The 86,700-nt window shown below is 49.6% G+C and carries 78 protein-coding genes; 49 read left to right on the top strand and 29 right to left on the bottom strand.

Features of this window, described 5'->3' with window-relative positions; translation table 11 throughout:
* Positions 1 to 55: 55 nt before the first annotated feature.
* A complete protein-coding gene (locus ACN4EG_RS03005) occupies positions 56 to 520 on the top strand; it encodes an SH3 domain-containing protein (RefSeq protein WP_431627680.1) in 465 nt (154 codons plus the stop codon).
* 82 nt (positions 521 to 602) lie between these two features.
* On the opposite strand, the gene ACN4EG_RS03010 is transcribed toward ACN4EG_RS03005, so the two are convergent.
* Positions 603 to 1,244, bottom strand: coding sequence for a diheme cytochrome C (locus tag ACN4EG_RS03010; protein WP_431627682.1), 642 nt, complete (start codon positions 1,242 to 1,244; stop codon positions 603 to 605).
* A 285-nt stretch (positions 1,245 to 1,529) separates the two neighbouring features.
* On the opposite strand from ACN4EG_RS03010, the gene ACN4EG_RS03015 reads away from it, so the two are divergent.
* On the top strand, positions 1,530 to 1,997 hold the full coding sequence (locus ACN4EG_RS03015; protein ID WP_431627683.1) for a GNAT family N-acetyltransferase: 468 nt from the start codon (positions 1,530 to 1,532) through the stop codon (positions 1,995 to 1,997).
* A 154-nt stretch (positions 1,998 to 2,151) separates the two neighbouring features.
* Positions 2,152 to 2,379 carry a hypothetical protein gene (locus ACN4EG_RS03020; RefSeq protein ID WP_431627684.1) on the top strand — a complete coding sequence of 76 codons (228 nt, stop codon included), beginning with the start codon at positions 2,152 to 2,154 and terminating at the stop codon, positions 2,377 to 2,379.
* 48 nt (positions 2,380 to 2,427) lie between these two features.
* Here ACN4EG_RS03020 and ACN4EG_RS03025 read toward each other — a convergent pair whose 3' ends face one another.
* Both ACN4EG_RS03025 and ACN4EG_RS03030 read right to left on the bottom strand, forming a co-directional pair.
* A complete protein-coding gene (locus ACN4EG_RS03025; RefSeq protein ID WP_431627685.1) occupies positions 2,428 to 2,652 on the bottom strand; it encodes a ferredoxin-thioredoxin reductase variable chain in 225 nt (74 codons plus the stop codon).
* Between the two features lie 172 nt (positions 2,653 to 2,824).
* Positions 2,825 to 4,738, bottom strand: a complete 1,914-nt coding sequence (locus ACN4EG_RS03030; protein WP_431627687.1) for a 4-Cys prefix domain-containing protein — start codon at positions 4,736 to 4,738, stop codon at positions 2,825 to 2,827.
* Between the two features lie 417 nt (positions 4,739 to 5,155).
* Between ACN4EG_RS03030 and ACN4EG_RS03035 the strand changes: the two genes are divergently transcribed.
* The gene (locus ACN4EG_RS03035) at positions 5,156 to 5,575 is read left to right on the top strand and encodes an NfeD family protein (protein WP_431627688.1); all 420 of its coding nucleotides are present in this window, start codon (positions 5,156 to 5,158) and stop codon (positions 5,573 to 5,575) included.
* Positions 5,576 to 5,691: 116 nt separating this feature from the next.
* Positions 5,692 to 6,639 (top strand): SPFH domain-containing protein, encoded by a 948-nt coding sequence (locus tag ACN4EG_RS03040; protein WP_431627689.1) that lies wholly within the window; start codon positions 5,692 to 5,694, stop codon positions 6,637 to 6,639.
* A gap of 40 nt (positions 6,640 to 6,679) precedes the next feature.
* Here ACN4EG_RS03040 and ACN4EG_RS03045 read toward each other — a convergent pair whose 3' ends face one another.
* Positions 6,680 to 7,075: a Fur family transcriptional regulator gene (locus ACN4EG_RS03045; RefSeq protein WP_431627691.1), complete on the bottom strand. Its 396-nt coding sequence runs from the start codon at positions 7,073 to 7,075 to the stop codon at positions 6,680 to 6,682.
* 191 nt (positions 7,076 to 7,266) lie between these two features.
* Between ACN4EG_RS03045 and purS the strand changes: the two genes are divergently transcribed.
* From purS to psbA, 3 genes are all read left to right on the top strand, one after another.
* Positions 7,267 to 7,533: a phosphoribosylformylglycinamidine synthase subunit PurS gene (gene purS / locus ACN4EG_RS03050; protein WP_431627692.1), complete on the top strand. Its 267-nt coding sequence runs from the start codon at positions 7,267 to 7,269 to the stop codon at positions 7,531 to 7,533.
* Positions 7,534 to 7,697: 164 nt separating this feature from the next.
* Positions 7,698 to 8,390, top strand: a complete 693-nt coding sequence (gene purQ / locus ACN4EG_RS03055; protein ID WP_431627693.1) for a phosphoribosylformylglycinamidine synthase subunit PurQ — start codon at positions 7,698 to 7,700, stop codon at positions 8,388 to 8,390.
* Between the two features lie 588 nt (positions 8,391 to 8,978).
* Positions 8,979 to 10,058 carry a photosystem II q(b) protein gene (gene psbA / locus ACN4EG_RS03060; protein WP_431627694.1) on the top strand — a complete coding sequence of 360 codons (1,080 nt, stop codon included), beginning with the start codon at positions 8,979 to 8,981 and terminating at the stop codon, positions 10,056 to 10,058.
* Between the two features lie 194 nt (positions 10,059 to 10,252).
* On the opposite strand, the gene ACN4EG_RS03065 is transcribed toward psbA, so the two are convergent.
* The gene (locus tag ACN4EG_RS03065; RefSeq protein ID WP_431627695.1) at positions 10,253 to 10,687 is read right to left on the bottom strand and encodes an MAPEG family protein; all 435 of its coding nucleotides are present in this window, start codon (positions 10,685 to 10,687) and stop codon (positions 10,253 to 10,255) included.
* Between the two features lie 123 nt (positions 10,688 to 10,810).
* On the opposite strand from ACN4EG_RS03065, the gene ACN4EG_RS03070 reads away from it, so the two are divergent.
* The gene (locus ACN4EG_RS03070; protein ID WP_431627697.1) at positions 10,811 to 11,587 is read left to right on the top strand and encodes a LuxR C-terminal-related transcriptional regulator; all 777 of its coding nucleotides are present in this window, start codon (positions 10,811 to 10,813) and stop codon (positions 11,585 to 11,587) included.
* 8 nt (positions 11,588 to 11,595) lie between these two features.
* On the opposite strand, the gene ACN4EG_RS03075 is transcribed toward ACN4EG_RS03070, so the two are convergent.
* From ACN4EG_RS03075 to ACN4EG_RS03085, 3 genes are all read right to left on the bottom strand, one after another.
* Positions 11,596 to 12,234, bottom strand: a complete 639-nt coding sequence (locus ACN4EG_RS03075; protein ID WP_431627698.1) for a LysE family translocator — start codon at positions 12,232 to 12,234, stop codon at positions 11,596 to 11,598.
* A 56-nt stretch (positions 12,235 to 12,290) separates the two neighbouring features.
* Positions 12,291 to 13,019, bottom strand: a complete 729-nt coding sequence (locus ACN4EG_RS03080) for a hypothetical protein (RefSeq protein ID WP_431627699.1) — start codon at positions 13,017 to 13,019, stop codon at positions 12,291 to 12,293.
* Between the two features lie 146 nt (positions 13,020 to 13,165).
* On the bottom strand, positions 13,166 to 15,232 hold the full coding sequence (locus tag ACN4EG_RS03085; RefSeq protein WP_431627700.1) for a cation:proton antiporter domain-containing protein: 2,067 nt from the start codon (positions 15,230 to 15,232) through the stop codon (positions 13,166 to 13,168).
* Positions 15,233 to 15,542: 310 nt separating this feature from the next.
* On the opposite strand from ACN4EG_RS03085, the gene ACN4EG_RS03090 reads away from it, so the two are divergent.
* On the top strand, positions 15,543 to 16,415 hold the full coding sequence (locus ACN4EG_RS03090; RefSeq protein WP_431627701.1) for a lipid kinase: 873 nt from the start codon (positions 15,543 to 15,545) through the stop codon (positions 16,413 to 16,415).
* A 65-nt stretch (positions 16,416 to 16,480) separates the two neighbouring features.
* Here the strand turns inward: ACN4EG_RS03090 and ACN4EG_RS03095 are convergent, their stop codons facing one another.
* The 3 genes from ACN4EG_RS03095 to tyrS are packed head-to-tail and all read right to left on the bottom strand — an operon-like array spanning position 16,481 to position 19,150.
* Positions 16,481 to 17,119, bottom strand: a complete 639-nt coding sequence (locus ACN4EG_RS03095; RefSeq protein ID WP_431627702.1) for a hypothetical protein — start codon at positions 17,117 to 17,119, stop codon at positions 16,481 to 16,483.
* Positions 17,120 to 17,139: 20 nt separating this feature from the next.
* On the bottom strand, positions 17,140 to 17,889 hold the full coding sequence (gene pyrF, locus ACN4EG_RS03100; RefSeq protein ID WP_431627703.1) for an orotidine-5'-phosphate decarboxylase: 750 nt from the start codon (positions 17,887 to 17,889) through the stop codon (positions 17,140 to 17,142).
* Between the two features lie 58 nt (positions 17,890 to 17,947).
* On the bottom strand, positions 17,948 to 19,150 hold the full coding sequence (gene tyrS / locus ACN4EG_RS03105; RefSeq protein ID WP_431627704.1) for a tyrosine--tRNA ligase: 1,203 nt from the start codon (positions 19,148 to 19,150) through the stop codon (positions 17,948 to 17,950).
* 421 nt (positions 19,151 to 19,571) lie between these two features.
* Between tyrS and ACN4EG_RS03110 the strand changes: the two genes are divergently transcribed.
* Positions 19,572 to 21,479, top strand: coding sequence for a transglycosylase domain-containing protein (locus tag ACN4EG_RS03110; RefSeq protein ID WP_431627706.1), 1,908 nt, complete (start codon positions 19,572 to 19,574; stop codon positions 21,477 to 21,479).
* Between the two features lie 164 nt (positions 21,480 to 21,643).
* Entirely contained in the window at positions 21,644 to 23,086 is a 1,443-nt protein-coding gene (locus ACN4EG_RS03115; RefSeq protein ID WP_431627707.1) for a DNA double-strand break repair nuclease NurA, read from the top strand.
* A gap of 200 nt (positions 23,087 to 23,286) precedes the next feature.
* Here ACN4EG_RS03115 and ACN4EG_RS03120 read toward each other — a convergent pair whose 3' ends face one another.
* A complete protein-coding gene (locus tag ACN4EG_RS03120; protein ID WP_431627708.1) occupies positions 23,287 to 23,439 on the bottom strand; it encodes a hypothetical protein in 153 nt (50 codons plus the stop codon).
* 681 nt (positions 23,440 to 24,120) lie between these two features.
* Here ACN4EG_RS03120 and ACN4EG_RS03125 point away from each other — a divergent pair.
* The 4 genes from ACN4EG_RS03125 to ACN4EG_RS03140 all read left to right on the top strand — a co-directional run bounded on the left by ACN4EG_RS03125 (position 24,121) and on the right by ACN4EG_RS03140 (position 28,817).
* Positions 24,121 to 25,488 carry a nicotinate phosphoribosyltransferase gene (locus tag ACN4EG_RS03125; protein WP_431627709.1) on the top strand — a complete coding sequence of 456 codons (1,368 nt, stop codon included), beginning with the start codon at positions 24,121 to 24,123 and terminating at the stop codon, positions 25,486 to 25,488.
* A gap of 3 nt (positions 25,489 to 25,491) precedes the next feature.
* Positions 25,492 to 26,103, top strand: a complete 612-nt coding sequence (locus ACN4EG_RS03130; RefSeq protein WP_431627710.1) for a nicotinate-nucleotide adenylyltransferase — start codon at positions 25,492 to 25,494, stop codon at positions 26,101 to 26,103.
* Positions 26,049 to 26,936, top strand: a complete 888-nt coding sequence (locus ACN4EG_RS03135; RefSeq protein WP_431627711.1) for an NUDIX hydrolase — start codon at positions 26,049 to 26,051, stop codon at positions 26,934 to 26,936. The genes ACN4EG_RS03130 and ACN4EG_RS03135 overlap by 55 nt, the downstream gene beginning before the upstream one ends.
* A gap of 123 nt (positions 26,937 to 27,059) precedes the next feature.
* Positions 27,060 to 28,817, top strand: coding sequence for an NAD+ synthase (locus ACN4EG_RS03140; RefSeq protein WP_431627712.1), 1,758 nt, complete (start codon positions 27,060 to 27,062; stop codon positions 28,815 to 28,817).
* Positions 28,818 to 28,875: 58 nt separating this feature from the next.
* Here ACN4EG_RS03140 and ACN4EG_RS03145 read toward each other — a convergent pair whose 3' ends face one another.
* Complete coding sequence (locus tag ACN4EG_RS03145) at positions 28,876 to 29,508, bottom strand: lysozyme inhibitor LprI family protein (RefSeq protein ID WP_431627713.1); 633 nt, start codon at positions 29,506 to 29,508, stop codon at positions 28,876 to 28,878.
* A gap of 113 nt (positions 29,509 to 29,621) precedes the next feature.
* Positions 29,622 to 32,420: a CHAT domain-containing protein gene (locus tag ACN4EG_RS03150; RefSeq protein WP_431627714.1), complete on the bottom strand. Its 2,799-nt coding sequence runs from the start codon at positions 32,418 to 32,420 to the stop codon at positions 29,622 to 29,624.
* A gap of 753 nt (positions 32,421 to 33,173) precedes the next feature.
* On the opposite strand from ACN4EG_RS03150, the gene ACN4EG_RS03155 reads away from it, so the two are divergent.
* From ACN4EG_RS03155 to ACN4EG_RS03175, 5 genes are all read left to right on the top strand, one after another.
* On the top strand, positions 33,174 to 34,454 hold the full coding sequence (locus tag ACN4EG_RS03155) for a sensor histidine kinase (protein WP_431627716.1): 1,281 nt from the start codon (positions 33,174 to 33,176) through the stop codon (positions 34,452 to 34,454).
* Between the two features lie 199 nt (positions 34,455 to 34,653).
* Positions 34,654 to 35,769: a hybrid sensor histidine kinase/response regulator gene (locus ACN4EG_RS03160; protein ID WP_431627717.1), complete on the top strand. Its 1,116-nt coding sequence runs from the start codon at positions 34,654 to 34,656 to the stop codon at positions 35,767 to 35,769.
* A gap of 240 nt (positions 35,770 to 36,009) precedes the next feature.
* Positions 36,010 to 39,921, top strand: a complete 3,912-nt coding sequence (locus ACN4EG_RS03165) for an ATP-binding protein (protein WP_431627718.1) — start codon at positions 36,010 to 36,012, stop codon at positions 39,919 to 39,921.
* 39 nt (positions 39,922 to 39,960) lie between these two features.
* Complete coding sequence (locus tag ACN4EG_RS03170; RefSeq protein WP_431627719.1) at positions 39,961 to 41,052, top strand: hybrid sensor histidine kinase/response regulator; 1,092 nt, start codon at positions 39,961 to 39,963, stop codon at positions 41,050 to 41,052.
* 416 nt (positions 41,053 to 41,468) lie between these two features.
* On the top strand, positions 41,469 to 42,575 hold the full coding sequence (locus ACN4EG_RS03175; protein ID WP_431627720.1) for a response regulator transcription factor: 1,107 nt from the start codon (positions 41,469 to 41,471) through the stop codon (positions 42,573 to 42,575).
* A gap of 210 nt (positions 42,576 to 42,785) precedes the next feature.
* On the opposite strand, the gene ACN4EG_RS03180 is transcribed toward ACN4EG_RS03175, so the two are convergent.
* Positions 42,786 to 43,079 carry a YkvA family protein gene (locus ACN4EG_RS03180; RefSeq protein WP_431627721.1) on the bottom strand — a complete coding sequence of 98 codons (294 nt, stop codon included), beginning with the start codon at positions 43,077 to 43,079 and terminating at the stop codon, positions 42,786 to 42,788.
* A 269-nt stretch (positions 43,080 to 43,348) separates the two neighbouring features.
* Here ACN4EG_RS03180 and ACN4EG_RS03185 point away from each other — a divergent pair, with 269 nt between their 5' ends.
* The 3 genes from ACN4EG_RS03185 (at position 43,349) to ACN4EG_RS03195 (ending at position 45,141) form a co-directional block, all read left to right on the top strand.
* On the top strand, positions 43,349 to 43,693 hold the full coding sequence (locus tag ACN4EG_RS03185; protein ID WP_431627723.1) for a hypothetical protein: 345 nt from the start codon (positions 43,349 to 43,351) through the stop codon (positions 43,691 to 43,693).
* 16 nt (positions 43,694 to 43,709) lie between these two features.
* On the top strand, positions 43,710 to 44,150 hold the full coding sequence (locus ACN4EG_RS03190; protein WP_431627725.1) for a cupin domain-containing protein: 441 nt from the start codon (positions 43,710 to 43,712) through the stop codon (positions 44,148 to 44,150).
* A 283-nt stretch (positions 44,151 to 44,433) separates the two neighbouring features.
* Positions 44,434 to 45,141, top strand: a complete 708-nt coding sequence (locus ACN4EG_RS03195; protein WP_431627726.1) for a response regulator transcription factor — start codon at positions 44,434 to 44,436, stop codon at positions 45,139 to 45,141.
* 93 nt (positions 45,142 to 45,234) lie between these two features.
* On the opposite strand, the gene ACN4EG_RS03200 is transcribed toward ACN4EG_RS03195, so the two are convergent.
* The 4 genes from ACN4EG_RS03200 to murC all read right to left on the bottom strand — a co-directional run bounded on the left by ACN4EG_RS03200 (position 45,235) and on the right by murC (position 49,222).
* Positions 45,235 to 45,732 (bottom strand): low molecular weight protein-tyrosine-phosphatase, encoded by a 498-nt coding sequence (locus ACN4EG_RS03200; protein WP_431627727.1) that lies wholly within the window; start codon positions 45,730 to 45,732, stop codon positions 45,235 to 45,237.
* A 282-nt stretch (positions 45,733 to 46,014) separates the two neighbouring features.
* On the bottom strand, positions 46,015 to 46,362 hold the full coding sequence (locus ACN4EG_RS03205; protein ID WP_431627728.1) for a YbaB/EbfC family nucleoid-associated protein: 348 nt from the start codon (positions 46,360 to 46,362) through the stop codon (positions 46,015 to 46,017).
* Between the two features lie 203 nt (positions 46,363 to 46,565).
* Positions 46,566 to 47,570: a UDP-N-acetylmuramate dehydrogenase gene (gene murB, locus ACN4EG_RS03210; RefSeq protein WP_431627730.1), complete on the bottom strand. Its 1,005-nt coding sequence runs from the start codon at positions 47,568 to 47,570 to the stop codon at positions 46,566 to 46,568.
* A gap of 161 nt (positions 47,571 to 47,731) precedes the next feature.
* Positions 47,732 to 49,222: a UDP-N-acetylmuramate--L-alanine ligase gene (gene murC / locus ACN4EG_RS03215; RefSeq protein WP_431627731.1), complete on the bottom strand. Its 1,491-nt coding sequence runs from the start codon at positions 49,220 to 49,222 to the stop codon at positions 47,732 to 47,734.
* A gap of 1,121 nt (positions 49,223 to 50,343) precedes the next feature.
* Between murC and ACN4EG_RS03220 the strand changes: the two genes are divergently transcribed.
* Complete coding sequence (locus ACN4EG_RS03220; protein ID WP_431627732.1) at positions 50,344 to 51,354, top strand: type I glyceraldehyde-3-phosphate dehydrogenase; 1,011 nt, start codon at positions 50,344 to 50,346, stop codon at positions 51,352 to 51,354.
* A 171-nt stretch (positions 51,355 to 51,525) separates the two neighbouring features.
* On the opposite strand, the gene thiL is transcribed toward ACN4EG_RS03220, so the two are convergent.
* A complete protein-coding gene (thiL, locus tag ACN4EG_RS03225) occupies positions 51,526 to 52,554 on the bottom strand; it encodes a thiamine-phosphate kinase (RefSeq protein WP_431627733.1) in 1,029 nt (342 codons plus the stop codon).
* A 203-nt stretch (positions 52,555 to 52,757) separates the two neighbouring features.
* Positions 52,758 to 53,846, bottom strand: coding sequence for a peptidylprolyl isomerase (locus tag ACN4EG_RS03230; protein WP_431627734.1), 1,089 nt, complete (start codon positions 53,844 to 53,846; stop codon positions 52,758 to 52,760).
* Between the two features lie 259 nt (positions 53,847 to 54,105).
* Here ACN4EG_RS03230 and efp point away from each other — a divergent pair, with 259 nt between their 5' ends.
* From efp to ACN4EG_RS03245, 3 genes are all read left to right on the top strand, one after another.
* Positions 54,106 to 54,666, top strand: a complete 561-nt coding sequence (gene efp / locus ACN4EG_RS03235; protein ID WP_190571491.1) for an elongation factor P — start codon at positions 54,106 to 54,108, stop codon at positions 54,664 to 54,666.
* Positions 54,667 to 54,759: 93 nt separating this feature from the next.
* Positions 54,760 to 55,251 (top strand): acetyl-CoA carboxylase biotin carboxyl carrier protein, encoded by a 492-nt coding sequence (accB, locus tag ACN4EG_RS03240; protein ID WP_431627735.1) that lies wholly within the window; start codon positions 54,760 to 54,762, stop codon positions 55,249 to 55,251.
* A 215-nt stretch (positions 55,252 to 55,466) separates the two neighbouring features.
* Entirely contained in the window at positions 55,467 to 55,829 is a 363-nt protein-coding gene (locus ACN4EG_RS03245) for an ArsR/SmtB family transcription factor (protein WP_431627736.1), read from the top strand.
* Between the two features lie 39 nt (positions 55,830 to 55,868).
* Here ACN4EG_RS03245 and ACN4EG_RS03250 read toward each other — a convergent pair whose 3' ends face one another.
* Both ACN4EG_RS03250 and ACN4EG_RS03255 read right to left on the bottom strand, forming a co-directional pair.
* Entirely contained in the window at positions 55,869 to 56,480 is a 612-nt protein-coding gene (locus ACN4EG_RS03250) for a YdcF family protein (protein ID WP_431627737.1), read from the bottom strand.
* A 78-nt stretch (positions 56,481 to 56,558) separates the two neighbouring features.
* On the bottom strand, positions 56,559 to 57,443 hold the full coding sequence (locus tag ACN4EG_RS03255; RefSeq protein WP_431627739.1) for a tetratricopeptide repeat protein: 885 nt from the start codon (positions 57,441 to 57,443) through the stop codon (positions 56,559 to 56,561).
* A gap of 237 nt (positions 57,444 to 57,680) precedes the next feature.
* On the opposite strand from ACN4EG_RS03255, the gene thyX reads away from it, so the two are divergent.
* The 6 genes from thyX to ACN4EG_RS03285 all read left to right on the top strand — a co-directional run bounded on the left by thyX (position 57,681) and on the right by ACN4EG_RS03285 (position 64,240).
* Entirely contained in the window at positions 57,681 to 58,409 is a 729-nt protein-coding gene (thyX, locus tag ACN4EG_RS03260) for an FAD-dependent thymidylate synthase (protein ID WP_431627740.1), read from the top strand.
* 161 nt (positions 58,410 to 58,570) lie between these two features.
* On the top strand, positions 58,571 to 59,302 hold the full coding sequence (locus tag ACN4EG_RS03265; protein WP_431627741.1) for a MotA/TolQ/ExbB proton channel family protein: 732 nt from the start codon (positions 58,571 to 58,573) through the stop codon (positions 59,300 to 59,302).
* 6 nt (positions 59,303 to 59,308) lie between these two features.
* Positions 59,309 to 60,055 (top strand): ExbD/TolR family protein, encoded by a 747-nt coding sequence (locus ACN4EG_RS03270; protein ID WP_431627742.1) that lies wholly within the window; start codon positions 59,309 to 59,311, stop codon positions 60,053 to 60,055.
* Between the two features lie 183 nt (positions 60,056 to 60,238).
* Positions 60,239 to 60,652 (top strand): phage holin family protein, encoded by a 414-nt coding sequence (locus ACN4EG_RS03275; protein ID WP_431627743.1) that lies wholly within the window; start codon positions 60,239 to 60,241, stop codon positions 60,650 to 60,652.
* Between the two features lie 224 nt (positions 60,653 to 60,876).
* Positions 60,877 to 63,141 (top strand): PBP1A family penicillin-binding protein, encoded by a 2,265-nt coding sequence (locus ACN4EG_RS03280; RefSeq protein ID WP_431627745.1) that lies wholly within the window; start codon positions 60,877 to 60,879, stop codon positions 63,139 to 63,141.
* Positions 63,142 to 63,829: 688 nt separating this feature from the next.
* Positions 63,830 to 64,240: a hypothetical protein gene (locus tag ACN4EG_RS03285; protein WP_431627746.1), complete on the top strand. Its 411-nt coding sequence runs from the start codon at positions 63,830 to 63,832 to the stop codon at positions 64,238 to 64,240.
* Between the two features lie 146 nt (positions 64,241 to 64,386).
* Here the strand turns inward: ACN4EG_RS03285 and tsaB are convergent, their stop codons facing one another.
* The 3 genes from tsaB to ACN4EG_RS03300 form a co-directional block, all read right to left on the bottom strand.
* Positions 64,387 to 65,088, bottom strand: a complete 702-nt coding sequence (gene tsaB / locus ACN4EG_RS03290; protein WP_431627747.1) for a tRNA (adenosine(37)-N6)-threonylcarbamoyltransferase complex dimerization subunit type 1 TsaB — start codon at positions 65,086 to 65,088, stop codon at positions 64,387 to 64,389.
* A gap of 107 nt (positions 65,089 to 65,195) precedes the next feature.
* Positions 65,196 to 65,501 (bottom strand): DUF3593 domain-containing protein, encoded by a 306-nt coding sequence (locus ACN4EG_RS03295; RefSeq protein WP_431627748.1) that lies wholly within the window; start codon positions 65,499 to 65,501, stop codon positions 65,196 to 65,198.
* Positions 65,502 to 65,654: 153 nt separating this feature from the next.
* Complete coding sequence (locus ACN4EG_RS03300; protein WP_431627749.1) at positions 65,655 to 65,957, bottom strand: DUF2499 domain-containing protein; 303 nt, start codon at positions 65,955 to 65,957, stop codon at positions 65,655 to 65,657.
* 83 nt (positions 65,958 to 66,040) lie between these two features.
* Here ACN4EG_RS03300 and csaB point away from each other — a divergent pair, with 83 nt between their 5' ends.
* Both csaB and ACN4EG_RS03310 read left to right on the top strand, forming a co-directional pair.
* On the top strand, positions 66,041 to 67,135 hold the full coding sequence (gene csaB, locus ACN4EG_RS03305; RefSeq protein ID WP_431627750.1) for a polysaccharide pyruvyl transferase CsaB: 1,095 nt from the start codon (positions 66,041 to 66,043) through the stop codon (positions 67,133 to 67,135).
* A 482-nt stretch (positions 67,136 to 67,617) separates the two neighbouring features.
* Positions 67,618 to 69,330 carry a hypothetical protein gene (locus tag ACN4EG_RS03310; RefSeq protein WP_431627751.1) on the top strand — a complete coding sequence of 571 codons (1,713 nt, stop codon included), beginning with the start codon at positions 67,618 to 67,620 and terminating at the stop codon, positions 69,328 to 69,330.
* A 39-nt stretch (positions 69,331 to 69,369) separates the two neighbouring features.
* Here the strand turns inward: ACN4EG_RS03310 and ACN4EG_RS03315 are convergent, their stop codons facing one another.
* The gene (locus ACN4EG_RS03315; RefSeq protein WP_431627752.1) at positions 69,370 to 71,130 is read right to left on the bottom strand and encodes a S8 family serine peptidase; all 1,761 of its coding nucleotides are present in this window, start codon (positions 71,128 to 71,130) and stop codon (positions 69,370 to 69,372) included.
* Between the two features lie 188 nt (positions 71,131 to 71,318).
* Between ACN4EG_RS03315 and rpe the strand changes: the two genes are divergently transcribed.
* The 11 genes from rpe (at position 71,319) to ACN4EG_RS03370 (ending at position 82,168) form a co-directional block, all read left to right on the top strand.
* The gene (gene rpe / locus ACN4EG_RS03320) at positions 71,319 to 72,017 is read left to right on the top strand and encodes a ribulose-phosphate 3-epimerase (protein WP_431627753.1); all 699 of its coding nucleotides are present in this window, start codon (positions 71,319 to 71,321) and stop codon (positions 72,015 to 72,017) included.
* A 1,046-nt stretch (positions 72,018 to 73,063) separates the two neighbouring features.
* A complete protein-coding gene (locus tag ACN4EG_RS03325) occupies positions 73,064 to 74,455 on the top strand; it encodes a LuxR C-terminal-related transcriptional regulator (protein ID WP_431627754.1) in 1,392 nt (463 codons plus the stop codon).
* 241 nt (positions 74,456 to 74,696) lie between these two features.
* The gene (locus ACN4EG_RS03330; protein WP_431627755.1) at positions 74,697 to 75,980 is read left to right on the top strand and encodes an MSMEG_0569 family flavin-dependent oxidoreductase; all 1,284 of its coding nucleotides are present in this window, start codon (positions 74,697 to 74,699) and stop codon (positions 75,978 to 75,980) included.
* 180 nt (positions 75,981 to 76,160) lie between these two features.
* Entirely contained in the window at positions 76,161 to 76,643 is a 483-nt protein-coding gene (locus tag ACN4EG_RS03335) for an MSMEG_0572/Sll0783 family nitrogen starvation response protein (RefSeq protein ID WP_431627756.1), read from the top strand.
* A 23-nt stretch (positions 76,644 to 76,666) separates the two neighbouring features.
* A complete protein-coding gene (locus tag ACN4EG_RS03340) occupies positions 76,667 to 77,683 on the top strand; it encodes a Nit6803 family nitrilase (RefSeq protein ID WP_431627757.1) in 1,017 nt (338 codons plus the stop codon).
* On the top strand, positions 77,680 to 78,105 hold the full coding sequence (locus ACN4EG_RS03345) for a nuclear transport factor 2 family protein (RefSeq protein WP_431627758.1): 426 nt from the start codon (positions 77,680 to 77,682) through the stop codon (positions 78,103 to 78,105). The genes ACN4EG_RS03340 and ACN4EG_RS03345 overlap by 4 nt, the downstream gene beginning before the upstream one ends.
* Positions 78,102 to 79,223 carry an MSMEG_0568 family radical SAM protein gene (locus ACN4EG_RS03350; protein WP_431627759.1) on the top strand — a complete coding sequence of 374 codons (1,122 nt, stop codon included), beginning with the start codon at positions 78,102 to 78,104 and terminating at the stop codon, positions 79,221 to 79,223. The genes ACN4EG_RS03345 and ACN4EG_RS03350 overlap by 4 nt, the downstream gene beginning before the upstream one ends.
* 14 nt (positions 79,224 to 79,237) lie before the next feature.
* Entirely contained in the window at positions 79,238 to 79,771 is a 534-nt protein-coding gene (locus ACN4EG_RS03355; RefSeq protein WP_431627760.1) for an MSMEG_0567/Sll0786 family nitrogen starvation N-acetyltransferase, read from the top strand.
* On the top strand, positions 79,771 to 80,742 hold the full coding sequence (locus ACN4EG_RS03360; RefSeq protein ID WP_431627761.1) for a sll0787 family AIR synthase-like protein: 972 nt from the start codon (positions 79,771 to 79,773) through the stop codon (positions 80,740 to 80,742). Before ACN4EG_RS03355 ends, ACN4EG_RS03360 begins: the two co-directional genes overlap by 1 nt.
* Before the next feature lie 6 nt (positions 80,743 to 80,748).
* Positions 80,749 to 81,909, top strand: a complete 1,161-nt coding sequence (locus tag ACN4EG_RS03365) for an MSMEG_0565 family glycosyltransferase (RefSeq protein ID WP_431627762.1) — start codon at positions 80,749 to 80,751, stop codon at positions 81,907 to 81,909.
* Positions 81,875 to 82,168 (top strand): MSMEG_0570 family nitrogen starvation response protein, encoded by a 294-nt coding sequence (locus ACN4EG_RS03370; RefSeq protein WP_431627763.1) that lies wholly within the window; start codon positions 81,875 to 81,877, stop codon positions 82,166 to 82,168. The genes ACN4EG_RS03365 and ACN4EG_RS03370 overlap by 35 nt, the downstream gene beginning before the upstream one ends.
* Before the next feature lie 257 nt (positions 82,169 to 82,425).
* Here the strand turns inward: ACN4EG_RS03370 and ACN4EG_RS03375 are convergent, their stop codons facing one another.
* Together ACN4EG_RS03375 and ACN4EG_RS03380 are read right to left on the bottom strand one after the other, a co-directional pair.
* Positions 82,426 to 83,115, bottom strand: a complete 690-nt coding sequence (locus tag ACN4EG_RS03375; protein WP_431627764.1) for a cadmium resistance transporter — start codon at positions 83,113 to 83,115, stop codon at positions 82,426 to 82,428.
* A gap of 2 nt (positions 83,116 to 83,117) precedes the next feature.
* Entirely contained in the window at positions 83,118 to 84,200 is a 1,083-nt protein-coding gene (locus tag ACN4EG_RS03380) for a hypothetical protein (RefSeq protein ID WP_431627765.1), read from the bottom strand.
* Between the two features lie 1,109 nt (positions 84,201 to 85,309).
* Here ACN4EG_RS03380 and ACN4EG_RS03385 point away from each other — a divergent pair.
* A complete protein-coding gene (locus ACN4EG_RS03385; RefSeq protein WP_431627766.1) occupies positions 85,310 to 86,029 on the top strand; it encodes a hypothetical protein in 720 nt (239 codons plus the stop codon).
* Positions 86,030 to 86,047: 18 nt separating this feature from the next.
* The gene (locus ACN4EG_RS03390; RefSeq protein ID WP_431627767.1) at positions 86,048 to 86,617 is read left to right on the top strand and encodes a hypothetical protein; all 570 of its coding nucleotides are present in this window, start codon (positions 86,048 to 86,050) and stop codon (positions 86,615 to 86,617) included.
* Positions 86,618 to 86,700 lie beyond the last annotated feature (83 nt).

Consider the following 86,700-nt stretch of genomic DNA (forward strand, 5'->3'; position numbering starts at 1 on the left):
CTATTGCTACCCAGCTATTGCTACCCAGCTATTGCTACATGAGGGGCATTACCGTATGGCACACCATCGTCTATTCCATCATCGATCGTCGGATTTTTTGATTCCTGCATTTCTCTTGGGCGTTCCCACTATTGTGCTCCTAGGATTGTTGTATAGCCAGAACATTGGACGCGGTGGGTCACTGTTTGAAATGATGAACCGTCCCAACCCATCCCAAGCTCCAACGCTGGTCAATCGTCCGACAGGTAGTAGTACGCAAACGGGGCTGACGACTCCAGCCGTTGCTCCAAAAACCGTAACGACTTCTCCGCTTACCCACCGCACCATCTGTCACGCCGGAGTGAATGGTCTGAATTTACGGCAAGCACCAGGATTTACAACGCCGATCGTTGTGATTCCCTGTGGTCAAGCAGTCAGTGTCACTGGAAATCCGGTGTGGAAGCAAAATGAACAGTGGTCGCCCGTAACCTATGGCACTCGCCAAGGTTGGTCAGCAACGCGGCTGTTACAAAAACTGTAATTGCCCGGAGACAAAGCGATCGGTCTAAAAGTAGGAAGCTGGATAAAAATAGGAAACTGGCAGGGCATCAGGCTAATGCTAGTTATCCAGCTTCTTTCTCTGCGGCTGGAGTGAGTTGCCGGAAGTTGAATTGATTGACGCCAGGATGGCAGGTGACGCAACTACTCAGGTTCACTTTTTTGGGGAGATTCACGCGGGGATGGAGCGCTTTGAAGTAGCGCGAATCTTGCAGTCGGTAGGGAGTTTGCTCGTCATCGGCTTTGGGTCGGGAATAGGCTTTTAGGTAATTCCAAAGAATGCGACGGTTGGGATCTCGGGGAGGCTCGATCGTCACACCATAGTGTTGCGGATCCTGAACCAGCACCTGCCAAGTTTGGGTCGGCATCACCGCTGGGGGCAGTGCAATATGACAACTGGCACAATTTTCTAGATAGAGTTCTTGACCCAGTTGCAAATTGGCGGGAACAGGATCGATCGTGCCAATTTCTGTGGTGCTAATTTCTGCGCTGCTAATGGTTGACCCCGTGGGCAGAACAACTTGAGAAGGCTGCACTGTTAACTTCTGCGGCTCAAAGGCTTGTGCCAAACCGATCCCCATCAAGATCGTAAACATCATAATCAGCAACATTAGCCCAATCACCGCAGATTTCCGGCGCGTATGGGGTCGAGTACGGCGCTGGGGAATGTCAGGAATCGATCGCTCAACGGGGAAAGATTTTCGCATAGGGTCTTCACAAATCAGAAATCTATCTAGACAATTGAGTCTAACTGCTTATGGTAAAGGTTCCCGTTACAATCAACGGGAGACACGGGGAAAAGGAGCACCGTCATCAAGGCGATCGGGTTCAGTCGAAGCCAGTCGTAGACAACCGCAGACCTAATCCAACGTCAGGAGCATAGCCAAAGCTGATTGCGGCGATCGCAAAGCTGGAAATATTTTTACCATTCCCTGACTTTAGCGAAAACCCGTACAACTTCTTCGCTTCTTTTGTTTCAGGAGAGGACTGGAATGGACTGTCGCAACGTGCAACTAAAGGTGGGTGCTGAGTTTGTTGACTTAGACAAACTGCAAGCGTTATTTAATTTGGCTGCATTTTGGGCACGCGATCGGCGGGCTGATGAGTTAGCGATTGCGTTGGAGAATAGTAAACCGATCGTGACCGCTTGGGATGGTGAGCAGCTGATGGGATTTGCCCGTGCTACCTCCGATGGGATCTATCGCGCCACAATTTGGGATGTGGTGGTGCATCCGGATTACCAAGGTGCCGGGATTGGCCGCAAGCTGGTGGAAACGATTTTGAGCCATCCCCAGGTCAACCCAGTGGAGCGGATTTACCTCATGACCACTAATCAGCAGCGGTTCTACGAGCGCATTGGCTTCGAGTCCAATGGAACCACAACAATGGTGCTGCATAATCAGCCCCTCAGCCTGCCCCAGGCGGCCATGGTGGAGATGGAATGTGACATTGGCCGTTAAACAGTTCGAGGTCAATTTTTTGATTACTTTGTCTAAGGCTTTTGTCTAGAGCTTCTGTTCAGGGTTTCTGTCTAGGGCTTCAGCTTCGCTAGGATAGAGGTTAGGAATTGTTTGTTGCAGCCTCGATCGTGTCTACGGTTTCTCAGGAGGAGCCATGTCATCTCAATTTCTGCGTTGGTTGAGCCAAGCTCCTCCGATCGAACCGGAAGTGTTTGAAGTCTACCGGGTCACACGGGCGTTCTATGCTGAAAGACACCATCGGGATGAGCTAGAAGCCTACTACGCCTGGTACCAAGAAACGGCAAAACGCCACCAGCAAGAACATCAGAAAATGCAAGGTGACGTTAATTTGTTTCGATTTTTCCGGCGCGATTGCTTGTAATTGACATTAAAACTAGCTTTCGAGCTAACCCAATGGCTGATCTACAACTTAATCGATCGCTTCGATTTCGTAGTCTGCTAGGTGGACTTTCAGTTTGGGGCCAAATTGCACTAAATAGGGAAAATTAGCACTGACTGGGCGACCGTGCCAACTGTTAACGATCGCAATCACTTCGCCCTCATGCCCACTTAAATCAAACCCCTGATTCCGATGCTCTGGGTGATGATAAATGACAACGGAGTTCTTCACTCGAATGCGCTTCCCAACTTCCATAGCCTTTGATGTGTTCCTCTCAGCAGTCGTTACCATAGACCAATTCACCTGACTGCACAATCGACAGCTTTACTATCTTTGCACAAGACGGCAACGGTTCTGATCTGGGAAAGGGCTCTTCTCCTCGATTGTTCCAATAGAAAAGCATCTAGCCCTTGCCCAATTGGAAGCTCTACTTCGGTAACCATTCCTGTCCTTTGGTTTGCACACGATCGCGCCAGGTATTAAAGCCGTTAGCATCCAGGATTGACCAGGCATAGAGTCCGCCCCCGGTTGCCAACAGGAGGAACAGCAGTATTCCCCAAATCCAGCGTCTGCGGCGAGGTGTGGGACGATCGCGAATTTCTGTCGAGGAGGCTGCATCTGTGTCGATCGTGGGTTCCGAAAGGGTTAGATCGGGAACAGGTGCATCGGTTATGGGTTCTTCCGTTCGATCGTCGATCGAATCGTCGATCGCGCCGCCGGGAGTCTTTAAAAAGGCGTTGGCCCCGGTGGAACCTACTTGGAAGCGGGTCAGCACGAGCGAAATATTATCGGAGCCGTTGCGCTCATTGGCTAATTGAATCCAAGCTTGAGCCGCAGCTTCTAAGGTAATGCGACCTCGAATCAGGGGATCGGCAAAGTTTTCCCAGGATTGCTCTAGAAGCGATCGATCGCTCAGTCCGTCGGAGCAGAGGAGCAACACCCCATCCTCTTCCACCACAAAGCGGCTAACCGTCGGCTTAAGAAATTCACTATCGCGTGTACCAAGGGCTTGGATTAAAGCCCCGGCATCGGGACGCTGGAGGGCATCCCGGTAGGTTGTGCGCCCTAGGCGGACTTCGCGTGCCGCGACATCGTCATCCACGGTCAGGCAATGCAAACCCCTCGGCGTTAGCCAGTAGGCGCGGCTGTCCCCCACATTGGTGATGTAAAGTTCGTGGCTGTTGCTGGCGATCGCGCCACTGGCTAATTTCACTCGCTGGGGTACTTGTAAGGCCATCACCAGGGTGGTGCCCATGCGGCGACGATCCTGACGTTCCTGGTTATCGTTTTGTGCGGAGATTAAATTATTCGCCACCCGCACGATCGCAGCCAATTGCTCACAAATGACCTCCGGTGGCACCAAATCCTGCTGTTCTGCAATTTCCGCCAACAGCGCCTTAATCTGCGGCTTGACCGACTGGACAGCCAGATGACTGGCGACTTCGCCCCCTTCATGGCCGCCGATGCCATCACACACGATCGACCAGCGGGGCAATAGCTCATCCTGGATCTGTGAACTTTCACCGAGGGGGTAGCAGGTATCTTCGTTGTGATCCCGTTCTTTGCCCACATCGGTTGTGCCGTACACCTGCAACCCTAGGGATAGGGGAGCCGCCTGTTGCAGGAGTAATTGATTCAGTTGGTGACGAATGGCATCTGGATCCACATCCTCGTCATGGAGTTGAACACAAATGTCTTGAACCACGGGCAAAATAGTAGGCCGACATTCCGGCAACAGCCCTGACCAGAACTCTGCTAACTGGCTCAAACTGGGTGGAGTGGCATCGATCGTTAATGCCCGCAACCGTAGCCGCCAGTCCTGCACCCGCAGGTTCTCTTCAACGAGCAAGCTACTGCCCACCTGCCAAACCAATAGCGGTTGCCACAGTTCCCACATCTGCCACAGCCAATAGACCTGCCGCACCGCGCTGGCTTGCCCGAAGGCTTGGACTAGCGTTAAGTAGGGGGTTCCCTCTGCATCGATCGGGCAGTTATCTAATAACAAAATTTCCTTACCCCCTTCCCGGCAGAACCCGTACGCATTGGGTACATGGAGCCGATAGGGGTAGAGATGCAGGTAGGGCAAAACCGTTTCTGGAAGCTCCTGGGGTAAGTAGGGCAACATCCCCGGTTGCAAATCTAGCCAAATTTGTGGAGCTACCACCTGATAGCGACCGTTGCCCACGATGCTGCCCACGGGTTTGCTGCCGCCATCCATCGCCCACAGCCGACGGTAGGTAATGGGCATACCGCAGTTAGCGCAAGCCTTGGCCCCGACGACATTATCTGGGCGATCGCAGTGGGGATTAGTACAGTAAATCTTCAGGTCAAAACGGCTCATAGGACTGGCAATCTTAAGCGCACGGGGCGGTCAATTTATTAACAGTTCAGTCAGCGTAACAGTTCACTAATCGTTTAGTAACGGTTTATGCCTGGAATCATCCGTTGGCGATGGAATAGCAAAGCCAGAAAGTTTGCCCTGCCGCTTCCCCGCAGAATTTTAACCCGCAGAATCCTAATCGTCAGAATCCTAAAAGTTTGTGTCTAGATTACGAAAGTTTGTGTCTAGATTACGAAATTTCCAGGGAACGCTGTGAATATGTCGATAGGCAAGGGACATAAAGATGGTTGAGAGCGTGACCCTCCACCGATTTCCCTAGGAACTTTAGTCGGTCACAGGCAGTCCTGTCCTGGATCAGCCCTACAAACTATACCAAACCCCTCTCAGTGCTCAAAAACTCCAACCCCTCTTGAAGCTATGGCATCTCAAACCTTTTGGCTGTTTTTAGGCATTGGCCTATGTGCAGTAGAAGCCGTCTTTCCCACCGCCTACATTGCCCTGGTAATGGGAATTAGTGCGTTACTCGTGGCAATCTTGGCGCAGTGGCTATCGCTCAATCTGGAAGTCTGGCTCTGGATTGGACTGTCCTTGCTGGGCATCTGGATTTCCCGCACCTTGGTTCCACCGAAAAAAATGGTGAAATGGGATGACAAGGTGGGCGAAACGTTAACGGAAATTCTACCGGGTAAGCTGGGACGGGTACTCTATGAGGGCAATTCCTGGGCAGCTCGGTGTGAAGATCCCGATGTGACCATTCCGGCTCAGCAATCTGTTTTGGTCGTCGGGCGGCAAGGCACAACCTTGTTAGTTTTGCCAGAAGGTGCGCTGCATGGCTAGTTGCTTTGTTATCTAGTCGCTTCGTTGGCGAGTGGCTCAGCGAATTGGCAACCGGTGAATTGATAACTGGTGAATTGACAGATTAGTTGACAAAAATTTTAGGAGTCCTTTTATTTATGTGGCAATTGATTCTTGCACTGCTGGTGGGTGGAGCCGCTGTTTCTAGCGTCAAAATTGTGGAGCAGGGAAATGAGGCTCTGATTGAGCGCTTAGGTCAATACGATCGCAAACTGGATCCCGGCTTAAATTTAGTCCTGCCCTTTATTGATCGCATCGCTTTCCAAGAAACCATTCGGGAAAAGGTGTTGGACATTCCGCCCCAGAATTGCATTACGCGGGACAACGTGGCGATCGCGGCGGATGCGGTGGTCTATTGGCGCATTGTCGATATGGAGAAAGCCTACTACAAAGTGCAGAATCTCCAGTCCGCTATGATCAATCTAGTGCTCACCCAAATTCGATCGGAGATGGGCAAACTGGAACTGGATGAAACCTTTACCGCTCGGGAACAAATCAACGAAACCTTGCTGCGGGACTTAGACATTGCCACCGATCCCTGGGGCGTTAAGGTGACGCGGGTTGAGCTGCGGGATATTGTGCCCGCCAAGGCTGTGCAGGAGTCGATGGAACTGCAAATGTCAGCGGAACGGAAAAAGCGGGCGGCGATTTTGACCTCGGAAGGGGAACGGGAATCGGCCATTAACAGCGCCCGAGGCAAAGCGGAGTCCCAAGTGCTGGACGCAGAAGCCCGCAAACGTGCCACGGTGATGGCGGCAGAGGCAGAACAGCAGCGGATTGTTCTAGAAGCCCAAGCCAACCGCCAGCAACAGGTTTTGAAAGCCCAGGCTACGGCGGAAGCATTAAACATTGTCACCCAAGCCTTGAATGCCGATCCTAAAGCCCCCCAAGCGGCTGAAATTCTGATGGCGTTGGGCTATTTGAACATGGGTGAAACGATCGGCAAGAGCAACAGCAGCAAAGTCCTCTTCATGGATCCAGCTAGCATCCCCAGTTCGATTGCCAGCATGATGTCGATCGTAAACAATGGCAACGGTCAAGCCTAGACCCTTTCTACCCACCTACCCTTCCACCCTTCCACCCTTTCTACCCACCGACCCCCTGTCCCTGACACTGGACACACACGCCAAAAAATTCCAGCAAATGATAGTGAATTTTGAACTGGTAGCGCTGGCTGAACTGTTTTTCCAATTCGTGGACGGGACAGGATTCCAGTTCGATCGTTGCTCCACATTGTAAACAGGTCAGGTGGTGGCGATCCTCTTGGATCAAGCTATATAACGATTCCCCAGTGGCGAGGGTGCGGACTTGAACTGCGCCCTCTTTTTTCAATCCGTCCAAGGCTCGGTAAACGGTGGCTAACCCCATGACTTGATCCTGTTGCCGTAGCTCCATATATAAGTCCTGGGCGGAGATGGCCCGATCGAGGGTGGTTAGGATCTCCAAAATCCTTTCTTGACTACGGGTTCGGCGAGTTTTCATAAATACAGTTCATAAATACAGTGAACAACTGGGGTTAGGTTCTGAGTGTAGCCTACTGTAAATGCGATAGACCCGTGATGTAGCGCGATCGGCAGGCTGAGATTTTTACTGAAATTTTTCTAGGGGGTATCTAGGTTGAGGGGGTTTACCTGGGTTTACAATTATTTTCCATTGCGTTCAAGGCGATTATCGTGGCTCAACAGTTCCAAGCTCAAATTTATGTAACTCTTCGCCCGTCAGTACTGGATCCGGCTGGGGTGGCTGTGCAGTCCGGGCTGAAACACATGGGTTACGACAATGTTGAGAGCGTGCGGATCGGCAAATATATTGAGTTGAGTTTGACGGCAGAGAATGAAGTAGCGGCTCAGGAACAGTTGGATCGAGTCTGTGACCAGTTGTTAGCCAATCCCGTGATTGAAAATTATCGCTTTGAACTCAAAGCAGTAGCGGCAGTGTAATCATCAAAGTCCCTCTCCCCCTTACTGGGAGAGGGATTTAGGGTGAGGGCTGCATGAGGGTTACAAAAGTGAGATGCGCCCCAGTAGTGGTGAGATGCGCCCCAGTAATTGAGTGATTGTTCTTGGCAAGTTTGGCTGTAACCGTTCTCTAATTTTTCTGAGCTATGAAATTTGGTGTTATTGTTTTTCCGGGATCCAACTGCGATCGAGATATGGCCTGGGTAACCCGTGGCATTCTCGGACAGGAAACCCGCATGGTCTGGCACGAAGAGCGGGATTTGTCGGATCTCGATGTGGTGATTGTGCCCGGTGGCTTTAGCTATGGCGACTACCTACGCTGTGGGGCGATCGCGCGGTTTTCTCCGGCCATGCAAGCCACGATCGACCATGCAGCCCAAGGCAAATACGTTTTGGGGGTGTGTAACGGCTTTCAGATTTTGACGGAAGTGGGATTACTGCCCGGTGCGTTGATGCGCAATCGAGATCTGCATTTTATTTGCGATCGCACGCCGTTACGGGTGGAGCGGAATGATTTGCCTTGGACCAAAAATTATCGATCGGGTGATGTGGTCACGATTCCGATTTCCCATGGTGAAGGCTGCTACTACGCCGATGCGGACACCCTCAAGGAAGTGGAAGACAATCAGCAAGTCCTATTCCGCTATTGTGACGCCCTAGGCAATGTGACGGAAGCGGCTAATCCTAACGGATCCTTGAATAATATCGCGGGCATCTGTAACCGTCAGGGCAATGTGCTGGGTATGATGCCTCACCCGGAGCGATCGGCGGATGCGGCGATCGGGGCAACGGATGGCTTGGCCCTCTTCCAAGGGTTGCTCGAAATGGCGATCGCGTAAGCATGATTAGTTGCTTCCCATCGGTTTTGAGTCCATTTTCAAGCCTAGTTCCGGGAACTAGCCCAATTAACTTTTGGAAAAGGCAGAAGGCACTCGATCGAGTGCCTTCTGCTTTGTTTTGATGAATAATTATTCTCAATAACAATAAGACTTGTAAATTGATTGTAAACAAGAATTAATAAATATATCGATCATTGAATTAAATCGTGGTTATTTGTATTAAGAAGTATTTCGATCAATTGAATCGTATATTTTATTTTTAGATTCAAGCACGAGTTATCAAGCTTCAGTGGCAATGCGAATGATGGGCAAATCATTTATTAATAAAATCTAAAAATTTCTGAGGTAGATAAACGCTAGGTCTTCATGCCTAGGGATATGAACAGATTGATGCATTGAGTCATAAAAGTTAACGAAGAAAGACTAGAAAAATAAAGAACAGTATCAATAAGATGTGGGTGGGTAATTCACTACCCCAAAAAACTCATCAAGCAGTCTTTGAATTGAATCCTTTTAAATTTAGGTGAAGAGACAAGATTGTTTGCTGAATGGATTTTTTGTTCTTCATTCAAGCCATTATCCAAACCTATGACCACAGCACTTCAACGTCGTGAAGGTAGCGCGTGGGATCGGTACTGCGATTGGATCACCAGCACCAACAACCGGATTTATGTCGGTTGGTTCGGTACCCTGATGATTCCTTGCTTGCTGACCGCAACCATCTGCTATCTCATTGCTTTCGTCGCTGCTCCCCCCGTGGACATCGACGGCATCCGTGAGCCCGTTGCTGGCTCTCTGATCTACGGTAACAACATCATCTCTGGTGCGGTTATCCCCTCCTCCAACGCGATCGGGGTTCACTTCTATCCCATTTGGGATGCAGCTTCCCTCGATGAGTGGCTGTACAACGGTGGCCCTTACCAGCTGATCATTTTCCACTTCTTGATCGGTTGCGCTTGCTACATGGGCCGTCAGTGGGAACTGTCCTACCGCTTGGGTATGCGTCCCTGGATCTGCGTAGCTTACTCTGCGCCTCTGGCCTCTGCTGCTGCAGTTTTCCTGATCTACCCGATCGGTCAAGGTTCCTTCTCCGACGGGATGCCCCTGGGTATCTCCGGGACCTTCAACTTCATGATCGTGTTCCAAGCAGAGCACAACATCCTGATGCACCCCTTCCACATGCTCGGTGTGGCTGGCGTCTTCGGTGGTAGCTTGTTCTCCGCCATGCACGGTTCTCTGGTGACCTCTTCCTTGGTTCGTGAAACCACCGAAGTCGAGTCTCAGAACTACGGTTACAAGTTTGGACAAGAAGAAGAGACCTACAACATCGTGGCAGCTCACGGTTACTTCGGTCGTCTGATTTTCCAATATGCATCGTTCAACAACAGCCGTTCCTTGCATTTCTTCTTGGGTGCATGGCCGGTGGTGGGTATCTGGTTCACCGCTCTGGGCGTGAGCACGATGGCCTTCAACCTGAACGGTTTCAACTTCAACCAATCCATTCTGGATTCTGAAGGTCGTGTGGTTGGGACTTGGGCAGACATGATCAACCGGGCTAACCTGGGGATGGAAGTGATGCACGAGCGTAATGCTCACAACTTCCCTCTGGACTTGGCATCTGGCGAGTCTGCACCTGTAGCACTGCAAGCACCTGCTATCAACGGTTAATGCCCTCTGCGGTTTTAGCTTGAGATTAGTTGATTGATAAATCGAAAGCCCCCATCGAGTTACTCGATGGGGGCTTTTGGTGTTTAAAATCCCTTAACGTTTCCAGATCAGTTGGGACTGCTACAACCTGCTACAGAAAGGGGAAGCAAATGACTGCAAAATGCTTGGAAACTGATGTTTGCTCCAGCGATCGACTACAGCTGTAACCCAATATGGACTAAGGCAGCGCGGCCTACCATGAACCAGAGGGCAAGGGTGGAAAGTAAGTAGAGATAGAATCGTACAATAATTCGATTAAATGTGCAGTGGACAATGCTGTGTAAAGCACGAAAAACAACAAAAAACCAGGCTACGTTAATATAAAGATTGTCAACCTGTTGAGTAACGAAAAGATAAAGCACGATCGCGTAGAACAGGCTTGGAATCTCAAATAAATTTTTTAAGTTATCCGATGGCGTTGTAACACTGAGAGGCCATGTCTGCATGGATACTCCCGAGGTGGCCAAGGTTTGTGGCTGAATTTTTTGTCGATTGATAAAACTGATTCGGCGGATGTACATATACACCCATACGAGAAATGTCAGAAGCATCATGACAAAAAACGGACTGAAGATGCGGGTTTGAGTCATAGAAGCGTGGCTAGAAACTGTATCGTTCAAGTCAATATAGGCTGGACGCTATAATTTTGCTAGACCTCGATCGAGTACACTTTTGCGCTTGGTCTCCATCCATCCTTCCCTACACCCAGCCCCATGCCTTGTTCCCTCGCGTCGCTGCTGACTACGATTCATCAATCCCAAAGTAAGGCCCAACTACGATCGCAGGTAGTTCCCCAGATCGGTGACTATTTTTCCGCAACACGACGTGCGATTTTCTTTTTCGACGAACTAACGTTACATGATCCGACCATCCAAACCATCCTAAATACGGCCCTGTCGATCGAACGCAATCCCATAGCTCGATACATTGCAGAACGACATGCACCCGTCCACGAAGCGATGGTGACGACTCCGAAAGCTTGGCGGTTGATTTGTCCTCGACCAGATCATTGGCATGTCATGGCAGGGCCGATCGTATATTCTGGACAAATTGTGGGGGCACTCGGGTGTACAAGACCAAAGACAATGCCTGCTTTTGATCAAGATAATTTAGTCGATTTGGGTGCTATTTGCTTGCACGTATCGGGGTGGATAGGGATCGTCAATGCCTCCAAATATTCGACGGCTCAGACTAACGTTCAGGCTCCAGTTCAGCTCATACAAGCTCCCAGACAGAGTTTATGGCATTACCCAAACGATTTAGTGCAAAAAAATTTAGTGCAAAAAACACTGCATTTAACAGCACGAGAATTACAAATTGCAGAGCTAGTTGCTCTCGGCAAGACAAATGCAGAAATTGGTAAAGAACTATGGATCACAGAAAACTCTGTCAAACAGGCATTAAAACGAATCTTTCGTAAGTTAGAAGTTTCTTCACGAGCTGCTATGGTTGCACGATTGGCTCAATTATCTTCAATGAATAGCCAATAGTTTCAATTTCACATGGGTTTTATCATTAAAAATACTCCAACAGCCATCAATATTCCCCCCGCGATCGTATTGAGACGGCGACTAAACTGATGATTGATCATGCGTTTTACCCGATCGGCCATGCAGGCATAGACGACTTTAACGCCTCCCACAGCAATCGTCGCGATCGTAATAATGATTGCAGTATCGAGATAGGAGATTTTGGCAAGATCGAGAAATGCTGGGAAAAAACCTAAATAAAATAGAACCGCTTTTTGATCGGCGAGGGTAATCAACAGCCCTGCGAGAAAACTAGAGAATAAAGAAGCCTTCTCTACAGTCTCTCGGCTGGTTTGGGTTGATTTTGCTTGCACTAGCTGTATGCCGAGCCAGATTAAATAGGCTCCTCCAAAATATTTAATTAAAAAGAAAAAACTGCCCAGCGTCGTTACGATTAGGGCTAGGCCAAAAATAGCAATGATAATAAAAACAACATCGCCAACAACAATACCAATACTAGTACAGATGCCGTGAAGTAATCCCAAACTAGCCGATCGTGTCACAACCGTCACAACGCTAACGCTGGGAAGGGCGGCTAAGAGAGTCATCGCACTCAATAAGGCGATCCCACTATTCAAAGTCAAGCTGCTTTGCATCGATCGTGTCACTGCTCCTACCGATGCAAGAATTATAACGTTGGGCTAGGAGGAGAAGGCTCGATCGTCTATTTCTTCCAAATTTTTTCCATTAACTGATAGCCAACGGGATCGTACTTTTTCAAGTCAGCGCGAGTAAAGGGATAGAAATCATTTTTGCCAAAATAGGCTTCGGAGGTTTCGGCAAAATATTCTTTCTCATTGGTGAGCGCATAGGCGGGCTTTTTCCCACCCTGCACATAGGCAACGGATTTGTACAACTGGCGATCGACCGCATTTTGATAGGCCGCTTGAATATCAGAATTGCCCTGTCCAACCACCAAAAAATGATAGGCATGGGCTAATTCATGTAACACCATCCAAGGCTGATCGGTTTGCGACCATTGCACAAAATTACGGCTATTAGACAGTTCTACACCACCCGCTTTATCAGGATTGTAACCATTCTGTCGCAGCCAGTCCGCCGAAGGATGGAATTCTGCGGCCCCATTGATTTTCTTTTGCCATTCCACCCAAATGCGCACTTTTTTCAAAGCGGTCAGGGGTTTGGCAGGCAAAACACGGTTAATAGCGGAGAGTTGAGATTGGAGTTCCTTGCGTAGGGCTTTTGCTTCCGTTGGATGCTTAAGGACTTCAGGATTGAATAGGACGGTGAATCCGGCGATCGAGTCTGCGCGATAGGCAGAGGTGGGGGTAATAGCAGGGGGAGTGCTAGCGGCAGTCGTAGGATCTGGAAGGGCTGTCTGACAACTCATAATCGCGAAACACAGCGTAAGGGAAATCCACCAAGGTCTCATAGGAGATAGTTGTTGCGAGAACTTCTAGACTCACTATACCCAGGCCACGGAGTAAAGATTCAGCAAAAACACTACCCCGATTTCCGCAGTGAAGAGGGAGAACAACAGTAGCTGTAACCTGCGGCCTCCCTCCGGTAGAATTTCTCCTAAGCCCGTTCTCCAAACAGGATGAAAGAGCAAGGAGCCTCCCGCACCACTTGACTGGTCACATTACTCACTTCTAAACCTGCCGAAGTGCGATGGCGAATGGTATGGAGAACTATCAAATCGCAGGATTGGGCCTCCTGAAGAATTGCCGCCGCCACATTGTCATAGGTCATTGTTTTGACTGCGATGTCTGCCGTGGCCCGATCTCGTGCAACGAAGTCTAATAGGTGCCCCTGGAATTGCTCCATCTGAAGGGGGGCCGTGCGGCGTGGAAAAACATGTAAGAGAATCACCTGGGCTTGATTCGCTTGAGCCAACATTTGGGCAAAGCGCACAGTTCGCGCCGATTGCTCCGTCAAGCCATCCACAGGAACTAAAATTTGGCGAACGGCAGATGGACTGGTGCGTAGCCGCGTAACCGCTACAGGACAGTGGGATGACCAAAAGACTTTGTCAATCACTGACCCAAACAGACGAGCTCGCAAGCCTGTTGTAGAACTCCAGCCCATAACCACGAGGTTAGCTTGGACTTCGCGACTGGTGCGACTGATACCGAGGGCGATTTCATCATCAATCCGAATTTTCGTTGTGACAGGCACCCCAAATTCTTCGCCAATTTCACTGGCTTGATCCAGTAATTGCTGAGTGCGGGTCAGGGTATTTTCCAGTTCCGGTGCATCCATATGGATATGGGCCCGCGCGATCGCCAATGCGACAATTTGCCCCGCTTCATGACTGGACAACAGAGCCGCGAGTTCTAACAAATTACGCTGAGTTTGAGGATTATAAATTGGAACTAAGACCTTAAAAGGACGCTGGGTACGATCGCTGATATCACACTGTTGTCCTTCCCACCAAATTGATGGAGCAACGTCAAGGGAATCGCTGGAAGGTAAGGGTAGCTTGTTAGCAAATTTAGCCGTGAGAATCGGCCCCAGAATTGAAGTGACAATCATTAATACGATCACACTATTAAGAATGCTTTCAGGAATTAAGCGTTCCCCCGCAGGATTGAACGATTGATAAGCAACTAATGTAGCAGCTAATGTGGCAGCCACCTGGGGTAAAGAAAGCGACCACATCGTTAGACCTTCATTTCGGTTATAGCCATAAATCAGTTTTGCTAACAATGCAGCTACAAATTTACTTCCAATCAATCCACCCACGATCGCAGCAGTTAAGCCCAGGGAACCTAGGGTTTTGAGGAAGGCTGGAATATCGATTAGCAACCCCATATCCACAAAGAAACAGGGGATAAAGAGCACACTGCCGACGAATTCCACTTTTTCGCGGGTGGGACTCCGCCCTAGCACATCATTGACGGCCAGTCCGGCCAAGAAGGCTCCAACAATTTTTTCAACGCCAATCACCTGTGCGCCCACTGAAGCAATGAAGAGCGCTAACAAAATAAATAAAAACTGTTTACCTTCTTCATCCCCAGACCGTTTGAAAAATGCCTTTCCAGCCCAATCTAAGCCAAAGAGAATTGCGACGGAATAGATCGCTAATCCGGCTAAAAGGGTTAATAAACTTAATGCAGTAAAGCCTCCTGCATGGATCCCCACACAAATTGCCAAAACTAAGAGTGCGCCCGTATCAGTAAAAATGGTGGCCCCGATCGTAACAGTAACTGCCTCATTGGTCACGACCCCCAGACGGCTGACGATCGGATAGGCCAGCAACGTATGGGAAGCCAGTAACGAGCCAATCAAAAACGAAGCATTCCACCCAAAGTTAAACAATTGCCCAATCCCGATTCCAGCCAGCATGGGGACAATAAACGTTAAAAAGCCAAAGCCGATCGATCGATTTCGGGTCTTACGAAATTGGGCCAGGTCAATTTCTAAACCTGCCACAAACATTAAATAAATTTTGCCAATGTCCGATAGTAGTTTGATGGTATCTGATTCAGAATCGAGGAGCTTGAGCCCACTCTGACCTAAGACAACACCTGCGACCAAAAGCCCAACTAAGCCGGGTAGTCGCAATCGTTCAAACACAGGCGGGATAATCAGGATCGCCGCAATCAGAATCGTAAAAGAAATAATGGGACTATCGAGTGGCATAGGGCATCCTTCGTCAAGATAAAAGCTCTATCGAATCCCACTCCCATGCCTGCTATGCGCTAATCTCTGCCAACTAATTTCCGTGAACTAATCTCAAAGAATGCCATTGCCTCAGATATGGAGGGGGAATGTTAGAGGACAGAGCCTGCATTTAGGATAGAGAAAAAACAAAAATCCTGAAAGCGACCTTGGAGAAAATCTCTATAAAGTAATAATGATACCCACGATCGCCTATTCAAAATGGTTTGATACAGGGAATCTGCTGGGGATAGGGTAGTCTAGAGCGTAACCGATCGTGTTAACAACCACCATGATGAAGCAACGAGCGCTGTTTTTGGTCAATCGCCATGCCCGTCGAGGTCAGGAAAAACTGGACTTGGCGCTCAAGTCGTTGCGGAGCATGGGGTTTGATCTGATCGAAGAATCATTTGATCACCCAGAGGATTTACCTCGAGTCATCAGGCAATACCGCGATCGAGCCGATTTAGCGATTATTGGCGGGGGCGACGGTACGCTCAATGCAGCGGTGGAGGGCCTGTTAGAAGCACAGTTACCGCTGGGCATTTTGCCATTGGGGACTGCCAATGATTTGGCACGAACCTTGGGGATTCCACCCACCATTCCAGATGCTTGCCGCGTGATTGCAGGACGCAATGTCGAGAAAATTGATTTAGGCTGGGTCAATGGCAAATATTTTTTTAATGTGGCCAGTTTAGGCTTGAGTGTGCAGATTACGGAACAGTTATCCAAGGATGCCAAACGGCGCTGGGGCGTTTTGGCCTATGGCGTAGCAGCCATTCAAACCCTCTGGCAAAGTCGGCGATTTTCAGCGGAAATTCGTTGCGGCGATCGGGTAGAGCAGGTGCGCAGTATCCAGATTGCAGTGGGCAATGGCATTTATTACGGGGGTGGACTGGCGGTGGCGGATGATGCAGCAATTACGGATCAGCGCTTAGATTTGTACAGTTTAGAAATCGATCATTGGTGGCAATTGGTAAAGTTATTACCTGCGCTGTATCGGGGAAAACACCACATGTCGCCCTTTGTCCATTATCAACAGGGGCAGGAATTTTTTGTTGTAACGCGCAAACCTAAGTCAATTAATACCGACGGAGAAATTACCACAACAACCCCCGCTCACTTTAAGGTGATTCCCCAGGCTCTATCTGTCTTGGTTCCGTAACAGATTAAACAGCATAGATCAACCAACCCAGTCCCTACAAATCATTAAACACAATTTGATCCATCTCAGCGAATTGTTCCCGCATTGCAATCCCGTAACCATAGTTGAATGGCTTGGGCGATCGGAGCTTGACTACTTTCGCGAGGCGGCGTAATCACATCCCCCTTCGGATAGGTACTGGTTCGAGTAAAACTTTGGGAAAGCTGCCAGCCATAGCGGGTGTGCACTAGAAACAACCAATGGAATTGTTGGAACTCCACAATTTGAGTAGGACTGTTCTGCCGTTCTAACGTAGTTAAAAACACTTGCTGGAGCGTACCGTCTTGGCTCGGTGCAGACTCTCCTGGTTGAATAGGCAAGGGCTCAAATTCCGCTTGGCCAGCCAGAATCACCGATCCCGCCGTACTCAAATCCTGCCGCCGCTTACTGCGCACAATGACCCGATTGGCGTAGCTGGGCAAATCCCGAATCAAACCCGCTGTGAGGTCGCGAATGTCTGTAGGGCATTGATATTTGGGTCGGGACGGATATTTAGGCCGAGACGGCGCAGGTGTCGGCTCTGGGGAAGGAGCCGCACTGCGATCGCGCTCCCCACGATTTCCCACAGCCCCCGCAGGCCCAATGCCCACCCAGCAGCTCCCCCAAACAACCCCGATCGCGCCTACCAACAAGCCTTGCCACCGTACCGTCGATCGGGTTGCCATTGCCGTTACCTCCGCTTGCCTTAACCGATTTCTTCCAGAATCCTCGCAAACGCCGCTGCTGGATCATCCGCCGCTGTAATGGGTCGGCCAATCACAAGATAACTCGCCCCCGCCGCGATCGCCTGGGCTGGCGTCATCACCCGTTGCTGATCCCCGGTTTCCGCCCAACTGGGTCGCACCCCCGGACAAACCAGCAGAAAATCTTCTCCACAGACCCGCCGGAGGTCTGCCGCCTCCTGGGGGGAACAGACAGCCCCCGCCAAGCCACTTTCCTTGGCGAGTAAGGCCATTTCTAGGGCAAACTCTGGCAATTCGATCGGTACCTTTAATTCCAGCGCTAAAGTTCGGGGACTAATGCTAGTCAGGACGGTGACGGCGATGATATTCGGCGGTTGTACCCCTGCTTCCGCTGCACTGGCTTGGGCGGCAGCTTGGGCAGCGGCTAACCCTGCTTTGCCATTGGTGGCGTGGACTGTGAGCAAATCCACACCGTAACGAGCCGCTGCGGCACAGGCTCCGGCTACCGTGTTGGGGATATCATGAAATTTCAAGTCGAGGAAAATTTTCTTATCCCGTTCCTTGAGCAATTTCAGAATATTTGCTCCAGTACTCACAAATAATTCCAAACCCACTTTCCAAAATGTCACCTCTGGCAATCGATCGACCAATGCGATAGCCGCTGCCTCCGTCGGGACATCTAGGGGCACAATAATGCGATCGGAAATCGGGGTAGAGGCGCGATCGGAAATAGCCATGGAACTCGCTGTCATCCGTTAAAGTGATTAGAAAGGATTCAGGGGGAAATCCCCCGAAATTTTACGCTATGAATTAAGGCACGAAGCGGACAAATTTGTTTTTACCGAATTGCAACACCTGGCCGTACAATTCTGCTGCACTGTCAAAGGTTAGGTTGGGGTCGCTGGCCTTTTCCCCACTCAGCTTGACGCCACCGCCTTGAATTTGCCGACGGGCATCGGAACTGCTCTTACACAACCCCGCTGCACTGGTGAGGTAAAACAACTTGACGGGAAATTCGATTGCCGCCAAGGAGAATTCCGGCACCGATTCTGCCTGGGTACTGCCCCCAACCAAATTGGCCGCATCCCGCTGCGCCTGTTCTGCCGCCGCCACGCCATGGTACTGACTCACCACATCCAGCGCCAGCAATTTTTGTTGCTCGCGGGGATTTTCTGGCAAGGTTGAACGATCGAGCTTGGTCAGCAACGTGAAATAGTTTTCCAACAAACTATCGGGCGTTTTTTCCAGTTTGGAATACATGGTTAACGCATCTTCCGTCAGCGCCACGTAGTTGTTGAGGGACTTGGACATCTTTTGTACCCCATCCGTCCCCAACAAAATCGGCATCAGCAAGCCAAACTGGGGACGCTGCCCAAAATGTCGCTGCAAATCCCGACCCACAGCAATGTTGAACTTCTGATCCGTACCCCCCAGTTCCACATCCGCCTGCACTGCCACAGAGTCAAATCCCTGCATCAACGGATAGAGAAATTCATGGAGAAAAATCGGATTGCCCTTGTCGTAGCGTTCGGAGAATCCTTCCTTGGCCAACATTTGCCCCACCGTCATCGTGCCCAGCAATTCCAAAATCTTGCTCAGATCCAACCCCGATAACCATTCAGAGTTGTAACGAATTTCTAAGCGACCGGGGGTGTCAAAATCAAGAATGGGCCGCACTTGATCCAGGTACGTTTTGGCATTGGCGGCGACATCCGCTTCCGTCAACTGCTTGCGCACCTCCGATTTGCCTGTCGGATCCCCAATGCGCGCCGTAAAGTCCCCAATAATTAGCACCGCTGTGTGGCCTGCATCTTGGAATGCCCGCAACTTGCGCACCGGAATGCTGTGCCCCAGGTGAATATCTGAACCGGTGGGATCAATTCCCAATTTAATTCGTAAAGGCCGATCGCTCTGCAAAAGGCGCTGTTCTAAATTTTCATCCGGATTCGTGGAGTCCGGTTGAGAAGGAAAAATTTCACTGGTGCCACGATGAAGCCAAGCAAAGTCGGTCATAGCCGTTCCGATCGAATTTAAACGCCGTATAGTTCAAAACCCATGCAGTGGGGCGCTAGCCTATTCTGCGCCAGCCCATGAATACCAAGGTGCATCGCTAGCAAATGGCAGCCTGACTGCATTCCCTTAGCCAGCCTACTATAATTAGTGCAAGCTTTAATGAGCGCAAGCTTTAGTCCAAGCGGCAGAGTGGAAACTGTGAGGGGCATTCCACTGGGTAAACTCGAGCTAAGACAACTCATGGAAACGCCAGATGGCAATTTTGTCTTTCTCCCTCTAACTGATCCACCTTCCTGTTTTCCGTAAAAAACTGTGCCGAGCATTCCACCTTCGTCTATCCTACTGACACTCCTACCGAACTGTCCTCTGGACTGAGCGCAGCTTCTTGTTCAACCCCGACATTGCTAAGAGAGAAACTATCGTGTCGTCCAACGCCTTTCCCAGCCAGCCCCAAAAGCGTGAATCCCCCGTCCAATTTCTGGGAGCGGTTACCAAGGTCACAGGTGCCACCTTGTTGGGCATCACAATGTTGACAAGTTCTGTGATTGCGGGGGGATTAGTTGGGTTGGCGATTAGCTTTCGGAATCTGCCCGACGTGCGGGTATTGCGCAACTATACGCCGAGCGAAACCACCCATATCTACGATATCAAAGGCAAAGCCCTGGCCAGCTTGCATGGTGAGGCCAATCGGGAAGTCATGCCGCTCAATCATTTTTCGCCCCACCTGAAGCGGGCGGTGCTGGCGATCGAAGATAGTTATTTTTTCACCCACAAAGGGGTTAACCCGAGTTCCGTCGGTCGAGCGCTCAAGGCGAATTTCTCCAAAGGGGAAACCGTGGAAGGCGGATCAACCCTGACGATGCAGTTGGTCAAGAACCTGTTTCTCTCCCCCCAACGGGCCTTTAGCCGGAAGGTAGCGGAGGCGGTGTTGGCCCTACGGATTGAACAGGTTTTCTCTAAAGACCAGATTTTTGAAATGTACCTCAATCAGGTCTATTGGGGACATAACACCTATGGTGCAGAAACCGCTGCTCGTAGTTATTTTGGTAAATCTGCTTCGGATTTGAACCTAGCGGAATCGGCGATGATGGCCGGACTAATCCAAGCCCCTGAAGCCCTCAGCCCCTTTTTGGATATGAAGGCGGCCACCCGGCGACAACATATCGTGTTGCAACGGATGAAGGATTTGCAATGGATTACGCCGGAGGAAGAAAAAGCAGCCCGCAACTATTCCATTAAGCTTGGCAAGATTACCTCTTTTCAACGGAGCGAAATTCCCTACGTCACCGAGGCGATCGTCCAAGAGCTGACGAAAAAGTTTGGTCGGGACATGCTCCTCAAAGGTGGTCTTCGGATCCAAGCCACGATCGATACCAAACTGCAACGGATTGCGGAAGATACTGTGCGGCGAGGCATCCAGAATCTGAATGGCAGCGGGGTCTATGCCGATCAAATGGCCTTGGTTTCGGTCGATCCTCGAACCCATTACGTCAAAGCAATGGTTGGCGGGGTGGATTATAAGAAGAGTCAATATAACCGCGCGACCCAAGCCCTACGACAGCCCGGTTCTTCCTTTAAGCCCTTTGTGTACTATGCGGCCTTTGCCAGTGGTAAGTACGCCCCGGATTCCACGGTGATGGACACCCCCGTAGGTTATCCCGATGGCTATGATATGTACTATCCCCAGAACTACGATCGCACCTTTGCTGGGGCCATGACGATTCGTCGCGCCTTGGAAATGTCTCGCAACGTGCCAGCGGTTCGCTTGGGGCAAGAGGTCGGCTTAAATAAAGTGGTAGAAATCTGCCGCAGCATTGGCATTAAAAGCCCGATCGATCCAGTCATCTCGCTACCCCTAGGCTCGGTGGATATTACCCCGCTGGAAATGGCCAATGCCTATGCCACGTTTGCCAGCAACGGCTGGTATGCCGATCCGACCTTGATTGTGCAGGCGACGGATAGTCGAGGGGCGATCGTGATGGATAACCGTCCTAAACCTCGATTAGTCCTGGATTCCTGGGCAGCAGCAGCCCTGAATGATGTCCTGCAAGGCGTCATTACCCGAGGGACGGCGACATCCGCCAATATCGGTCGTCCGGCAGCAGGTAAAACTGGAACCACCTCGTCGGAACGGGATATTTGGTTCGTGGGCTATGTTCCCCAGCTTTCCACCGCCGTTTGGGTCGGAAATGACAACTATTCCCCCCTGGGGTATGGGGCGACTGGGGGGACGTTCGTTGCGCCCATTTGGCGTGATTTTATGTCCCAAGCGGTGAAGGATCTGCCCGTAGAACGCTTTAGACCGCCTTCGGATTTCCCCCGGCCTTAAGGGGAACCTACCAATTTTATTTGCTCCAGTTGCGAATCTAGCGTGATCCTGGTTGGGAGGGTGAAGGATCACGTGGGTTAGTGCTAGGCTTGATCCAGCAAAACTAATGTACTTCTTTTGGGAAGTCTGACCTCAAGTCACTGGATGGGGAGCGCGTTGGAGCCATGCTGGACTTTAATCAACTTGCGCAGCAAATGCAGGGCATTAGCCAACATCTTGTAACAGAGTCTACGGCGTTGCGGCAGAAGTTAGACTACGCCAAAACATTGATGGAACAGGCGCACAACAACCAAGGGGAATTGGTTGAACGGCAAGCCCAATGGCACGATCGCTTGACCTTTACCGCCGCAGTGCCGATCGAACCCTTAGCGACTCGCCAAGACATTGCGATCGCGCCGTCGGCCCATACCGTCATTGCCACCGATGGATCACAAATTTCCCCTAGTCACCACGAAATTGCCTATTGTTATTTGATTAATATTGGCCGAATTATTCTGTACTACGGGCAGGGAAAACAGCCTTTATTGGACAGTTTGCCGGAGGTGTTTTATCGCCCCGAGGATCTCTACGTTTCCCGGCAGTGGGGCATTCGCACGGAGGAGTGGATGGGCTATTGTCGCACGGTTTCAGAAACGCAGGTTTTGGCCGAGTTAGCCCAAGCGATCGTGGGGCATCCGCAAGCAAGCGGAACAACAACGCGATCGCAATCACCCCATCAATCCAACACCAATCCTGCCCGCAATCCTAGAGACATCACAGCGCAGCACAACCATTCTAATGATCAGTTGTCGCTTCTGGATTCCCTGGAACTTTCGATTGCCGATCCAGTCAATCAAGCCTTCAATTCACCTGAACGTTCGTTACTGGAATTGCCGTCCAGCCCTAATGCATCTGGGCGATCGCAATCTAGTTTGCAATCTAGTTCACCATCTAGAACAATAGCTCCCACGATCGCGCTCGTAGATGGCTCCTTAATCTACTGGTTTCTAGAACCCTTGCCGATGGAGGCCCGCGATCGGATTTTGCAACCGATTTTGCAAGCATGGCAGCAGTTGCGATCGCTGAAGGTTCCCCTCGTGGGATATGTCAGCGCCTCCCGCAGTGGGGAAGCGATTAATTTCCTGCGCTTACAAACCTGTCCCTATACCGCACCGGACTGTTTAACCCATTGCAGCCATTTATCCGATAAATTACCTTGTCAGGTGCTCGATCCTGTGCGCGACGTGGCTTTGTGGGCGCAATTTTTGGAACCGGGACAACGCAGCCCCCTCTGGCGCAGTTCGGCCCGGATTCAGGAGTTGTATGAAGACCAAGGGATTTATTTTTGCTACTTGCATGTGGGCAGTGAGGTAGCACGGGTGGAAGTGCCGGAATGGGTGGCGATCGAGCCCGAATTGCTCAATACCGCACTGAGTTTAGTCCTCACCCAGGTGCAGAAGGGCTATGGTTACCCCGTGGCCCTAGCCGAAGCCCATAATCAGGCCGTGGTGCGCGGGGGTGATCGATCGCGGTTTTTCGCCCTGTTGGAGCAACAAATGATTAAAGCAGGACTGCGCAATGTGGGAACCTCCTACAAAGAGGCCCGCAAGCGAGGCAGTATTGCTTAGCCGTATTGCTGAATGATTTAGACTAGACGGTCAAACACTACAGGTGAAAATTGCGTAACAAAAACAAGTCCACACAAAAACTAGGGTGGTAATCGTGATCAGTTAGACGTGATCAGTCAGATCTTCGACCTCACCCTAGTTCCTTAGGCTTTTTTAATTCTGGTATAGAGATTTACTCACAACCCCACTCAACAACACTCCTACCAATTTGAGGCATGGGTATCCTCATTGATATCGCCGCTGTAGGGTTGGATGCCCGTTACAGGATAATCATCATCATCAAGCCCAAAAATACGGCTGAGCGCATCCGAAACAAACCCAATCACATTCGTAAATACCTTAGAGATGCCCATAGCAAACCTCAGTGACAGTAAAATAATGGATGGCTGAATGGAACGTCACTCAGCATGTCAGATAGTTAAATGACATTTTGAATGACAACTAGAAGATAAATGAACGATCGAATAACGGATATCGATCGAACTGATTACATGATTCTGCTAATTATCAGGACACCTCCCCACTTTTGGATCGTAGAGAACGCGATTTTTTAAGCTTTGTCAAAGTACGTCTTGAAGGGAAATACTTCGCAATGGAAATGATTTCGATTTGTTAGGAAATCAGTCAATTTAATCAACATGTTGTGGTCTGTTGACTTACCTCATAGTTTAAACCGATCGAGCGGAGGACGTGGGAATTCTTTGTGATTCTTGATGTCTGACCCCAATCGCAGGAATTCCAGCCCTAAAGGTCCCTGGCTTTACAGTATTTTGATAGATAACACCAAAACTTGGATCCTTATTCAAGAAATTATTAGGTGCTAGCCCCCTCTACAAAGCTAAGCAAACGTCAATCTACAAACAATCTGAGGATCCCAGACTGGTGTTCAGCCCCGGTATATATTGAAAATCATCCTTGACATTTTTGGTAAGATTAACTATAACTAACAATAAGAGGGTTACTCCCACCCTAATCCATCAGCACAGAATCTTAGATGCAATCTTGAAGACAAGGATGTCGGAAAGGGTGATGTTATGCCAGTTTTAGAAATGCGATCGGAGGATAACAGCCTCCTGACTGATCTATATCAATTAACCATGGCGGCTTGCTACGTGGGGGAAGGGCTTGATCAGCGCACCGCCAGTTTTGAGTTGTTTGTGCGACGGTTGCCAGCGGGATTGGGTTACCTCATTGCCATGGGGTTAGAGGAAGCGCTGGCCTATCTGGAATCGTTGCATTTCACCCCCCAGCACATTGCAGCACTCCAGCAAACGGGGATTTTTGCCCATGCGCCCGATCGCTTTTGGCAGTTATTGGAAACCGCAAAATTTACCGGTGATATCTGGGCGGTGCCGGAGGGAACGGCGATTTTTGCCAACGAACCCATCCTGCGGGTGGAAGCGCCCCTGTGGCAAGCGCAACTGGTGGAAACCTATTTGCTGAATGTGATTAACTATCAAACGTTAGTTGCGACCCGATCGGCCCGGATGCGCGATGTGGCGGGCGCAGAAGCCCATTTATTAGAATTTGGGACTCGCCGTGCCTTCAGTCCTCAGGCTGCACTGTGGGCAGCCCGCGCCGCGATCGCCGCAGGATTTGACGCAACGTCGAATGTGCTTGCTGCCATCAAAATGGGACAGAAGCCCGTGGGAACCATGGCCCATGCTTTGGTCATGGCCTTAGGCGCGATCGAAGGCAGTGAGCAGGAAGCCTTTTCAGCGTTTCACCGTTATTTCCCCAGCGCTCCCCTTTTGATTGACACCTACGATGTCATTCATGCAGCAGAAGCATTGCGCGATCGTATTGCCAACCATGACATGAGCCTATCCGGGGTACGGATCGATTCCGGGGATTTAGCTCCGCTCTCCCAGCAGGTGCGACAACTTTTACCGACGGTCAATATCTTTGCCAGTGGGGATTTGGATGAATTTCGCATTGCGGAACTGAAGGCCGCAGGGGCTTGCATTGATGGCTATGGTATTGGCACGCAATTGGTCACGGGGGCTCCGGTGAATGGGGTGTATAAACTCGTGGACATCGACGGCATTCCTGTGATGAAAGAATCCGCAGGCAAGCTGACCTATCCGGGGCGTAAACAAATTTTCCGTTCCTACGCGGATGGAATCCTTCACCACGATCGCCTGGGTTTAATCACGGAGGCACCGCAGGCTGACGAAACCCAACTGTTACAGCCGGTGATGAAACAGGGTGAACGGCTGCAACCGATCAAATCACTGGCGGACATTGCCGCAACCACCGCCCGATCGATGGCCACCTTGCCTTCAGTAGTGCGACAAATTACCCAGCCCACCCCTGTTACCCCCCAACTGTCAGAAGACTTACAGCAGTTACTGACCCAAACGAAAAATCGCCTCCATTCAGCGCCTGTAGGAATGCATTAACCCATGAAAATTGCTCTTTTTGGGACGAGTGCCGATCCGCCGACCTTGGGCCATCTGACGATTTTGCAGTGGTTGGTGCAACGGTTTGACCACGTGGCGGTCTGGGCTTCGGATAATCCGTTTAAAGCCGATCAGGTACCGCTGCCCCACCGCACTCGGATGATGCAACTATTAGTGCAGGAATTGCACCTACCGGAAACAAAAGTGCGGGTCTATCCGGAGTTGAGTTATCCCAGAACCCTATTTACCCTAGCCAAGGCGCAGGAATACTGGCCAGAGGGAGAATTTACCCTGACGATCGGGGCAGACATTGTGCCGCAAATTCCCACCTGGTACCAAGCCCAACAACTGCTCTCGCAGGTGCATCTCGTGGTCATTCCCCGACCCGGGTATGTGTTAGATCCGCAGGCGATCGATCGACTCAGGCAACTGGGAACCACGATCGAAATTGCTGACCTGGCAACCCCAGATGTCTCATCCACGGCTTACCGTACACAACTGCATGCCTCCAGCGTTCCTCCCAGTATCCAATCCTATATCCACCAGGAGCAACTCTACGAATGGCCGGACGAAACTCAAAAGCCCCTAGCACTTCGGCAACCAGCGACCAACTAGCTAGTGAGCCATTAGTCAGTGAACCATTAGCGAGCGAGCCATTAGCCAGTGAGCCATCCATCAGTCATAAAGCAACCGCTCGGGTGCAACGGGCGGGGCGATCGTCCGGTCGCTGGACATCCCGCAAAGGCGAACCCCTCGCTGATTTTCGAGTGGGGGTGGATAATGTCATTTTTTCCGTGGACACAAATTTGCATCGGTTATTGGTCTTACTGGTAATGCGCCAAGATCAACCCTTCGCAGGCCATTGGAGCTTACCGGGAACCCTCGTCCGGGAAGGCGAATCGCTGGAAAAGGCCGCCTATCGCATTCTGGCGGAAAAAATTCGGGTTCAAAATCTCTATTTAGAACAACTCTATACCTTCGGGGGACCGCACCGTGATCCGCGCGAAGCCGAAGAAAGTTACGGGGTGCGGTATTTATCGGTGAGTTATTTCGCATTGGTGCGCTATGCCGAGGCAGAACTGATTGCCGATGGCGTCAGTGGTATTGCTTGGTATCCCGTAGATCAGTTGCCTCCCTTAGCGTTTGATCACCATCGTATTGTGGAATATGGACACTGTCGCTTAAAGAATAAATTAGAATATAGCCCCGTGGCCTTTGATGTATTGCCAGAACTGTTTACATTAGGCGATCTCTATCAACTCTATACCACGGTACTAGGGGAAAACTTTTCCGACTATTCCAATTTCCGATCGCGGTTACTCAAGCTCGGCTTCCTATCGGATACGGGAATCAAAACTTCCCGAGGAGCCGGACGCCCCGCCAGTTTGTACCGCTTCGATAGTGAAGCTTTTGCACCGTTTAAAGATAAGCCTTTAATCTTTATTTAGCAAGAATCAGTCTTTCACAAGAATCAGTAGATCCCAACGTGGGTTGAGATCCCCCCTCCCCCCCCTTAATAAAGGGGGAACCGGAAAAAATACATTTAATTTTCTCTCATTTCCCGGAGCATTATGAAAATCGCGATCGCTCAACTCAACCCGACCATTGGAGATTTGCCCAACAACGCCCAAGCGATCGTGCAAGCGGCCCAGCAGGCAGCGGCCCAAGGCGCACGGCTGCTCCTGACCCCGGAACTGTCCCTCTGCGGCTATCCGCCACGGGATCTATTACTCAATCCCAGTTTCATTGCTGAGTTATCGGACATGTTGCAAACGATCGCGCAACAACTGCCCCAGGGCTTAGTCGCCTTAATCGGTACCGTGGAAGTTAATCCCCAAGCCGCCCACCAAGGTGGAAAACCTCTGTTCAATTCTGTAGCCTTGATTGAAAACAGTCAGGTTAAACAAGTCTTCCATAAGCGTTTGTTGCCAACCTATGATGTGTTTGACGAGGATCGTTATTTTGCACCGGGCAATCAACCCAACCATTTTTATTTAGATGGCCTTCACATTGGTCTAACCGTTTGCGAAGACCTGTGGAATGACGAAGAATTCTGGGGCAAGCGAAACTATGCAGATAACCCGATCGCGGATTTAGCGGAACTGCAAGTGGCGTTTACGGTGAATTTGTCGGCTTCCCCCTATAGCATTGGCAAGCAACGGATTCGGGAACGGATGCTGCAACATACCGCCCAACGGTTTAATCAGCCGATCGTCTATGCCAATCAAGTGGGTGCAAATGATGACTTGATTTTTGACGGGGGCAGCTTTGCGGTGAATCGGGATGGCAGTCTGGTCAGCCGTGCCCAGTGCTTTGCGACCGATTTGTTGCTGCTGGAATACGATGTTGCTACTCACAACCTAGTTTCCCAAGTCCCTGCTAGTCCCACGGCGTTACCCACCTCAACGGATGCAGAAATTTGGTTGGCGTTGGTACTGGGGGTGCGGGACTATGCCCGGAAATGTGGCTTTACCCAGGCAGTGTTGGGCTTGAGTGGGGGAATTGATTCGGCGTTAGTTGCCGCGATCGCGGCGGCGGCCTTGGGGGCAGACAATGTGCTGGGCATTCTGATGCCGTCGCCCTACAGTTCCGATCACTCCATTACCGATGCCCTGGATCTCGCCCATAACCTAGGGATCAAAACCCAGACAATTCCCATTGGGGCTGCGATGGAAGCCTTCGATCGATCGCTGGCGGACATCTTTGCCGGAACGGAGTTTGGAGTCGCAGAGGAAAATATTCAATCGCGCATTCGGGGCACTTTGCTGATGGGTGTAGCGAATAAGTTTGGCTACCTGTTGATTTCTACGGGGAATAAGTCGGAAATGGCCGTGGGCTACTGTACCCTCTACGGTGATATGAATGGGGGGTTGGCCGCGATCGCGGATGTTCCTAAAACACGGGTGTATTCCCTATGCGAATGGTTAAATCAGCAGGTACAGCAAGGTCAAGTGCACAACTTAGCGATCACTCACTTACCGACTACGATCGGTACAGAAATCATTCCCACCCACATCCTGACGAAACCACCCAGCGCAGAACTAAAGCCGGGACAGGTCGATCAGGATTCCCTACCGCCCTACGATGTGCTGGACGACATTTTAGCGAGATTGGTGGAGAACCATGAATCCGCTGAACAAATTATTGCCGCAGGCTTCGATCGGGCAGTCGTTCAGAAAATTGCCCGTTTGGTTAAAATCGCTGAATTCAAACGCCGACAGGCCGCACCGGGACTGAAGATTACAGATCGGGCCTTCGGTACCGGCTGGCGGATGCCGATCGCCCAACGCTGGCTCCCGACAGGTCAAGTAGTGTCCCCTGCTAAATAAAACCAGAGATCGGTGCAACTGCGATCGTGCCTATCACCCGCCATCATAGCGAGAATGCCTAACGGCTCTCCATCATGGCCTTGAGATGGCGCAGCCGAGCTTGGCTTAAGCGACTAGGGCAGGATTGGCTGCGCGGTGATTGGCGGAAAGCCTGGGCTTCAAATTGGCAGTATTCCGCTTGATAGCGATTCCAAATTTGCTGCACCGGATCTTGCTTCAGTTCTGTGATGAGTGACTGAATTTGATCGACGTCCGGGCTGTCAGAAACGGGAGTGAGCCCTTGGAGATCAGCAATGCGATCGTTGGTCACGGTTGCCAAACAGCGGTGATACAGCATGGGTGCCATGGAAGCCCCGGTAAAGGGTTCAATCATGGCGTCACAATGCCGCTGACGGTAGCGCCGCCAATCGTTTTCAGCGATCGTAAACATGGGTCGATATCGCTGCGGGAGAGCGCTCACTTCATCTTGATAAAGCTGGGTTTGCAGAAAATCCGTGGTTTTTGACCAATAGACAGCACAGCGATTTAACGAGATTTGGCCATCATCTGGACAAGTGATCGCCGGAATTCCAATGGTTAAAGAGGTGGTTGAAGGGGTATGTGCGTGTGCGGGTTGAGCAAAAGCCACCCCACTAAAAATGACGGTAATCCCTGAGATAAACCCGAAAAAGGCGCGATCGTAATTCACCATATTTTTCCCCATCTTGACTGGCTGTAAACCAATGCCACTGATCTATTACCACCTGGTAGGTATAGAGGTCTTGCCCAAAACCCTGGCTCCCCACCAGCCAACGTTAAACGACATCACGGCCCCTGCACCGAATCCGCTTCCCCCATCAACATAAAAGCTGCCCAATCACGGGGATCGGGATACTTCTCCTTCGTTTGCAGCATCGCTTGCCGCAGAGCTTGGGCCTTATCGGGCGTCTGGGCCAAATTGCGATAAAACGCCGTCATCAGATAGGCCGTTGCTGTATCCGGCACCTGCCACAAAGACACCACCACACTCGGCACCCCCGCCGCAAACAGCGATCGCGACAGCCCAATCACCCCATCCCCCGTAATTTGTCCCCGCCCCGTATCGCAGGCACTCAAAACCACCAACTCCGCTGACAGCTTCAGATCCATAATTTCCCGCGCCGTCAGAAATCCATCATCCTGACCGTCCGGAGCCAGCGCGATCGCCCCCGGCATCCCCACCCCATGGATATCATCCAGCAGGCCGTGGGTCGCGAGGTGCACCGTTTTTGCCTGGGAAATCCGTTGCAGCACGGCGGCTTTAGTCGCGGCAGCCCCCAGCAACGGCTGCGTATTAAACAATGCCGCAATCTCCTTGGCTTCCTGCTCCGTACCCGGTAAACTTTCCAAGATTTCCGGTTCGGCACCATCCATCGCAGGAAGCTGCGGCATCGTCGGATTCCCCACAATCAGCGCCGCTTGATTTTGCTGAGGTAACGGAGGATTCGCCGTCGATTTGCCCCGTTGCTGCGCCTGCCCAATCAACTCCAATACTTGAATCGAAGGAGCTGTTACTAACGTATGCTTTTCAATTAAATACTTGCCCTGGGCATCCTGCAACACCGCAAAGGGCACGAGAAAGAGCGATCCTTGAGGTACAAAAATCACCCGATCGCTCGACTGTTTCGGCAACAGATCAGCGATTGGATCAATCAACAGTTGATGCAACGTAGTTAACGGCGGCGGCGTATCGGACTCGGTTGTACGAGAATCCGCTACCCGCACCACACTCACTTTGCCCCGCACGCCCACCTGTTCCCGACTCAGGCTCACTAATTGAGGCAGCGATTTCTGCAACATTTCACCGATCGCCACTCGCCGCAGAGTAATTTTACCCGTCGGCTGAATCACCCAAATCAACAGTTCCGCATCCGCTCCCTGGCCTTGGGTCGTAATATCGTAGCCACCATCAAGAATGGAATATTCCACGATCGTGGCATTTTGTTGGCGGGCAATCTGACGAATGGTTTGCAGGTTAATCGGAGGTTCTACTAATGCCGGATTCGGAGCAGACTCTAAGCGCTGCGCCACCAAATCTGCAAAGGCACGGGCGCGGCTCCACTCCGCCACTTCCAACGCCGCTTCCGGTTGATTCCGCGCCACCAAAACCCGTTGCAAATAGCGATAACTATCGGCAGTAATTTCCATATCCCCGATCGCCACTTTCAACCTATCCCGTTGCCCCAACTGTTGCCGTTGAGTTTCGCGCACCGTAATGGCCGATCGTAGAAATTGTTCGGCCTCAGCTAATTTTCCCGATTCAAAATGGACAAATCCTAAGTTGAATAAAGCATAGCTTTCTAAATCTCGATCGCCCGTTCTTTTAGCAATCCCTAAGCTTTGTTGATAGTAAGCAATGGCTTGCATCCTTTGCCGTTGGTTGCGATGCACACTGCCCAAATTCGCCAATACTCGTCCCTGCCGAGGCAGATCCCCCAGATCCTGCGCAATGACCGCACTTTGTTCAAAGGCCGCGATCGCTTCTTTAAATTTATTGGCATTGCGATAGGCCCCACCCAAGTTGGCAAGCATACTGGCCTCGCCCGCCCGATCGCCCAATTTGCGAATTAACACTAGACTCCGCTGTTGATATTCAATACCTCGCTGCCATTCCTTGCGAGCTGAGTGAATCAGTCCCAACCCACTCAAAACCGCCGATTCTCCCCGCTCATCTTTAATCTGTTGGGCCAGGGGCAACGCCTTTTGATAGGTGGCAATCGCCCGATCGTAATCGCCGATCGTGTAATAAACCAGGCCAAGACTACTCAGCGCCTGAACGGTTTGAAAGCGAGCTTGGGGAAATTGGGCTTGCCGAGCTTCGGCCTGCTGCAAGCTTTGTTGGTGATATTCGATCGCTTTGGCATAGTTGCCTTGGGTGGTATACGAACTGCCTAAACCATTCAACGCACTAAATTCACTCTCCCGATCGCCCCACTGTTTTGCCTGGATCAAAATATCTTGATAGGTTGCGATCGCCGCATCCAACTTGCCTTGGAGGGAATACGTGCCACTGATATGAAACAGAAAATGTACCCTCTTACTCCAATCCTGCTGGGGCTGGATGAGGCGTAACCCTTCTTGATAAGCCGCGATCGCCCGATCGAAATTCCCTTGAATGGTTTGCCCCTGCCCCCAATAAAACAACGCCATGGATAACCCTGGGGCATTTTGAATCTGGCGATAGATCGCCACACTCTCGGTCAAGGCTTGCATTGACTGCGACGGTTGCCCCAACGATCGATAGAGAATCCCCAAACTGGTGAGAATGCGTCCTTCCATTTCCTGATTGCCCCGCTGCCGAGCCTGCTCTAATGCCCCTTGGCAAAAATTCAATGCAGCTTCTAATTTTTTGGCTTGCCACTGCTGCCGACAACGATCCCAAGCTGAGCTCCCAGATTCCACGGACACATTGGAAAAGGAGGCAGTGGCAAGGGAGGCAGTGGCAAGGGAGGAAAAATTGGGAGCCTGGGGACGAGCGATCGGCTTCCCGATCGGAGATCGGGAAATCGAGACGGGATTGACGGTAGAAATCGGGGATGGCGCGATCGATGGATATCCTAGTAAGGCTAAGAGAGAAAGAACCATGATTGTTATCTAGGCATTAGTTGGAAGACGGGGATAATTCCAGCATTCCCCCAAAGCCTGAAAAATCCGTAATCCTTCTTATATCGCTGATTTATCACCAAGACAGTATTTTGTGGTCTCCGTGCTCTACCATTGCACAAACATACTGTTTTATGTAGATAAGGTGAAGCGAAGATAATTCATTTAGTAGTGCTATCTAAATAGAATGACCTATTGACAGCCAAGCCGACGGCAATTTCCTCAGTAGTTTTTCAGATGTCCTAGGGATCATTAGAATCCTGTGGCCAAAATGTTGACGTTTAAGTTTCCGTAAATATCACAATCACTGAGAAGGGAGCTTTAAATGAACTTTCTACAATCTGAGTAGCAGTCTGAATAGAAAAGGAATTCTACGGGTTCAAAATCTGAGGTGCTTAAAAGAGAACCTTCTCGCAGAGACCATTCAGCAGAAGCTTTCTAGCAAATGTGCAAAGGCTACCTCAAATGGGTAATCTGTATGCAAGCTGCCCAAAACGATTGGGTAGTGACTTTGCCTTTCGATTTGTACTCCTGTAATCCCAAAATTAATTAACGTTATTAATTGACCTTACTTAGTCGATCGAAAGATTCGCTTTTCCTCCTTGGATTGGAATGAGGCTCTTTCAATCGATCTGCCCTCAGACAACTTCTCTGTAGTTAGAGTTCCTATGGTTGATCAGGCCAAAGATCTGCGAGAGCCACATCATGTTAAGTAATACATTGAGTCAAACAAGAATGGAAGCGACAATTGATGTTTTAAAAGATCAAGTTTTCTACCTCCAAGATGAACTTCAAGCCAAGGAGACACTGCTGAATCTTTGCCTAGATAGTTTGCCCGAGGCAGTTCAATTTATGTCTCTCCAGGACGGTCAAATTCTCTATGTCAATCAGACTTGGCAAGAACAACTAGGATATAGCTTGCTGGAAGCGCAGCAACTTTTTTGGCATGATCTGATAGTGCCCAATGCAGACTCAGAAAACAGCGATCGCGCTTTAGATCTCTTCTGCCAGAAATTCGGCCATCTGGAAGAATCTATAGAAATTTGGCTACAAACTAAGTATCTGACACCGATTAAAATGCGGGCAGAAATGCACCGCCATATCCTTAATCAAAGTACTGGCCAAGGCTCTATTTTGCTGTTGAAACTCAGGCCAGTCAACGAAATGACTCCCCAACCTGAACCCCGATCGGCGAAATTCAGCCACCCATCCATTTTCTCTCAGTTTACCCATCCAGGGAGCATAGAGCGCCCATACACAACTCAAGTGTGTTACTCCGATCCAGCCTTCAGCGAACTGTGTACCTACTTTGTTACCCGTGCATCCCACGAGCTTCGTACACCCCTCGCAGTGATTGCCTCTTCAGCTAGCATTCTGAGCAATTTTGGCGATCAAATTGATGCTAGTAAGAAGAATCATCACTTGCAATGTATTCAAACTTATGTGCAACACACAACTCAAATTTTAGATGAAATCCTATTACTCTATAAAGTTGATACAGGATACTTAGAATTTCGGCCAATCACCTGTGACTGCCTAGAGTTGATTCAAGGGATGGTGGGAGAACTCCAAGTCCAGTCGCCCGATCGCTTAATCGAAATGTCAGCAGTGATGCACTCGTCCCAAGGATCTGAGCCTCAAGCGGTTAACCCCCTTCATCCACGATCGTCTGGATGTAATTCTTTGATCGATCGCACCCTCTTCCGTCAGATCATGACCAATCTCTTGTCCAACGCCAGTAAATATTCCCACCCAGAAAGTGTAATCAAAATTACAGTCACCCTAGGGGAAACCAACCTTCGCATTGCCATTGAAGATCAAGGGATGGGAATTGTACCCGAAGATTTACCTCAGATCTGCCAGTTGTTTCATCGGGGACAAAATGTGGGTACTATTCCAGGAACAGGACTGGGGCTATGTATTGTCGAGAAATGTGTTGCTTTGCATGGTGGACAGTTGGAAGTTGAAAGTCGGCTCAATCAAGGCAGCATTTTTACGGTCACTCTACCGCGTTGAAATCAATCCTGAGTCCAGCAACCCTGCATGATGGATTCCTTTTGACTAACGCATACATTTTGACTAACGCACACATTGAGAAAGGCACGTATTTTTACAGATCAATTTGCTGTAAAAAATAATTCGCAAAGGATGGCTAGATAGTTTTGGCGATGTTGAAAGCAACAATTGCTAGCCATCATGAAATGGGAGGTCAACCATGGTGGGAAAAATTCTAGTCATTGAAGATGAAGGGGCCATTCGGGCCAATATTGAAGAAATTTTGATGCTGTCTAACTATGATCCGATCGTGGCTCCCGATGGGCTGCGGGGACTTCAGTTAGCGGAACAAACGCAACCGGATTTAATTTTGTGTGATGTCATGATGCCCGAACTCGATGGGCATGGGGTATTGCAATCTCTAAGACAGAAAGATGCGACGGCTGGCATTCCTTTTATTTTTCTGACAGCCAAAGCCGATCGACGGGATTTGCGTCAAGGCATGGAAGCAGGGGCAGATGACTATCTCACCAAACCCTTTACGGCGGATGAATTGCTCCGAGCCGTTTCCACCCAACTGACCAAACAAGCCATTTCCGAAGACCAAACCCAATCCCGCATTGGTCAATTTCGGGATGCCATCAAGCAAGCCCTGCCCCACGAACTGAATACACCGCTGAATGGAATTCTCTGCTCCACCGATCTGCTGCTGAACGATCGAGATGAGTTAGAAGAATTTGAGATTGTCGAATTGCTAGAGTTTATTCGCACTTCCGCAAAACGACTCCATCACTTGACCCAAAATGCACTCCTCTACCTGGATCTAGAGCTGCAAAGCCGCATCGGAACACTACCCATCGGAAAGGCTTCGGAAGCTTGTAGGGTAGATGAAATTGTTCAATACAGCGCCCAAGAGGTGGCTCGTCGTTGGAATCGTACCCCAGATCTTCACATTGCTCTGCAAGAATGTGAAGTTGGTATCTCAGTTCAATACATGGAAAAAATTGCCATTGAATTGATCGACAATGCATTTAAGTTTTCAGAGCAGAATACGCCTGTGCAGGTGATCGGCTACGTCAAGAACGATCAATATTACCTGGAAGTCATTGATCAGGGGCGAGGAATGAATACTCAGCAGGTCAAAGCTTTGGGTGCCTATGTGCAATTTGAGCGATCAACCTATGAACAACAGGGAATTGGGTTGGGGTTAATCATTGCTAAGCGTCTAATTGAATGGTTTGGTGGCCAGCTCACCCTCACTAGCCAATTGGGTCTGGGAACCCATCTCACTTTGCATCTTCCGCCCTCGGGGCCAGTACCCACGATCGCGTCATAACACGATCGTCAATCCTCCCATCATTCCAGAGGAATGTACCTCCTAAATTCTGCCAAGGCTGGCGTTTGCCAAAACTGCATTCTGTTAGGAGGATCTCTTCTGCCAGCACCCATTCTCTCAAAGGCAACTTACCGTAGGATTTTGATGACAATGAGGGATTTGTTGAAATGATGGTGAATGCTGGAATGAATAAGACTGGCTACTCTGTGCTGATTCACTTGCCGAACAATCGCTAATTTTATGCCTTTTGATCCGCCCACGTCGATCCTCTTGATTGAGGCAGCTAACCCGTTGAGAGACCGTTATCTCGACTGGTTGAATCACGATCGGCGGCATCAGTTTCAAGTCACGACAGGGCTCTCCCTAGAAACAGGACTCACTTTTTGTCGAGAGCAACGTCCTCAGCTAGTCGTAATTGACTTAGGCGAAGCTTGGGACACCAATATAATTCTCTCTGCGCAACAAACCTTGCAAGCCTTGGGCATCCCTTGCCTCTGGATTGGCCCAGATGATTGCAATCCAAGACAGCTAGGTTGGAACGAGTCGCCAGAATGCAGTTATCTCTCCTATGGGATCCTCCAACCAGAACTATTCTCCTTAACCCTTCACTGTTTGTTGACCCTTGCTCAAGCTAGCGTCAATCCGTCATTCCCAAAACCTACACACAATGGATCCCTTACTCTAGCTCCCCAAGGAGCTTCTGCGATCGCTGGCCCATTCTCCCAGCAACGCTATGCCCAACTGGCGCAGATCTCCCCAGTGGGTGTTTTTTGGCTGAGTTCGACGGGCACCTATGAAGCAACCAACGATCGCTACGGTCAAATTACAGGATGCTTATTGTCTGAGATTCTCCATACGGACTGGCTCACCACCGTGTACGAAGAGGATCGGGGACAGGTCGCAACGCTATGGCAATATGCAGTCAGTACCTGTAGTGAATTTGTTGCCGAATATCGATTTCAGCATCCCGATGGTGTGCTGCGCTGGGTCTATGGGCAGATTTTCCCGTTGGATCAGCCTAATCAGCCGGCAGGCTACGTGGGTACTATCACGGATATCACCGATCGCAAACAGGCCGAAGCCGGGATTGCGATCAACGAAACCGCTTTCCTCAGTCGTCCGAACGATCCCAACAGAATTTTCCTAGCCCATACGATCGCTGGACAGATCACTTACTGTTCCCCTCAGTTTTACACCCTGATTGGAGCCACGCCAGGGAATGTAAGCGATCACCGCCTCAGTCAGTTCATCCATCCAGAGGATTGGCAAGACTATATACATTTACAGCAGTCTGAGCTATTGACACTGGCCTATGAGCCGATCGGACTTGAATTACGGTGGCGGCAACCCACCGGCCATTGGGGGCGATTCAGCGCTCAAGTTTCACCCATTCGCAACAGTTCTGGCAAGGTTTTGGGGTTTCAGATGGTTGCCCACCCCATGAGTCAATGCCCAAGCATCACCGATAAACGGAACCAATTTGAAGTGGCCCTCCGGAACTTAGTAGAAGGCACAGCTTCTGCCACGGGCGATCGATTTTTGCGAATTCTTGTCCATCAAATCACCCAAGTGTTGGGGGTTCGTCAGGCGGCGATCGGCACCCTTGAGGGTGACTGGGTGTCTACCTTGGTAGTATGGTCCGATCATCAAATTTCTCCCAATCTTCGCTATCCCGTTGCCGGAACACCCTGTGCGCAGGTTTTTCGCCACGGTGTTTACCATTGCGCGGAGAATGTCCAATCGCTCTTTCCCCAGGACAAAAATTTAGTTGCCCTAGAAGCCGAAAGCTATTTAGGCGTAGCCATGCAGGATGGAGAAGGAACCACCTTCGGGCATTTATTTATTATTGATAATTTGCCCATGCCCGATCGGGAGCATTTTGAAAGAATTTTGAAAATTTTGGCCGCTCGGGCTGCCTCTGAACTGGAACGCCAGCGGGTGACTTCTGCGCTCCATGAACTGAATGCCAAATTAGAACAGCGGGTGCAGCAACGCACCCATGAATTGACGCTGACCAATGAAAAGTTAATTGCAGAAATTCAGCAGCACCAACGCACAGAAGCCCAACTCAATCTGCAAATTGAGCGATTAAATTGGCTCTACCACTTAGTCCTAGATCTCAATCAGGCGGAAACCTTAGAAGAGATTTATACGATCGCCCTCAATGGCATTTGTCAAACGTTGCAGGTCTTTTCTGCCGCAATTTTAATTCCCGACGATCGGGGTATTCCCCGCTATCAAGCATCAGTCGGACTTAGTCAAAACTATCAAACAGCCGTAGAAAATCATTTTGAAAGCTCACAAACCGGATTGAATGATCAAGTCGTCATCCTGTCTGATTTTAGTGATGCAGCTGGCATTCCCTTTTTAACGCATTTACGCGCCGTAGAGGCAATTCAGGCTGCTGCTTCCTTCCCACTGTGCTATCAAAATCAGAACCTAGGGAAAGTGATTGTCTATTATGATGCACCCCATGTGTTTTCCGAAGAGGAAATTAAGCTAGCAAAAACTGTTACGACCTACATTGCGATTGCGATGACCCGTAAGCAGGGTGAAAATGCATTGCAAGCCTCCAAGGAGCAGCTCCAAGCTGTTCTCAATGCAGTCCCTGAGACAATTTCCTGGGTGGATGTGAATCAAACCTATTTAGGTGTAAATCGCAAAGTTGCTGAACAGTTCCAACTCCAACCAGAGGACTTTACAGGACGTCCAGTTGGATTTAGGCAGGAAGAAAGTCAATTTGTTCAATTCGTGAGAGATTTCTTCGCATCGAAGCAGCAATCTGCTAGCCGAGAAATTACCTATGCAGTTGATTCAGAATCCTTTACCTATTTAACGATCGCGCAAAAATACAATCGAGAACAAAATGCGGTCTTTATTCAGATCGATATCAGCGAGCGGAAACGGGCCGAGGATAAACTGCAAATCATTAATGATTGTCTTGCTGATGCCAACCTGGAATTAGCCCGAGTGACTCGCCTTAAGGACGAATTTTTGGCCAATATGAGCCATGAATTGCGAACGCCCCTTAATGCCATTCTTGGGCTGTCGGAAGGGTTGTTAGATCAGGTTTATGGGGATCTCAATGCAAAACAGTTAAAGTCGATCGGCACGATCGAACGGAGTGGTCGGCATCTGCTCGAACTGATTAATGACATTCTAGATCTAGCAAAAATTGAGTCTGGCAAACTTGAATTACACATGGCAATGGTTGATATTCGCCATTTGTGTGAGTCTAGTTTGAGTTTTATTCGGCAACTCGCTACTAAAAAATCTCTGAACATCCATTTACAGGTTCCTGACGAGGGCATCTATATTCAAGTGGATGATCTGCGCATGCGTCAATCTCTGATTAACTTGTTGAGTAATGCGGTGAAGTTCACACCGGAGCAAGGTCAGATTTCATTGATTGTGGAGTTGGATGAAACGAATCAAAAAATCTATTTCCATGTCATTGACACCGGAATTGGTATTGCAGAAGAAAATCTCAGCAAACTCTTTCAATCCTTTGTCCAAATTGATAGCAGTCTCAATCGTCAATATGAAGGTACCGGTTTAGGACTAGCATTGGTCAAACGGATTGTACAGTTACATAATGGGACGATCGACGTAACAAGTGAGATTGGTAAAGGAAGCCAGTTCACGATTAGGCTACCCTGGCAACTCAAAACCAAGCCTTGGCTCAAGCCCCAATCCCCCACCCTAATTGAAACCCCGGTTTATGAACCGGATGAACAGTTGAAGCCAAACCTGCCAGCTCCCTTAATTTTGCTGGCTGAAGATAACGAAGCCAATCGGGAAATGCTCTCGGATTATTTAATTGAACAAGGCTATCGATTAAAAATGGCTAAAGACGGTGCAGAAGCCATTTACATGAGTCAAACGCTAAAACCCCAACTCATTATTATGGATATTCAAATGCCGGGGACAGATGGCTTGATGGCAATTCAGAGTATCCGATCTCACCAAGAGACCCAAACCATTCCCATCATTGCTCTAACTGCGCTTGTCATGCAGGGCGATCGGGAGCGATGTTTAGCCACCGGAGCCAATCAATATATGACAAAACCAGTATCGTTAAAACAGTTAACTCTTACCATCCATGAGTTACTGAAACTACCTCCCCTCGCTTGTGCAGTTAGTACCCCATAGAACACTAAAACTTGATCGTAACAATACGGTAACCATTATATGAAAGCCACTGCTCCTTATCTATTAGTGATTGACGATGAGCCAGACAACTTCGATGTTGTTGAAATTCTTTTGTTTAAAGAGGGCTACCACCTGGAATATATGAATAGTGGCCCCGCTGCCTTAGCCTTCCTAGAAAATCACGTTCCCGATGTGATTCTTCTCGATGTCATGATGCCCGAGATGGATGGATTGGAAGTATGCCGTCGGCTCAAAGCGAGTCCCCAATGGCAACATATTCCCGTAATTATGGTGACTGCACTGAACTCAAAGCAGGATCTCGCCAGTTGCTTAGAAGCAGGAGCAGATGATTTTGTCGGCAAGCCGGTCAATGGGATCGAATTGCGGGCTAGGGTACGATCGATGTTGCGAATTAAGCAGCAATATGACGAGTTACAGCATTTATTGGCCTTAAAAGAAGATTCCTTACAACTGCGGGAAGACATGTCCAACATGATTGTGCACGACTTGCGTAATCCTCTGTCAACGATCGTCTTAGCATGCGACATTTTGGAAATGGCAGGTGTACAAGACAAACAGGCCAAGAAAGTCGAACAGATTCGTGGGGCAACCCGTCAATTGGAATGTCTCGTGGATAGTTTATTATTAATGGCCAAACTAGAATCGGGACGACTCGTTCTCAATCCTAGCGACCTTGATGTAGAACATCTCTGCCAGCAAGTCGCCTCAGAATTCGAAGAAATTGCCACCCAAAAAGGAGTCAAAGTAATTATCAATCATCCACCCCACAAAAAACTAGTCTGCCTTGATCCGCTGTTAATTCAACGAGTTTTAGATAATTTAGTATCTAATGCAATCAAGTTTTCTCCCTACGATAGTCAAGTTACGATCGACGTTAATTATCCCGAGGAAGTCCAAGTTCAAATTCACGTTAAAGACACCGGTCGGGGAGTGAGTGAAGAGTTAAAGGAACGTCTATTTCAAAAATATGAAGTCGGCGAAGGGTTCCAAGGCGTGAAGCAAACAGGTTTGGGGTTAGCCTTTTGCAAAATGGCGATCGAAGCCCATGGAGGACGGATTTCCTTGGATGCCAACGAGCCTAAGGGCTCCATCTTTACGGTTGCTATTTAGCATTACCGTTCCGCGTTCCCCTTCAGCACTGCCGTTTAGTTAGGATGAAATTAGGATGAAGTAATTTCTCGGGTTTGTAAAGGGTTCATCTAGTTTTCCACCTTTGACAGTCACACTAACAGCATAGGATTCAAGTCACGCCCATGCTGTTACAAAAAAACTTCTATCAAGCAGGTTTAGTTGCAATTGTTGCGATCGCTACAATCCTTACAGGCGGAGTTGTTTTTGCATTGAAGGTGCCCAGTGAAGCCAGTGACTCGCAAGGCTGTGGGAACAGTCAAGTGTTTCGTGTCAGTGATCAACAGTGTTACTCACTTCAGGGAGAGTAGTTTCTATCAATAAAATATAGGAATTTACTAGTTTCTGAAATGAATATGGTGCCCATAATGTAGTTACAATTCGTGTTGATAAATAGTATGAGAATTCTAATTATTGAAGATAATCAAGATCTGGCCACACAATTTGTGGATGCCCTATCTGAACAGCACTATCTCATCGATACCGCCCAGGATGGCTTGATAGGGTGGGAAATGCTACAAGCTGTGGAATATGACTTGATTATCCTTGATGTCATGCTACCTCGACTGGATGGAATTACATTGTGTCGTAAGTTGCGCGAAGAGGGTCAGTTAATTCCCGTGCTCATGCTCACAGCTCGCGGCACGAGCCACGATCAGATTATTGGCTTGGACTCTGGGGCTGATGATTACTTAGTCAAACCCGTGCGGCTCGCAGAATTAAATGCCCGCGTTCGTGCCTTATTACGCCGTGGACAGCAGCTTCCCATGTCGTCTGTCCTAGAAATCGGTAAATTACGTCTCGACCCCTGTGCCTGTGAGGTTTCCTATGAGGGTAAACCTTTGGCCATGCGTCCTAAAGAATTAGCGTTATTAGAATTATTTCTCCGTCATCCTCAGCGGTTGTTTAGTCGAGGGGCAATAATTAATCAACTCTGGTCATTTGAGCATGAACTGCCTGAAGAAAATACTGTGAAATCTCACATTAAGGGATTACGCCAAAAATTGAAAACCGTTGGGATGGAAGATCTCATCGAAACTGTGTACGGTCTGGGGTATCGATTGAACACAGCCTTTGCTACGATCGCACCTCAGGACTCTTCTCTTCCATTAGAGCCAGCAACACCTGTAGCAGAATCCGAAGTCATTCCTGAAGCCATCAGTTTATTGATTGTAGAAGAACAACGGGCGATCGCCGAACAAATTGCGCAACAGGTGGAATTGCAAGGTTGGAAACCCTACATCACAGCCAACCCAACGGAAGCAAAACCTGTTTTGGACTGGTTAGCACCCAAGGCAGTCGTCATTAGTACCAATTTCTTAAATTCCGGTGAGGAAACGCTGCCCTTTGTCTTTCACTTGTTAGAACACCACAAAGACCTAGCTATTTTTATTTACAACAATCAAACCATTCTCGACCGTTGGCAGTTAATGGCCTGTACACCCATGTTGCCAGAAGGGGAATGCCTAAAAGCCCTGACCCAGGGCTTAATAGCTCAATCCTAAATAGGAATGAGTTCATGACTGGCTGGACTCTAGTTGCATCAACCGTTTCCCAATCAATCCAATCAATCCAATCAATCCTGATCGATTGGGAAATAGACTCTGAGTCATCACGCTTAATCTTGCTCCATGGCAACTTGTCTACAGCAAGACTCACCCAATGCTGAAAATTGTCCTTCCAAGGACGGAGTTAACTGACTTGACTGGGTTAGCTTACTTCACTTGGGTGGAATCTACATCCACAGTTGTTTGCTGATCGTCGGTCACAGCTTCTTCTGTACTCAAACGTCGATCGCGGAATTCCTGGAGCGCTGCCGTCAATTCAGTCACCAATAACGTAATCAATAATCCATCATCAATCCAACCCACGATCGGAAACAGATCCGTCCATAAATTCGGGGGACTGATTAAATACGCGATCGATGCCACCACAATCAACCAGCGGTATTTAGAATTACGAACGAGTTGGCGATAAACATCAGCTAACACTTGGGTCGGAAGTTTCATAATTAAGAGTCAGAGATAGGATTTGGCATACTTTTGACCGATATACCCTGGATGATCGTGATGATCGGCATATTTGAACGGATCAATAGATTGCAAATGAATGCTTCAAAGCTAGTCTAAAACCCCATTCTGTGGCTATCTATCTACTATTAACAGCCCCAAAAGGAGGATTGCCCTCCATAGTGTCAGATTTTTGTCAAAACGGACGATAACCTTGGTTTTGGATCAACCTTGGCTCTAGATTACAAATGCCTTTCTTAATGTCTGCCATGATTGTTGAGGAACTCGCCAAGCTTATCAATGAGTGGCTAGGAGACTACGAAATGGTTTGCGCTGCTGGTTGCGCTGCTGGTTTGTGGGTTGATGTGCACCTTCACGCTTCACAGATCCTGCCAGATATTTTTCAGACTTCTACAACGACGACTTCACCAACGCTCCACCAACGCTCCATTAATACCCCATCAATGACCTATCGATCCTCTCCATTGTTTCAGCCAATGTATGCCGTTATAGATTTCGATATATATCACAAAGTGTCACTTTTGTTCAAGATGACACATTTTTTCATAAAAACCATGGATATAGTAGAAATTAACTGGATCCTTGATTTTTAATGGTGAGAAAAGCACTATGGGACTCACAAAGCAGGTAGAAATTCGCACGCTAGATTCAATAAAAGGCGGAATGGCTGAGTTTTATACCCCTCAGTCTAGTCATGAAACGATGTTAGTGAGTGTGGCAGCAGGCGCGATCGACGATTTGTTTGTCCATCGCTCTCAAACCGATCAACTTTTAGTAGTACGGGGCAGTTTTGTTCTCGTGGTTCTACAAAATCGTCGCTATCAATACATTCCCCTCAGCGAAACCCACCCAGTTGTTGTCACTATTCCCCCAGGTGTGCCCCATGGCGCAATTAATCCAAGCCAGGAACCTTGCGTCTTAGTCAATGCAGTGTTACGTCATAGTGCTCCCTACGATCGAGACTATGTCCCTCTACGACGCCCCTTTCCCTACGACTTAAACGTAGCCCATCGCCAGCTAGAAGACCTACGATGCAGAAAAATTGCCTAGGATACAGCAAACAACAAGGCATCCAGTGTAGGATCGAATAGATTGAGGGTCTAACGGATTGACGATCTAATGAATCGAGCCTAATCCATTATTGATCGATTCAATTTGTCACCAATCCATGGATGGGTGAGGAAGATCTAGGAAGCGCTCACTATGTAAATTTAGATTTCTCTAGGCAAACTTGTCACAGAGTTACGCTAAATTGCGACACAAACTGTGAATTCTCCCCTACTAGGTTCTCTGAAAGGTTTATCCTGGGATTAGGCTTTATCTACGCCATCCCATGCCTTTGACAATTTTAGTTGCAGAAGACGACCCTGGGACAAGGCTCTCGGTAAGCGATTACTTAGAGTCACAGGGCTATATTGTGTTCAGTGCGGACAATGGCAAGGATGCGCTCACCCTTGCCCAAGCCCATCATCCCCACCTAATGATTACCGACATCGCCATGCCTCAGATGGATGGCTATGAACTCGTTCGCCAAGTACGTCGATCGCTGGATATGCGCCTGCTACCGATTATCTTTTTAACTGGCAAAGCAGATGTCCCCCATCGCGTGTTGGGCTATCAACTAGGATGTGATGTCTACTTGCAAAAGCCCTTTGAATTTACCGAGCTCAGTGCAATTATTCGCAATTTGCTCGATCGGACGCAGATTTTGATGGATTGGAAACTGAGCCAAGAGTCTGGCAGCTTAGGACGTAATCCCAATCGGGATCCCTCTCAGCAACAGACGTTTACATCAATGAACAGTAATGGTTCCACCCAAAACTTTTCGCTCAACCTATCAAACCACCTAGAATTCAGCCAACGGGAACAGGAAGTCCTAAAATTACTGAGCAAAGGCTTATCCAATATTCAAATTGGTGAACGCCTACACCTGAGTCCCCGCACGATCGAGAAACATGTCAGCAGTCTTCTCCGTAAAACGAGTACAGGTAACCGGGCCGAACTAGTTCGCTATGCAGTAGAACACCATTTGGTCATCTAGCAATTGATCCTCTAGCAATCGATGAGATGATCGATTGGTCATTTAACCGTTTTGCTATCTAACGTGAGTTTTGATATTTAGCACGAGTTCTCTTTAAGGCAGTTGGATTTTGCCAGTTTCTCTCAAATGATCTAGTAAACCAGAGCAAGCATCCATCAGCAAATCAATCACAAAGTTAAATCCTGCTTCTCCGCCGTAATAGGGATCGGGAACTTCTTTGAGGTCATGCTTTGTACAAAATTCGCACATTAAGCGTAATTTATCCCGGTACTGACTTTGACGATCTAAGTAATAGAGATTTTCGTAGTTATCCTGATCCATCGCTAAAATCAGGTCAAATTCATCAAAATCATAGGGTTGGAACTGCCTTGCCCGCCCCTTAAGTTCAATACCAAGTTGCCGTTGCGCCGCTAAATTCATCCGCCGATCGGGGGGGCTGCCAATGTGATAACTGGAAGTTCCTGCGGAATCGCATTCAATAAAATCGCCTAATCCCTGCTGTTCAATCAGGTAATTCATAATATTTTCAGCAGAGGGCGATCGGCAAATATTGCCTAAACAAACAAACAACAAGCGATAGGAAGCAGCCATGGGTACAACGATTCCCCCTCAGTGAAGCAACTGCGCTCAGACAAATTTCGTTCAGATAAATAACAAGCTACAAACAACTCAGCTTAAAGCAACTCAGCCAAACTTAGCTGTTATCAATTAGCGTACTACCGCAATCATGCTATCAATCGATCTATGCCATCACATAGTAAAGACGTGCCCCAGACACGTCTTTATGCAGCCTATGCAGCAAAGTTATACAGTGTGATAACGGACTATGCATCATCACGCCATGATCAAGCCAGGGTGATCAAGCCAGCGCAATCAACCGAACCCTGGCAAATTCAAGCCCCCGGTTAATTCTTCCATCCGTTCGCGCATGGTTGCAGTAGATTTTTCATAGGCATCCTTCATCGCTGCCATCACAAGATCCGAAAGCATATCAGCCCCTTCGTTCATTGCTTCTGGCGAAATCTCAACGCGGCGTGGCTCTTGGTTCCCACTCATGTAAACCTTGACCAGCCCACCCTGAGCAATGCCTTCGATTTCCATTTGCTCCAAGTCTTCTTGAAGCTGTTTTGCACCTTCTTGAACTTGCTGAGCCTTTTTAATTGCTTCAGTCAGTTCCTTCATCTTACCGAGACCGAAGCCAAATCCCTGTCCTTGTGCCATAAATTCTCACGCAGGTACGAGTTGAGCAGCCTCCATTATGCCACCGATCGGAAATTGTGCAGGAGGAACTCAAGACTATTCGCAATCTCAAATAGATCTATATCAGCAGAACTCTCCCTCTAGAACGCAAGCAATTCCCTTGAGTAGCTAGAGGAAAAATTAGCTGCAAGAAAAGTGAGTTAAAGAGGAAGCACTATTCTCCCTTAAGCGGCTTGGAACTCACCCAAAATCCGAACTTCTGGTTCCAACCGTAATGACCACTGCTGTTCAACACGACGCTGCACATGGTGAATTAACCGGAAGATATCTGTTGCTGTAGCCTCTCCGCAGTTGAGGATAAAGTTGGCATGGCGTTCAGCGACCTTAGCACCCCCAATTTGATAGCCTTTCAGCCCTGCCTGCTCAATCAGCCAGCCAGCTTTATAGGCTTCGGGGTTACGAAACACACTGCCACAACTGGGTCGATCGTAGGGCTGGGTACTGTGGCGTTGGTTGAGATGATAGTCTGTGTCTCTCCGCACGTCCACTGGATTAAATCCAGGTTGCATTTGGAACGTCGCTTGGGTTACTAGCCGTCCTCCCCCTTGCAAGTTCGAAGTCCGATAGCGATAGGCCAATTGATCTGCCTTCAGGACTTCACAACTCCCATCCATGTTCAACACTTGGACTTCTACCAAAATGTCAGAAATGCAACCCCCATGCGCTCCTGCATTCATCACGACAGAACCTCCGATCGTGCCCGGAATGCCCACAGCCCATTCTAATCCCCGCCAGCCCCGTTTTGCGACCCGTTGCGCCAGAAGAGGCAACATTGTTCCAGCTCCGACAGTCAGCAACCCATTCTCTTCGTCAAAGATCACTTGCTTCAGGTGTCGTGTACCTACCACAAGCCCCGGCAAACCCCGATCGCTAATCAATAGGTTTGACCCCGCACCCAGCAAGGTGATTGGGATATTCCGATCAAGTGCCCAAGCAAGGCTCAGTTGCAACTCCTGCACCGAATGGGGAGCAACATACCACTCAGCAGGGCCACCCACTTGAAAAGAAGTCAAAGTTGAAAGTAGAACATTAGACTTAATCAAACAGTCTGTACCAGGGAAACTCACGGTCTTGTCAAGCAGAATTGAACTGAGAGAAGGTGAATAACGGAGACTAGCAGGTGCTCCCAGCTCATCAACCGTGGGCAGGGGGTTCCGAGAAAGCGTCATAGTATTACCGTTGCTGACATCCTAGTAGGAAAACGAATGAGCGGCTGTCCAAGTGTGTGATGAACTAAAGTGCTGGACAAATCCCTTGGAAAAATCCCTAGAGTCGCCATCCCAACGTCGAGTAAAAATATTCCCTCACGTCAGGTGGAAAATCACATCCATCAAGTATGCGAACTGGTTTCGGCTTGTTCCCGTTGATAGGCGAGCGCCCCAGGAATAGTCTGATTGAGGTTTCCAGCACCCAGAAAGACGACTAAATCTCCAGGACGGAGGTGATGATTTAGAAATTCGCTGATTTGCGGGAGAGAAGGCTGGTAGTGCACGGCTGCGGCATGGTTTTCAGCGATTCGATCCGCCAATTGTTCCCCTGTGATATTACCGGGATTGGCTTCACCCGCACTGTAAACGTCGCTAATGATGACTACATCTGCATCCACAAAGGATTGGGAAAATTCCGGTAAAAAGGCCAGCATGCGGCTATAGCGATGGGGTTGAAAAACCGCCACTAACCGACGAAACGGGCCTTGCTCACTCACTTGAAGTCGGGCTGCAGATAGCGTGACTTGAATTTCACTAGGATGGTGGGCGTAGTCGTCAATAAACCGGATTTGATTGGCTTCCCCGCACCATTCAAACCGACGACGGGCTCCTTCAAAGGTCGATAGCGCCGTTGCGATCGCCGCAAAGTCCAAACCCAACAAACGCCCCACTGCCAAAGCAGCTAGGGCATTGCTTAAGTTATGGGTTCCAAGAATCTTTAACTGGATCTCACCGAGGTGCTTCCCGTGTTCGTAGACCTGGGCGATGGTTCCAGTGGCGTGGTACACCACATTTTGAACAGTATAGGTCGCCCCCTTTTGCGGATCCAGACTATAGGTTATTGCTGGTTGGATGCGATTGTAGACCGTCGGACAATCGATCGACCCCACGATCGTTTCACAGTGACTCGCAAAGGTTTCGAAGGTATCAATCACTTGCTCTAAGTCGCTGTAGTGATCGGGGTGATCTAATTCAATATTAGTGATGATGCCGATGCGCGCGTTAAACTTGACTAAGGAGCCGTCAGATTCATCGGCTTCAGCAACGAGGTACTCACCTTGCCCTGCCCTTGCATTGCCATCCCACGCTAGCACTTCTCCACCAACGACGATCGTTGGATCCAGTCCTGTTTTAAGGAGAAGGTAGCCCAGCAAGCTACTGGTGGTCGTTTTACCATGGGTTCCAGCAACGGCGATCCCCTGATATTGTTGCATCAAGCCTGCTAAGACATCAGAGCGATGGAGAATTGGACATCCCAGGGCCCGTGCTGCTTGATACTCTGGATTTTCAGGGTGGATCGCGGTCGAACAAACGACCTGGGGTAAGAGATTGGGGGAAATAACCCCCGCTACAGGGTCATCTGTATTTCCAGCAGTCACTCCAATGGCAGCAGGTTGACGCGATCGGAAAAATTCCAGATTTGCGGCACTTTGTTCTAAAAAAATATGAGCCCCTTCTGCCCGGAGACGCTCCGTAATATGGGTCAACCGAAGGTCAGATCCGGAAACTGGCAGCTTGCGGTGGACAAGAACGTGGGCAATTGCCGACATTCCAATTCCGCCAATTCCGATGAAATGAAACGGTCTTCCGCTGAAATCGATCGAATTCAGCATTTTAGCTCCTCACACCGAACACCACACCGAATAACACGCGCTATCATAGCAAGAATTGCTTTTTCGGAACATACAATCTCCATACACCTTAGACAGAGATTTATTGAATCCAATTTGCGTAATTTCGCTTAGCAATTTCGCTAGATAGTCCGTTAAATCTTTGAAGACTTGACAAGGAATTTTAAGCGGTCTTTCTGATTTGAGCAAAGTATTTATTGATACGCTCAATCCCAAGAACCCAATCTTTAGAATTTCTTCTTGAGAATTTAAATCTCTCTGAATGATTGAGAAACGTCCGGACAAAAGATTAAGCGCATTAATTACCTTTCCCTAGGGCACATCCCACATTTGCCCCCTCACCCTAAACTCCTCTCCCAGAGCGGGAGAAGTCTGCTACCCTTTCTGCTGTACTCCATCCCCGATACTAGCCGCATCAAAATTGCGATCTCACCGCTACCTAACCCATCACAATCCATTGCAGCTCAATCTTCAACCTAGCCCGATCCAAGTCCCTCATCACCGCAACTCATCACAGTCTCAAGGCGTTTATATCGGAGATCTCATTAGATATATTTGAGTCCATCCCATAGACTTCATAAACTGGCAGATCATCAGTAAATTGTCGATGTCCGTTGCAACGTTCAGTGTGACGTAGATGCTGTCAAATGCTGTCAAAAGTGGCATTGTAAAAGTGGCATTGTATTAGTATTAAAGCGATCGCAACTTAGGCATATAGCAACGTTAGTAGTGCCCTAGATCCAGAGTTACCATCTGTTGGATTCTCATCATTCCTCAGATTTAAAGAAGTTTGAAAGACTCACACCCTAGACTTAAAGATCCCCTAGCAAGATCCCACCAAACTTTCGAGCCCCTCTAAAAAATAAGTATTCCTAATCCTTTAATAGTCAATCATAGTGACTATTAATTACTTAAAATTCAGCTTCCTGATTATTTTTCAACTTTCCCAGGATGGCCTAAGCACCTCTATTCAAGGACTTGAGCGAAAAGTTACCCATGATTTAAGCCCTTAGGAAATCCCTAAGACTCGCTAAGAATCGGTCAGCCTTTTAGGATATGATTGATTCCGTCAATAGGTATTTACTAACAGAGGGCAAGACGCTGTGATTAGAGTCGCGATCAACGGCTTTGGACGCATTGGACGTAACTTTTTACGGTGCTGGGCAGGTCGGCAAAGTAGCAACTTTCAAATCGTGGGTCTAAACGATACCTCCGATCCCCGGACGAATGCCCACTTGATTAAATATGACTCCATGTTGGGTCGGTTCAAGGGTGAAGTCAGCGCAGATGACAGCACCATCACCGTAAATGGCAACGTTATTAAGTGCTACTCCGATCGCAACCCTGAAAACTTGCCCTGGAAGGATTGGGAAGTGGATTTGGTGATCGAGTCCACTGGGGTGTTCACCAGCAAAGAAGGTGCTTTGAAGCACGTTAAAGCAGGTGCCAAAAAAGTACTGATTACCGCTCCTGGTAAGAACGATGATGGCACCTTTGTGGTTGGCGTCAACGAAGGTGATTACGACCACGATCGTTGCCAAGTCATCAGTAACGCGAGCTGCACCACTAACTGCTTGGCTCCGATCGTCAAAGTGCTGCATGAGAACTTCGGGATCATCAAAGGCACCATGACGACGACCCACAGCTACACTGGGGATCAACGGATCCTAGATGCTAGCCACCGGGATTTGCGTCGGGCACGGGCTGCTGCGATCAACATCGTTCCCACTTCAACCGGGGCCGCCAAGGCAGTAGCTTTGGTCTATCCGGCAATGGCAGGTAAGCTGAACGGGATTGCACTGCGGGTTCCTACCCCCAACGTATCCGTGGTTGACTTAGTGGCTCAAATTGAAAAGAGCACGATCGCGGAAGAGGTCAATAGTGTTCTGAAAGCAGCTTCTGAAGGCGCAATGAAGGGCATCATCAAGTACTGCGACGAGCCTCTGGTCTCTTCTGACCACGCTGGAACCGATGAGTCTTCGATCGTTGACTCTGCATTGACCCTCGTAATGGGTGGCGACATGATTAAAGTCGTTGCTTGGTATGACAACGAGTGGGGTTACAGCCAACGGGTGGTGGATCTAGCAGAAGTCGTTGCCACCAAGTGGAAGTAGATTTCTACCCAGTGGAAGTAGGTTGATCAGTCAACGCTCAGACATAGCAAAATTCTGATCGATCGTTTTTAGTTGAAACAGGGTTCTTTGTTAGATAACTGTAAATAGCTGCAAGTAAAGGTGGATTCTTAGGGAATTCACCTTTGTTGTTTATGGTTTGTTGTTTATGGTTCATTTGAAATGTTGAAATCCTGCCACCGAACCCATCGATCGCATTGTTCCTGCAACCTCCACAACAAGTTGGGTTGGATCTGCGATGACTTGACCAATCACTTGTGCTGTAGAGGAAGCACAGTCAAGCAGTTGGGTCACATTCTCAGGTGAAAGACACAGGACTAATTCAAAATCCTCTCCACCATAAAGCGCCCAGTCAATAGATTGGGGATGGTCTTGCAGTGCAGGATAAATGGGAAGGGAATCAATTCGAGCCCCCACTCCACTGGCCCGACAAATTTGAACGATCGCATCAGCTAGCCCATCACTGGAATCCATCCCCGCCACTCGATCGCGCTGGGCGGCTTGCTGGCCAATGGCTAATTGCGGAATAGGGTATTGATGGGCTCGGATCAAGGTTCGTCGATCGGTCTCAGAAAGTTCGCGCCAATCTGAAGCTGGGGAACCAGTCCCTTGGATATTGGTACTCAGCAATAATTCCAATCCAGCACGGGATAAGCCATGGTACCCCGTTATCACGATCGCATCTCCGGGTTGTGCCTGATCTCGACGGATGGCATGGACTTGATCTAATTCACCAAATGCGGTGATCGAGATGGTTCGCACGGACGATCGCACCAAATCACCGCCAATAATCTCTCCCCCAAAGGTTCGCAAGCAGTCTGCCATCCCTTGGTAGAGCGCTTCTACCCAAGCAACAGAGGTCTGTGGTGGTAATCCAAGACCCACCGTAAGCCCGATTGGTCTTGCCCCCATGGCTGCCAAATCCGAAAGATTTGCGGCCACAGCTCGCCACCCGACACTATGGGGCGGCGTGGTGCAATCACTAAAGTGCACCCCATCCACTAACACATCTGTTGTAATCACTAGGGAATCCCGATCGGGTCGGGGAATCACCGCTGCATCATCCCCAATAACTCCGATCGGACAGAATTGCTGAATCATGAGCAGTAATCCCTGTTCTCCAAGGTCACTGACCAATTTTTCCCCAGATCTTTTATCCATCGCGGTGGCAGCAAAACTCATGGTCACACGGCTCGTTACGATTAGGGATTTGCAAAGAAATAATATCCCCTCTTCATTCCCCTACCCTCCTACCCTTTTACGCTCCTACCCCTACCCAATTGGGATTTTATTGATGCGCTGTTCCCTTACCCATCAAAAAGCTGGATAAGATTGACTTATCCAGCCTAGCTTAAAAAATAACGAATCAAAATCTTAGTGGTTTTCTAAGCTTTGGGTTGCACCAAATTTTCTGCACCGCTGACGACCTTGGCAGAGAGGATTTTATCGGTGCCTGCCTTCAATGTCCGCAGAATATCATTGCCTTCAACCACATAGCCAAAAATGGCATAGCGACCATCCAATAAGTTAATCCCCGCTGGCGTGAGTTCGGGCTCAAATAGGAAGAAGAAGAACTGGGAAGAGCCACCGTTAGGATCTTCATCCGATCGAGCCAGTGCCATCGCGCCATAGGCCGAAAAGGGTAACACCGGCTGATCCAAGGGGCGACCTGCGTCTTCTAAGGTAATTCCATAGGTCGGTTCCTTATCGCCCTTAGCAAGAACTTCTAGGGGAATGGCACGATATTGCTTGGTTTTGGGATCAACAAACCCAACTTCTGGGCCTTCGGGATCCCCAACCTGCAGGATATAGAAATCCTCCGATCGGGTAAACGGCAGGTTGTTATAGAACCCGCGCTGCACCAGATCCACAAAATTTCCCGCCGTCACGGGTGCACTGTAGCCATCAACAACCGCCGTTACATCCCCTTGGGTCGTTTTAATTACAACCGTTGCCCGTCCCTTCAACTGAGGCAGATGACTATAGTCTTCAGGCACCTCAAAGGGATAGCTCTGCACCATCAACTCTTCTAGACGGCCAATTTTATCGAGCAAACTCGCGCGTTGATCCAATGTCGCCTGCCGATCCTTGGCCTCTAGCCCGGTTTGCATTTGACCAATCTCCGCCTGAATTTCCCCTAGCAACGCTTCGGCTTGGGGCTTACGATCGTCGGGTACTGAACTGAGCAAGACCGCCTGTTTATTCGCCACTACGCGCTCTGCTCGGTTCAGATCTGCGACTACAGCCCCCCAACGTCGATTAGCTCGCAATTGCTGGGAAACATCCTCGATCGCTGCTTGCAGCTTCCGCACCTCGGGACTTTCAATGGGAAGTGCATAACGCAGCAATGCTTTTGGATCCGTAATCGCATTCCCTTGGGGCAGTGCTTGGACGCTGGATAACCAACAACTCCAGGCTAAGCAAGCCAGTGCCAGAACCACAGTCTGACGCTTAAAACGATTCCAAAAAGACATAATTAGCTCATCGATCGCGCGATTTCAATCCTTGTGTTGATTGTGCCACAGTGGGGATTCCTCAAACCGAGCAAATTGAACCCTGATCGAGGAATGAAGAGCGATCGCGACTGCTCGTTTTGTTGATTTTCACTGCATTCCCAGTCTTCAAGTCCATTTCTTCCTAGAAAATCCCTGCATAAGAAAAGTCACATACAGAACGTCACGCGCAACGGTACAATAAGTTGCCGAATGTTTTGCTGAATGTATTTAGTTACCCATGATCTCCAGTAATGATTTTCGCCCCGGTGTCAGCATTGAGCTTGATGGTGCGGTCTGGCGCGTCGTTGAGTTTCTCCATGTCAAACCTGGCAAAGGTGCCGCTTTTGTTCGAACTAAGCTGAAAAACGTTCAAACCGGGGGTGTGGTTGAACGAACTTTCCGCGCTGGAGAAACGGTACCACAGGCCACACTGGAAAAAAGTACCATGCAGCATACCTATAAGGACGGCGATGAATACGTCTTTATGGATATGGAGACCTACGACGAAGGTCGCTTGACCGCAGCACAAATCGGCGATCGGGTGAAGTATCTCAAAGAAGGCATGGAAGTGGATGTCGTCAAATGGGGCGACAAAGTCATGGAAGTAGAACTGCCTAACTCCGTTGTTCTAGAAGTGATTGAAGCAGACCCCGGCGTCAAAGGCGATACGGCAACGGGTGGAACGAAACCCGCCAAGGTCGAAACAGGAGCGACGGTGATGGTGCCGTTGTTTATCTCCGTGGGCGAAAAGATTCGGGTTGATACCCGTGATGATAAGTATCTAGGTCGTGAGAACTAGTAGGTCATCGCATCATTATCATCACAATTGAGGACGGATAGTTTCCCGATCGGGAGCTATTGGGATGTTTATTTGAGGGAGCAAGATTAAGCCGTGGCACTGAACTTCAACGACCTTCGTGATTTACTCCTAGCCTTAAATCAAACGGACATCGCGGAGTTGACGTTAAAGAGTGAGGAGTTTGAACTCACTGTGCGGCGGGGCACAGCAGCCGAAGCCATGCCTGTAGCACGGGTTGAGGTTCCCGTTTTACATCAACCTGTGATCGCTGTTGATACGGCCATGCCCGCTGCTGTTGCTCCCCCAGTCACCCCTGCGGCTCCGCCCCACACCGCAGACCAACGGTGGATCGAGATTAAGTCGCCAATGGTTGGAACCTTCTACCGTGCCCCTGGCCCCGATGAACATCCCTTTGTCGAAATCGGCGATCGGATACGCTCCGGCCAGACTGTCTGCATCATTGAAGCAATGAAGTTGATGAATGAAATCGAAGCTGAGATTTCGGGTGAAGTCGTCGAAATTCTAGTGCAAAACGCTCAGCCAGTAGAGTTTGGTCAAGTGCTTATGCGAATCAACCCTGCTTAAGAAATAGCTTTATTGTTATCAAAATGGTTATCAAGGATTTTTTCTTCGAAAATTCTTGATAACTTCCTAGCTAATCGCAAGCGACCCATCATCCCAAGCTGGCGATCGCGCCCTAGTTTTAGATTGCTTTGATAACTCTATTGCTATACGACGAAATATCAGCATAAGATGTGGGGATCATTGCTACTTCGTTATTTGGTTTTCTTGTCGTCCCTATGGAACCAGTAGCATCTGTCCCCCAGGAAGTTGTTCAACAGGTCGCTGACTACTTTAGTGTGTTAGGCGAACCGATGCGCTTGCGAATTTTAAATTTACTGCGTGATGGCGAGAAATGTGTGCAGGATTTGGTCGAAGCAACTGAAACCAGCCAAGCCAATGTCTCTAAGCACCTCAAGGTGATGCTGCAAGCGGGAATTTTGACTCGGCGCAGCCAAGGAACCCTAGCCTATTACAGTGTGGCGGATGAGTTGATTTTCGAGTTGTGTAATCTCGTCTGCGATCGCATTGCTACCCGCATCGAACAGCAGGCTCAGCATTTCCGATCCTTCAGCCTTGCCAGTAAACCTAACGGCCCCTAGCAATCTCCTGATTCGTCACTGAGTCAGTAAGTTGCTGACCTACTTGTTCGTAGCCTTGAGATCTGCTCCCGTATAGCCTGTGGTCACCCACAACACAGCACGCCCCCCATCCCGAATCGTCTTTGCCATTGACTCTTCTGGCTTGGGCGGCACAGACTCAATCTTCACTGGATGGAAGATAATCCCTCGACTCCCCAACACAATTTCACCAATCAAGCTGGCGCGGCGCATGTGGTAATCCGAGGTTACTAAATAAATGTTTCGAATGCCTTTGGCTTGTAGTTCATCGGCAAGGGTGGTGAAATTGGTCAAGGTATCCACCGCTCGATAGTCTAAATGCACCCGATCGAGGTTGACACCAGCATCCCCAAAGACCCACTCCGCATATTCCCGAGGTGCACCAGAAGAGATCCAAATGGGAAGTTGAGGATGTTCCTGGGCGAATTTGGCCGCAAATTTCTCCCGACTTGGCTCGCCGCCCAACACCAAGACTGCTTGAGGTTGGGTAAACCAGATCTGAACTTGACGATACCCCAGCCCTACCAGAATGGGCAGAAACAAAACCCACCAAGGGAACCTCAGCTTGGCCCGCTTAGCAGCGCGCCGCTGTAGCTGCCGCCGATTGAACACCAATGAGCCCCGTCCACCCATGACTTACTCGCTATGAATTTTGCGTAATGACGCTAGAAATTTCCCAAGGATTCCCCTGGAAATTCTACACCTCCAGGATTAGCGAGGAGATTTTTCCTCTGCTTGGGCCGATCGCCCCTGAGATAAAGCCGCTTTCATACGAGGAAGTTCCAGAAATGCTTGAGTATCAGCAATCAACCGATCACCCCAAAGATTTTCCTTAAGGAAATCAATATTGCCATAACGGTTATCCAACTTGATGGCCGCCTCACCCAACTTAATGCCTTGTTCTTTATCACCCTTTTGATAGGTGGCCACAGCGAGGGCAAGCTTGGGTTCTGCGCCATTGCTATCCGTTGCAGCAGCGACAGAAATTTTCCAGAGCCGAATCGCTTCGTTGATGTCTCCGGTCTCGTACTTGATCAGTCCAATGTTGTTGAGGGGATACCAGAACTTCTTGTCCTGAGCATAGGCTTTTTCATAAGTGGCGATCGCATCTGTCTTTTTACCAGACATTAAATACGCATTCCCCAGATCAAACAGCGCTCCGGGAACATTGGGCTTGATCGCAAGCCCCGATTGTAGCGATTCGATCGCCTTGGGATAGTCTTTCTTTTGGAAATAGGCATTGCCTAAGCGGAACCAAATAGCTGACTCTTTAGGCTCTAACGCTTTTGCCTTCTGCAATGCCGCAATGCTTAAATCCGTCTTGTTGTCTGCCAGATATAACCCACCCAGCACTGACCAAGCATCTGGATTTTTAGGAATCAATTGAGTTGCTAATTTAGCGCGAGTAATCGCCAAGTCAAACTGCTGTAACTGTGCCAGTTGGATTGATTCTCCCAACAGGTCGTTCCCTTCGCGTTCCAGTTGCCGATCGTCCAAATTAGGCAAATGGGGCACAAGGTAGGCGATCGCAGGTCGCTTAGCAATGCCGGAGTTCAGCAACAGGATGGTAAAGAGAAGCGCAATCCGTTTATACACAGTGGTTTAACAGGTTGAGTTTAACAGGAGACTTTAGGGAAGGTTCTGCAATCTGACACCGTTAGCTTAATCGATCAAGGCGGCCTTAGGGCAGCCAATTCGAAAATTTTTTGGTGCATCACTTGCAGAAAATTTGATCTATGCTATTAAGCTTTGGGGACTTCAGTCCAGTATAAAACCTTCCCTCTGTACTGGGAGGGACTTGTTTTCTTCCAATCGCTGCTTCCAATTGCCTCTATGGATCCTTACTTTAAAGTTGAAGTTCTCTCCCAAACTCCCCAGCCGCAACGGACAATCTATGCGGCGATGCACCAAGATTATGCCGAGGGGTTTGTTTGGGATGAGCGAGATCGCTTCCCCGATGAGCCCAAAGCCGGAGAAGTCGTCATTCGTAATCTGCTGGCAGGTAACCGAGGGCACTTTGGGCCGATCGAGCATCCCCAAATCGTGCTGAATTGTGGTTGGTTTCCTCATAGCGTTATGCAGCAGGCGAGAACCCACCGCGTTTCCGTCAGCTTCGATGTGCAGTCAGGACGATACACTGGGCAACGCATTCTCGATGTGGTTGATGGCAGGCGGGAGCTGGAAGAAGTGTTTTACCTACGCCCCGTCGGGTTCTACACCGATCGCCAGGGTGCAAAATATGAGTACACTGCTACGGCTCGACAGGCCGATCGGGACTGGTGTGAGAAACTCGCCCAGCACTACGCCCAGAAAATTCGAGTCGAAGGCTATGCCGAGGAACATGCGCGGGATCTGATCCCCTACGCAATTCGGCAGCATTTTGTGGTTAGCTTTAACTGCCGTAGTTTGATGCACTTTTTAGATTTACGGGCAAAGAATGACGCGCAATTGGAGATTATTCAACTTTGTGAGCTAATTTGGCCCCATTTTGAAGCTTGGGCCCCTGCGATCGCGGAGTGGTATCACAAAAACCGCTGGGGCAAAGCCAGACTATCTCCCTAAGGGAATCGCATCTACAGAAATCCCACTACAATCGCAAGAGGGCAAGGGAGTGGATGGGTGATCAATATCAATGCGCGATCGGCAATTTCAGTCGGTAAAATGCTCTAGACAAAATCGATGGCAAAATCATCGGTGGCAAAAACGGTGGGAGAGGAATGACGATGAACTTAGTCGATATTTTCAACAAGGGTGGCCCAACCATGATTCCCTTGTTGTTGCTATCTGTTTTAGCCGTAACTGCAATTTTTGAGCGGATTCGCTTTTGGTTCACGGTACTGAAACAGGAGCGGGAAGTCGTCAACCGAATTCTCGATACTGCCCGTCGGGACTGGAACGTATCGAGCGAAATTGCCCGCCAAGCCTACGACCAACCGATCGGTCGCTTTCTCTATGCTGCTTTGAGGCTGCAAAATCCGGATCCAGAACTTTTCCGTCTAGCGCTGGAATCCGCCGCTGATGAAGAAATTGCCGGGATGCAACGGGGTAACAAAATTCTCGAAGCTGTCATTGCCATGGCTCCGTTACTAGGATTGCTGGGAACGGTATTGGGATTAATCCAAACGTTGTACTCGGTGACGGTCACAGCTTTGGGCACCGAAGCCTCTAAGGATGCAGTCGGTGGAATTGGCTCGTCTTTGATTAGTACGGCGACGGGTTTGATTGTGGCGCTGGTGGCGCTGGGTTTCTATCGCGTGTTTCAGGGCTTGATCTTTAACCAAGCGAAAGTGTTTCGCCGATCGGGAAATGAGCTAGAACTGCTCTATCGACAGAAGTGGCAATATGAACGACAAGGGGAGCCAGCCGCTGGGGTTGGGGTGCCTCGCGGGGAAACCGTCGCGCCGATCGTAATCTCCGAAGAGTTGTCGAATGAGATTTCTAGCCTAGAGGGATAGTACCCGATGAAAATTAACCTAGACTCCCCCACCGATGAGGCCCAGGTGCAAATCCTGCCGCTAATTGACGTGATTTTTTGTATTCTCACGTTTTTTATCCTGGCAGTGCTGCAATTCCAACGGCCCCAGGGCATTAATCTCAATCTGCCCCAGTCTAAGACCAGTACCGTTCAGCCCCTAGAGAAATTAGTCGTCACCCTTACCCAAGACGGCGTGCTCTATGTAGACAAAATGCAGATCGATCGATCTCAGTTGGAGCAAATGCTGAAAGCCTACCGGGAGAAAAATCCCAATGGCATCTTGGTGCTGAATGCATCCCCTAATGCCTTCTATGACAATGTGATCCAAGTGCTGGATACTTTGCGATCGGTCGGTGGCGATCGGGTGGCCCTCGCAACGACGACCCCCATCACCTCGCCCTCTGTCACCCCTGGCTTAACAAACCCAACTCCCTTTCCTTCGGTCAATCCCTTCCCCAATGGCGTAACGGATCCGTTATTGCAGCCCGGTGTGCAGCCCGGTGTGCAGCCCGGTATCCAACCTGGCATCCAACCTGGCATCCAACCTGGAATTCAGCCCGGACTCCAGCCTGGAACTCCACCGAGTGGACAACCCGGCAGTTTACTGTTTCCCAATACTTCCACACCCTCGATCGATCCCAATACGGGTTTACCTGGAGTAGTGCCTAATTCACCTGCGATTGGATCCCCCGTGAGTCCAACCAATGGAGCACCCCCCCCAGTTAGCAATTGATGGGATGAGCAATTGATTGGATTGAGGTTTATTAAGTAAAACCGTTGACTTTTGGCCTTTTCCTCTGGGGAAACGGGGTAAATCCTGAATTTAACTGGAAAAAAAATCGACTTAGCGACAAATGCCTTGATTCTAAGAATATTCCAGTTTTTAAAGACATTTACCTGTTAGGAGACTCAGTATATGGGTTGGCTAATTACAATCTTGATCACGATCGTTGTTATGGCGATCAGCTTCTACCTCATTTCAAAACTACCGATCGGGGTTGAGATCGATAGCCCGGAAAAAGCCTTGGCCGCAGCCGTGGTGTTTGGAATTCTCAATGCGCTTTCTCAGCCCTTAGAAAATCTTTTGAACTTCACCATTATCTTCTCGCCGGTTTCCCTGATCATTAACATCATCATTTTTGGTTTAGCCGCTTGGTTAATCGAAGGCTTTCGTCTGCGTAATGGAATTATTAGCGCTATCCTCGGTTCCATTGCTCTGACGATCGTCTATTCCATTCTGCGCAAAATCTTGATTACCGTTGGCCTGATTACCTTACCCAAAGGAGCGGCAATCTTATTACCCATCTTTTTGAGCCATACCTTGGGTTAATTGAAAAACCCACCCAAGACCGCCCTAGAATGGCAAACATTTACGGAAATCCTGAACGATCGCCGTGTTGTCGTGAGATCGGTTGACTAGAATGATGCAGGGACACTCGGAAACCTCACCGGAAGTGTTCCTGCTATTTTTGTAGCTATTCCTCAATCTCAATCATCAATCTACAAAAATTTTGGTGCCCCCATCGCCCGATTACTACAGTTCTAGTACTGCCCATGAGTTCACCCCAACCGCCTAAAAAGAACCCCGTCACCCGGCTGACTCAACTCTTGCAGACCGTTCCTACGCGGGTGCGCTTTTCCAAAATTCGGCTCCAGGCCAATGCCAAAGTGCCCGAATTACGGATTCAAGGGAGTGGAGAAACCCAGGCACAGGTCTATCCTCTGCTAGGAGAACGCTATCTCATGGGACGGAGTTCCCAACAGTGCGACATTGTGGTGCGCAATCCTGTCGTTAGTCAGGTGCACGCTTCGATTAACCGCGATCGGCAACCTCGCAAAATTTTAGGCATTATTCCCGGTCGCCAACGGTTTGTGATTCGGGATGAAAACTCGACCAACGGCATTTATCGCGGCAAAAAGCGGTTACGCTCTGTCACGCTGTACCACAACGATCTGTTTACCCTGGGGCCAACGGATCTGGAAGGGGCTGTCCGCATTCAATACTACGATCCCCCCGCTTGGTACCTACGAGCCATTCGCTACGGGCTGTATGGCCTAGCTGGGGTATCCGCTTTAATTGCAGGCACGATCGCCATTAGCTGGTCACAATTTTCGGTTTATCCCTTACCGAACTCGGTCACGGGCCCCACGATCGTCTATGCCCGCGATGGCGTCACCCCCTTAACCCCCATTCCGCCCAATACCAGCCACCAGGATGTCAAATCGATGTCCCAGGTCTCGCGCTATTTACCCAAGGCAGTCATGGCCTCGGAGGACTCGCGCTTCTATTGGCATATTGGCGTCGATCCGATCGGCACACTGCGGGCGATCGTGACCAACGTGAAAAGTGGCGGCATTCGCGAAGGAGCCAGTACCCTGACGCAGCAATTGGCTCGGAATCTGCTACGGGACTATGTCGGCAGCGAAGACTCCACGGGGCGCAAGTTCAAGGAAGCCATGGTAGCCCTCAAGCTGGAAACCGCCTACAGCAAAGATGAGCTGATGCGGATTTACCTGAGTCGGGTCTATCTCGGCTTTGGAAACTATGGTTTTGAAGATGCAGCCCAGTTCTACTTTGGCAAAACCGCGAAGGATTTAGATCTGAATGAAGCGGCAACCTTGGCGGGTATTCTCCCTGCGCCCAATGCATTTAATCCTGTCAAAGATTATCAATCGGCGGTGGAATACCGTAACCGCGTGCTGACTCGCATGGCAGAACAGGGCATGGTTAGCCAAGAGGAAGCCACTAAGGCACGGCGATCGCGCATTGAACTCAGCCCCAAAGCCAAGGAGACCCTAGCTAATACAATGGCTCCCTATTATTACAGTCAGGTTTTAAGGGAATTGGGTGACCTGCTGGGGGAGAACGTGGCGCAGGAGGGTAACTTTGTTATTCAAACTGCGCTGGATCCTCAAATGCAAAAGGCTGCTGAACAATCCCTAGCCAATGCCGTGGCCGATCGAGGGGCCGCAGCGGGTTATTCCCAGGGGGCGATCGTCACCCTGAATGCGGCTACTGGCGAAGTGATGGCTCTAGTGGGCGGTACCAATTACCAAGAAAGCCAGTTCAACCGAGCGACCCAAGCCCAACGGCAGCCCGGTTCCACTTTTAAAATCTTTGCCTATACCGCCGGACTGGAAAAAGGAATTCAACCCTACCAGACCTTTTCCTGTGCACCGCTGAATTGGGATGGACAAAGTTTTGCCGGCTGTGGTGGCGGCAGCGAAGATTTATTTGCCGCTGTTTCAAAATCAGACAATGCTGTAGCGTTGCGGGTTGCTCAGGAAGTCGGACTGGATCAAGTGGTGCAAACTGCTCACAAAATGGGAATTACATCTAAGCTCAATCCAGTGCCGGGATTGGTGCTCGGTCAAAGTGAAACCACGGTGTTAGAGATGACCTCCGCCTTTGGGGTTTTGGCAAACCAAGGGCTAAAGACCAGACCCCGCACCATTACTCGGATTTTGGACAGTGGCGACTGCACCGATCGCAACAACTTAGCCACCTGCCGAGTGGTCTACGAAGCCCAACAGGAAGCACCCACCCAAGTGGTGGCTCCGGAGGTCGCTGACACCATGACTACGCTGCTGCAAGGCGTGGTACGAAGTGGAACCGGTCGTGCAGCAGCGATCGGTCGGGGAGAAGCGGGTAAAACGGGCACAACGAACGATAACGTAGACCTCTGGTTTATTGGCTATGTCCCTAGCAGCAAAGTGGTGACTGGGATTTGGTTGGGGAATGACGATAACACGCCTACGGGTGGCAGTAGCGCCCAAGCAGCACAGCTATGGGGCGAATATATGAGGAAGGCATTCTAACCCTTAATTCCAGTCCTTGACCCTAAACTCTGCTGACTTTTGAAGTCTTGTAAATCTTTTAGATCTTGTAAATCTTTGAAGTCTTGTAAATCGTAAATCGGGCGCATCCCACTTTTGCAACCCTCACCCTAAATCCCTCTCCCAGTGCGGGAGAGGGACTTTGAATTTTGAATCTGGCTCCCCTTCTCCCAAAATAGGAGAAGGGGTTGGGGGATGAGGGCAAATTTGCAAAACTGGGATGCACTCTGTAAATCTGTTAGGCTTTGCCGATCTTTTAAGCTCAGGTTAAGTCCAACTGGACAACACATATCTCAAGCAAACATTTCAATCAAAAAATTGCTGAGAGCGAGATATCTAGACCCCAAATCTAAATTTAAAGACAGACGAAAGATTAGCGATAGAGTTCGTGAAGACTGGAACAAAAAAACGAAAAGTTATTGACAAAAATTTAATCCTGAAAGGCTATTTCTCCGAAATAATTGCAACTTTTCGATCTGCATCTTGGACTTCTCCCGCAGATAAATGCTGTTTAACAAGTTTCCCAAAAATAATTTTCAAAATATACAAAAATAAATAAAAAATCTAACCTTTAGGCTTCTATCTTGAGGGAGATTGTATGCTGATGTTGGAAAAGTTTTAATGAAGTTCTAATGAACCCTTGGCTAATAATATCGCTCCATAAAATCTAATGAATTCTACAAATTCATGGGTGCAAGACTCTTCATCACTAGAGATTACTTATGCTTCGATCGAGCATGAGAAGTCAGTTCGTCGATCGATATCGACTCTGCATCTGCAATCGGATCTCACCTTAACGGCCATTCCACCAGAGCGCATTGGGATTGATGGTCAATACGACCATAACGGTTTAGCAAAACGAGTTTTTCTACGATTACAGGAATTGTTTGGCATCGAGCTCGTGCAAAACTTACGCATTTCTCAACGGGGTCGAGTCGTTATTCTTATGGGAACTTTGCCCGACAGTGCTGTCGTTCAATCCTTTCCATCATTAGTAGAAGCTATCCTCTCTGTCGAAGGCGCTTTGTTCGTGGAAACTCAAGGCTTACATAGTTCAGGGAAATCCACTGGGTTTACCTAGTGACTGACCTGAATGACTCATGACAGACCTTGGCTATAGGTCTGGATAATTACGGGTCTACATCATTTAGATATTTAGATCTCTGTAGATCCAACCTTCTAACTATCGCTAACTATCGATAGATCCAACCTTCTAACTATCGCTAACTATCGATCGACGGGATGCTGACCGTAAATAGGTAAGGTTTCTGACCAATGGGGCCGCAGTCCTTGGGACCACATCTGTTGTGCAAGTTCTAAGACCGCAGATGCATACTGTCCTTGAGCCGTCGGGGCTTCGATCACACAGTAATTACCCGGCGATGCTCGTAACGTTTTCTCCCACACCTCAGGCTGACAAACGCTTTCAGTTTGCACAACGGTTAATTTGAGTGCTTTTGTAAAATTCTTGTCTAGGGTTTCCTCAGGTTGCTCACTGCTCCATTGAAAAATTCCAGTATGTAACTCCCCACGCTGGGCGGGCATTTGCACCGCGATCGGCTCTGTAGGAATACCGTTTGCCCAAGCGATCGCAGCCAGACTAGAAATCCCAAACAGAGGAATATTTAATTGCTGTGCCAGGGTGCGAGCAGCAACTACCCCTAACCGAGTCCCCGTAAAGCCACCTGGGCCTTTAGCAACCGCAATAAAAGCCAAATCTGACCAAGTTTGTGGAGCTATAAAATCCGCCAAATATTGATGCAAGAGGCTAGAAACCTCACGCCCTAAATCCCAACTTTGACAGCGCATGGATTGACGATCGTGGACAGACGCGATCGCAAACCCCAGGGTGGGACTACTGGTATGAATAGCCAAACCATAGCTTTTTTGAGAAACAGGCTGAGATTGGGAATTTGCAGAATTATTCACGGGGGAAATGGGGGAAAGCTTCAAAATTGGGATAACGCTTGACGCAGGCACCAATCATTAACTCAGGCGAATGCAAAATCATTTTTGGAAGTTTTGATGAAATCGCCCTAGGAATGATCTGTTTTATTGGCTGTTTTAGCTTTCTGTAATGCTTGCTGAAAGCCTAGGACAACAAAAATATTAGACAGCGTCAAAAACGATTCTGCACTGCCATGGAGCCAATCCACATTAGCCAGCTCTTGACCATAGGCAACCTTTGCATAAATGCCAGCAGGAATCGTAACAACAACAAAGACAAGCAGTAAATAGAAACCAATCAGCGCCATTTTAGGTGTTTGGCGGGAACGGGTCAAAAACCACAGAAACCCTAAATAGGGAAAGAGAGAAATGGCAAATAATGATTCCTTTGACATAGCGGTAACCTGACGTAAGGTTAAGGGAACGGCGTACCAATACAACTCAAGTGGATGGGGAGATGCGTGGGGAGGGGGATCAATCAGAGATATTATTGCTTAGCCAATCCCCAAGCAGTGAAGAATTCACGGTAGAAATTCAGCCGTAAGGAATTAGGCGTTCAGTTTAGCGTTTCGCCAAATCCACCAAGCCGCCGCCATCATCGTAAAGTTACCGATCGCCGTCGTTGCGGCCTGTAGCGTCACCAACCAAGCCAACTCAGGTAAGTTATCAAAAAAGTGCCAGGTACAAGCACACATTGCACTGATCAGAGCGGGTAACATTCCCCAGGATAAAGTTTTCCACGCAGGGTAGCCCATCACTTCGGCATATCGCCACACCAGCCAAATGGCAGCAATCCATTCAATGACGCTAGAGACATGAATAATCCAAGTAGGAATGGACAAGGCGTTCATGGGCAATTACTTTGAAAGACGGGTACTGAAGTATAAGTTACGCTAATTCCTTCACCATCGCGATTTTTCATTCTGGCGCACCCGTGACTGACTCCAATTTACAATCAACAACTCCCTCCTCTGCCACCCCTGCCCGCGCTGTGCTCTGTGGATACTATGGCATGGGTAACGCCGGAGACGAAGCTCTGCTGGTGTCCCTGCTACAAATGCTGCCGGAACACATTACTCCCATAGTGCTATCTAAAGATCCGCACCAAACCTACGATCGTTACGGGGTCGAAGCCTACGATCGCTGGAAGCTAGGAGAAATCCTCAAAGCCTATCAGGGCGCTCGCTATTTCATCTGGGGGGGCGGCAGTCTCATGCAGGACACCAGCAGTACCATCAGCCCCCTCTACTACGCCGGACTGATGAAACTGGCGCAACTAATGGGCCTGAAAACGATCGCTTGGGCCCAGGGGATTGGCCCCCTCCACCAGTCCTACAACCGTTGGATGACCCGTCATGTGCTGAAACGGTGCACCGCCGTCAGTGTCAGAGATCGGGGTTCCGCAGGGTTGCTCTCCCGCTGGCAGATTCCCCACACCCTCGCGCCGGATCCAGTTTGGGCCATGACCCCCCGCCAGTCCCCCAGCTTCGATCGACTGACTCAAGGGTTGCCGCGCCCTTGGGTCGCAGTCAATTTGCGCCAACATGCAACGCTGACTGAAGCCTGCCTAGAGACCCTCATTCAGGCATTGCAACAGTTTCAAGAAAAAACTCGCGCCTCTTTCATCTTTTTGCCCTTTCAACACAGCCTCGATTGGGACTTGGCCCAACGGCTACAATCGCAGTTTCCCGGCAGTCCGATTGTTTTAATCGAGGATCCACAACAGGTTAAAGGGATTTTCCAGCAGGTGGATCTGACGATCGCCATGCGCCTCCATGCCGTCATTATGGCCGCAGCAGAGAATTGCCGCTGCTATGCCCTCAGCTACGATCCCAAAGTGTCGCAGGTTATGCAAGTCTTGCAACTACCGGGACAGGAGCTGACCAATTTTTCTTGCCAAGCTGAACTCTTAGTCCAGGGATGGCTGGAACTCTTGCAATCTAAGCACTGGACTGCTCAATCCCATCGTGCTGATCTGATTCAACAAGCGATCGCCCATCGTGAAATTTTGTGTCAAGTAATGCGCTAGTTTGCAACAATCTAAAAATTTTTTGAGGAGTTTGTCGCTTTTTTGAATTATCTGGGTACTTTATCCTCTACCCGTTATAGGTCATGGTTTGGGCATCTGCTCTCGGCAATCCCCAGGATTGCTTGCAAGATTCCTTGGAACTTTGATCAATAGTCGAAAATAGCGTTTTCCTGATCTATATTTTTCATTTGATCTCCGTGAAATCCTCAGGCGATCGAAGTGATTAATGAGATCATGGTAATCCGCAAGATCAAGCACAGCGTTCCAGCAGAATTGGGTTATCCTACTTACTGTCATCCCTTTAGCAGAAATATGGCCGGGTCTATCCGATAAAGGGACGGCATCGGTATATAACCACCACCAAGAGTTTCAAGGGAATTTTCCATGGCCCTTTCTTGATCCGCTGGATACGTCTTCGGTCTAGAAATCCGAATACTTTACGGACACTTTGAGGAGCCCCTATCATTCAGGATGAGTTAACAATGAGTGAAGCCGCAGTTCCTAACCCCAATCCTAACCAGCCTGAAACCACTCAGATTCAGCCGACTCAACTTCGATCGACTGACTTGTCTGCTCTTTCAGCCCCATCAGATGCGACTAATGCCTCCCTAGAAGATTCAGACTTAGCTGCGTCAGATCTCTACAATGAGCCGATTTCCGGCACGGATGACGGGTGGACAACAGTCACTTTTCCCCAAGCGACTAGCATTGATACTTTGCTTGGGGCGGCGGCAGCAGAATCAGTCACACTCAATGGAATGGTGAATCTCGGGGCAGGAATGGAACCGACTGAGCTAGGGGCACGCTCCAGTAGCCATGAAGCTTCGTTCAAGGAACTACAGCAACATAACCAAGAATTGCGGGTGCAAGTCACTCAACTGGAAACAGCTCTGTCTCTGTCTCAATCAGCCCTGCGGGAAGAAATGGAGCGATGGGAAACCTTGGCTTTGGCCCAACCCCAAACTGCCACCGATCAAGTTGAACTGATCCAGCAGCATAATCAAGAATTGAGCAAAGCACAGGGACGAATTCGAGATTTATTCCAAGAGTTGGAACGTTCCCATCAAACTGCCCAAAAGCAGCAAATATTGGTGGAGACCCTGACTGAACAACTCCAAACCAGCCATGAACAAATTGCTCAGTTAGAGCGGGAATGTGCCCTTGCCCAACAGCGCTACACCGAGCAAGTGCAAGCATTCCACCAGATGGAAATTACCTGCCGAGATTTACGATCGCGCCTGCATCGCCAACAGCGTTATACGTTGCAATTTAAAGCAGCCTTAGAAAAATGCCTGGATGTGCCCACAAGTTATGTGAATAGCCCCATTGCTGATGCATTGGAAGAACAGCCATCCCTAGCAGGAGATCTCGATCTCCACCAGAACCAGTCGGCTAAGCTCGGGATCCCGCGCTCTCAACCGGTTCAGCCTTGGTCAGCCTCCTATGAAGAGGAAGAAAAGGTTGATCCGACGCTTCAGGTTTGGATGAATGCCTTTCTGGCAGGACAAGCTGGGGAAGTTGAAGGATCCATGAATCTGATCAACCCGTCCAACCCGTCCTCTGAGGAGATCGAGGATGAGACGCCTCTCGGTTTGAGTCAATATTTACCGGACAACGCTTTATTTGAGCAAATGCCGCCGATCGCCTTAGATGGGTTAGGGGTATCTGGGGACGAGCCCCCTAACCTCAGTTATACGATTCAGCGGCAGGTATCTTCTGAATTAGATCATGCAATAGGCCAAGGAGAGGAGGATAGACTCAGCACCCCCTTCAGGGTTGCAGCCATGGAGGGTAACACCCCCAACCCCCTGGAATCAGATCTTGAATTGGATCATGGGATTGTTTCAGAGCAAGCAAAAGTTTCCATCCTGCAAGAACCCAGCCCGACTGAAGTTTTCTCCACAGCGAGTAACGAGGATATGGCCTCGATCTCAGGCCATACAGAAAGCAATGGCCTGGTTGCTCACTCCCTGGCTTCTACTCCAGCAGTATCCCCGATCGCTGAAGATGCTGCGGATGGCTGGGCAGAGGATCTCCGTCAGCCAGACAAGCAACTTGAGCTAGACGAGCAACTTGAGCCAGATGTGTTTAATGAAATGTCGGAAATTGCGCCTGTTCTCTATCCCACGCGATCGATGAAAAGGCGAGATTCTCTGGCAGCAGTAGAGTTACCTAGCTTTCCAAGACCTAGCTGAAGGGCGGATGATCAGGCCGCCAAGGCATATGCTCGTAGCCTATTTAGCCGACGCAATCCACCAAGCCAAGGCATAGGATTGGGTAAGTGCATTAATCGGCTGACGGAAATAGACCCGAATTTTGTAGCGGCCAGTGGTGGGGACGGCTTGGAAGATATGTTCTGTGCTATCCACTTGGCTGATGGAAGCCGCTGTACTTTTGCGAATATCCGTTTCCTCGACGGGCATTAAGTACAGATCAAGATTATTTAGTCCCCGATCGTGGAAGCCTTCACCGAGATCATACTGGCCATTGCGGTTGCGATCGATCAACTCCACTTGGCGATTCCAAGTGAGGGTAATGGACACGTATTGGCCCGCTGGAATGGGTTGGGTTAAAATATAATCCTGATAAGGTCGATCGATTGAGCCTGAGTTGCGTTGTTCGTTAGGACGCTGAACTTCGTGATAATCCCAGCCGATCGGGGGCACGGTGTCCTGAGGCTGCCATTGACCGGCACTGAACTGTTGATAGGCCCGATAGGCATTTAACTGACCAGTTCCCATCTGAAAGTTAAGGGGAATTTTGGGAGATTGCGCTGCATCACTCTCCAGCCAAGTTTGATTATTCTTTTGCAAAATTGTGCGGGTCATGCCTAATCGCCGACCATCGGTATCCTGTAATTTGTCGGCGGAATTCATTAAGACCGCTTTCATCACTTCATGGCGACGGGCATCGATCGTCCAAGGTAGACGGCAGCCCTGGCCTCGTTGACAAGACTTCCGCAATTGCCGATCGCCATATTCCTGTAGCAGCGCCACGGTACCTGTGACGTGGGGGGTTGCAAAGCTAGTTCCACTGGTCGTCACCACTTGCCCATCCAGTCGCCTGACATTGACACGATACCCTGGAGCCGCTAAGGCAATCGATCGCCGATTATTCAGGTTAGACTCCAGCCCTTCATTGCGCTTCAAGACAGAAGGACTGCTATCACCAATGTTGGAAAAGTCAATCTTGGCATAGCGATTTTGTACCCGCTGGGTAAAGGCGATCGTCATCCCATTGTAGTTATCCGTCGGAATGGGAATCCCGCCTTTGCCTTGGTTTCCCGCTACCACATACAGCACATCATGGACTCGGGCAGACCAATCCAAACATTGAGTTAACAGAGCATTCCCATCCAAAACGGCTTTGGGGCGTGGATCCTGCCTTAGGGATTCCCCAAAACTAATATTGATTGCCCGAACATCTCCCCCATTTTGCAGGGCGATCGTTTGAGCCGCGAGACAATCTTCCTGCTGAGCCCCTCGGTTCATGGCTCCAGCGCCTGCCACGTAGAGGCGAGCATTCGGTGCAACACCCCGGATGGCTTTACTGTCACTCACCAATAAACTGGCAACTTGGGTGGCATGAGGATCCACACTGATATTTCGTCCCGGTTTACGATCGCGAAAAAAGGCATCGGCTACAGGGACATGGAAAAATGCTGACTCTGGCTGAATTCGCCGACTGCGATCCTTAGCTTTATCCAGGCCAAACTTGGGCGGACGACCCACTTCAACTTGACCAATGGCAATTTTGCGGCCTGTGAGCTTGTAAGGGGGGTTTTGTAACCGGAGTGCGTCTATGCCTTCCTCGGCGATCGAGGACTCTTCGATCGGCACAGGTTGGTTAAACCCCATCACACTCCAAGAGAGCAGGGCCCAACTAATCAGGACTAACTTTGGGGAAGTAAAGGGTATTTTCAGCAGCATAAACTGACGTAAATCAAGGTTTGCTGAACCCGATTTCCGCGATTCCGGTCTAAATTGGCGTGCCATGTCCTACTTCCGATTTTCAAATCCCCACTATCTACACCCTACACCCTGAATTGCACTCTGGCTGTGCAATCTCACCTTCCTACAAAATTTGTCGATTTACTCATCAAAATTCTGAAAGGGAAGATTCACATTTTGTTAAACTAGTCACACATTTGTTGTCTACTCGTCGTCAACGACCCACTGCCACCATGACTTCAAACAAGCCGATCGTAATCTCGCCGTCTATTTTGTCCGCTGATTTCAGTCGTTTAGGAGAGGAAATCCGTGCGGTAGATGCCGCTGGAGCGGATTGGATCCATGTTGATGTAATGGATGGTCGGTTTGTTCCCAACATTACGATCGGTCCACTGATTGTAGATGCAGTTCGTCCCCACACCCAAAAGCCATTGGATGTGCATTTGATGATTGTGGAACCCGAGCGCTACGTGGCAGATTTTGCAAAAGCAGGGGCCGATATCATCTCCGTCCATGCTGAGCAAAGTGCCACAATTCACTTGCATCGCACCTTGGGCCTGATTAAGGATCTGGGTAAGCAGGCAGGGGTCGTGCTGAATCCGGGAACTTCCTTGGAGTCGATCGAGTACGTGCTGGAACTGTGCGACTTAATCTTGATCATGAGCGTTAACCCTGGGTTTGGTGGCCAGAGCTTCATTCCGTCGGTGGTTCCCAAGATTCAGCAATTGCGTCGGATGTGCGATGAGCGTGGTTTGGATCCTTGGATCGAAGTGGATGGCGGTTTGAAGGGGAACAACACTTGGCAAGTTCTGGAAGCAGGGGCTAATGCGATCGTGGCTGGGTCTGCGGTGTTCAATGCACCGGACTATGCCGCTGCGATCGATGGCATCCGCAACAGCAAGCGTCCTGAGAAAGAATTGGCAGCAGTCTAAGGCAATTCCAGCGGGACGAGGCAATCTACTGATCAATTGACTGGCAATCGGCTCGCTAGCAAATTGAAGCCAGATGCCGTTTCCGGGAAACCTAACTCGCTACGAAAGTTCAAGAACTCAAAATTGAGGAAGAGTGGGTACGTTCGTTACCCGCTCTTTTTGTTTGCGGCAGGCAGATTTTGTTTGCGAGTAGCAGATTTGGTTTGCGGTGGTCAAAACTACCCAGACTCATTTGTCTAGAACAACTTGTCTAGAACAGCTTGTCTGGAACGAGTTATCTCAAGCGGTCCCTCAGTTTTTTGTCCATGGCTGGGCTGCTCCTCTGTTTGTGCAGCATCTCGATCGCTAGCAGAATGTACTTAACTGAATACAATCGTTAACAGAATCAGATCATCAAGGTTAGTGGCAATGAAGGCAGCAACACCCGTTTTCATTGCTTGCAATATCCAACACATGAATTATTTGCAATAACCAATGCATTACTAAAGTGAATCTACTAAAACAGAAGAAACCATTCGATCGAACAATCCAGATTCAGTATTCTCCGAATGGTTCATGACTCAATCGTAATTTACTGGATCATTGACAGCTACATCATTAATCGACTGATTGATACTGTGGTAACAATGCTACTATTTCCACCTGATTGAGCAAGTTGGCAATTGCAGGGATGAATACAATGGTTCCTAAATCTAGCCCTGGCAGTGATTGCGATCTGTTGCAAGTTGTCATGGGGTAATTCTCCATATCCATTGACAGCGCAAGACAAAAGCATTTGTTTCCGATCCTGCGATCGCAATTGCTCCGGAGCCATTCTTTCTGAGACTGTCAGGAAATACTTATTTTTATGAGTCAATGGCTGGATTGCCTGGGTTGAGTTGCCGATAGTTGCCGAACTCTTGCACTGGAACCAACTACTCCCCACCTCCAAGCGAATACAGAAGCAGCCAACTGCACATAGAACCTTAGCTTTGTAACCGTAGATACACAGCCAAATGCAGAACTACGCCTCAATAGAGACATGGTTCTGCCGCCCCACACCAACAATGCCCACCTCGTCAGATAGCCTGCTTAACCCAGCACACCTGCTATTTGACTTGCAGCAAGCCACTGAAATTGCCCAGTCATTTGCGGGATGCCTAGAGCCAGAATTACTGGCGCGATCGCTGACTGATGGATTAGTCGAGCGATTTAATTGCGCCTTTGCCCGCATCTGGTTATTAGAATCCAATCAAACCTTCTTGCGGCTGGTCGCCTCATCGGGCATGTACACCCACACCAACGGCTTTTTTGGCCGCGTGCCCATGGGGGCTTATAAAGTCGGCAAAATTGCCCAAAACCGCGTCTCCTTTTTGAGTAACAACCTGCCAGAAGAACCCTGGGTGGGCAATCGGGAATGGGCGATCGCCCACCAAATTCGGGGCTTTGCTGGCTATCCCCTCGAGATTGGCCAGCGCGTTATTGGCGTACTGGCTCTGTTCAGCCACCATCCCCTCGAACCAGAATTTCTAGAAGTGTTGCCCACCCTCAGCACCGTCGCCACCGTCGCCCTTAGCACCGCCATTCAATACCAAACAGAAAAGCACAACTGGCAACTGGCCGTGGGGCATAGCAGCAGTGAGATTTCCCTCTCCGACCAAATCGCCAAAATTCTCAGTGGGTCGCGGCTGACCATGCTGGGGACAGAACGCACCCTCGACCTCTCGACCCATTATCTTTTGCTCAAACTGGCGGAAACCCTCAATCAGACCGCTGCCTACACCCGACTACTGTATGACGACCAAGATGTATCCCTAGAGATTACCGTTTCTAACCCATCGCCAGCCGCCACCGCCCCAATTGATGGCGATCTTGCCGAAATTCAACTCCTCTCGTCCAGCTTGGGGGGACAACTCACCACACAATCCCTCTCCAACCAACGGGCACTGCAAATTCAACTCACCCTTCCCTACCGCCAACAACCATCCAATCTGCAACTAGAAATTGCCTGTACCGCATCCGTCCTGCAACTGGCCTGCACCCAACTTGCCAAAGCAGCCGGATTAACCCCATGCCGCGATCGCCATGCCCCCGTCCTAACCGATCAGCCGAGTACTATTGCAGGCGATCGCAAAATTATCTGGATCGCTACCACCCCATCCTGTTCAGCCAAAATCCAGGCCAAAGTTGACCTATCGATTTCGCCGGAGCAATTGCGGCAGGTCGTAGAGGTGGTGGCGCAGGGGCAAACCTGGGGTATTCGCACCAATGAACTGACGGAACGGGAACTGGAAATCCTCACGTTATTAACCCAGGGACACCGCGATCGCGACATTGCTGAACACCTATTCATCAGCGAAAGCACTGTCAAATTTCATCTCAACAACGTCCTAGCTAAGCTTCAGGTTCGCACCCGCTATCAGGCGATTTATCAGGCCATTCAACAGGGATGGATTTAGTCGCCACCTACCCATATCGCTAGACTTGGAACTTCCGTATCTACAGATACAAAGGCGCGTAAATCGTAACTTTAGGCTGGCCGTAATCCACAACTTAACGCGATGTGCATTGCCCTCAGCCCTCAGCCCTTTCTCCCTGCTTGGGAGAAGGGGAGCTGGATTGCAGTCCCTCGCCCTTTTTGGGAGAGGGATTTAGGGTGAGGGCAATGCACCTAATCCACAACAGAGGCTTTTGTATCCTATGAGCAGTCACCATTCAGTCGTCATTGTTGGCGGTGGGCAGGCGGGGCTGGCCATGAGCTATTGCCTGAAAGAGCGCGGCATTGACCATCTGATTTTCGAGAAAAATCAAATTGGGTATGCCTGGAGAGAAAAGCGGTGGGATAGTTTTTGTCTGGTCACACCCAACTGGCAATGTCAGTTGCCGGGATTTCCCTATCCGGGGAACGACCCCCAGGGATTCATGGTGAAAGATGAAATTGTCCAGTATATCCAAGCCTTTGCAGCCTCCTTTGAGCCACCGATCCGGGAAGGCGTAGCGGTATCGAGGCTGTGGAAAGACGAAACCCACAATCGCTTTGAACTGGAGACCTCGATCGGCACCTATACCGCCGATCAGGTGGTCATTGCCACGGGCGGCTATCACCTGCCCAAAATTCCCCGCATGGCTGAGCGACTCCCGGCCACAGTCCAGCAAATTCATGCATCGGAGTATAAGAATCCAGATGCCTTACCACCGGGAGCAGTGCTGGTGGTGGGCACGGGCCAATCGGGCTGCCAAATTGCCGAGGATTTGCATCTGGCGGGTCGGATTGTGCATTTGAGTGTGGGCAGTGCGCCGCGATCGCCCCGTCGTTACCGGGGCAAAGACGTGGTGGACTGGTTGGATCAGATGGGGTATTACGACTTACCGATTGACGAGCATCCCCAAAAGGACAAGGTCCGCGCCAAGGCCAACCATTACCTAACCGGACGCGATGGTGGGCGGGAGATTGACCTACGGCAGTTTGCCAAGGAAGGAATGCAACTGCACGGACGGTTACAGCGGATTGACGGGACACAGCTTCAGTTTAATCCCGACCTGAAGCAACATTTAGACCAAGCCGATGCCGTCTGCGAAAGCATTAAACAGACCATTGACAAGTTCATTGCCAAAAACCATCTGGATGCCCCTACCGAACCGCCTTACCAGCCCGTTTGGCAACCGACTGAGGAGCACCTCGCGATCGAGATTGTGGCCGCCAACATCCAGACCGTGATCTGGTGTACGGGGTATCAAACAGACTTTAGCTGGGTGGATATGCCCGTGTTTAACGGCAAAGGCTATCCCAGCCATGAGCGCGGCGTCACTCCCATCTGGGGGCTGTACTTTCTGGGGTTGCCCTGGCTGTATACCTGGGGTTCGGGGCGATTTTCCGGCATTGCGCGGGATGCGGTCTATCTAGCTGATTACCTGACGGCACGGCGACGAATTTCAACCAACAATGCCTGGAGTGTGGTGAATGAATTTTTGCTCGGGTCGTAATCCCGATCACCTATCGATTTAAACAGGTATGACAGGCCGATCGCTCCAACCTCAGCCCATTGGCGATCGCGAACCTGACCCTATGGGTAGTCTTCTAGACTCTGTAACTGGAGATACAAATCCCCGTTCTGACACCCTCATAATGTGGCTGGAAACCCAGCAAAACAAAAGGAAGCAATTATGGCTGAAGTAACTGCCCCAGCGCATCAAACTGGTGATTTCTTTGTTGATTACGAAGAAAAGGTTTTTCCCGATGTCAAAGCTGATCCGGGCGAAAAAGCCCTGGTGACCTTCCACACCGTTGCCTTTGAAGGCTCAATTGGTTTTGTCAACTTGCTGCAAGCCACCCGACTACAGCGTAAGGGCTTTGAGACTTCAGTGCTGTTGTATGGCCCCGGTGTGACCTTGGGTGTGCAGCGAGGATTTCCTAAACTCGGTGATGCCGCCTTTCCAGGTCACCAAAACTTCAACGAGCAACTGACCAAGTTTATGGCCGAAGGTGGCAAAGTCTATGCCTGTCGCTTTGCGCTACAAGCCCTGTATGGTCACGGCGAACCCTCGTTGATTCCTGGCATTCGTCCGATCAATCCGCTGGATGTCCTGGATTTGGTGTTGCTGCATCGCAAAGATGGAGCCTTCATTCTCGATACCTGGACACTCTAGGATTTTTACTCTTCCAATCACCCATGGATTATTCACGCATTGTTCGTGCAGCGGCAGTTCAAATCAGTCCAGTGCTGTTTAGCCGCGAGGGCACAACCGAGAAAGTCTTGCAGGCGATCGCCAAAGCAGCTTCGGAAGGGGCGCAACTGTTGGTTTTTCCCGAAACCGTCGTGCCCTACTATCCCTACTTTTCCTTTGTGCAACCGCCCGTCCTGATGGGCAAAGAGCACATGCGGCTGTACGAAGAAGCCGTGACAATTCCAGGGCCAACCACCGATGCCGTCAGTCAGGCTGCCTGTTCCTACAATATCGTCGTTGTCTTGGGAGTCAATGAGCGCGATCATGGCTCCCTCTACAACACTCAACTAATCTTTGATGCGGATGGCACCCTGTTGCTGAAACGGCGCAAGATGACCCCGACCTACCATGAGCGCATGGTGTGGGGGCAGGGCGATGGAGCTGGACTGCGAACGGTGGACACCGCAGTGGGACGGGTGGGTGCGTTGGCCTGTTGGGAGCATTACAATCCCCTGGCTCGCTTTGCCCTGATGACCCAGCATGAACAAATCCACTGTGCTCAGTTTCCCGGATCGATGGTCGGGCAGATTTTTGCCGATCAAATGGAAGTGACCATCCGCCACCATGCCCTGGAATCGGGCTGTTTTGTGATCAATGCCACGGCGTGGCTGTCGCCGGAACAGGTGGGGCAAATTACCCCGGATGAAAAGCTGCAACGGTTCCTCAGCAACGGCTGTAATACGGCAATTATTGGCCCGGAGGGCAATCACCTGTGTCCCCCTGTGACCGAGGGAGAGGGAATGGCGATCGCTGACCTCGACTTCTCCCTGATTACCAAGCGCAAACGGATGATGGACTCCGTGGGGCATTACTCCCGCCCAGACTTACTGCAACTGCATGCCAACCTGACCGCTCAACCCCTAATCGTCCCCACGCCTGTTCCAGATTTAGCCCAACTGGATTTGCCCGTTCCAGACGCGAATGCCGTTGCACCTGCGTTCACCCTGAATGAATCACCATGAAACCTCCCCTACCCCCGTTTACCCTAGAAACCGCCAAAGCCAAAGTCCAGGCGGCTGAAGATGCCTGGAATACCCGTGACCCAGAACGTGTCGCCCTCGCCTATACCGAAGATTCCGAATGGCGCAATCGGGCTGAGTTTTTGGCTGGACGTGCCCAAATTGTGGAATTTCTCAAGCGGAAATGGGCGAAAGAATTGGACTATCGCTTGAAAAAGGAACTGTGGTGCTTTATGGAGAATCGCATTGCGGTGCGGTTTGAATACGAATGGCACGACGATTCTGGCTTCTGGTATCGCTCCTACGGCAATGAAAACTGGGAGTTTGCTGACAATGGGCTGATGATGCGCCGATTCGCCAGCATTAACGATGTTCCGATTCAAGAATCCGATCGCAAATTTCGCTGGGAGCGGCAACCCACATGACTCAGCAACACCTAAATCAACACCCTCTGACGAAGCAAGAGCTCATTGCTCAACTCCAGACCTATGGGTTGCAATGGATTGAACCCCCATCAACCGTGATGGGTCGCAAGGGGGGCGCGGGGCCGTCCGATCACAAAGCCATCACCATTGATGACACCACGGTAATGGTGCCGATCTTTACCGAGTCGGCGACGCGATCGCCCTATGCCGCTGTGCTCGACTCCATCCCCGGTCAAGCCAAGCTGCGCTTTCACGATCACGACATCGCCCAGATTTCCTTTCCCCAGCGGCCTCGGTTTTATGACCTCAGCACCGCCGATGGCATTCCCTACTGGAAAATCGCCCTACTGCACAGCCGAGATGTCCTCGCAACTACGGTCTTGCAAACTTGTATGCGCTACAACGACACGGCCACCTCTTGCCAGTTTTGCGCCATCGGCCAGTCGCTAGAGGCGGGGCGCACCATTGCCCGCAAAACCCCGGCGCAACTGGCGGAAGTGGCCGAAGCTGCCGTGCGCTTGGATGGGGTGCGGCAACTGGTGATGACCACGGGAACGCCCAACACGAGCGATCGCGGTGCGGCGTACCTGACTGAATGCGCCAAAGCCATTAAAGCCAGGGTGGATTTGCCAATCCAGGCGCAATGTGAACCCCCGGACGACTTTGTTTGGTTCGAGCGGATGCATGCTGCCGGGATTGAAAACCTGGGAATGCATCTGGAGGCCGCCGATCCAACCATCAGAGCCAGCATCATGCCCGGCAAAGCGTCGGTGCCGCTCAGTTACTACTTTGAGGCGTTCCAAGCCTCGGTGAAAATTTTTGGCTGGGGACAGGTGAGTACCTATCTCCTGGCCGGGTTGGGCGATAGTTTGGAAACATTGACGGAGATGTGCGATCGCCTGATTCAAATCGGGGTCTATCCCTTTGTCGTCCCGTTTGTGCCAATCACGGGCACGCCGCTGGCGCATCATCCTGCCCCCAGCAGTGAATTCATGCAGGCTGTCTATGAGCGCGTCGGCGCAATGCTGAAGCAGTCCGGGTTACGCTCTGCCGACATGAAAGCCGGATGCGCCAAATGTGGAGCCTGTTCTGCCCTCTCCAGTTATGAAGCTGCTTGAACTGTCTAAGAACCATGAATTCCTATCAATTCAAACTGGCTACTACGTCTGAAGAAATCGCGGCTTACTATGCCCTGCGTCAGACCATTTTTGTCCACGAACAGCAGATCTTCCCCGACAGTGATGTGGATGAGATTGACGCGATCGCCTATCCCATCATTGCCGTCCATGCCAGCGGGACGACTGCACCCGAGTCTGGCTACTCCGCCGACCAGATTGTTGGCGTAGTGCGCATTTATGAAACGAGTCCCGGTTTCTGGTACGGCGGGCGATTGGGAACCCATCCAGACTATCGCAAAGGCTGGCAAATTGGCAAAGGGTTAATCTACAAGGCAGTGACAACGGCCAATACCTGGGGCTGTCAGCAATTCCTGGCCACGGTGCAGCTTCAGAATGTGCGGTTTTTTCAGCGGTTGCACTGGCAGTCCGTTCAAGAAATGACTCTTTGCGATCGCCCACACCACCTGATGGAAGCGGATCTCAACTTTTACCCGCCAGCCAACGAGATCCGGCCTGCCCAACCCTTTCAAGTCAGAGAAGCGTCCTGATGCTGACTGCCTTAGTTGCCCACTTGCAAACTTCGATCGGGATTTTGCAGAAGCAAGATATTCAAACTGCCGCCCAGGTTTGCCAGTCGGCTACGCTTCGATCTCCCTTCCCTGTCCAACTGGGGGATGACTGTGCCGCCATTCCCGACGGCGACGGCTATTTGCTCCTGGCCAGTGAAGGGATGATGCCGGGTTTTGTCGAGCAAGACCCTTGGTTTGCGGGTTGGTCAGCGGTGATGGTGAATGTCAGTGATATCTATGCCATGGGGGGACGGGCGATCGCGGTTGTCGATACCCTGTGGAGTCAGTCTGCGGAGCAAGCGCAACCGCTCTGGGCGGGCATGCAAGCTGCTGCTCGCGCCTACAATGTGCCCATCATCGGGGGTCACACCAACTGCCATAGTGTCTACAATGCCCTCTCAGTCTCAATTCTGGGACGAGCCAGCCGCCTGATCACCAGCTTTGATGCCCAACCGGGGCAGCACTTGCTGATGGTGGTTGATCTGAAGGGTCAAATGCATCCCCGCTTTCCGTTCTGGAATGCCGCCACCAGTGCAGACCCCGCGCAATTGCAGGAAAAGTTAGCTCTGTTGCCCCAGATTGCCGAACGGGATCTGTGTCGAGCCGGAAAGGATATCAGCATGGGCGGCATCATTGGCACGACCCTGATGCTGCTGGAAACCTCCGGCAAGGGTGCCATCCTAAATCTGGAAGCCATTCCCCGTCCCGCCCGTGTGCCCCTGGAAACCTGGCTGACTGCCTTTCCCAGTTATGGCTTTTTACTCAGTGTGAACGCGGCTCAGGTGCCGTTGGTGCAGCAGTTGTTTCGCGATCGCCACCTAGCCTGCGAAGTGATTGGTGAAGTCAATTGCAGTTCTGAACTGGTGTTACAACTGCAACAGGAATCCATCCGCTTTTGGGATTTAGGCCAACGCCCCCTAACGGGATTTAAACCTGACCTGGCAGGATAGCCCACGATGCAGATTGCCCTATTCACCTACTCCACTAAACCCAGAGGCAGCGTCATCCATACCCTGGAACTGGCAGAGGCACTCCAACACCTCGGTCACACAGTCTGCATCTACGCTTTGGATAAAGATGGCAGTGGCTTTGGCCGATCGCTCACCTGCGCCTACCAACCCGTTCCAGCCAGTGCCGCTCCCGCCGCCATTGACCAACTGATTCAGCAGCGCATCCGAGAATTCGTCACATTTTTGGATGGACATCTAGCCAATTGCCAGTATGAAATTTTCCATGCCCAAGATTGCCTGAGTGCCAATGCCCTGGCAATATTACGGCAGCAGGGCAAAATTCCCCATTTTGTCCGTACCGTGCACCACATTGAGGATTACCAGAGTATTTATCTCCAGCAGTGCCAGCAGCGATCGATTGAGGACGCGGATCTGTGCCTGTGTGTTAGCGACTACTGGCAGCAGCAGTTAGCCCAGCAGTATCACATCCACGCCCCCAGAGTGGTGAATGGGGTGAACCGCGATCGCTTTGCTGTTCACCTGCCTAACCCGCAACCCCTCCGCCAACAATGGGGCATGACCGGAACTCCCGTGTTCCTGACCGTTGGAGGCATCGAACCGCGCAAGAATACCCTGCAATTGCTCAACGCCTTTGCCCAAGTGTGTCAGACCCTGCCCCACGCCCAGTTAGTGATTGCCGGAGGTGCGACGCTATTTGACTATCAGGCGTACCGGGAGCAGTGCTTGCAACGGATGCAGGATCTTGAGTTGGAGCAGGCGATCGCCCTCCCTGGCGTAATTCCCGATGCTGATCTGCCCAGTCTGTATCGCTGTGCCGACAGCTTTGTCTTCCCATCGGTGAAAGAGGGCTGGGGATTGGTGGTGCTAGAAGCCTTAGCCAGTGAGTTACCCGTGATTGTCTCCCAGCAGGCTCCCTTCACCGAATTTCTGACCCCTGAGCAGGCCCTTTTCGTTGACCCCTCAAATCCCGATACCATTGCCCAGGCGATGTTACAGAGTGTCCAACCCCAGGTTGCCCAGGCATTGGTGCACAACAGTCGCACTGTGCTAGAAACCTATTCCTGGAAAACGTCCGCTACAATGCACATCAATCATTATCAAGGATTCACCCATGCCAGAAATGCGCTTCAAAATTCAATGGCCTGATGGCACTGAGGAAATCTGCTATTCCCCGTCCCTGGTGGTTAAAGAGTACTTCACCCCGGATCAGTCCTATCCGTTGGATGATTTTGTAGCGCGATCGCGCACCGCCTTAACCATTGCCAGCGATCGCGTGCAAGCCAAGTATGGAATGCCCTGTAGCCTCGCCCTGAATCAATTAAGCCAAATTGAGCGCCGAGCCGATCAGTTCCAACAAAAAGCAACCATTCCTATTGCCGTTAAGGTTATTCAATTCATCGAATGAGGTGTAGTCATTCACTCCCCGTCAGCTACCCTGTACACACAAGTCGATCTCAAACTCGTTTTCCAAAGACCTTAGGGATTTGCCAAGAAATAATATCCCCTCTTCATTCCCCTACCCTCCTACCCTTTTACGCTCCTACCCCTACCCAATTGAGATTTTATTGATGCGCTGTTCCCTTAATTCTTGAATGACGTTGAGAGTGTTCTTACGGCCTGTGAGTCTAAACCCCAGTTCTCAGAATAATTTGGCCAGCACAGCTACAACCCTTTGGATAACAACGTTAAAGTTTGGCTTTCTACTAAAATCATGATGCCTAAACCGATCAACACGATCGGTAAAAGCAGATGCCCATAGCGCGCCAGGACTTTTACGATAACTGGGTGGCGGGTTAGGACATAGGCGATCGCGCACCAGATGCCGACCAGTCCAAAAAAGACGACCAAAATTAAACCGACCGTCGCCACAGGTTGATTGGCAAACAGAGGCAGATAAATACCCAAATTGTCGCCCCCATTGGCGACGGTAATGGCCGCAACTTGGCCGATCGGTGAGCTCAACAAAGCCGCTATTTTGCGAGAATTTTGCTGGGAACGATCGGGCAGGGTGGTAACGTTCACTTGCTGAACCGTTGATTCGGGTTCTTGATGCAACAGTTGGTTCAGGCCAATGGCGATCGGGAGTAACCCCAACAAGCCTAACCAAGGCCGAGGCAAAATTAACCCTCCCAATATCCCTGGCAAACTAGCTAAAACTAGGATAGAAAATCCTAGATATTGACCCATCACAATATCGCAAATACGTAGGCGAATACGCGGCGGGGAACTAACTCGATTAGATTGACTAAAATGAACTTGGCTAAACAGAATAGTCAACAGAATGAGATCATCAAGGTTAGTGGCAACAAACGCAGTCGTCCCCGTCGAAATTGCTTGCAATATCCAATGCATTGCTAAAATGAGTCTGCTGTAGCAGATGAAATCGATCGATCGAGTAACTCAGAGTCAACTTTGTCGAAATTGTGAATGACTGAATCATCCTTTGCTAAATCATTCATTACCGCATCACTAGATACATGATGATGAGTACTTTGATTCATTAAATGACCTGAAGATTGCGCCAAAGGAACCACCGTCTCAGACGGTATAGCTGCACCTAGCGCCGCCTCTAAGCAATCATGATCAGAGCGATCGCTCAATCGTTCCGACGGAGATATATGCTCTACTGCACTGTTCGCCACTGCTTTTAACTTATTACAAAATTCAGGACTGACATCCGTTGGGACAAATTGATGAATTGCTATATCTAATTCGGCATTAAGGTCAGGCAGCACAACTCCATCTGTCAAAGAAGTTAATGCTGTAGGTTGAGTAACCGTCTCATCAACCGCTTGAGTTCCATCAACCGCTTGAGTCAATAAAACAGCCTCTCCTTTAGAGCACTGGGTCTCTGAAAGTCTGTCATCTGAGAGCTTGGCATCTGAGAGCTTATTAGACAACTCATCGGACAACGTATCAGGCAAATCAGCAGATAAACCAGCAGACAACTCATCAGATAACTGCTGGACAGAAAGCGCAAGCTGATGCGATCGAGGTTTCAATTGCTCACCATTGCGATCTAAAGCCTGTCGAGCAAGGTTCATCCAGGCAGAATCATCGGGTTGCAGCCTTCTGGGTAGACCTTTTCGCTGTTCCACTGAAAGTAACTTTCGAGGAAACCGATCGCCCACGAGGCGTTCAAACTCCCGTGAAAAATGTGGAGTTGGTTGCCGCCGCCGCCGCCAGATTTTCAGAATTTCATCCACCGAAATCGCCTTATAGCGGCCTTGATACAATGCTTCAACCACTGCTAAACGAATCCACTGGGGAGAATAGTGAGCTTGCCAATCCGCCAACAAATCCTGAACCGAGCGACTCCCGAGGTCGAAGCTATAGTGCTTCAACAAAGACTCGGCATGGGTGATCGGATTAGAATCCGCCCCTAGCAGAGGATAACGAATGCGTGTCGAATAGGAAACTTGCTCATAGTTTGCCATGGTGGTGGTTGCTCAGCTTCACTGATCTGGAGTACCCTTAATCTTTGAGTTTAGTCAATTTTTTCCTAACGATCACCCCTAATCAATCTATTTTGCTGAAATAATGCAAATCGCGAAGAACCTAGTACCAAATTCATGGGTGATTGCAACACATAACGATTCTCCTTATATCTTGAAGCATTGGAAATTTACAACGCACAATTAGGCGATCGCTAGCCATCCACTGCCTTGAGTCAGCATTCGCCCGCCAGTCCTTCCGGCAGAGCATCCAGATATTGCACATCCAGATATTGCCCGTATGCAGAAGAGTTTGGAGAGTTTGCGGGGATGGATGGGGCACATAGATGGGATCTATGGGGGGTAGTCGCTAATCTAGTGGTTGCTAATCTATTCATCTCGATTCATCATTGCGATAGAGTGGATCCTTCTGATTCCTCTTTTCAGAGGAGAATTTGGGAAAAGTGTTTTAATTTAGACCACTACCATCAACGATCTCTCTTTTACACCTGTTTACTCCGGTTCCCCCTTTAGTTGGCATGACCTCTCCAGAAGCGCTAGAGGCATTATGGGGGGCAGGGGATAAATCTTGCAGAAAACCCGATCGCCCCTGAGCAATCGAGTCTCGCGGGCAACCTAGGGGGGATCTCCGCTACCATCAGGATGCAACCTCCCACCCCGTGGGCACCTTAAACCCAAACCACAACGATTTGACACGGATTGTAACATTCGATCGGGCTACCCTATTTGTCCTGCAAAGAGGGTAGCTTTAATTTTGGGGGTTTCTTCCTACCTCAACATTTAATCAATCTGTGGAGTAGGTGCGATCGATCTGTTTCCCCGAAGGTTGTGGATCCCTCCGCCCTCCTTATTAAGGAAGGAACTGGAGAAAGAAGGATAAAATTTGATTAATCAGGATATTATTTCTATATTTTGCTCAAATTGACTCGTATCCTCCTTTTTAAGGGGTATTTAGCGGGATTAGACGGTTTGCAAGTAAAAATATGACTGTTTAGACAACAACCTTGGTTACAGCTATAACAATGCTGAAATATGATGTGAAAGCACTGTAATTTTTGATTGTGAGTTCTTCTCTCCCAGGAGAATCGATAATGACTACCCAATTATCTGTAATCCGATTCCTAAATTTTGCAGTAACTGGTTGCCTCTTGGGGATGGGTAGTATAGGCTGCCAAGCCTTTCGTCACAATACAGCCACGTCCATGCCCGATTCGCTAGAGTCTTTTACACGATCTACATATAAGTTAGAAGAACAAGCTTGGGCAGTCATGAGTTGGGAAGAAAAAGTTGAATATAATCTGACAGAAATAATTCCTCAACAACCTGCGTTGAAAATTTTGCTCAGTCAAACCCATCAATTTAGACAAATGGGCAAGGCTTGTGACTTTCAGCGCTCGATCGAACCTCATGGTTTATTTGATTTTTGGGGGCCTTACCCAATAACTCAGCATGATTCTTTAATCGTTGCAAAGTGTAGCTTTAATATGACTTGGTTGACCCCTAATACTGTTGTTTTTCATTACAACGATCGGGATGGAATTAATCCCATTCCGTTACAACTCGATCAACCTGAGCCAGGAAATTTGTCCCATGCGACTCATTATTTTCGCAATTGGCCTCAATTTGACCCACAGACTCGTGAGCTAAGTTTTGAAATTCCTTGTAACTATCGACTCTTTGTAAAAGCAAAACTAAAACCACGAAAATATACATATCGTTTTGCAAATGGCAAACTGGTATTACAAAAAGCCCTATGGGATCAACGGCCCAACTGTGAAGCCCCCCCTCAATGGACACAAATCTACCCGTAAATATCAGAGGAATTGATGATGACTACCCAATTATCTGTAATCCGCTTCATGAGTTGTGGGATCACTATTTTGCTTTTGGGAATGGGCAGTACCGCTTGCCAAGCCTTTCCAAAAAATGCAGCCACCCCCGCTTTGCCAACGCCTTATACACCCTCTGAATACAAGAAACCACCTTTAACAGAAGAAGAAAAAGCATGGGCAGCAATGCCCTATGAAGATCAAGTTGAATTCATGATTAAACAATACCCTGAACTCAAGTTTCTATTATCAGAAAAGCATAAATTCCGTCAAATGGGGACGGCTTGCAACTTATCGCCTCGCACCCCTCAAGAAAAGGCAATTCCAAAAGGCTTGTATCATTTTATGGGGCCCTACAAAGTCACATCTAAGGATCTCTTGTTGATTGGAGAATGTGGCTTTAACACAACCTATGTCACTCGCAATGTGGTTGTTTTTCATTACAACACTCAAACAGGCGTTAATCCGATCCCGCTTCAACTCATTCAGCCAACGCCCACTGACCCGAATGCAAGTGCCCACTATTTTCGTGAGAAACCCTCTGCATTTAATAGAGTTGTTGGGAAATAAAACCAGCTCTGGGACAGGGTTTGCCCTGACTGTTATCTAACTTATGCTGCATCTAAGTAGAAGTTCCACAAGCCTGCTGCGTT

It is taken from the genome of Alkalinema pantanalense CENA528, assembly GCF_050753345.1.
Taxonomy (GTDB): domain Bacteria; phylum Cyanobacteriota; class Cyanobacteriia; order Leptolyngbyales; family Leptolyngbyaceae; genus Alkalinema; species Alkalinema pantanalense.

Excerpts from the sequence above, each read along its gene's own strand:
- ACN4EG_RS03005 (WP_431627680.1), top strand. The coding sequence starts at position 56 with ATGGCACACCATCGTCTATTCCATCATCGATCGTCGGATTTTTTGATT.
- ACN4EG_RS03010 (WP_431627682.1), bottom strand. The coding sequence starts at position 1,244 with ATGCGAAAATCTTTCCCCGTTGAGCGATCGATTCCTGACATTCCCCAG.
- ACN4EG_RS03015 (WP_431627683.1), top strand. The coding sequence starts at position 1,530 with ATGGACTGTCGCAACGTGCAACTAAAGGTGGGTGCTGAGTTTGTTGAC.
- ACN4EG_RS03020 (WP_431627684.1), top strand. The coding sequence starts at position 2,152 with ATGTCATCTCAATTTCTGCGTTGGTTGAGCCAAGCTCCTCCGATCGAA.
- ACN4EG_RS03025 (WP_431627685.1), bottom strand. The coding sequence starts at position 2,652 with ATGGAAGTTGGGAAGCGCATTCGAGTGAAGAACTCCGTTGTCATTTAT.
- ACN4EG_RS03030 (WP_431627687.1), bottom strand. The coding sequence starts at position 4,738 with ATGAGCCGTTTTGACCTGAAGATTTACTGTACTAATCCCCACTGCGAT.
- ACN4EG_RS03035 (WP_431627688.1), top strand. The coding sequence starts at position 5,156 with ATGGCATCTCAAACCTTTTGGCTGTTTTTAGGCATTGGCCTATGTGCA.
- ACN4EG_RS03040 (WP_431627689.1), top strand. The coding sequence starts at position 5,692 with ATGTGGCAATTGATTCTTGCACTGCTGGTGGGTGGAGCCGCTGTTTCT.
- ACN4EG_RS03045 (WP_431627691.1), bottom strand. The coding sequence starts at position 7,075 with ATGAAAACTCGCCGAACCCGTAGTCAAGAAAGGATTTTGGAGATCCTA.
- purQ (WP_431627693.1), top strand. The coding sequence starts at position 7,698 with ATGAAATTTGGTGTTATTGTTTTTCCGGGATCCAACTGCGATCGAGAT.
- psbA (WP_431627694.1), top strand. The coding sequence starts at position 8,979 with ATGACCACAGCACTTCAACGTCGTGAAGGTAGCGCGTGGGATCGGTAC.
- ACN4EG_RS03065 (WP_431627695.1), bottom strand. The coding sequence starts at position 10,687 with ATGACTCAAACCCGCATCTTCAGTCCGTTTTTTGTCATGATGCTTCTG.
- ACN4EG_RS03070 (WP_431627697.1), top strand. The coding sequence starts at position 10,811 with ATGCCTTGTTCCCTCGCGTCGCTGCTGACTACGATTCATCAATCCCAA.
- ACN4EG_RS03080 (WP_431627699.1), bottom strand. The coding sequence starts at position 13,019 with ATGAGACCTTGGTGGATTTCCCTTACGCTGTGTTTCGCGATTATGAGT.
- ACN4EG_RS03085 (WP_431627700.1), bottom strand. The coding sequence starts at position 15,232 with ATGCCACTCGATAGTCCCATTATTTCTTTTACGATTCTGATTGCGGCG.
- ACN4EG_RS03090 (WP_431627701.1), top strand. The coding sequence starts at position 15,543 with ATGATGAAGCAACGAGCGCTGTTTTTGGTCAATCGCCATGCCCGTCGA.
- ACN4EG_RS03095 (WP_431627702.1), bottom strand. The coding sequence starts at position 17,119 with ATGGCAACCCGATCGACGGTACGGTGGCAAGGCTTGTTGGTAGGCGCG.
- pyrF (WP_431627703.1), bottom strand. The coding sequence starts at position 17,889 with ATGACAGCGAGTTCCATGGCTATTTCCGATCGCGCCTCTACCCCGATT.
- tyrS (WP_431627704.1), bottom strand. The coding sequence starts at position 19,150 with ATGACCGACTTTGCTTGGCTTCATCGTGGCACCAGTGAAATTTTTCCT.
- ACN4EG_RS03115 (WP_431627707.1), top strand. The coding sequence starts at position 21,644 with ATGCTGGACTTTAATCAACTTGCGCAGCAAATGCAGGGCATTAGCCAA.
- ACN4EG_RS03120 (WP_431627708.1), bottom strand. The coding sequence starts at position 23,439 with ATGGGCATCTCTAAGGTATTTACGAATGTGATTGGGTTTGTTTCGGAT.
- ACN4EG_RS03125 (WP_431627709.1), top strand. The coding sequence starts at position 24,121 with ATGCCAGTTTTAGAAATGCGATCGGAGGATAACAGCCTCCTGACTGAT.
- ACN4EG_RS03130 (WP_431627710.1), top strand. The coding sequence starts at position 25,492 with ATGAAAATTGCTCTTTTTGGGACGAGTGCCGATCCGCCGACCTTGGGC.
- ACN4EG_RS03135 (WP_431627711.1), top strand. The coding sequence starts at position 26,049 with ATGGCCGGACGAAACTCAAAAGCCCCTAGCACTTCGGCAACCAGCGAC.
- ACN4EG_RS03140 (WP_431627712.1), top strand. The coding sequence starts at position 27,060 with ATGAAAATCGCGATCGCTCAACTCAACCCGACCATTGGAGATTTGCCC.
- ACN4EG_RS03145 (WP_431627713.1), bottom strand. The coding sequence starts at position 29,508 with ATGGTGAATTACGATCGCGCCTTTTTCGGGTTTATCTCAGGGATTACC.
- ACN4EG_RS03150 (WP_431627714.1), bottom strand. The coding sequence starts at position 32,420 with ATGGTTCTTTCTCTCTTAGCCTTACTAGGATATCCATCGATCGCGCCA.
- ACN4EG_RS03155 (WP_431627716.1), top strand. The coding sequence starts at position 33,174 with ATGGAAGCGACAATTGATGTTTTAAAAGATCAAGTTTTCTACCTCCAA.
- ACN4EG_RS03160 (WP_431627717.1), top strand. The coding sequence starts at position 34,654 with ATGGTGGGAAAAATTCTAGTCATTGAAGATGAAGGGGCCATTCGGGCC.
- ACN4EG_RS03165 (WP_431627718.1), top strand. The coding sequence starts at position 36,010 with ATGCCTTTTGATCCGCCCACGTCGATCCTCTTGATTGAGGCAGCTAAC.
- ACN4EG_RS03170 (WP_431627719.1), top strand. The coding sequence starts at position 39,961 with ATGAAAGCCACTGCTCCTTATCTATTAGTGATTGACGATGAGCCAGAC.
- ACN4EG_RS03175 (WP_431627720.1), top strand. The coding sequence starts at position 41,469 with ATGAGAATTCTAATTATTGAAGATAATCAAGATCTGGCCACACAATTT.
- ACN4EG_RS03180 (WP_431627721.1), bottom strand. The coding sequence starts at position 43,079 with ATGAAACTTCCGACCCAAGTGTTAGCTGATGTTTATCGCCAACTCGTT.
- ACN4EG_RS03185 (WP_431627723.1), top strand. The coding sequence starts at position 43,349 with ATGATTGTTGAGGAACTCGCCAAGCTTATCAATGAGTGGCTAGGAGAC.
- ACN4EG_RS03190 (WP_431627725.1), top strand. The coding sequence starts at position 43,710 with ATGGGACTCACAAAGCAGGTAGAAATTCGCACGCTAGATTCAATAAAA.
- ACN4EG_RS03195 (WP_431627726.1), top strand. The coding sequence starts at position 44,434 with ATGCCTTTGACAATTTTAGTTGCAGAAGACGACCCTGGGACAAGGCTC.
- ACN4EG_RS03200 (WP_431627727.1), bottom strand. The coding sequence starts at position 45,732 with ATGGCTGCTTCCTATCGCTTGTTGTTTGTTTGTTTAGGCAATATTTGC.
- ACN4EG_RS03205 (WP_431627728.1), bottom strand. The coding sequence starts at position 46,362 with ATGGCACAAGGACAGGGATTTGGCTTCGGTCTCGGTAAGATGAAGGAA.
- murB (WP_431627730.1), bottom strand. The coding sequence starts at position 47,570 with ATGACGCTTTCTCGGAACCCCCTGCCCACGGTTGATGAGCTGGGAGCA.
- murC (WP_431627731.1), bottom strand. The coding sequence starts at position 49,222 with ATGCTGAATTCGATCGATTTCAGCGGAAGACCGTTTCATTTCATCGGA.
- thiL (WP_431627733.1), bottom strand. The coding sequence starts at position 52,554 with ATGAGTTTTGCTGCCACCGCGATGGATAAAAGATCTGGGGAAAAATTG.
- ACN4EG_RS03230 (WP_431627734.1), bottom strand. The coding sequence starts at position 53,846 with ATGTCTTTTTGGAATCGTTTTAAGCGTCAGACTGTGGTTCTGGCACTG.
- efp (WP_190571491.1), top strand. The coding sequence starts at position 54,106 with ATGATCTCCAGTAATGATTTTCGCCCCGGTGTCAGCATTGAGCTTGAT.
- ACN4EG_RS03245 (WP_431627736.1), top strand. The coding sequence starts at position 55,467 with ATGGAACCAGTAGCATCTGTCCCCCAGGAAGTTGTTCAACAGGTCGCT.
- ACN4EG_RS03250 (WP_431627737.1), bottom strand. The coding sequence starts at position 56,480 with ATGGGTGGACGGGGCTCATTGGTGTTCAATCGGCGGCAGCTACAGCGG.
- thyX (WP_431627740.1), top strand. The coding sequence starts at position 57,681 with ATGGATCCTTACTTTAAAGTTGAAGTTCTCTCCCAAACTCCCCAGCCG.
- ACN4EG_RS03265 (WP_431627741.1), top strand. The coding sequence starts at position 58,571 with ATGAACTTAGTCGATATTTTCAACAAGGGTGGCCCAACCATGATTCCC.
- ACN4EG_RS03270 (WP_431627742.1), top strand. The coding sequence starts at position 59,309 with ATGAAAATTAACCTAGACTCCCCCACCGATGAGGCCCAGGTGCAAATC.
- ACN4EG_RS03275 (WP_431627743.1), top strand. The coding sequence starts at position 60,239 with ATGGGTTGGCTAATTACAATCTTGATCACGATCGTTGTTATGGCGATC.
- ACN4EG_RS03280 (WP_431627745.1), top strand. The coding sequence starts at position 60,877 with ATGAGTTCACCCCAACCGCCTAAAAAGAACCCCGTCACCCGGCTGACT.
- ACN4EG_RS03285 (WP_431627746.1), top strand. The coding sequence starts at position 63,830 with ATGAATTCTACAAATTCATGGGTGCAAGACTCTTCATCACTAGAGATT.
- ACN4EG_RS03295 (WP_431627748.1), bottom strand. The coding sequence starts at position 65,501 with ATGTCAAAGGAATCATTATTTGCCATTTCTCTCTTTCCCTATTTAGGG.
- ACN4EG_RS03300 (WP_431627749.1), bottom strand. The coding sequence starts at position 65,957 with ATGAACGCCTTGTCCATTCCTACTTGGATTATTCATGTCTCTAGCGTC.
- ACN4EG_RS03310 (WP_431627751.1), top strand. The coding sequence starts at position 67,618 with ATGAGTGAAGCCGCAGTTCCTAACCCCAATCCTAACCAGCCTGAAACC.
- ACN4EG_RS03315 (WP_431627752.1), bottom strand. The coding sequence starts at position 71,130 with ATGGCACGCCAATTTAGACCGGAATCGCGGAAATCGGGTTCAGCAAAC.
- rpe (WP_431627753.1), top strand. The coding sequence starts at position 71,319 with ATGACTTCAAACAAGCCGATCGTAATCTCGCCGTCTATTTTGTCCGCT.
- ACN4EG_RS03325 (WP_431627754.1), top strand. The coding sequence starts at position 73,064 with ATGCCCACCTCGTCAGATAGCCTGCTTAACCCAGCACACCTGCTATTT.
- ACN4EG_RS03330 (WP_431627755.1), top strand. The coding sequence starts at position 74,697 with ATGAGCAGTCACCATTCAGTCGTCATTGTTGGCGGTGGGCAGGCGGGG.
- ACN4EG_RS03335 (WP_431627756.1), top strand. The coding sequence starts at position 76,161 with ATGGCTGAAGTAACTGCCCCAGCGCATCAAACTGGTGATTTCTTTGTT.
- ACN4EG_RS03340 (WP_431627757.1), top strand. The coding sequence starts at position 76,667 with ATGGATTATTCACGCATTGTTCGTGCAGCGGCAGTTCAAATCAGTCCA.
- ACN4EG_RS03345 (WP_431627758.1), top strand. The coding sequence starts at position 77,680 with ATGAAACCTCCCCTACCCCCGTTTACCCTAGAAACCGCCAAAGCCAAA.
- ACN4EG_RS03350 (WP_431627759.1), top strand. The coding sequence starts at position 78,102 with ATGACTCAGCAACACCTAAATCAACACCCTCTGACGAAGCAAGAGCTC.
- ACN4EG_RS03355 (WP_431627760.1), top strand. The coding sequence starts at position 79,238 with ATGAATTCCTATCAATTCAAACTGGCTACTACGTCTGAAGAAATCGCG.
- ACN4EG_RS03360 (WP_431627761.1), top strand. The coding sequence starts at position 79,771 with ATGCTGACTGCCTTAGTTGCCCACTTGCAAACTTCGATCGGGATTTTG.
- ACN4EG_RS03365 (WP_431627762.1), top strand. The coding sequence starts at position 80,749 with ATGCAGATTGCCCTATTCACCTACTCCACTAAACCCAGAGGCAGCGTC.
- ACN4EG_RS03370 (WP_431627763.1), top strand. The coding sequence starts at position 81,875 with ATGCCAGAAATGCGCTTCAAAATTCAATGGCCTGATGGCACTGAGGAA.
- ACN4EG_RS03375 (WP_431627764.1), bottom strand. The coding sequence starts at position 83,115 with ATGCATTGGATATTGCAAGCAATTTCGACGGGGACGACTGCGTTTGTT.
- ACN4EG_RS03380 (WP_431627765.1), bottom strand. The coding sequence starts at position 84,200 with ATGGCAAACTATGAGCAAGTTTCCTATTCGACACGCATTCGTTATCCT.
- ACN4EG_RS03385 (WP_431627766.1), top strand. The coding sequence starts at position 85,310 with ATGACTACCCAATTATCTGTAATCCGATTCCTAAATTTTGCAGTAACT.
- ACN4EG_RS03390 (WP_431627767.1), top strand. The coding sequence starts at position 86,048 with ATGACTACCCAATTATCTGTAATCCGCTTCATGAGTTGTGGGATCACT.